Origin of the sequence: Bacillus sp. BD48 (genome assembly GCF_046566805.1) — a bacterium.
GTDB lineage: Bacteria > Bacillota > Bacilli > Bacillales > Bacillaceae > Bacillus > Bacillus safensis.
Map to the genome: position 1 here is coordinate 57672 of NZ_JANGFM010000003.1, position 113516 is coordinate 171187.

129 protein-coding genes, 1 other RNA gene and 1 riboswitch (2 of these 131 cut by a window edge) are annotated in these 113516 nt (G+C 41.3%); of the genes, 34 read left to right on the forward strand and 96 right to left on the reverse strand.

Annotation, left to right across the window (positions count from 1 at the left end; genetic code table 11):
• Both ACLGGR_RS10140 and ACLGGR_RS10145 read right to left on the reverse strand, forming a co-directional pair.
• Positions 1-86 carry the 5' portion of a DUF4025 domain-containing protein gene (locus tag ACLGGR_RS10140; RefSeq protein ID WP_080769829.1) on the reverse strand. It extends 52 nt beyond the left edge of the window, so 86 of the gene's 138 nt are visible here — the first part of the coding sequence; its start codon is at positions 84-86; its stop codon lies off the left edge, out of view.
• A gap of 49 nt (positions 87-135) precedes the next feature.
• Complete coding sequence (locus ACLGGR_RS10145; protein WP_024422683.1) at positions 136-348, reverse strand: DUF6501 family protein; 213 nt, start codon at positions 346-348, stop codon at positions 136-138.
• Between the two features lie 212 nt (positions 349-560).
• Between ACLGGR_RS10145 and ACLGGR_RS10150 the strand changes: the two genes are divergently transcribed.
• From ACLGGR_RS10150 to ACLGGR_RS10165, 4 genes are all read left to right on the forward strand, one after another.
• A complete protein-coding gene (locus tag ACLGGR_RS10150; protein ID WP_410973028.1) occupies positions 561-2045 on the forward strand; it encodes an aldehyde dehydrogenase family protein in 1485 nt (494 codons plus the stop codon).
• Positions 2046-2148: 103 nt separating this feature from the next.
• Entirely contained in the window at positions 2149-4023 is a 1875-nt protein-coding gene (locus tag ACLGGR_RS10155) for a terpene cyclase/mutase family protein (protein ID WP_410973029.1), read from the forward strand.
• Entirely contained in the window at positions 4016-4837 is an 822-nt protein-coding gene (locus ACLGGR_RS10160; RefSeq protein WP_410973030.1) for a superoxide dismutase, read from the forward strand. Before ACLGGR_RS10155 ends, ACLGGR_RS10160 begins: the two co-directional genes overlap by 8 nt.
• 149 nt (positions 4838-4986) lie before the next feature.
• The gene (locus ACLGGR_RS10165; RefSeq protein ID WP_142945789.1) at positions 4987-5937 is read left to right on the forward strand and encodes a bile acid:sodium symporter family protein; all 951 of its coding nucleotides are present in this window, start codon (positions 4987-4989) and stop codon (positions 5935-5937) included.
• A 35-nt stretch (positions 5938-5972) separates the two neighbouring features.
• Here the strand turns inward: ACLGGR_RS10165 and odhB are convergent, their stop codons facing one another.
• From odhB to cdaS, 7 genes are all read right to left on the reverse strand, one after another.
• A complete protein-coding gene (odhB, locus tag ACLGGR_RS10170) occupies positions 5973-7229 on the reverse strand; it encodes a 2-oxoglutarate dehydrogenase complex dihydrolipoyllysine-residue succinyltransferase (RefSeq protein WP_142945790.1) in 1257 nt (418 codons plus the stop codon).
• 14 nt (positions 7230-7243) lie between these two features.
• Positions 7244-10078, reverse strand: coding sequence for a 2-oxoglutarate dehydrogenase E1 component (gene sucA, locus ACLGGR_RS10175; protein WP_323650646.1), 2835 nt, complete (start codon positions 10076-10078; stop codon positions 7244-7246).
• Between the two features lie 224 nt (positions 10079-10302).
• A complete protein-coding gene (locus tag ACLGGR_RS10180; protein WP_410973031.1) occupies positions 10303-12219 on the reverse strand; it encodes a vWA domain-containing protein in 1917 nt (638 codons plus the stop codon).
• Between the two features lie 11 nt (positions 12220-12230).
• Positions 12231-13109, reverse strand: coding sequence for an ATP-binding protein (locus ACLGGR_RS10185; RefSeq protein WP_142945793.1), 879 nt, complete (start codon positions 13107-13109; stop codon positions 12231-12233).
• A gap of 89 nt (positions 13110-13198) precedes the next feature.
• Entirely contained in the window at positions 13199-13777 is a 579-nt protein-coding gene (locus ACLGGR_RS10190) for a superoxide dismutase family protein (RefSeq protein ID WP_410973032.1), read from the reverse strand.
• Between the two features lie 78 nt (positions 13778-13855).
• Positions 13856-15178 carry a C40 family peptidase gene (locus tag ACLGGR_RS10195; RefSeq protein ID WP_323650640.1) on the reverse strand — a complete coding sequence of 441 codons (1323 nt, stop codon included), beginning with the start codon at positions 15176-15178 and terminating at the stop codon, positions 13856-13858.
• Between the two features lie 405 nt (positions 15179-15583).
• Positions 15584-16210 carry a sporulation-specific diadenylate cyclase CdaS gene (cdaS, locus tag ACLGGR_RS10200; protein ID WP_410973033.1) on the reverse strand — a complete coding sequence of 209 codons (627 nt, stop codon included), beginning with the start codon at positions 16208-16210 and terminating at the stop codon, positions 15584-15586.
• Positions 16211-16292: 82 nt separating this feature from the next.
• Between cdaS and ACLGGR_RS10205 the strand changes: the two genes are divergently transcribed.
• The gene (locus tag ACLGGR_RS10205) at positions 16293-16418 is read left to right on the forward strand and encodes a hypothetical protein (RefSeq protein WP_008359993.1); all 126 of its coding nucleotides are present in this window, start codon (positions 16293-16295) and stop codon (positions 16416-16418) included.
• A gap of 59 nt (positions 16419-16477) precedes the next feature.
• Entirely contained in the window at positions 16478-17839 is a 1362-nt protein-coding gene (locus ACLGGR_RS10210; protein WP_410973034.1) for an MATE family efflux transporter, read from the forward strand.
• Between the two features lie 45 nt (positions 17840-17884).
• On the opposite strand, the gene bshB2 is transcribed toward ACLGGR_RS10210, so the two are convergent.
• The 4 genes from bshB2 to rarD form a co-directional block, all read right to left on the reverse strand.
• The gene (gene bshB2 / locus ACLGGR_RS10215; protein WP_048239423.1) at positions 17885-18550 is read right to left on the reverse strand and encodes a bacillithiol biosynthesis deacetylase BshB2; all 666 of its coding nucleotides are present in this window, start codon (positions 18548-18550) and stop codon (positions 17885-17887) included.
• Between the two features lie 18 nt (positions 18551-18568).
• The gene (locus ACLGGR_RS10220; RefSeq protein ID WP_008359999.1) at positions 18569-18919 is read right to left on the reverse strand and encodes a YojF family protein; all 351 of its coding nucleotides are present in this window, start codon (positions 18917-18919) and stop codon (positions 18569-18571) included.
• A complete protein-coding gene (locus ACLGGR_RS10225) occupies positions 18916-19197 on the reverse strand; it encodes a hypothetical protein (RefSeq protein ID WP_142945798.1) in 282 nt (93 codons plus the stop codon). The genes ACLGGR_RS10220 and ACLGGR_RS10225 overlap by 4 nt, the downstream gene beginning before the upstream one ends.
• Before the next feature lie 78 nt (positions 19198-19275).
• Positions 19276-20187 (reverse strand): EamA family transporter RarD, encoded by a 912-nt coding sequence (rarD, locus tag ACLGGR_RS10230; RefSeq protein WP_029705997.1) that lies wholly within the window; start codon positions 20185-20187, stop codon positions 19276-19278.
• An 86-nt stretch (positions 20188-20273) separates the two neighbouring features.
• Here rarD and ACLGGR_RS10235 point away from each other — a divergent pair, with 86 nt between their 5' ends.
• The gene (locus ACLGGR_RS10235; protein WP_039179316.1) at positions 20274-20747 is read left to right on the forward strand and encodes an Hsp20/alpha crystallin family protein; all 474 of its coding nucleotides are present in this window, start codon (positions 20274-20276) and stop codon (positions 20745-20747) included.
• Positions 20748-20787: 40 nt separating this feature from the next.
• On the opposite strand, the gene ACLGGR_RS10240 is transcribed toward ACLGGR_RS10235, so the two are convergent.
• Together ACLGGR_RS10240 and ACLGGR_RS10245 are read right to left on the reverse strand one after the other, a co-directional pair.
• Positions 20788-21006 carry a hypothetical protein gene (locus ACLGGR_RS10240; RefSeq protein ID WP_024422697.1) on the reverse strand — a complete coding sequence of 73 codons (219 nt, stop codon included), beginning with the start codon at positions 21004-21006 and terminating at the stop codon, positions 20788-20790.
• 75 nt (positions 21007-21081) lie between these two features.
• Complete coding sequence (locus ACLGGR_RS10245; protein WP_142945800.1) at positions 21082-21414, reverse strand: winged helix-turn-helix transcriptional regulator; 333 nt, start codon at positions 21412-21414, stop codon at positions 21082-21084.
• A 138-nt stretch (positions 21415-21552) separates the two neighbouring features.
• On the opposite strand from ACLGGR_RS10245, the gene ACLGGR_RS10250 reads away from it, so the two are divergent.
• The 3 genes from ACLGGR_RS10250 to ACLGGR_RS10260 all read left to right on the forward strand — a co-directional run bounded on the left by ACLGGR_RS10250 (position 21553) and on the right by ACLGGR_RS10260 (position 24098).
• Positions 21553-22170, forward strand: coding sequence for a nitroreductase family protein (locus tag ACLGGR_RS10250; RefSeq protein ID WP_251216675.1), 618 nt, complete (start codon positions 21553-21555; stop codon positions 22168-22170).
• 237 nt (positions 22171-22407) lie between these two features.
• Positions 22408-22611 carry a DUF3311 domain-containing protein gene (locus ACLGGR_RS10255; RefSeq protein ID WP_024422700.1) on the forward strand — a complete coding sequence of 68 codons (204 nt, stop codon included), beginning with the start codon at positions 22408-22410 and terminating at the stop codon, positions 22609-22611.
• Positions 22611-24098 carry a sodium:solute symporter family protein gene (locus tag ACLGGR_RS10260; protein WP_323647558.1) on the forward strand — a complete coding sequence of 496 codons (1488 nt, stop codon included), beginning with the start codon at positions 22611-22613 and terminating at the stop codon, positions 24096-24098. The genes ACLGGR_RS10255 and ACLGGR_RS10260 overlap by 1 nt, the downstream gene beginning before the upstream one ends.
• A 236-nt stretch (positions 24099-24334) precedes the next feature.
• On the opposite strand, the gene ACLGGR_RS10265 is transcribed toward ACLGGR_RS10260, so the two are convergent.
• Positions 24335-25720, reverse strand: a complete 1386-nt coding sequence (locus ACLGGR_RS10265; protein ID WP_142945803.1) for a S41 family peptidase — start codon at positions 25718-25720, stop codon at positions 24335-24337.
• 149 nt (positions 25721-25869) lie between these two features.
• Between ACLGGR_RS10265 and ACLGGR_RS10270 the strand changes: the two genes are divergently transcribed.
• Both ACLGGR_RS10270 and ACLGGR_RS10275 read left to right on the forward strand, forming a co-directional pair.
• Complete coding sequence (locus ACLGGR_RS10270; protein WP_251216671.1) at positions 25870-26568, forward strand: class I SAM-dependent methyltransferase; 699 nt, start codon at positions 25870-25872, stop codon at positions 26566-26568.
• 92 nt (positions 26569-26660) lie between these two features.
• The gene (locus tag ACLGGR_RS10275) at positions 26661-26912 is read left to right on the forward strand and encodes a hypothetical protein (RefSeq protein WP_024422704.1); all 252 of its coding nucleotides are present in this window, start codon (positions 26661-26663) and stop codon (positions 26910-26912) included.
• Between the two features lie 50 nt (positions 26913-26962).
• On the opposite strand, the gene ACLGGR_RS10280 is transcribed toward ACLGGR_RS10275, so the two are convergent.
• The 5 genes from ACLGGR_RS10280 to ACLGGR_RS10300 form a co-directional block, all read right to left on the reverse strand.
• A complete protein-coding gene (locus ACLGGR_RS10280) occupies positions 26963-27793 on the reverse strand; it encodes a M15 family metallopeptidase (RefSeq protein WP_048239412.1) in 831 nt (276 codons plus the stop codon).
• 68 nt (positions 27794-27861) lie between these two features.
• On the reverse strand, positions 27862-28557 hold the full coding sequence (gene deoD, locus ACLGGR_RS10285) for a purine-nucleoside phosphorylase (RefSeq protein ID WP_012010274.1): 696 nt from the start codon (positions 28555-28557) through the stop codon (positions 27862-27864).
• A gap of 112 nt (positions 28558-28669) precedes the next feature.
• Complete coding sequence (locus ACLGGR_RS10290; protein WP_251216670.1) at positions 28670-28987, reverse strand: hypothetical protein; 318 nt, start codon at positions 28985-28987, stop codon at positions 28670-28672.
• A 54-nt stretch (positions 28988-29041) separates the two neighbouring features.
• Positions 29042-29650: a phosphatase PAP2 family protein gene (locus ACLGGR_RS10295; RefSeq protein WP_251216669.1), complete on the reverse strand. Its 609-nt coding sequence runs from the start codon at positions 29648-29650 to the stop codon at positions 29042-29044.
• Between the two features lie 50 nt (positions 29651-29700).
• Positions 29701-29871, reverse strand: coding sequence for a YozD family protein (locus ACLGGR_RS10300; protein WP_012010277.1), 171 nt, complete (start codon positions 29869-29871; stop codon positions 29701-29703).
• Between the two features lie 119 nt (positions 29872-29990).
• On the opposite strand from ACLGGR_RS10300, the gene ACLGGR_RS10305 reads away from it, so the two are divergent.
• Positions 29991-30125: a hypothetical protein gene (locus tag ACLGGR_RS10305; RefSeq protein WP_258182067.1), complete on the forward strand. Its 135-nt coding sequence runs from the start codon at positions 29991-29993 to the stop codon at positions 30123-30125.
• Here ACLGGR_RS10305 and ACLGGR_RS10310 read toward each other — a convergent pair.
• From ACLGGR_RS10310 to cgeC, 7 genes are all read right to left on the reverse strand, one after another.
• Entirely contained in the window at positions 30122-30802 is a 681-nt protein-coding gene (locus ACLGGR_RS10310; protein ID WP_142945808.1) for a hypothetical protein, read from the reverse strand. The genes ACLGGR_RS10305 and ACLGGR_RS10310 overlap by 4 nt on opposite strands.
• Before the next feature lie 142 nt (positions 30803-30944).
• Positions 30945-31169, reverse strand: a complete 225-nt coding sequence (locus ACLGGR_RS10315) for a YozE family protein (RefSeq protein WP_024422709.1) — start codon at positions 31167-31169, stop codon at positions 30945-30947.
• A gap of 79 nt (positions 31170-31248) precedes the next feature.
• Entirely contained in the window at positions 31249-31530 is a 282-nt protein-coding gene (locus tag ACLGGR_RS10320) for a YokU family protein (RefSeq protein ID WP_251216668.1), read from the reverse strand.
• Positions 31531-31532: 2 nt separating this feature from the next.
• Positions 31533-32933 carry a lysine 2,3-aminomutase gene (gene kamA / locus ACLGGR_RS10325; protein ID WP_410973035.1) on the reverse strand — a complete coding sequence of 467 codons (1401 nt, stop codon included), beginning with the start codon at positions 32931-32933 and terminating at the stop codon, positions 31533-31535.
• Positions 32934-33050: 117 nt separating this feature from the next.
• Complete coding sequence (locus tag ACLGGR_RS10330; RefSeq protein ID WP_410973036.1) at positions 33051-34427, reverse strand: sigma-54 interaction domain-containing protein; 1377 nt, start codon at positions 34425-34427, stop codon at positions 33051-33053.
• Between the two features lie 147 nt (positions 34428-34574).
• A complete protein-coding gene (locus ACLGGR_RS10335) occupies positions 34575-35870 on the reverse strand; it encodes a glycosyltransferase family 2 protein (RefSeq protein ID WP_410973037.1) in 1296 nt (431 codons plus the stop codon).
• Positions 35871-35887: 17 nt separating this feature from the next.
• A complete protein-coding gene (gene cgeC / locus ACLGGR_RS10340; RefSeq protein ID WP_142945813.1) occupies positions 35888-36208 on the reverse strand; it encodes a spore maturation protein CgeC in 321 nt (106 codons plus the stop codon).
• A gap of 207 nt (positions 36209-36415) precedes the next feature.
• Between cgeC and ACLGGR_RS10345 the strand changes: the two genes are divergently transcribed.
• Both ACLGGR_RS10345 and ACLGGR_RS10350 read left to right on the forward strand, forming a co-directional pair.
• On the forward strand, positions 36416-36817 hold the full coding sequence (locus tag ACLGGR_RS10345; protein WP_142945814.1) for a hypothetical protein: 402 nt from the start codon (positions 36416-36418) through the stop codon (positions 36815-36817).
• Between the two features lie 15 nt (positions 36818-36832).
• Positions 36833-37795, forward strand: coding sequence for a CgeB family protein (locus tag ACLGGR_RS10350; RefSeq protein WP_410973038.1), 963 nt, complete (start codon positions 36833-36835; stop codon positions 37793-37795).
• A 29-nt stretch (positions 37796-37824) separates the two neighbouring features.
• Here the strand turns inward: ACLGGR_RS10350 and ACLGGR_RS10355 are convergent, their stop codons facing one another.
• On the reverse strand, positions 37825-38547 hold the full coding sequence (locus tag ACLGGR_RS10355; RefSeq protein ID WP_410973039.1) for an acylneuraminate cytidylyltransferase family protein: 723 nt from the start codon (positions 38545-38547) through the stop codon (positions 37825-37827).
• Positions 38548-38798: 251 nt separating this feature from the next.
• Between ACLGGR_RS10355 and ACLGGR_RS10360 the strand changes: the two genes are divergently transcribed.
• Positions 38799-39827: an SDR family NAD(P)-dependent oxidoreductase gene (locus ACLGGR_RS10360; protein WP_410973040.1), complete on the forward strand. Its 1029-nt coding sequence runs from the start codon at positions 38799-38801 to the stop codon at positions 39825-39827.
• Between the two features lie 51 nt (positions 39828-39878).
• Here the strand turns inward: ACLGGR_RS10360 and msrB are convergent, their stop codons facing one another.
• Both msrB and msrA read right to left on the reverse strand, forming a co-directional pair.
• Positions 39879-40310, reverse strand: coding sequence for a peptide-methionine (R)-S-oxide reductase MsrB (gene msrB, locus ACLGGR_RS10365; protein ID WP_048239398.1), 432 nt, complete (start codon positions 40308-40310; stop codon positions 39879-39881).
• Positions 40310-40843, reverse strand: a complete 534-nt coding sequence (msrA, locus tag ACLGGR_RS10370; RefSeq protein ID WP_024422720.1) for a peptide-methionine (S)-S-oxide reductase MsrA — start codon at positions 40841-40843, stop codon at positions 40310-40312. The genes msrB and msrA overlap by 1 nt, the downstream gene beginning before the upstream one ends.
• A gap of 138 nt (positions 40844-40981) precedes the next feature.
• Here msrA and ACLGGR_RS10375 point away from each other — a divergent pair, with 138 nt between their 5' ends.
• The 3 genes from ACLGGR_RS10375 to ACLGGR_RS10385 all read left to right on the forward strand — a co-directional run bounded on the left by ACLGGR_RS10375 (position 40982) and on the right by ACLGGR_RS10385 (position 42514).
• Entirely contained in the window at positions 40982-41413 is a 432-nt protein-coding gene (locus ACLGGR_RS10375) for a MarR family transcriptional regulator (protein WP_142945818.1), read from the forward strand.
• Between the two features lie 54 nt (positions 41414-41467).
• Entirely contained in the window at positions 41468-41728 is a 261-nt protein-coding gene (locus tag ACLGGR_RS10380) for a hypothetical protein (protein WP_024422721.1), read from the forward strand.
• 69 nt (positions 41729-41797) lie between these two features.
• Entirely contained in the window at positions 41798-42514 is a 717-nt protein-coding gene (locus ACLGGR_RS10385; RefSeq protein ID WP_410973041.1) for a DUF4397 domain-containing protein, read from the forward strand.
• A gap of 31 nt (positions 42515-42545) precedes the next feature.
• On the opposite strand, the gene ypmT is transcribed toward ACLGGR_RS10385, so the two are convergent.
• The 7 genes from ypmT to ilvA form a co-directional block, all read right to left on the reverse strand.
• On the reverse strand, positions 42546-42743 hold the full coding sequence (gene ypmT / locus ACLGGR_RS10390; RefSeq protein WP_024422723.1) for a protein YpmT: 198 nt from the start codon (positions 42741-42743) through the stop codon (positions 42546-42548).
• A 24-nt stretch (positions 42744-42767) separates the two neighbouring features.
• Positions 42768-43334 (reverse strand): YpmS family protein, encoded by a 567-nt coding sequence (locus ACLGGR_RS10395; protein WP_142945819.1) that lies wholly within the window; start codon positions 43332-43334, stop codon positions 42768-42770.
• 10 nt (positions 43335-43344) lie between these two features.
• Positions 43345-44106, reverse strand: coding sequence for an SGNH/GDSL hydrolase family protein (locus ACLGGR_RS10400; protein WP_251216660.1), 762 nt, complete (start codon positions 44104-44106; stop codon positions 43345-43347).
• Between the two features lie 69 nt (positions 44107-44175).
• Complete coding sequence (locus tag ACLGGR_RS10405; protein ID WP_285846214.1) at positions 44176-44766, reverse strand: SCO family protein; 591 nt, start codon at positions 44764-44766, stop codon at positions 44176-44178.
• A gap of 23 nt (positions 44767-44789) precedes the next feature.
• Entirely contained in the window at positions 44790-45632 is an 843-nt protein-coding gene (locus tag ACLGGR_RS10410; protein WP_142945822.1) for a DegV family protein, read from the reverse strand.
• A 187-nt stretch (positions 45633-45819) separates the two neighbouring features.
• Entirely contained in the window at positions 45820-46071 is a 252-nt protein-coding gene (locus ACLGGR_RS10415) for a YpmP family protein (protein WP_142945823.1), read from the reverse strand.
• 36 nt (positions 46072-46107) lie between these two features.
• Positions 46108-47376: a threonine ammonia-lyase IlvA gene (gene ilvA / locus ACLGGR_RS10420; RefSeq protein WP_048239514.1), complete on the reverse strand. Its 1269-nt coding sequence runs from the start codon at positions 47374-47376 to the stop codon at positions 46108-46110.
• Between the two features lie 180 nt (positions 47377-47556).
• Between ilvA and ACLGGR_RS10425 the strand changes: the two genes are divergently transcribed.
• Positions 47557-48510, forward strand: a complete 954-nt coding sequence (locus ACLGGR_RS10425; RefSeq protein WP_410973042.1) for an AAA-type ATPase lid domain-containing protein — start codon at positions 47557-47559, stop codon at positions 48508-48510.
• A gap of 14 nt (positions 48511-48524) precedes the next feature.
• Positions 48525-49163 carry a PAQR family membrane homeostasis protein TrhA gene (gene trhA, locus ACLGGR_RS10430; RefSeq protein ID WP_041109539.1) on the forward strand — a complete coding sequence of 213 codons (639 nt, stop codon included), beginning with the start codon at positions 48525-48527 and terminating at the stop codon, positions 49161-49163.
• A 38-nt stretch (positions 49164-49201) separates the two neighbouring features.
• Here trhA and ACLGGR_RS10435 read toward each other — a convergent pair whose 3' ends face one another.
• From ACLGGR_RS10435 to ACLGGR_RS10490, 12 genes are all read right to left on the reverse strand, one after another.
• Positions 49202-49825 (reverse strand): lysophospholipid acyltransferase family protein, encoded by a 624-nt coding sequence (locus tag ACLGGR_RS10435; protein WP_410973043.1) that lies wholly within the window; start codon positions 49823-49825, stop codon positions 49202-49204.
• A gap of 19 nt (positions 49826-49844) precedes the next feature.
• A complete protein-coding gene (locus ACLGGR_RS10440; RefSeq protein WP_251216657.1) occupies positions 49845-50330 on the reverse strand; it encodes a dihydrofolate reductase in 486 nt (161 codons plus the stop codon).
• A complete protein-coding gene (locus ACLGGR_RS10445) occupies positions 50327-51121 on the reverse strand; it encodes a thymidylate synthase (RefSeq protein ID WP_041085780.1) in 795 nt (264 codons plus the stop codon). The genes ACLGGR_RS10440 and ACLGGR_RS10445 overlap by 4 nt, the downstream gene beginning before the upstream one ends.
• A 103-nt stretch (positions 51122-51224) precedes the next feature.
• The gene (locus ACLGGR_RS10450) at positions 51225-51752 is read right to left on the reverse strand and encodes a phosphatidylglycerophosphatase A family protein (RefSeq protein WP_095408822.1); all 528 of its coding nucleotides are present in this window, start codon (positions 51750-51752) and stop codon (positions 51225-51227) included.
• A gap of 18 nt (positions 51753-51770) precedes the next feature.
• Positions 51771-52388, reverse strand: coding sequence for a YpjP family protein (locus tag ACLGGR_RS10455; protein ID WP_142945828.1), 618 nt, complete (start codon positions 52386-52388; stop codon positions 51771-51773).
• Between the two features lie 297 nt (positions 52389-52685).
• Positions 52686-53474 (reverse strand): class I SAM-dependent methyltransferase, encoded by a 789-nt coding sequence (locus tag ACLGGR_RS10460; protein ID WP_410973044.1) that lies wholly within the window; start codon positions 53472-53474, stop codon positions 52686-52688.
• A gap of 66 nt (positions 53475-53540) precedes the next feature.
• Complete coding sequence (locus ACLGGR_RS10465) at positions 53541-53975, reverse strand: BrxA/BrxB family bacilliredoxin (protein WP_142945830.1); 435 nt, start codon at positions 53973-53975, stop codon at positions 53541-53543.
• An 81-nt stretch (positions 53976-54056) separates the two neighbouring features.
• Positions 54057-55733 (reverse strand): dihydroxy-acid dehydratase, encoded by a 1677-nt coding sequence (ilvD, locus tag ACLGGR_RS10470; protein ID WP_024422739.1) that lies wholly within the window; start codon positions 55731-55733, stop codon positions 54057-54059.
• A 307-nt stretch (positions 55734-56040) separates the two neighbouring features.
• Positions 56041-57177 carry a conserved virulence factor C family protein gene (locus ACLGGR_RS10475; protein WP_410973045.1) on the reverse strand — a complete coding sequence of 379 codons (1137 nt, stop codon included), beginning with the start codon at positions 57175-57177 and terminating at the stop codon, positions 56041-56043.
• A gap of 30 nt (positions 57178-57207) precedes the next feature.
• Positions 57208-57831 (reverse strand): HD domain-containing protein, encoded by a 624-nt coding sequence (locus tag ACLGGR_RS10480; RefSeq protein ID WP_410973046.1) that lies wholly within the window; start codon positions 57829-57831, stop codon positions 57208-57210.
• Between the two features lies 1 nt (position 57832).
• Positions 57833-58315 carry a glutathione peroxidase gene (locus ACLGGR_RS10485; protein WP_251216653.1) on the reverse strand — a complete coding sequence of 161 codons (483 nt, stop codon included), beginning with the start codon at positions 58313-58315 and terminating at the stop codon, positions 57833-57835.
• 74 nt (positions 58316-58389) lie between these two features.
• A complete protein-coding gene (locus ACLGGR_RS10490) occupies positions 58390-60072 on the reverse strand; it encodes a formate--tetrahydrofolate ligase (protein WP_410973047.1) in 1683 nt (560 codons plus the stop codon).
• Positions 60073-60211: 139 nt separating this feature from the next.
• On the opposite strand from ACLGGR_RS10490, the gene metA reads away from it, so the two are divergent.
• Both metA and ACLGGR_RS10500 read left to right on the forward strand, forming a co-directional pair.
• Positions 60212-61120, forward strand: a complete 909-nt coding sequence (gene metA, locus ACLGGR_RS10495; RefSeq protein ID WP_048239384.1) for a homoserine O-acetyltransferase MetA — start codon at positions 60212-60214, stop codon at positions 61118-61120.
• Positions 61121-61348: 228 nt separating this feature from the next.
• On the forward strand, positions 61349-62500 hold the full coding sequence (locus ACLGGR_RS10500; protein WP_410973048.1) for a diglucosyl diacylglycerol synthase: 1152 nt from the start codon (positions 61349-61351) through the stop codon (positions 62498-62500).
• Between the two features lie 32 nt (positions 62501-62532).
• Here the strand turns inward: ACLGGR_RS10500 and ACLGGR_RS10505 are convergent, their stop codons facing one another.
• Positions 62533-63234: an AIM24 family protein gene (locus ACLGGR_RS10505; protein WP_251216650.1), complete on the reverse strand. Its 702-nt coding sequence runs from the start codon at positions 63232-63234 to the stop codon at positions 62533-62535.
• 262 nt (positions 63235-63496) lie between these two features.
• Here ACLGGR_RS10505 and cspD point away from each other — a divergent pair, with 262 nt between their 5' ends.
• Entirely contained in the window at positions 63497-63697 is a 201-nt protein-coding gene (gene cspD, locus ACLGGR_RS10510; RefSeq protein WP_003215784.1) for a cold-shock protein CspD, read from the forward strand.
• Positions 63698-63748: 51 nt separating this feature from the next.
• Here cspD and ACLGGR_RS10515 read toward each other — a convergent pair whose 3' ends face one another.
• The 3 genes from ACLGGR_RS10515 to ACLGGR_RS10525 form a co-directional block, all read right to left on the reverse strand.
• Positions 63749-63931 carry a hypothetical protein gene (locus ACLGGR_RS10515; protein WP_008346368.1) on the reverse strand — a complete coding sequence of 61 codons (183 nt, stop codon included), beginning with the start codon at positions 63929-63931 and terminating at the stop codon, positions 63749-63751.
• Between the two features lie 170 nt (positions 63932-64101).
• Positions 64102-64284, reverse strand: a complete 183-nt coding sequence (locus ACLGGR_RS10520; protein WP_024422748.1) for a zinc-finger domain-containing protein — start codon at positions 64282-64284, stop codon at positions 64102-64104.
• A gap of 1 nt (position 64285) precedes the next feature.
• The gene (locus ACLGGR_RS10525; protein ID WP_410973049.1) at positions 64286-64957 is read right to left on the reverse strand and encodes a ribonuclease H family protein; all 672 of its coding nucleotides are present in this window, start codon (positions 64955-64957) and stop codon (positions 64286-64288) included.
• Positions 64958-65051: 94 nt separating this feature from the next.
• Between ACLGGR_RS10525 and ACLGGR_RS10530 the strand changes: the two genes are divergently transcribed.
• From ACLGGR_RS10530 to ACLGGR_RS10540, 3 genes are read left to right on the forward strand one after another with little or no spacing between them, the layout of a single operon-like run.
• Positions 65052-65741, forward strand: coding sequence for a queuosine precursor transporter (locus tag ACLGGR_RS10530; protein ID WP_024422750.1), 690 nt, complete (start codon positions 65052-65054; stop codon positions 65739-65741).
• A gap of 1 nt (position 65742) precedes the next feature.
• Positions 65743-66138: a reverse transcriptase-like protein gene (locus ACLGGR_RS10535; protein WP_410973050.1), complete on the forward strand. Its 396-nt coding sequence runs from the start codon at positions 65743-65745 to the stop codon at positions 66136-66138.
• A 42-nt stretch (positions 66139-66180) separates the two neighbouring features.
• On the forward strand, positions 66181-66306 hold the full coding sequence (locus ACLGGR_RS10540; RefSeq protein WP_003215584.1) for a hypothetical protein: 126 nt from the start codon (positions 66181-66183) through the stop codon (positions 66304-66306).
• A gap of 19 nt (positions 66307-66325) precedes the next feature.
• On the opposite strand, the gene ACLGGR_RS10545 is transcribed toward ACLGGR_RS10540, so the two are convergent.
• The 6 genes from ACLGGR_RS10545 to ACLGGR_RS10570 all read right to left on the reverse strand — a co-directional run bounded on the left by ACLGGR_RS10545 (position 66326) and on the right by ACLGGR_RS10570 (position 73301).
• The gene (locus tag ACLGGR_RS10545) at positions 66326-67213 is read right to left on the reverse strand and encodes a 5'-3' exonuclease (protein ID WP_410973051.1); all 888 of its coding nucleotides are present in this window, start codon (positions 67211-67213) and stop codon (positions 66326-66328) included.
• Between the two features lie 277 nt (positions 67214-67490).
• Entirely contained in the window at positions 67491-67754 is a 264-nt protein-coding gene (locus tag ACLGGR_RS10550) for a YpbS family protein (RefSeq protein ID WP_041085809.1), read from the reverse strand.
• A 41-nt stretch (positions 67755-67795) separates the two neighbouring features.
• On the reverse strand, positions 67796-71389 hold the full coding sequence (dynA, locus tag ACLGGR_RS10555) for a dynamin GTPase (protein ID WP_410973052.1): 3594 nt from the start codon (positions 71387-71389) through the stop codon (positions 67796-67798).
• Positions 71390-71522: 133 nt separating this feature from the next.
• Complete coding sequence (fbpC, locus tag ACLGGR_RS10560) at positions 71523-71630, reverse strand: Fur-regulated basic protein FbpC (RefSeq protein ID WP_306299200.1); 108 nt, start codon at positions 71628-71630, stop codon at positions 71523-71525.
• A gap of 64 nt (positions 71631-71694) precedes the next feature.
• Positions 71695-72204, reverse strand: coding sequence for an isoprenylcysteine carboxyl methyltransferase family protein (locus ACLGGR_RS10565; RefSeq protein WP_410973053.1), 510 nt, complete (start codon positions 72202-72204; stop codon positions 71695-71697).
• Positions 72201-73301, reverse strand: coding sequence for a type III polyketide synthase (locus tag ACLGGR_RS10570; protein WP_410973054.1), 1101 nt, complete (start codon positions 73299-73301; stop codon positions 72201-72203). Before ACLGGR_RS10570 ends, ACLGGR_RS10565 begins: the two co-directional genes overlap by 4 nt.
• 575 nt (positions 73302-73876) lie before the next feature.
• Between ACLGGR_RS10570 and ACLGGR_RS10575 the strand changes: the two genes are divergently transcribed.
• Complete coding sequence (locus ACLGGR_RS10575) at positions 73877-74731, forward strand: polysaccharide deacetylase family protein (RefSeq protein ID WP_410973055.1); 855 nt, start codon at positions 73877-73879, stop codon at positions 74729-74731.
• Positions 74732-74923: 192 nt separating this feature from the next.
• Here ACLGGR_RS10575 and pbuX read toward each other — a convergent pair whose 3' ends face one another.
• The 12 genes from pbuX to ACLGGR_RS10635 form a co-directional block, all read right to left on the reverse strand.
• On the reverse strand, positions 74924-76243 hold the full coding sequence (gene pbuX / locus ACLGGR_RS10580; RefSeq protein ID WP_044333266.1) for a xanthine permease PbuX: 1320 nt from the start codon (positions 76241-76243) through the stop codon (positions 74924-74926).
• Positions 76240-76824, reverse strand: coding sequence for a xanthine phosphoribosyltransferase (gene xpt / locus ACLGGR_RS10585; RefSeq protein ID WP_142945847.1), 585 nt, complete (start codon positions 76822-76824; stop codon positions 76240-76242). Before xpt ends, pbuX begins: the two co-directional genes overlap by 4 nt.
• Before the next feature lie 117 nt (positions 76825-76941).
• Positions 76942-77041: riboswitch (purine riboswitch) on the reverse strand.
• Positions 77042-77177: 136 nt separating this feature from the next.
• Complete coding sequence (locus ACLGGR_RS10590; protein WP_025093083.1) at positions 77178-78683, reverse strand: carboxypeptidase M32; 1506 nt, start codon at positions 78681-78683, stop codon at positions 77178-77180.
• Between the two features lie 125 nt (positions 78684-78808).
• The gene (locus tag ACLGGR_RS10595) at positions 78809-80746 is read right to left on the reverse strand and encodes an ATP-dependent DNA helicase (RefSeq protein WP_410973056.1); all 1938 of its coding nucleotides are present in this window, start codon (positions 80744-80746) and stop codon (positions 78809-78811) included.
• Between the two features lie 75 nt (positions 80747-80821).
• Positions 80822-81019 (reverse strand): hypothetical protein, encoded by a 198-nt coding sequence (locus ACLGGR_RS10600; RefSeq protein ID WP_048239368.1) that lies wholly within the window; start codon positions 81017-81019, stop codon positions 80822-80824.
• A 105-nt stretch (positions 81020-81124) separates the two neighbouring features.
• On the reverse strand, positions 81125-82279 hold the full coding sequence (locus ACLGGR_RS10605; protein ID WP_410973057.1) for a THUMP domain-containing class I SAM-dependent RNA methyltransferase: 1155 nt from the start codon (positions 82277-82279) through the stop codon (positions 81125-81127).
• A gap of 109 nt (positions 82280-82388) precedes the next feature.
• Positions 82389-82774, reverse strand: an RNA gene (gene rnpB / locus ACLGGR_RS10610) — RNase P RNA component class B.
• Positions 82775-82834: 60 nt separating this feature from the next.
• Positions 82835-83140, reverse strand: a complete 306-nt coding sequence (gene gpsB, locus ACLGGR_RS10615) for a cell division regulator GpsB (RefSeq protein ID WP_012010336.1) — start codon at positions 83138-83140, stop codon at positions 82835-82837.
• 75 nt (positions 83141-83215) lie between these two features.
• Positions 83216-83758, reverse strand: a complete 543-nt coding sequence (locus ACLGGR_RS10620) for an SLOG family protein (protein WP_185907640.1) — start codon at positions 83756-83758, stop codon at positions 83216-83218.
• A 48-nt stretch (positions 83759-83806) separates the two neighbouring features.
• Entirely contained in the window at positions 83807-84046 is a 240-nt protein-coding gene (gene cotD, locus ACLGGR_RS10625; protein WP_142945851.1) for a spore coat protein CotD, read from the reverse strand.
• A 316-nt stretch (positions 84047-84362) separates the two neighbouring features.
• Positions 84363-85610: a ribonuclease H-like domain-containing protein gene (locus tag ACLGGR_RS10630; RefSeq protein WP_410973058.1), complete on the reverse strand. Its 1248-nt coding sequence runs from the start codon at positions 85608-85610 to the stop codon at positions 84363-84365.
• A gap of 24 nt (positions 85611-85634) precedes the next feature.
• Positions 85635-87881 carry a DEAD/DEAH box helicase gene (locus ACLGGR_RS10635; protein ID WP_410973059.1) on the reverse strand — a complete coding sequence of 749 codons (2247 nt, stop codon included), beginning with the start codon at positions 87879-87881 and terminating at the stop codon, positions 85635-85637.
• A gap of 160 nt (positions 87882-88041) precedes the next feature.
• On the opposite strand from ACLGGR_RS10635, the gene ACLGGR_RS10640 reads away from it, so the two are divergent.
• Positions 88042-89160 carry an NADH-dependent flavin oxidoreductase gene (locus ACLGGR_RS10640; protein ID WP_323647641.1) on the forward strand — a complete coding sequence of 373 codons (1119 nt, stop codon included), beginning with the start codon at positions 88042-88044 and terminating at the stop codon, positions 89158-89160.
• Positions 89161-89213: 53 nt separating this feature from the next.
• On the opposite strand, the gene ACLGGR_RS10645 is transcribed toward ACLGGR_RS10640, so the two are convergent.
• Positions 89214-89720: a PTS sugar transporter subunit IIA gene (locus ACLGGR_RS10645; protein WP_039183169.1), complete on the reverse strand. Its 507-nt coding sequence runs from the start codon at positions 89718-89720 to the stop codon at positions 89214-89216.
• A 168-nt stretch (positions 89721-89888) separates the two neighbouring features.
• Here ACLGGR_RS10645 and ACLGGR_RS10650 point away from each other — a divergent pair, with 168 nt between their 5' ends.
• Complete coding sequence (locus tag ACLGGR_RS10650) at positions 89889-90308, forward strand: Hsp20/alpha crystallin family protein (protein WP_142945855.1); 420 nt, start codon at positions 89889-89891, stop codon at positions 90306-90308.
• A gap of 20 nt (positions 90309-90328) precedes the next feature.
• Here ACLGGR_RS10650 and ACLGGR_RS10655 read toward each other — a convergent pair whose 3' ends face one another.
• The 3 genes from ACLGGR_RS10655 to ACLGGR_RS10665 form a co-directional block, all read right to left on the reverse strand.
• Positions 90329-90787: a YppG family protein gene (locus tag ACLGGR_RS10655; RefSeq protein WP_410973060.1), complete on the reverse strand. Its 459-nt coding sequence runs from the start codon at positions 90785-90787 to the stop codon at positions 90329-90331.
• Between the two features lie 107 nt (positions 90788-90894).
• Entirely contained in the window at positions 90895-91275 is a 381-nt protein-coding gene (locus tag ACLGGR_RS10660; protein WP_224426683.1) for a YppE family protein, read from the reverse strand.
• A 49-nt stretch (positions 91276-91324) separates the two neighbouring features.
• Positions 91325-91558, reverse strand: coding sequence for a DUF5446 family protein (locus ACLGGR_RS10665; RefSeq protein ID WP_223251001.1), 234 nt, complete (start codon positions 91556-91558; stop codon positions 91325-91327).
• 197 nt (positions 91559-91755) lie between these two features.
• Here ACLGGR_RS10665 and sspM point away from each other — a divergent pair, with 197 nt between their 5' ends.
• A complete protein-coding gene (gene sspM / locus ACLGGR_RS10670; RefSeq protein ID WP_012010346.1) occupies positions 91756-91860 on the forward strand; it encodes an acid-soluble spore protein SspM in 105 nt (34 codons plus the stop codon).
• Between the two features lie 22 nt (positions 91861-91882).
• Here sspM and ACLGGR_RS10675 read toward each other — a convergent pair whose 3' ends face one another.
• Positions 91883-92839 (reverse strand): DUF2515 domain-containing protein, encoded by a 957-nt coding sequence (locus tag ACLGGR_RS10675; protein ID WP_410973061.1) that lies wholly within the window; start codon positions 92837-92839, stop codon positions 91883-91885.
• Between the two features lie 46 nt (positions 92840-92885).
• Here ACLGGR_RS10675 and recU point away from each other — a divergent pair, with 46 nt between their 5' ends.
• Positions 92886-93521, forward strand: a complete 636-nt coding sequence (gene recU, locus ACLGGR_RS10680; protein ID WP_095408853.1) for a Holliday junction resolvase RecU — start codon at positions 92886-92888, stop codon at positions 93519-93521.
• A 19-nt stretch (positions 93522-93540) separates the two neighbouring features.
• Positions 93541-96249 (forward strand): PBP1A family penicillin-binding protein, encoded by a 2709-nt coding sequence (locus ACLGGR_RS10685; RefSeq protein ID WP_410973062.1) that lies wholly within the window; start codon positions 93541-93543, stop codon positions 96247-96249.
• Positions 96250-96284: 35 nt separating this feature from the next.
• Here ACLGGR_RS10685 and ACLGGR_RS10690 read toward each other — a convergent pair whose 3' ends face one another.
• The 17 genes from ACLGGR_RS10690 to ACLGGR_RS10770 all read right to left on the reverse strand — a co-directional run bounded on the left by ACLGGR_RS10690 (position 96285) and on the right by ACLGGR_RS10770 (position 111238).
• On the reverse strand, positions 96285-96794 hold the full coding sequence (locus ACLGGR_RS10690) for a YpoC family protein (RefSeq protein ID WP_410973063.1): 510 nt from the start codon (positions 96792-96794) through the stop codon (positions 96285-96287).
• Entirely contained in the window at positions 96791-97453 is a 663-nt protein-coding gene (gene nth / locus ACLGGR_RS10695) for an endonuclease III (protein ID WP_034280464.1), read from the reverse strand. The genes ACLGGR_RS10690 and nth overlap by 4 nt, the downstream gene beginning before the upstream one ends.
• A gap of 17 nt (positions 97454-97470) precedes the next feature.
• Positions 97471-98175, reverse strand: coding sequence for a DnaD domain-containing protein (locus tag ACLGGR_RS10700; RefSeq protein ID WP_410973064.1), 705 nt, complete (start codon positions 98173-98175; stop codon positions 97471-97473).
• A gap of 99 nt (positions 98176-98274) precedes the next feature.
• Complete coding sequence (gene asnS / locus ACLGGR_RS10705) at positions 98275-99567, reverse strand: asparagine--tRNA ligase (protein ID WP_087975939.1); 1293 nt, start codon at positions 99565-99567, stop codon at positions 98275-98277.
• A gap of 115 nt (positions 99568-99682) precedes the next feature.
• Positions 99683-100168: a cell wall elongation/penicillin-binding protein regulator TseB gene (gene tseB / locus ACLGGR_RS10710; RefSeq protein WP_024422779.1), complete on the reverse strand. Its 486-nt coding sequence runs from the start codon at positions 100166-100168 to the stop codon at positions 99683-99685.
• Positions 100169-100180: 12 nt separating this feature from the next.
• Complete coding sequence (locus ACLGGR_RS10715) at positions 100181-100351, reverse strand: YpmA family protein (protein ID WP_065214698.1); 171 nt, start codon at positions 100349-100351, stop codon at positions 100181-100183.
• A 132-nt stretch (positions 100352-100483) separates the two neighbouring features.
• A complete protein-coding gene (gene dinG / locus ACLGGR_RS10720; RefSeq protein ID WP_410973065.1) occupies positions 100484-103276 on the reverse strand; it encodes an ATP-dependent DNA helicase DinG in 2793 nt (930 codons plus the stop codon).
• 114 nt (positions 103277-103390) lie between these two features.
• On the reverse strand, positions 103391-103774 hold the full coding sequence (gene panD / locus ACLGGR_RS10725) for an aspartate 1-decarboxylase (RefSeq protein WP_024422780.1): 384 nt from the start codon (positions 103772-103774) through the stop codon (positions 103391-103393).
• On the reverse strand, positions 103767-104633 hold the full coding sequence (panC, locus tag ACLGGR_RS10730; protein WP_410973066.1) for a pantoate--beta-alanine ligase: 867 nt from the start codon (positions 104631-104633) through the stop codon (positions 103767-103769). The genes panD and panC overlap by 8 nt, the downstream gene beginning before the upstream one ends.
• Positions 104630-105469, reverse strand: a complete 840-nt coding sequence (gene panB / locus ACLGGR_RS10735) for a 3-methyl-2-oxobutanoate hydroxymethyltransferase (protein WP_024422781.1) — start codon at positions 105467-105469, stop codon at positions 104630-104632. The genes panC and panB overlap by 4 nt, the downstream gene beginning before the upstream one ends.
• A gap of 197 nt (positions 105470-105666) precedes the next feature.
• Positions 105667-106650 carry a biotin--[acetyl-CoA-carboxylase] ligase gene (locus tag ACLGGR_RS10740; protein ID WP_251216628.1) on the reverse strand — a complete coding sequence of 328 codons (984 nt, stop codon included), beginning with the start codon at positions 106648-106650 and terminating at the stop codon, positions 105667-105669.
• Positions 106623-107825 (reverse strand): CCA tRNA nucleotidyltransferase, encoded by a 1203-nt coding sequence (locus ACLGGR_RS10745; protein ID WP_142945866.1) that lies wholly within the window; start codon positions 107823-107825, stop codon positions 106623-106625. Before ACLGGR_RS10745 ends, ACLGGR_RS10740 begins: the two co-directional genes overlap by 28 nt.
• Positions 107818-108963: an N-acetyl-alpha-D-glucosaminyl L-malate synthase BshA gene (gene bshA / locus ACLGGR_RS10750; protein ID WP_410973067.1), complete on the reverse strand. Its 1146-nt coding sequence runs from the start codon at positions 108961-108963 to the stop codon at positions 107818-107820. The genes ACLGGR_RS10745 and bshA overlap by 8 nt, the downstream gene beginning before the upstream one ends.
• Positions 108964-108965: 2 nt before the next feature.
• Positions 108966-109670 (reverse strand): bacillithiol biosynthesis deacetylase BshB1, encoded by a 705-nt coding sequence (gene bshB1, locus ACLGGR_RS10755; RefSeq protein ID WP_410973068.1) that lies wholly within the window; start codon positions 109668-109670, stop codon positions 108966-108968.
• The gene (gene mgsA, locus ACLGGR_RS10760; RefSeq protein ID WP_095408866.1) at positions 109657-110076 is read right to left on the reverse strand and encodes a methylglyoxal synthase; all 420 of its coding nucleotides are present in this window, start codon (positions 110074-110076) and stop codon (positions 109657-109659) included. The genes bshB1 and mgsA overlap by 14 nt, the downstream gene beginning before the upstream one ends.
• 17 nt (positions 110077-110093) lie before the next feature.
• The gene (dapB, locus tag ACLGGR_RS10765) at positions 110094-110897 is read right to left on the reverse strand and encodes a 4-hydroxy-tetrahydrodipicolinate reductase (RefSeq protein ID WP_410973069.1); all 804 of its coding nucleotides are present in this window, start codon (positions 110895-110897) and stop codon (positions 110094-110096) included.
• Positions 110898-110902: 5 nt separating this feature from the next.
• Positions 110903-111238: a nucleotide pyrophosphohydrolase gene (locus ACLGGR_RS10770; protein WP_024422788.1), complete on the reverse strand. Its 336-nt coding sequence runs from the start codon at positions 111236-111238 to the stop codon at positions 110903-110905.
• 137 nt (positions 111239-111375) lie between these two features.
• Here ACLGGR_RS10770 and ACLGGR_RS10775 point away from each other — a divergent pair, with 137 nt between their 5' ends.
• Positions 111376-112248, forward strand: coding sequence for a YitT family protein (locus ACLGGR_RS10775; RefSeq protein ID WP_024422789.1), 873 nt, complete (start codon positions 111376-111378; stop codon positions 112246-112248).
• 31 nt (positions 112249-112279) lie between these two features.
• Here the strand turns inward: ACLGGR_RS10775 and ypjB are convergent, their stop codons facing one another.
• The gene (ypjB, locus tag ACLGGR_RS10780) at positions 112280-113083 is read right to left on the reverse strand and encodes a sporulation protein YpjB (protein WP_251216625.1); all 804 of its coding nucleotides are present in this window, start codon (positions 113081-113083) and stop codon (positions 112280-112282) included.
• 65 nt (positions 113084-113148) lie between these two features.
• Positions 113149-113516: the 3' portion of a lipoprotein heptaprenylglyceryl N-acetyltransferase LhaT gene (gene lhaT / locus ACLGGR_RS10785; protein ID WP_142945870.1), read on the reverse strand. The gene runs 226 nt beyond the window's last position; 368 of the gene's 594 nt are visible here — the last part of the coding sequence; the start codon falls outside the window, past its right edge — the gene reads right to left on this strand; its stop codon occupies positions 113149-113151.

Here is a 113516-nt window from a genome sequence, read left to right on the forward strand (position 1 = left end):
TGTTCAAGCGTAATTGCCATATCAGCGTCCTCGTGTTCATGCCAAGCATGTTGATTTTTCTGCTCGTCATTTTGCTGTTTTTTCATCATCATCACCCTTTACTGTTTTTCTTAGTATGAGTGATGACCCTCGAAATCATTCAGCCGAAATATCTTCAAAATACTCCTTGTAATAACCGCCTACTTTACCCGTATTGTCAACGACAAACAGGAATTCCTCTGTTTCATTTTTCACTTCATATGTACTTCCAACCGTTAATGCCCGGTCGACCATATATTTTTTCGCGTTTGTATGTACACATTTTACTTGTTTTAACGTTTGAGCCGTTTGCCAGTTTTGATGGATCATGATTTAAAAACTCCTTTTTTCATCTATACATTTATTGTAGCCAAATTTTCGCGAAATGCAATGAGTGTTATGGATTGCTTTCAGACATGTCGTGTAATATGATAATTGTATACGTTTACATCTGTGTGCGTATACAATTTCGTTGCATGTCCGCTTTTCCCACCTAGAACTCGCAGAAAACAATCCATATCTTTAAGGAGGTTTGTTTATTTATGAGCTCTACAACACTTCAAATTAGTTCAAAACTCGAATCTTTTCTCCAAGGGACGAAAAAACTCTACATTAATGGTCAGTTTGTCACAAGTCACGATAACAAAACCTTTTCTACTCCTAACCCAGCCACAGGCGAAACCCTTATTGATGTATATGAAGCAGGTGCAAAAGACATTGATAAGGCAGTAAAAGCAGCAAAAAAAGCCTTTCATGGTCCTTGGCGCTCCATGTCTGCCGCTGAACGCGCCCGCCTCATGTTCAAGCTTGCTGATTTAATGGAAGAAAATCAAGAAGAGCTTGCACAGCTTGAAACTTTAGATAACGGAAAACCAATTAATGAAACAACAAATGCAGATATCCCCCTCGCCATTGAGCACATGCGTTATTATGCGGGCTGGACGACCAAAATGAATGGACAAACCATTCCTGTCAGTCAAGGATATTTTAATTATACCCGCCATGAGCCGGTTGGCGTTGTAGGACAAATCATCCCATGGAACTTCCCGCTGCTCATGGCCATGTGGAAAATGGGCGCCGCACTTGCAACAGGGTGTACCATCGTTTTAAAACCAGCAGAACAAACGCCACTTTCTGCTCTTTATTTAGCAGAATTAGTGGACAAGGCCGGCTTCCCAGAAGGCGTGATTAACATCGTTCCTGGATTTGGTGAAACAGCCGGAGATGCCTTAACTGATCATCCTGACGTGAATAAGCTTGCCTTCACAGGATCAACAAGTGTTGGGAAATTAATTATGGAGAAAGCGGCTAAAACCATTAAGAGAGTCACATTAGAGCTTGGCGGAAAATCACCGAATATTATTTTGCCAGATGCAGATTTAAAGAAAGCCATTCCAGGTGCTTTAAATGGCGTCATGTTTAACCAAGGCCAAGTATGCTGCGCGGGCTCCAGAGTCTTTGTTCACCGGAGCCAATATGATGAAGTGGTTGATCAAATGGCCAAATATGCAGGATCACTCAAACAAGGTGCTGGTCTTCATCAAGATACGCAAATTGGACCTCTTGTAAGTAAAGAACAGCACGAACGCGTATTAGGTTATATTGAAAAAGGTAAATCCGAAGGGGCAACAGCCGTTGTCGGGGGCGATTGCCCTTATGAGGCTGGCTATTTCGTCTCCCCTACTATTTTTAAAGATGTAGAAGATGAAATGACCATTGCCAAAGAAGAAATCTTCGGACCTGTCTTATCTGCCATTCCTTACGATTCCATTGATGAAGTGGTCGAACGGGCCAACCAGTCTGAATATGGATTAGCAGCAGGACTTTGGACAGAAAACTTAAAGCATGCCCATGATATCGCTGCACGTCTTGAAGCAGGAACGATTTGGGTCAACTGCTATAATGTCTTTGATGCCGCCTCCCCGTTTGGAGGATATAAGCAATCAGGTCTTGGCAGAGAAATGGGATCATATGCCCTTAACAACTATACAGAAGTCAAAAGTGTATGGATTAATCTCCAAGACTAATGACGCTAAGAAAGCCGGTGACCCTGTCATCGGCTTTTTTTGTGTTTGCATGTGACAGGCCGGCTCCTGAATATAGTATGAAAGGAAAGGAGCATGGCCGCATATGCAAGATTTTCAATTGAAAGTAAACGAATTTATCGAAGAATTGCACATAGAAATGCAGCGAAGACAACGAGATGATGGCGCCTTTGTTTTCTGCTTTGAAGGTCCAATGATGACAAATGCTTTTTTGATTATGCTGTTAAAGGCTGTTGGCGATGCGGATCAGGCTTTGGTTCATCAATTAGCAGAAGCGATACGCGAAAAGCAAAATGAGGATGGGTCTTTTTCTTTGTACCATGATCAAACGGGACATGTGACTGCCACCGTGCAAGGCTATTGCGGAATGCTCGTTTCAGGCAGGTTTCAACAAGATGAGCCGCATATGGAAAAAGCAGCGCAATATATTCGAACAAAAGGTGGATTAAAGAACGTTCACTTTATGACAAAGTGGATGCTCGCTGTCAACGGCATGCACCCTTGGCCGTACTTCTACGCACCACTTTCATTTTTACTCGTCCCTACATACTTTCCGCTGCACTTCTATCATCTTAGTGCATATGCAAGAATTCACTTTGTGCCAATGATGATTGCACTCAACAAACGATATACCTCTCATGAAAAATTTCCAAGCTTAGCACACCTTGATGCAAACATGTCTAAGAATCCATTTGACTGGTTTATGGCAAGAGAAGAACGTTCCACTCATCACTTTCTGGCTTACATGCGATCGTATACAGCACTCGACAGCAGGCTGGACTTTTTCGGATATGAAGCAGCAAAGCGATATATGTTTGACCGCCTCGAAAAAGATGGAACACTGTACAGCTATTTAAGCGCAAGTATTTTTATGGTCTATGCACTGATGAGCCTTGGGTACTCCCCGGGACATCATCTCATTTTAAAAGCAGTCAAAGGCATGAAAAAGCTAGTCACAGACTGTCAAGGCAGAATGTATGCAGAAAATTCCACATCCACAGTTTGGGACACAGCGCTTGTTAGTTATGCTTCTCAAAAAGCTGGCAAAAAACAAGAAGACCCAGTCATCACAAAGTCTTTCTCATACTTACTGAACCGGCAGCAAATGAAGAAAGCAGATTGGGCGATCCATAACCGGCATGCTGCTCCGGGAGGCTTTGGTTTTTCAGATATCAACACGAATAATCCTGATTGTGATGATACGCAAATTGTCTTAAAAGCCATTCCTCGAACGTACGCACCCGTTCAGTGGAATCGAGGATTCAATTGGCTTCTTTCCATGCAAAACCGTGATGGCGGGTTTTCTGCTTTTGAAAAAAATCAAGATCACTTCCTGCTTCGACATCTGCCGCTTGAATCTGCGGAGGATGCAGCTATCGATCCATCGACTCCCGATATTACAGGCCGCGTGCTTCATCTCATTGGTCTTGAAGAGAAAAACATATCACCACCTATTCACAGACAAAAAGATCGATGTGTTAAGTGGCTTCTAGATCATCAAGAGAAAAATGGATCATGGTTTGGTAGATGGGGTGTCTGCTATATTTATGGAACGTGGGCAGCATTAACAGGTCTAAAAGCTGCCGGCATCCCCTCCACCCATCCTGCTGTTCAAAAAGCGTGCCGATTTTTAAAGCAGATTCAACGAGAAGATGGCGGCTTCGGAGAATCATGTAAAAGTGCAGAAGTAAAAACATATGTCCCTCTCCCGTTTGGTACAGTGGTTCAGACGGCTTGGGCAGCAGAGGCACTTTTACAATATGAGAAGCCAGATGACAAAACGATTTTAAAAGCCATCTCATTTTTGATCCATCATCAGCACTCAAGTGAAGCCTTGCACTATCCAGTAGGCATTGGCCTGCCAAAACAATTTTACATCACTTATCATAGCTACCCATTTGTCTTTCCCTTGATGGCTTGTTCTACATTTTTAGAAGAAATGAGGCGTAAGAATGAATAAGGAAGAGTATCGAATGCAGCTCAAAGAGTGGCTTAGCTCCATTCAAGGCAAGCTTCAAGATGACAACATCCGTCAGAAAGCAGACCATTTATGGTTAACAATGGATGATGAACATTCCACTGAACAAGAGTGGTACGAACTGGCAGAACGTATTGCTGAAGACATGAAACCACAAGAAGACATGCGAGAGGTAGCAGCTGGAAGTCACAAGTTACCTCCTCTCCCTTACCGGTATGATGCACTAGAACCGTTTATTTCAAAAGAAATTATGTATTTGCATCACCAGAAGCATCATCAAGCATATGTTGATGGGTTGAACCAAGCTGAGCTTGCATTAAAAAATGCAAGAAGAACCAATGATTTTAAGATGATCAGGCATTGGGAACGGGAGCTTGCCTTCAATGGCGCGGGGCACTATTTACATTGTATTTTTTGGTTTTCCATGGGTCCTTCAGGAAAACGAAAGCCCACTGGTCAAATGTTTCGTCTCATTGAACAATCATTTGACAGCTATGACGCATTTAAATCTCAATTTTCAGCAGCTGCAAAACAAGTAGAGGGTGTCGGCTGGGCTATTCTCGTATGGGCGCCCAGATCCCAGCGATTAGAGATTTTACAAGCAGAACGCCATCAATTTTTGTCACAATGGGACGTGATCCCTCTCCTAGCCCTTGATGTATGGGAGCACGCCTACTATCTTCAATATCTGAATGAAAAACCGAAATACGTAGATCGTTGGTGGAATGTAGTCGACTGGCGTGAGCCAGAAGCAAGGCTTAAGCAAGCACAGCAAGTGAGATGGACCCCTTTTTAAGACGATGCTCCATATAGGCTAATGCTTATATGGGGTATTTTTAGTTTACATAATTTTATTATTAACACCTTTATAAAGAACGGGTTGTTTTTTCAGAAAATTCGTTTAAAATAGGAAAGATATGTGAGGAAAGTGAGATGAAGCAATGAATGAACATTCTTTTAACCATTAGTCAATTTGCAGGAAGAACCTTTGCAATCTGGGTCATTATCTTTGCATGTCTTGGATTTGCTTTTCCTGACGTATTTTCTCAGATTGGACCGTATATCCCTTTTTTACTAGGTGTCATTATGTTTGGGATGGGGCTTACGTTATCTGGTGAAGATTTTAAGGAGCTTTTTCGTAAACCTCTTTATGTGCTGATCGGGGTTTTGGCGCAGTACACACTCATGCCGCTGATCGCCTTTCTATTAGCTTACGGATTACGGCTGCCGTCTGAAATTGCAGTAGGCGTTATTCTTGTGGGCTGCTGCCCAGGCGGTACAGCATCCAATGTCATGACCTTCTTGGCAAAAGGCAATATGGCTTTATCCGTAGCGGTCACAACTATATCGACCCTTCTTGCTCCCTTTTTAACGCCTCTCTTTATCTATATTTTTGCAAGATCATGGTTACCTGTATCACCGGAGGCATTATTTTTGTCGATTGTCCAAGTTGTGTTAATTCCTATTATCTTAGGGGTTATCGTTAAGGTGTTTCTCAAAAAACAAGTAAACTATGCGGTTCAAGCATTGCCGCTTGTATCTGTTGCTGGAATTGTGTTGATCATTGCAGCGGTTGTCAGTGCAAATAAAGAGCAGATTCTTCAATCTGGATTGCTGATATTTGCCGTTGTTATGCTACATAATGGACTTGGTCTCTTATTTGGTTACCTGATCGCAAAGTGGTGCAGAATGGATATCCCTTCACGTAGAGCGATCTCGATCGAAGTAGGCATGCAAAACTCCGGGCTCGGTGCAGCCCTTGCAACAGCACACTTCTCACCGCTCGCAGCCGTGCCAAGTGCGATTTTTAGTGTGTGGCATAATCTATCTGGTTCCTGGCTTGCGACATATTGGTCAAAACGAGGACAACATGACAGCGAAAAGAAAAAAAGCTAGCCCCTGTTACGGTGCTAGCTTTTTATAATTGAAGATTATCCTTCAAGCAATAGCTGCTCAGGATCTTCAAGCAGGTTTTTAATCGTGACGAGGAATCCAACTGCTTCTTTACCATCGACAATACGATGGTCATAAGAAAGAGCTAAATACATCATTGGACGGTTCTCAAAACGCTCTTCATCAATCGCCACCGGACGAAGCTGGATTTTATGCATCCCTAAAATTCCAACTTGAGGGCTGTTTAAAATCGGTGTTGAAAGCAGAGAACCAAATGTTCCGCCGTTTGTGATCGTGAATGATCCACCTTGTAACTCACTAAGAGCCAATTTATTATCTCTTGCTTTTTTCGCAAGATGACCAATTTCTTTTTCAATCCCCGCAAATGACAATCTGTCTGCATCACGGACAACCGGTACGACAAGTCCTTCGTTTGCAGCAACAGCGATGCCGATGTCATAGAACTTCTTCAAGACAAGCTCATCACCTTGAATTTCTGCGTTAAGCAGCGGATATTTCTTCAGTGCTGCTACAACTGCTTTTGTAAAGAAGGACATGAAGCCAAGCTTGACATCATTTTGTTCTAGGAAGGCATCTTTACGACGCTTTCTTAAATCCATCACAGCTGTCATATCGACTTCATTAAATGTCGTCAGCATCGCAGCCGTTTGTTGAACTTCAACTAAACGTTTTGCAATTGTTTGTCTGCGGCGTGACATTCTTTCACGTTCAACTGGCTTTCCTGATTGTTCAGTTTGCACCGCAGCATCTGCTTTTGGCGCGGCTTTCGGTGCACTTGCAGGTGCTTCATTCTTTTGATAAGAAGCGACATCCTGCTTTCGTACCCTGCCCAGCGGATCTACGGTTGGAATCTCAGATAAGTCTAATCCCTTCTCTCTCGCTAGTTTTCTAGCTGCAGGAGAAGCGATGGTTCTGCCATTACCAGCTTTCGGCTCTTCTTTCACTGCTTCTTCTTTTTGAGCAGCAGCCGGTTCTTCTTTCGAAGCTGGTGCAGAAGCTTGCTCAGGTGCTGGAGCTGCGGACTCGCTTCCGCCGGCTTCACCTGCTGCAATCGTTCCGATGACCTCTCCAACTTGTACAGTGTCACCAGAATCTTTCAGTACTTCTTTTAGTACACCAGATTCTTCAGCAGTCAGTTCGACATTGACTTTATCTGTTTCAAGTTCTAGCAGGTACTCCCCCTGCTCCACATAATCGCCCGGCTGCTTTAGCCATTGAGCAATCGTTCCTTCCGAGATTGATTCCGCTAATTCAGGTACTTTAATTTCCGCCATTTTTCATTTCCCCCTTAGTTTTTGCGAGTCAAGCTATCAGATACAATTCGTTCTTGTTCTTTTTTATGCACAGTTGGATCACCCTCAGCCGTACTTGAACGTCTTCTTCGGCCGATGTAACGTACTTTTACTTTTTCAGGCGCAATTTCACGTAAATATGGCTCAATGTATCCCCAAGCTCCCATATTTTGCGGTTCTTCTTGCACCCATACGATTTCTTCTAAGTTTTTCAGCTTTGTTAAAATTCCTTTAATATCTTTGGCTGGGAACGGATATAGCTGTTCCACTCTTGCAACGTGAAGCCAATCTTTCGGCTCTTCCATTTGAGTAAAACGATCACTAATATCAATGGATACCTTCCCGCTAGATAGCACGAGACGCGATACTTTTTCGTGATCATGTACAAGACCTGGCTGTTCAAGAACTGGACAGAACTGTCCATCCGTTAATTCTTGGACTTCAGACAATGTGTTCGGGTTACGAAGCAGACTCTTCGGTGTCATAATGACAAGCGGACGAATCTCTTCACGAAGCAGCATTTTCGCCTGTCTTCTAAGAATATGGAAATATTGCGCTGCACTTGTCAGGTTCGCAACTGTCCAGTTATTCTCAGCAGCGGATTGCAGGAAGCGTTCTGTTCTTCCACTTGAATGCTCAGGACCTTGTCCTTCATATCCATGCGGCAACAGCATGACTAAACCTGATTTTTGTCCCCATTTTGCACGGCCAGCTGAGATAAATTGATCGAAATACACTTGAGCCGCATTTGCGAAGTCTCCGAATTGAGCTTCCCAAATCACTAACGTTTCAGGAGAATAGACATTATAACCATATTCAAACCCGATGACTGAGCCTTCTGACAGTGGACTGTTATGAACAGTAAACGATGCATTTGCATCACTCAGTTCATGAAGAGCAATAAATTCATCACCCGTTTGACTGTCGTGAAGAACAAGGTTTCTTTGCGCAAAAGTACCACGCTCTGAATCCTGTCCGGTCATTCGAATTGGCGTACCGTCTTTTAATATAGATGCAAATGCGAGTGCTTCCCCAAGTGACCATTCTACTTTACGGTCATCTGTAAACACTTTTGCACGTTTTTCAAGGATCCGCTTCAGCTTGCCAAATACTTGGAAATCATTCGGCCAGCTGATCAATTCTTCATTCAGCTTTCTCAGCACATCAAATTCTACTGATGTATCCACTGCTGGGAAGCCGTTTGATACAGGCTCTGGCAGTTCGATTTCTTGAATCGTATGCTCTTTCTTGGAAGGCACCTTTTTATAGGCTTCTTCTATTTTTGACGTCACAGCCTGCTCGATTTCTTCACGCTGCTCTTTTGTCAAAAGCCCTTCTGCGACAAGTTTATCTGCAAAGATATTCTTGACCGTTTTGTGCTTTCTGACCGCATCGTACAGCATTGGCTGAGTTGTAGAAGGCTCATCCATTTCGTTATGACCGTATCTGCGGTAGCCGATCAAGTCAATAAGGAAATCCTTCTTGAAACGTTTGCGGTATTCTACAGCTAGCTGAACAGCCGCTAAACACGCTTCTGGATCATCCGCATTGACGTGAACAATAGGAATCTCAAACCCTTTTGCAAGGTCACTTGCATACTTCGTCGAGCGAGATTCATTGCTTTCCGTTGTAAACCCGATCATATTGTTGGCAATAATATGGATGGTTCCGCCCACTTGATAGCCTACAAGTTGGCTTAAATTTAATGTTTCTGCCACAATTCCTTCTCCAGGGAATGCTGCATCCCCATGAATTAAGATGGCTAACGCTTTTTCAACGTCTTGAACTGGATAGCCTTTTTGAGTACGTGATTCCTGAGCGGCACGCGTGCTTCCTTCAATGATTGGATCAATGAACTCCAAGTGACTTGGGTTATTAGCAAGTGTGACTCTCGCACTCTTTGTATCTTCGTCTTTGATTTGACGGTCAGCTCCAAGATGGTACTTAACATCCCCTGTCCATCCATAGCTGATGCCAATAGATCCTTCTGATGGAACGAGCTCTTTATTTGGCGCATGCTGGAATTCTGAGAAAATGATCTCATATGGCTTTCCTAGCACATGTGCTAATACATTTAAACGGCCTCTGTGTGCCATTCCAATGTTAATATTTGAAGTCCCTTGTGTAACAGACTCTGAAATAATTTCATCAAGTACTGGGACAAGTGCGTCTAAACCTTCTATAGAAAAGCGCTTTTGCCCAACAAATGTTTTATGAAGAAACTGCTCAAACTGCTCAACTTCTGTTAATCTCTTGAATACAGAAACTAGTTTATCTGCTGGTTTTTTCTTAAATAGTTCACCAGACTCGATTGATTTTGAGAGCCAGTTTCGCTCTTCGAAGTCATGCACGTGATCAAACTCAAATGAAATGGTACGCTTATACGTATTTCTCAAATGGTTAATGGCTTCTATGCCGTTTGAAATGTGTTTTGGTGCGTCAGGACTAATAATAGATATCGGAATATTCTTGACATCTTCTTCTGTTAAACCGTACTCCTTTAAAGGAAACAGCTCTTGTAATTCCTTTTCTTTGCGAAGAGGATTGACGGAAGCATTTAAATGGCCATACGTTCTGATGTCTTCTGCCAGTTTAACGACTGATGCTATCTTTTGGATTTGTTCAGAAGTAACTACGCTATTTTCTTTTTTCCCAATTTCCTCCTTCATTTCACTCGGTGGTGCACCAAGTTCATCAAATATGCCTCTTAGATCTTCATCAACACTAGTAGGATCCTGGACATACTGATCGTAGAGCTCGAGCACGTAGCCGAGGTTCGGACCATGAAATTCTTCCCAACTCAACGGTTGTTTCACATCATTTTGAAACATTTTGAACACTACCCCCAACTTTGATCATCAAGTGATTGAACACTATCTCGATATAACTTCCAGAACACAATGACCAAATTTATGTAATAAAACGCTTCCAATAATATTCTACCACTGTTTTGGATTACTTTCTACATTCTTTGTTCAATTAAAGATAAAAAATTCACAGAAAAACAAAAAATTTAAATCATTCCGAAAAATAATTTGAAGAAAGGGGCAAAACCTTATGCCCCAATGCTTTTATGCAGCAGTTTCTTCAGTAATGGATATAAAACATCTGGCAATGTATCGACATCTGGTACAAAAATGCTGAACTTGCCATACATATCTTGAATGGTTTTCATCTGTGCTTCTTCTATCGGCGAATTGGATAAAAACACATTGATCACCTCAATGCCCTTTTTCCTCGCTTCAAGAACTGCTTCATGTGTATCGACAATCCCATTTTGTTCATAGCTGAACGCAGCTGGCTCTCCGTCTGAAAAGACAATCAGAAACTTTTGCGCTTCTCTTCTTTTTAAAATCATCTTTGTCATTTGGCGGATCGCATAGCCATCCCGGTTATCCTCTTCTGGCTCAAGAGACATAATAGAAGGCCCTGCATCAAATAGAGAATCTTTGAACGACACGACTGTGTTGAAGTAGTTTGGCTGACTTGTTTCCGTCGCGTCGTTTGTATCTTCCCAAAACCCAACAATTTGATGTGGGACTTGCACGGATTTTAACGCTTCATGAAATAGTACAATGCCTTTTTTCGTCTCATCCATCTTGTCAAACATGCTCGCTGAACAGTCAACTAATAAGGTGAAAACAGCATCAATCTGAGAAGACGGTGCCTGTTTTTTATAGAAAAGACGCGGATTAGACTCTGTAAAGTAGCGAATCAGCTTTTTGCTGAGACGTCCTGCATGAAGGTCTGTTTTAGGCCATGATTTTTTATGTTCAAGTGTTTTTTGGATCATTTGTTTTAAGCGTTTCTGGTAAGGTTCAATTTCCTTAGCGTGCTGCTTGTATACATCGATTTGTTCTGGCATAGGAGGATCTGGTGAAATCATGACTGGAAACGCATATTTGTTCTCTTTTCCATTTTCATGACCGTCTGCTCCGCTTTCTTCACCTTCAGCCTCTTCCAGCGCCTCAAGCTTTGAATAATCTTTTCGGTGTGTTTGCTTTGCAGAGCCTTGGACAGTTCCGAGTGCCTGATCTCCGTCATCGCCTTCTCTTGCCGCATCCTTACCAAGATCACTTTTACCGCCGTGCTCTAAATCAAATTGAAGGAAGCTTTTGGATGGCGCATCGGTTTCTCGATGCCACACTTCCATATACTCTTGGTGAATGTCTTCATCGCCTTCTTTTTCTCGATCGACTTTGATGTCCTCACTTAATTTAGGTTTTCTTTTTAAGTCATGGAACAGCGGTTCTTTTGCCGCTTGTTCATAGTCCAATTCAGGAAAGAAAAAGTACGTATTCAGCATATCCTTTTCAAGAAGCTCATCGAAGCCTTCCATTAATTCTTTGACAATAGCTGCGATGTCTGCTGTTGAACCCGCATCATATACACGTTCAAGACTTGACTCAATAAACGGAATCATCGGGTTGATCTGCTCATGAAGAGACGGAATCTCTTCGAGCGGAGAATCAGCTGTCAGCTTCACATAAATCGCACAAAAGAGTGCATCCGTTAAAATGCTTCGTTCTTGGTTGATCGTTAATTGCGTCTTAAAGTGACGCCGGTATAGCTCTCTTCTTCGTTTAAATACCTTTTTTGTTCCAGGGCGGCCTCGTTTAATCCGCTCTTCAATCCGGATATCTTCAAACAGCATAAACAATTGTTTACATAAATCAGGAATGGATAATGTATGGGCATAGCGAATGATTTCCTGAAATACAGTAAGATCACTATAAACCGTCCCTACTGCACGAAGGAACACATCACTTTTCAGCCCTGCTATCATATCTTCTTGTTTACGATCATCCCAAAAATGACTGATGAAAATTTTCTTTTCAAACGGTTCATAGTAGGACTGCACACCGTATTCAAGCTCGACATCATCACTTTTTGCTAACGTTTTGGCTAAATCCGTTAATTCCATGAATAGAAATGAATCGATTCTGCTGTCATTAAATTTGATGAATTTCAAAAGTCAGAACCTCACTCGAATAATGTTTGGGCGATATTTCTTACCGCTGCTTTTTCCCGGTCATCTTCCAGCTTTTCAACAATCCCTCGTTCAACGGCACGAAGCGGCGGGATGTATTGCGCAAGATCACAAGTATCTAGGAGCGCGCGGATGGATGCTGCTTCTTCACTCACCTGTCCGTTATGAGCTTGTGTAATAAGGTCTGATGAGAGCTGTACGAATTGATCGATTAACCGCTCATCTTTTAAAACAGATTGAGATTGCAGTACATCTTTCAGGATACCGCCGCCGATATATGGAACGTCAATGACAACAAAACGGTTTTTTAACGCTTCATTTAGAGGCACTGTGCCGACATATCCTTCATTGATTGCTGCAATGACGCCAAAGCCTTCTTCTGCTTTAACAACCTCACCTGTAAATGGGTTTGTCATCATTTTTCTGTAGTCGAGTACACCGTTTAAAATAGGCAATGTTTCTGGCTTTGCCATGTTGATTTCATCAATATATAAAAGATGGCCTTTTTTCATTGCTTTCGTCACAGGTCCTTCAATGAATTCAATCGAAGCCACCTGACCATCATTGTGGATGGTTTTATAGCCAATCAAGCTTTCAGCATCAAGATCAACCGAACAGTTCACACTGTGCATCGGCTGCTGAAAGAAAGCGGATAATGTTTCTGCTAGTTTTGTTTTACCTGAGCCAGTCGGTCCCTTTAAAAGAACGTTTTTTCCTAGTGCTAATGCGATCATGGCATCTTGAATGATAGAAGTATCCTGTGATTCATAACCGCCTGTTCCAATAAGGGGACGAAATTCTTCTTCCAGCACTTTTGCTTTTGCTTCAATCATTGCTTGAATTTCTTCTGGGAGTGATTGTTCGTTAAACATGTATGATTAATTCCTCTCTTCGATCATTTTCCTCACCAAGTATACTAAAAAAACCTTTATGCACTCAATACATAAAGGTTAGACTTCTGTTATTTTACCATTTCTTTTGTCATCGCTCCGCAAGCGATACGTTTCCCTGAGTTACCAGAAGGGTTACTTAAGTAATCATCTGCTTCTGCATGAATGATAAAACTTCGCCCATTTTGATCGATTAATTGATTTGGGCCTCCCTTTAACGTCACATCGGGTACATTCACGACAACATCAATTTGTCCATCTGCCCCTACCTCTAAATTAGGCATATCTCCAGCATGGTGCCCCTTTGGATTGTCAAAACCATGCTCTCTATGGGTTGGATTAAAGTGAGCCCCTGCCGTTTCAAAATCTGGCGTTTCACATATTCCTGTTTCATGAATATGAAAGCCGTGAGGACCTGGCGGCAGTCCTTTCGCTTTCACATACAGATCCAGTCCATTTTCTGAGGACTCTCTTATTTCAATGCTCCCTATTTTTTGCCCGCTTTCGTTTATGAGTGACGTTGTGACTGGTGCTTGTTTAGGTGCTGAAACTTCTTTTGTTTCTTCTGTCGTTTCTTTTTTCGGCGGTGCATGACATGCTGATGCGGTAAAGATCAAACATATCATGATCATCCACACTGACTTTTTCATTTATGACTGCCCCCTTTTGGTATCAGTATGGACAATCACAGCAGCGGGCAAACAAAAAAAGCCGAAAGTCGGCTTTTTTTAGAAGAAACGTTTTGCACCTAAATAGGCTTTTTTCCAATATGGGTTGCTTAAGTTCGAGATCCCTACTCCATTGTCACTTGCATGAAGGAAATCTCCTCCGCCAAGGTATAGTCCCATATGAGAAGGGCCCGCTTTGTACGTTGTAAAATAAACAAAATCTCCAACTTGTGGTGTGCTTACAGAAGTCATCATATTCCAGTAGCCTGCTGTGCTTAATCTGGATACAGATGAAACCTTGTTAATGAGATAGTAAACAAAGCCGCTGCAGTCAAATCCTGCTGGTGTATTACCGCCCCATCTGTAAGGAACGCCTGTCAGCTTTTTCCCTTCTTGGATCATTGTCGTGATCTTTGCATTCATTGGTACATCATTTTTGTTATTGTCGACCGGAGTTGTTGAACCGTTAGACGTAGAACCATTCGATCCAGTTGAGCCGGAAGCTGCACCATTGATTTTTAATACTTGTCCAATTCTAAGCACATCACTTTTCAAGCTGTTGGCTGTACGGATTGATTGAACCTGTACTTTGAATTGATTCGCAATTTTCCATAACGAATCGCCTGATTTTACAGTATAAGATGTTGTTTTTCCGCTAGAAGACTGGTTACTGTTTGAATTGCTTGGATTAGTAGGTTTCGGCTGACTTGGTTTTGATGCAGCCGTTCCTTTTACTTTCAATACTTGATTCGGATAAATCATATCAGATTTTAATCCGTTCAATGTTTTGATTTCACCAATCGACATATTTAGCGAATTCGCAATTTTCCAAAGGGAATCCCCTAATTTGACCTTGTATGTACTTGAAGATGATGAACTATTTGAGTTTGTTGTCTTATTGCTTGAGCTGGAATTTGAAGACGAGTTTGAATTTGATGATTGGCTTCCGCTCGTTTTCGTGCTTCCAGATACCTTTAGCTTTTGACCTGGTCGAATCAGGTCGCTGTTTAAGCTGTTTAGGCTCTTTAAGCTCGCAACTGACATTTTATGATTTTTTGCAATCAGCCATAAAGAATCTCCAAGTTTTACAGTATAGCTGGAAGTCGTTGAAGCACTTGAGTTCGATGCTTTTGACCCTGTTGATGAACTGGATTTCTTGCTTTTTTCGCCAGGAATTTTTAAGCTTTGTCCTGCAAAAATCATTGTCGTTTTTAATTGATTAAGAGATTGAAGCTCCGAAATACTTGTATTGTACTGTTCGGCAATCTTCCAAAGTGAGTCACCGCTTTTCACCTTGATCGTCTGTGCTTCTGCCGGTGCAGCAAACACAGCTGAGCCAGCGATCGCTGAAACTGTGAGACCGGTTACTACTTTTTTCTTCATAGAGAAATCTCCGCCTTTCAAGATTTTGTCCAATAAGACTTATGTACTAGTTGTGAGTTTAGCATTTAATGGTTCTGCTTCTCTTGCACTATTTTATCTTTATTTCTATTATATTACTCGACATGAAGACGTTGGGCAATAACAAATAGGCTAAAGCAGCCAACTCAAAATGCTAAAAAACAAAGCCATATCGTTTCTATCGGCTGTTTGTTGTATTTATAAACATTTTTTAAGGAATTTTTAAGTTGACGTTTAGAAATTTGTCAAAACAAGCACGCTGCTAGTTTCATAGTTCTATTCTACATGACAAATTTTTCTGTATCAAATGACTTTTTACTTAATTGGCTGTTTTTTCTCCGCAAATCAAAAAAGCATTCTTCCGAATGAAGAATGCAGCGTTCGTTTTTATTTTCTTATTTTCGGATCTTTTACGGTAAGCGGATAAAGCACGCCTTCTTTCGCAAACGACATTTTCCCTGTTTCTTCTGACACGACAAGAACAAGTGCATCGGTCATACCAGAGAGTCCGATCGCTGCCCTATGCCTTGTGCCAAGCGAATGGCTCACTTTTTTTGATGTGAGCGGCAGCACATTTGCAGCAGAAACAAGTGTATTTTCTTTGACTAAAAGAGCACCATCATGCAGTGGATTTCCCGGGTAAAAAATGCTTTCTATTAAGGAAGCGCTAATTTTCGCATGAAGGTTTGTCCCTTTTTGAATAAAATCCTCAACCTCATCGCGTCTTTGGATCACAATGAGTGCGCCATGCTTTTGTTTTGATAAGTTCTCAATGGCTAAAGAAAATTGAGCAAATCCTGGTGTGAATTCTTCCATATATGCTTGTAAATAAAACGACGAAGCCTCTGCATGCATTTCATTAAACTGATCATGCAATGACTCGAGATCACAAAGTAAGCACTGCTCTGTCTCATCAAGAGAATCAATGATGTCACTTGCATCCTTCATAATGTTCATCAAATGCATTCTCATTCCTGCTTTAAAGATCACTTCTTCGTTCGTCCGATGGATCATCTGACCTTTTCCCTCCTTCTTTCGCTTGTTGTTATAAAATAGCAAATTTTGCACATTCTATTTGTATGGAGGTGAACTTAATATGACCATTCAGAAAATCATCCAATATGCTTGCAGCATTTTAGGTGTTGTCAGTCTTTCTTTTATTTATGCCCAAATGTTTAAAAAAACGAAGCCATCTAAGAAAAATAATCCGACGGAGAATTGATTTTTTTACATAGCATGATATAATTCCTCTCGTTATTTCTGTTCAGAGAGGAACTTATGATGAGAGAAACGAATAGCATTCGAGCAAAGCTGACACTATTTTTAACCATTTTGATTCCAATTTTAATTACCCAAGCAGGTCTTTCGCTTATTACCTTTTTAGATACAGTGATGTCTGGAAAAGTGAGTGCAGAAGACCTTGCGGGTGTTGCGATCGGTTCTAGTATTTGGACACCTGTTTATACGGGACTTGCCGGGATTTTGATGGCCGTTACTCCGATTGTGGCTCAGCTGATGGGCGCTGGGCATAAAGAAGATGTTCCCCGGGCTGTTTTTCAGGCGATCTATTTGTCCTTTCTTTTAAGTATCGCTGTGATTGTCATTGGTACGATCAGCGTTCCTTACATACTAGGAGGACTTGGACTCGAGCACTCTGTAGAGGATATTGCCCGGCATTTTCTCAGCTTTCTTGCTTTTGGCATCATCCCGCTGTTTGGTTATTCGGTGCTGAGGTCATTTATTGATGCATTAGGGAAAACACGTGTGACGATGTTCATCACGCTCACAGCACTTCCTATTAACTTTGTTTTAAATTATCTATTGATTTTTGGGAATTTTGGCTTTCCAAAGCTTGGCGGTGCGGGTGCCGGCCTTGCATCTGCAATGACGTATTGGGCGATTTTCATCATGAGTATTTGTATTGTCTTCAAAGCAGAACCATTTGCCTCATTTCGTTTGTTTCAAAAACTGCCTCGATTGAATATCTCCCGTATAGGGCAAATTCTGAAAATTGGTCTTCCTATCGGGTTTGCAATCTTTTTTGAAACGAGTATCTTTGCAGCAGTGACGCTATTAATGGGCCACTTTGACACCATTACAATCGCCAGTCACCAAGCAGCGATGAACTTTGCTTCTATCCTATATATTTTACCGCTTAGTATTTCAATGGCGTTAACGATCGTTGTTGGCTTTGAAGCGGGGGCAAAGAGGTATAAAGACGCGCAAAGCTACAGCTATATCGGCATTGGAACGGCGGTTTTATTCTCATTATGTACGGCCGCACTCATCTTGTTATTCAGACCAGAGATCGCTGGTTTATATACAGCTGAATCAGCTGTTTTACAAATGACACAGCACTTTTTGATTTACGCGATCTTTTTCCAGCTGTCAGATGCGATTGCTGCACCCATTCAAGGGGCTCTGCGCGGCTATAAAGATGTGAATTATACGCTGATTGCTGCTTTTGTCTCTTACTGGGTCATCGGTCTTCCTGCCGGTTATCTCATTGGCACATATACCTCCTTTGGGGCGTTTGGTTATTGGATCGGACTGATTGCCGGACTTGCCGCAGGTGCCATCGTCCTATTTATCCGGCTCAGATTGATTCAAAAACGTCAACTCAGGCATGTATCGAATCACTAAATACAACACAAAAAAGCAGCTGATCTATGTCAGCTGCTTTTTTGTTTAATCATTCCATTGGTACGTCCAGAAAATTTCTTCATCGAACCATTTTTGGACGACTGGTTCTTTGTTTTTCAGCTTTTGTTCAAGCTCTCTCAGCATGCCTTCTGTTTGCGTTCTATGCGCTCTCAGTGCATTTAATTTGATATCTGCCACATCTGTAATATCAATCACAATATCCGCATTTCCAAGCACTTCTTCTCTATTTTTCGTAATGGCCATGCAGTATGTGACAGGACGGTCTTCTTTTTTCTTGCGGTATAAAGCCCGAATCACAGCTTCGCCTGTCGCATCATGATCAGGGTGTACACCGTGTCCTGGATAAAACGTAACAATGAGTGTCGGTTTGACTTCATCAATGATGGTTTCCATCACATCTGCCAAATACTCGTCGTCTTCAAATTCCAATGTTTTATCACGCAAACCAAGCATACGTAAGTCTGTAATATCCATTTCTTTGCAGGCATTGATTAATTCCTGTTTTCTTAATTCAGGAAGTGTTTCACGGTTAGCATATGTTGGGCTGCCCATATTTCTGCCCATTTCCCCAAGTGTCCCGCATGCATACGTGACGGGAATTCCGCGTTTTCTGCTTTGTGCAATGAGACCTGCAACCCCAAAGGATTCATCATCGGGGTGAGGCAGCATCACTAGTACATGTTCGTTCATGACTTGTCACCCTTTCTTCTACACCTGAAATGGTGTTTCACTAATTTGTAATGAGATCGCTAGTTTCCCGTCTGGCAAGTGTCCAGCTAAAAGCAGGCGGCCTTGGTCATCAAACACATAATCGGTTAATCCTTCTGCGTAAATCCATCCATCTTCTGTTTTCATTCCAACACGGTACGGGCCTTGTCCTTTTATTTTCGCCTGTGAATAGACGACTTTCGCGTTGCGGATATACGCCACAACTGTCATATTTTGTTCATTTACATGAGCTGAATAAGAACCAGTTGTCGTTTCAAGATGAACGAAGACTGGGCGATTTAAAAACGATTCGAGATGTGCTGTGACATCTTCCGTTTGAATTGGTTTCATGAGTGGTTCCTTCCTTCATTTTGAATTAATTCTCGCAGCTTTTTCGTATGTAAGCTGATCAGCTGCAGCTGATGATCATGCTTAAGCTCACTTTCTAAAATTCTCTCCACTGCAAGCACATACTTTTGGTGCAATGATTTTCTCGCCCGTGGATGAGTTCGTGCATCAAGTAAATCATCACATATGGCCTCGTGTAAAGAGGACATATCATCAACATCAAGCTGACGATTTTTCCATAAAGATTGATAGACGGCTGCAAGCTCATGAGCTGACGACATATGATCACCTCTACAGTTTTGGTAACAACTTATTATGACATGATCCGCCTGCAAAAAAAAGCAAACTGCTCGTTTGGCTTAATGAGAATTCGCTGTTTTTTTCATGCGTAATTGAGAGGTGGTAAACAGTAAAATCGCCACCCAAATACAAAGAAACGTCACAATTTTAGCTGCGGATAAGTGTTCGTGATAAACAAACAGCCCTAAAAACAGCGTAATCGTCGGTGCAATGTATTGCAAAATGCCCACTTGGTAAAGTGGAATTCTTTTTGCGCCTTCTGAGAATAAAAGAAGCGGCACGGCTGTAAAAACTCCTGCAAAAAACAAGAGGCCGAGCGACCCGAAGCTGTTAGGATTCATAGTCACAACAGGTTCTTTTAAGAAAAATAATAAGTACACAAGTGCAGCCGGTGCGAGAAGCAGCGTTTCAATCGTCAAACCAATCGCGCTCGTGAAGCTCATCCTTTTTTTAATCAAACCATAAAAACCGAAGCTAAGGGCTAATAAGAAAGCAACGACAGGAAATGACCCGTATTGAACCGTTGAAAGGATCACCCCAAATGCGGCAATGAGGATTGCAATGGTTTGCCATTTATTTAGTCGTTCTTTTAAGAAAATAATACCTAATAGAACGGATACAAGCGGATTAATATAGTACCCTAAACTTGCTTCTAGCATAAGACCATGATTGACTGCCCAAATGTATACATACCAGTTGACCGAAATTAAAATAGCAGATAAAAGTAATGAAAAAAATGCTTTACCATCCAGTATGAGACCCTTTACTGTCTGCATCGCTGGGCGGACTTGTTTTAAATACAAAAGAATACCGCACATAAACACAAATGACCATAAAATTCTGTGCGCTAAAATTTCGCCTGACGAAATATGCTCCATCAGCTTCCAATATAATGGGAACAAACCCCAGAGTGTAAAAGATGCTGCCGTGTAGAGAACACCTTTTGATTGCTGTTCGTTCAATGTAACCATCCCTTTCTAAATCTAACGTATATTATAGCACGCACGCAGGTGAATGGGCATATACTAATTCAGGGCATTTAGAAAGGATGATTCGCATGTTCGACTGGAACCGATTATTCCCTTTTCAAAAGCAGTTCTCAAAGGAAGCCTTAAAGAATTCAGACCCTAAAGACGTTGAGCAGTATGTCAATCAAGTAATGGAAAGTGTATTCGGCTCGAATTATCCTGCTCAGTTCCCATTTCAGGACCCCCTTTCTCAAAATCAAAAAACGAGAGAAACTGATGTCCAAAAAGAAAAAGAGCCAGAAGTCGAAGTGTTTGAGACGACTGATCATGTGTTTGTCAAAATTGAACTTGCTCGTCCGAACACAGAAAAAGTCAAAATCAAACATACAGCCAATCTGCTGTTTATTGATCATTTTCCTGAAGAAGGGGCGCAGAAGAAAGTCGTCCTCCCTGCTGCTGTGAAACGAAAAGGAACGAAGGCGTCGTATCAAGATGGCATTTTGGAAATTATGTTTTTAAAGCATGATGATCCAGGAATTTCTGAAATTGATATTCCATTATAAAAAGCCTGCTTTGAAATGGAAGCAGGCTTACTCTTTTTTCTTAATAATATGGTGGATATCCGCCGCCATATGGTGGTGGAGCAGGTGGTGGCGGCGGCGGGTAATAAGGACGGGGATAATTAAAAATCGCACTTCCTAGAAATCCGCCAAGCAGTCCGCCGACTAAAGGAGCGCCAAAACCAAAAAACAAAGGGACTCTGGATTCATATGGCGGAATGCCAGGGGCGCCGCCTCGAAAATACGGAGTATGAGGGTACATGCATTTCTCCTCCTTTGTCATGTGCCTAACATCAGCATATTCATCAGGAGTCAAAACGTTTGGGCAAACCTGAAACTAGGCTTGCTCCTTTTTCTCGTGAGATCCCGTATACTCCCCTGCCCACCGAGATACCTCATGAAACACATCATGTAACGCATTCCCTTTTTCAGTTAAACTGTAAATGACTTTGACAGGCGTCTCAGGAAGGACAGTCCGCTCTATAATTCCTTCTTGCTCAAGCTCTTTTAAACGCTCTGCGAGCATTTTTTGACTGATAGATGGGATCGTGTCTGTGAGGTCTTTAAAGCGCTTTGGACCATCAAGCAATACATGAATAATGAGCCCATTCCACCTTTTGCCTAGGAGTAAAAAAGCTTGCTGAATATGTGGACATAATTGGAATTCCATAAATTTCAGCCTTTCTTTTCATGATTGTTTGACAAACTAACAGTGTACAATTTAAAATATCTCTAGTTACAATAAGTAAGTTTCTCACTTTTTAGTTATTGTACCATACTATTTGCAAAAACGGGAGGAAATATCCATATGGCGACCGATCAAAAAACGATTGACATCTTAAAACAAAGAGCTTCAGTAAAAGAGTATGATACTTCTCATGAAATGACAAAAGAAGAGTTAACAGAGCTTCTTGATATCACAACAAAAGCACCATCTGCTTGGAACCTTCAGCATTGGCACTTCACTGTTTTCCATAGTGCTGAAGCAAAAGCGAAGTTACTTCCAGTCGCGTACAATCAAAAGCAAGTATCACAAGCATCAGCTGTTATTGCTGTTCTAGGTGACCTTGAAGCTAACCAAAATGGCGAGAAAATCTACAGTGAGCTGGCTGAACAAGGCTTTATTACTGAAGACATTAAAGAGACATTGATGACTCAAATCAATGGCGCATACCAAAGCGAGCAATATGCACGAGAAGCAGCATATTCAAATGCTTCATTAGCTGCTATGCAATTAATGATTGCTGCGAAAGCAATGGGCTATGATACGTGTGCAATGGGTGGCTTCAGTAAAGAAGCGTACATCAAAGAATTCAATGTAAGCGGCCGCTACGTGCCGGTTATGCTGATTTCAGTTGGTAAAGCAGCGAAAGAAGCTCATAAAAGCAATCGTTTCGACATCGAAGAAGTATCTGATTTCCTTTAAAAATTGGCAAGGCCTCAGCTTTTATGCTGGGGCTTTTTTATTTGCATTAAATATTATTTCTCCATACTTTCTTTCATCTTCACCCTCTTTACATCTTCACTTTTCTCCTTTTTTAAGAATGAAAGCGTTATATTAGTATGATATTCACCAAAATGATTGTTTTTTCTGAAAATGGTCTTGTGATCTAATCTGACAACTGCTATTATTATGAAATTACAAAATATTCAGGAGGAAATCATGAACAAAAAATTGATGCTGGCACTACTTATCGCGATTCCATTCATCGGACAGCTCGCTTTGCTGCCTTTTGCGAATCGCATTCATCCATTTGTCATCGGCCTGCCCTTTTTCCACTTCTGGCTCTTACTATGGATTGTACTCACACCAATTTGCACGTTTATCATTTATAAGATGCAACATTCAAATGGAGGAACTGACTAATGCAAGGAAATTTAACAGCTTTATTGATTACTGCAAGTATTATTTTCATCGTCGTGGTCATCGGATTTGCCGCTGGTCGTGACAAATCATCAAGACAGTCAGTAGAAGAATGGTCTGTCGGCGGGAGAAAATTTGGCGGACTGCTCGTTTGGTTCCTCGTTGGCGCAGACTTATATACAGCTTATACCTTTTTAGGGCTTACAAGTACAGCTTATACAGCCGGAAGCGTTGCTTTTTTCGCAATTCCCTATTCAGTCCTAGCTTATTTTATTGCTTATTTCTTTTTACCGAAACTATGGACGGTTGCGAAAAATCACAACCTCACCACCCTTGCCGATTATGCACGTGAGCGGTTTGACAGCAAGCTGTTATCCAGTTTGATTGCGATTGTTGGAGTACTTATGCTGATTCCTTATATTTGTCTTCAGCTGAGCGGGATTCAAGATACGTTAACTGTCGCTGGAACTAGTTATATTAATGTGAATGCAGTTGTTATTATTTCATTTATTTTAGTCGCACTTTATACATTTTTCAGTGGTATTAAAGGTCCTACATATACAGCCATTATTAAGGATATTCTCGTTTGGGTGATCATGCTGTTTATGGTCGTTTCACTGCCAATCATTCACTTTAACGGCTGGACACCGATGATGAATACGTTAGCCAAAGAAGCGCCTCAGCTTCTAACAATCCCTGAAGGCGGACCTAAAGGCATTTTATGGTTCATTACCGCTTCAGGCGTTTCTGCCCTTGCTTTGTTTATGTGGGCACACGCGGCAACTGGGGTTTTTACAGCCAAAAGCGCAGATGCCATCCGTAAAAACAGCATGTTTTTACCTCTTTATAATATTGTATTGATTTTGGTCATCTTCCTTGGGTTTATTGCCTTTTTAGTCTTACCAGAAGATACAAATCCAAGATTTGCTCTTCTTCATTTAATTCAAACGTCATATGGCGGCGTGATGCAGGGACTCGCTTATTCAACGATTGCACTGGCTTCCCTCATTCCATGCTCCATTATGGCCATTGGCGCATCGAATTTATTTGCCAATAATTTATACCGTGACTTAATTCATCCGAATGTGTCACCTAAAAGATTGACCATCATCACACGTTCGATGGTGTTTATCGTCATTGGGCTCGCTCTTTTATTCGGGATGCTGTTCCCAACTGCACTTGTCACGCTTCAGCTTATTGGTGTTTCAGGAATGGTCCAAATCTTCCCAGCTATTGCTATCAGCTTGTTCTGGAAAAAACAATCGAGAGAAGCAACGATTGCCGGGTTAGTCATTGGCATCATTGTCACCTTTACAGCGAATATCTCACAAGTCACGTTCGGTCTTTATGAAGGTTTTCTTGGTTTACTAGCAAACGTCGTCGTCATCTTGATTTTGAATCCATTCTTCCAAAAGAAGGTCACATCCAATTCTGTCATGAATGATCTATTTGAAAAGAATGATGAAAAAACAGAAGCGATCACAAGATAAGAAAAAGCAGTCCCCTATGAGGACTGCTTTCAGCGCGCGGACAAACCCTCGCATTCGGTGTCAGGTCTGCGCTACGGTGCTCACGAATGCTTCATTCGCTCCGCTCCGGTACTCGCCCTTCCTAGACTTCAAAGGTTTTCTATCACGCTGAAAAGAAGACAAAGGACTAAAATAAAGATCATTTCAGCCCTTTGTCAAAAATCTTAAAAGCAGTCCCCTGATGAGGACTGCTTTTTTTATTTCATTTCTTTTTTCAAGACTTCAATGGCTTTTTTCATTTGTGTATCGTTGTTCTTTAGCTTATCTTGGATCTTTGTCATCAGTACGGTCGTTGTATCTCCTGTCAGAATACCGTCTGCCTTCAGATCGTTGTCTGTTTGGAAGCTTTTGACGATAGACTGGAATGCTTGATCGTACTCACCGTTTGCTTTTGCTTTGTAGCCAAGCGCTTGGAACATTTTTTGAGCCGCTTTGACTTCATCTCCATTGTCATTTAGCTCATATGATTTTTTCGGGCTTAAGTAAGGCAGCTTTGCATAGCTTGGGAGAGCTGCTTTAACCTGTGGTTCAATTCCTTTTTTGTGAATCCAAGAACCGTCTGGTGTCAGCCATTTTGCAATGGTTAACTTGACACTAGAACCATCATTATAATTTTGTGCATTTTGAACAGTTCCTTTGCCAAACGTCTTTTCACCCACAATTTGAATGCCTGAAGATTGGTGCAGAGCCGCCGCCATGATTTCAGCAGCGCTGGCTGAGCCGCCATTTACAAGGACAACTGCCGGCTGATGGACTTTACGTTCTTTTTCAGCCTTGTACACTTGTTTCTTCCCTTTTTCTTCAACCTGCATAATGACTTTCCCTTTATCGATAAAGTCATTACTCATTTCAATGGCTTCTGTCATGATGCCGCCTGGATTATCTCTCAGGTCAATGACAAAACCTTTTGCCCCTTTTTTCTCGAGGTCATCAATTGCTTTATCCAGCTCTTTCGATGTGGTTTCAGCAAAGGACGTAATTTGGATTTCTCCTATTTTGTCTTTAGTGAGTTTTGCATAAACCGTTTCAAGCGGAATCGTGTCTCTCGTGATGGTCACATCTACATTGCCGACTCCTTGACGGTTGAGGTGCAGCTTAACATCCGTTCCTTTTTTCCCTCTGATGAGAGAGACTGCTTTATTGACCGACATTCCTTTGGTGCTTTTTCCATCCACTTTTAAAATATGATCATGAGGTTTCAAACCAGCTTTTTCAGCAGGAGAGCCTTTAATCGGTGCGACAATTAAAATTTGTCCATCCTTCTCTTCTACTTGTGCACCAATTCCTTCAAATGAAGAAGAAATGGTATTGTTAAATCCTTCAGCTTCCTCCTGATCCATATATGTAGAGTATGGATCATCAAGTGATGCAATCATTCCTTGGATCGCACCATCTACTAGTTTTTGATCATCCGTTTTTTCGTAATACTCATCTTTTACCTTCGTGTACGCAGCCATGAGTTTACTAAACTTCTCGTCTCCTGTGACGCTGACAGCACTTTGTTTTGTGATCACAAATGTAATCGCTGAGGACAGTGCAGCAGTCACCAGAATGGCTACCACGAACTTCACTTGTTTTTTCAAAAAAACACCACCTTTATCTCCTTTCATTATTATCAAGGACGATGCTTCATCCGTCAACCAAAGGATCAACTTCTATTTGAAAAGATAAGCCATTTGCCCTTCTATTGCATAATCTTTAGAGAGGAACAGATAAGGAAAGAAGGGATTTTATGAGTGACTATGTAGAAATGCTTGCCTATTTTGGCATATCAGGTGCCCATCCTGGCGGAATAGAGTTAACAAAAACGATGATTGAGCATATAAAACTGCCGCCTCATGCACGTATACTGGACGCCGGATGCGGTACAGGACAGACAGCTGCCTATTTAGGAAATGTAGGTTATCAGGTGGAGGCCATTGATACGCATCCATTGATGATTGAAAAGGCGAACCTGCGATTCAAGCGGGAAGACCTGCCGATCCGCGCTTTAGAGGCATCCATTGAGCAGCTGCCCTTTCCAGATCAATCGTTCTCTCTACTCATCAGTGAATCTGTTTTGAGCTTTACCAAGCTGCGTGATGCACTAGCTGAGATCAAGCGCGTCCTTGCTCCTGGAAGCCAATTGATTGCAAATGAAGCTGTGTTAAAAGCCCCTCTTACGCCTGAAGAGATGGCAGTTGTTCAAGATTTTTACGGCTTTCACTCGCTCTTGTCACTAGAAGAATGGAAGGAGCAGTTAACTGAAGCGGGCTTCCGTGACATTCAGATCCTCTCATTCGATGAACATATGGGGCAGGAGGAACCGACAGAAATGGAATTATCTGAACACATACCGCCTTCTCTTTACGAGACACTGCAAACACACTACGATCTCATTCAAGCACACCGAAAGCAGTTAAGTCACATTCTATTTGAATGCACCGTATAAAATGAGCGAATCTCCTATATGTTTTGTCCAAACTCTATGAAGTCTCTCGCATAGGATAAGAGTGAAAAGAGTTTGTCATAAGGAGGAAAAACATGGAGCGCTACTACAAGCTTTGTCAGCAGCACATGGGGAAAGTCGCTAGAATCACTGACCGTAATGGCAGAGTACATGTCGGACGCATTGAGCGTGTGACAAACCGCAAAGTTTATATTCGTCCAGTCGGCGGGTCTCGCGGGGGCTTTGGCTTTGGTTATTGGGGCGGATATTATGGCTGGGGTGCAGCGTATGGCATCGGCCTCGGTTTCATTACCGGCTTCGCATTAGCAGGATTGTTCTTTTTTTAAAAGAAGAATAAGAGAAGGCCTCCCGAATAGTTGGGAGGCCTTTTACTTGTTTAGATTTTCTTTACTTTGTTCATGTATTCTTCAAATGTTAAATCGTGATCATGCATCGCTTTTGCGGCTTCTTTTCCAACATAGCGCAAATGCCACGGCTCATATTCGTATTTCGTAATGTCTTCTTTTCCTTTTGGATAACGGATGATAAAGCCATATTTATATGCGTTTTTAGCCACCCATTTGCCATCTGGTGTTTCACCAAACTTTTCAGAGATCTCAAAGCCGGCACTTTTTGACGAAATGTCCATGGCTAAACCTGTTTGATGTTCACTTTCGCCTGGTAGAGCGACTGCTTCTTGTGCTTTTTCTTTGCCTTTTAATTTGACCTCACTATCAAAAATGACTTTTTGACGGTCATAGGAGCGATAGCCAGATACTGCAGCAAGCTCGAAGTTTTCCTTTTTTGCACCTTTGAATAACTTCTCAAGCGCTTCCGCTGCTTCTTTGCGGATATATCGTTTTTCTATATCCTCCGAAAAAGAGAATTCTACTTTTGGTACAACGAGATCAGAAGGTTTATAGGTTCCTGGTAATGCATAATCTTTGTTGACAAGCGCTAGCACGTTTTCAGGATTTTGAATGGTTTTCAGACCGCTCACAACCTTGATGTCATTGAAATATTCACTCTTTAACGTCAGCTCTTGATTCGATGAATCTGCCGTATCGTTTGAGTTGTGCTGGGGAGAAGAACTTGCTGCGTTTTTTTGTTCGTTTGTTTTGTTTGATTCAGATGTACCGCTTTTTTGATCCAGCAACTGGCAGCCTGATAGTGCGGCTGTCAAACCAAGAATCGATGCGATTGAGAGTATTTTGTAGCTTTTCTTCATGACATACCTTCCTTTTGCTCTTCTAAAAAAATAAAGATGCGCTACATTGTAGCACACCCTTTATACTATTATAAAACGGAGTCTAGCGCAATTAAGATCATTTCATCAAACGTTGTTTGACGCTCTTCAGCCGTTGTTTCTTCTCCTGTTAGAACATGATCACTTACAGTCAAAATTGATAACGCTTTTCGGTCAAATTTTGCTGCAAGAGAATAAAGAGCAGTTGTCTCCATTTCAATCGCTAGGATACCATATTGAGCCATGAGCTCAAGTGGTTTTTCATTATAAAATTGGTCTGCTGTAAATACATTTCCGACCCGTACAGCGACATTTTTTGCTTCTGCAGTGTCGTAGGCTTTCTTGAGCAGGCCAAAATCAGCGCATGGCGCATAATCAATCGGTCCAAAAGCAACACGGTTCATTTGTGAATCTGTTGATGATGTCTGCGCTAAAATGACGTCACGTACATTGACATCCCTTTTGATGGCTCCGCAAGATCCAACGCGAATTAAGTTTTGAACATCATAGCTTTGAATGAGTTCATTCACATAAATCGAAATAGATGGTACGCCCATTCCAGTTCCCTGTACAGAAACACGTTTTCCTTTATAGGTTCCAGTATATCCATACATTCCGCGCACTTCGTTATAGCACTCAACATCTTCTAAATATGTATCTGCAATATATTTCGCACGAAGCGGATCGCCCGGCAGCAATACCGTTTCTGCAATTTGTCCTTTTTCTGCTCCAATATGTACACTCATTTTTTAGCCTCCACTTACGTTTACTATGTATTTTATCCTATTTATTATAAACGATCGAGCTTAAAAAAGAAAATACCAGCTGAATCTCAAGCTGGCATCATCAATCATCTATTTAACTTATCGTCATCATTCGTTCACTGCGTTTCCACCCTGCCGGAGAGAGCTGATAATAGCACTTCCCCTTTTTCCTATCATCAATCACAACAATATCACCTGTTGTGATAAACCGCGCATTGTAATCATTAGGGACTGTATCATGTACATTAAATGTCGAGAATGCTTTTTCCAGTACATCAAGATGTGTTCTGCCGCCAATCTTTGTCCGGTACACAGGCTGATGCCCGCTTGCAGCGCCATATTCAGGTGTCTGATAAATGGTTAATTGAAATGCTGAAGGTTTCTTTTGAAAAAATCTCAACGTCAATTGCATTCAAATCCCTCCCCTTTTATATAAAATTGGCTGGGATCTGGCAATTTCCTTCTTCTATTTTTGTCGAATGACAGACAATCTTTCGTCAATCTTTTTACAAATGAGAAATAAAGCAAGTCCTATCGCAAAGCCTCCAGCGACATCTGTCAAATAATGCACGCCGATATACATCCGGCTGATGCCAATGACCAGGACACCCAGTCCTGTGATCAAATAGACGATTTTTTGTCTTTCTTTCAGCCATGGGATCATTTCAACTAATAGATAAGCCATAAAAGGATAGATCGTGGCTGCATTCATCGAATGTCCGCTCGGAAAGCTGTAATACGTTTCATTAACAAGGTGATCAAATGCCGGACGCTCTCTAGCAAACAGCCCCTTTAATTCATGATTGACTGTCTTTTCTGTGAAATATAATAGAAAAAGCATCATGATAGAGTAATAACGCTTATACATAAACAAGACCACACTAAAAATGAGCATGACGGGAACGAGCAGCGCGCTGATGCCAAAGTCCGTCAAAGCCAGCATGACATCATTTAAAAAAGGGAGTCTGATGCTTTCAAACCATAAGATGATCTGGTTGTCCAAATCTTGACAAACCCCAGATACCATGAGCGCAGCAATGGCGCCAAATAAAATGAAAAGAAATAGGATATACACGCGAAAGATTCCCCTCCCTCTCTCTTCAGAATCTCTTCAAAGTATAGTACCTACCACGCCTCTTCTTCAACTATCATTGTTTTTTTCAGCATATATTCAAATGTAATGTCAGCCAGCTCAAACGTTTCAAGCTCAGCAGGTATGTACCCTCTTTTGATCAGCTCCATGTAGAAGAACTCCGCAATTTCCTCTGTATCAATCACCAAATCTGCTTCTTTCATTGCATTCCGCCTCCTTTTTTATGATGTATGAACGCCGGCTGTTTTTTATTACAGTTTGTCATAATGGCTCATTCCATACATATAAATGCAGTAAACAAAAAGAAAAGGGGCTTGAGGCAATGAAATGGTTAAGCATATTAGATGGAGAAACATTTGATCAGGTGATGGGCCGTATCTTGAGGGGATGGTTTTATGTGATTGTATTTTTTTGTGTGCCTTATTTTTTATTCGTGTTAGGACAAGTCTTTCTTTAACCAAAATGTTCGTGTAAACTTTCCAAAATAAAATCCATCATATCCTTATATTCTGGATCTTTGAAAAATTCGTAGAGAATTTTATAATCATTATAGATATCAAGAAGCTCATCCACTATAGATACAGCGAGAAATTCAAGTGAAGCTTCGCTTTCTTGTTTCTCTTCTAGCTGCAATAGAGCTGTTTGGACCATATCTTCTTCTAACTCTTTTGAGGTTTCTCCAACGTAATGCACAAAAAGAAGCTGATGAACAAACTGGTCCATCTCATACTTCCTTAGGACAAGCGTTAAATCTTCTTCTTCTGTTTCCAGCCACTCTCCGTCTTTTAGCCTCGTGAGTTCGTAAATGACATCTTCCCAGCCATCGTCAAGGTAGCGCCATATTTCAGTCCGATGACCGATGATTTTAAATAGCTCTTTTCCGTAATCTTTTACATATACAACATCGCCAATGAGGAACTCATATTCAATGTCCAGCTTTTCTGTATCGACAATCACCCCGTTATACTCATCGTAAAGCTGAAGTGATGTTTCAAAATAAAGCACCTCATTATGATTGACCTCATATAAATAGTGCTGGTCAATTTGATGGACTTTTGTAATCGTTCCGACTGTGCCGTACATGACAACGACGACAATATCCCCTACTTGATATTTTGGTGCTTTCGCCTTCATTCTGTCTCCCCCTTGCCCGACTTTTGGTCTTAACGTATCGTATGCCGGCGCAAGGAATTCTGCATGGGCAACCACACCATGCAAAACGCCATTTTATTTCTCATGAAAAAACCGCTTCTCCATTCGGACAAGCGGTTGTGTGTTATTTTTTTTTGACTTCTACTTCGTATTGCTCAAACGCTTCGTCAAATGTCGTCATTGAGCTTAAATAATCACCATTTAATTCTAAATAGGCACACAGCTCATGATAATCTGTGGAAGCTTTAGGAAAGCTGTGATCCTCATACGCAGCATTTGCGAAATGGCTGATTTCATCTTTCGGTTTTGGATGTCTGAACTTCATTAAATAATGGTAAAACGACTTCACCTGTTTTTCCCTCCGCGACTCTCTATTTTGTTGTTATATTATACAGCAATTTGATGACTTGTATAGGCGGAGGTACAACTTATGATGAAAAGTCAAAGTAATTTCGCTTTAATAACCGCTCCATGCTCATTAATTCTCCATAGGAGATTTTTTCTGGAAGTTTTGTCTGATCCACTAAAATTAATTGATCTTCAATCTCTTTGACCGTCTCATCCTTTTGATAGGTCATCCCGCAGTGCGTGCAGGAAATGGACGGCGTTTCGATGATTTCAATTGATTGTGTGCCCGTGATCAGTTCCCAATAGACTGTCGTCTGCTCTGCCTTTGCTTTGTTTTCCTCACACCAATCACATGTCAGCAAGGCTATTTCTCCTCCTTCACGGTTTGTTCTTTTTTGAGCAGCGCTTGATATTTCTTTTCTTTTAATTCATCTCGTTTTTCACGTTTGTTTTTGAGTGTGTCGTGTTCAGGATTTGTCTCATATGCTTCTCTACGTTTCATTCGGCTTAAATTCTCAGGCGTAAACGATCTCGCTTCATCCTGAAATAGTGCGGTCACACCAATTGCCGGTTCTTGTTTCTCTTCATAAATTTCATTGAAATACGCATCTGCCTGACCTGCGACGTAATGCTCTGGTTCTGGATAGGAGGTGATGACACCTTCAAAGTTACGAAGGACGACTTTGTCAGGGCTTTGCGATAGTAAATAATTTGGCTGTAAGGCAATTTTCCCTCCGCCTCCTGGCGCATCTACAACAAAGCTTGGTACTGCATAACCACTCGTATGCCCTCTTAAGCCTTCAATGATTTCAAGCCCTTTTGAGACTGGTGTTCTAAAGTGGCCAATGCCCTCAGATAAATCACATTGATAAATATAATATGGTCTGACCCGAATCTTCACGAGGTCGTGCATCAGCTTCTTCATAATCGGCACACTGTCGTTAATACCTGCAAGGATGACGGCCTGATTCCCTACAGGGACGCCGGCATTCACAAGACGTTCGCACGCTTCTTTTGCTTCTTTTGTAATTTCAATACTTGTGTTGAAATGAGTGTTCAGCCAAACTGGGTGATATTTTTTCAAAATCTCGCACAGCTCATCTGTAATACGCTGCGGAAAGACAACTGGCGCGCGGGTTCCAATCCGAATGATCTCAACGTGCGGAATGTCTCGTAAGTTTTTCAAAATGTATTCAAGCACTTGATCATTGATTAACAGTCCATCTCCGCCAGAAATTAACACGTCCCGCACCTCAGGTGTTTCTCTAATATATCCAATTGCAGCATCTAACTGCTTTTTCGGCACACCCATACCAATCTGGCCGGAAAAACGTCTTCTCGTACAATAACGGCAGTACATGGAGCACTGATTTGTCACAAGAAACAGTACACGATCTGGATACCGGTGCGTGAGCCCCGGGACAGGTGAGTCCTCGTCTTCATGCAGCGGATCTTCCAGATCATATTTTGTTTTATGAAGCTCTTCTGCAATTGGCACAGATTGCATACGTATTGGACATCTTGGATCGTCTGGATTCATCAGTGAGGCATAGTAGGGTGTAATGTTGAGTGGAATGGTTTTGGTGGAAATCTTCACCCCTTCTCGTTCCTCTTCTGTTAAGTTTACGATTTTTTCTAAATCCTCAAGCGTTTTCACGGTATGCGTCAGCTGCCAAATCCAGTCGTTCCACTTTTCCTCAGGTACATCATTCCAAAGCTCTATGTCCTTCCAGTGACGCGCCGGTTCATACAATTTCTGATTCATATCCATTCCCCCTATCAGCATTCACTTTATACTATGCAAGTTATGTGCCAACATGGGAAAATGCCCCTATTCTTTACAAAAGGAGCTTTACCCGTCATATTCAATTGAATGTTGTGCCTACAATTCGGCACCTGCATATTTCTTCAATTTATATTGCAGCGTTTGTCGAGGGATTTTTAAGGCGGCGGCGGTTTTTTTAATATTTCCATTATGCTGATGTAAAGCTTCTTGAATCAATGTTTGTTCAAATGAAGACACTTGATTTTTTAATGAGGATTCAGATGTTTCTTTTTCCAGCTTTTGCTCACGTAAGTGCGCCGGAAGGTATAGAGGGATGATCTCTTCCTCTTCCTTTGGCATCATCAACACGGCATGTTCTATCGTATGTTTTAATTCTCTAACGTTCCCAGGCCAGTGGTGAGCCATAAACAATCGTTCCGTTTCTTCAGAAAGGCGTGTGACGTTTTTTGAAAACTGCTGATGATAGGTTTGAATGAAGTGGCGGGATAGCAACGTGATATCTTGCTTTCTCTCACGAAGCGGCGGGATATGAAAAGATGACACATGCAGTCTATAAAATAAATCTTCTCTTAAAATTTGCTTTTTCACTGCTTCGAATGGGTCCATATTGAGCGCCGTAATGAGCCGAACGTCCACTTGAATGGACTTGGCATCACCGATGCGGCGTACAACACCATCCTCTAACACACGTAATAATTTCGTCTGAAGCGTGAGCGGCATCGCTTGCAGCTCATCAAGAAAAAGCGTGCCTCCATCAGCTAATTCAAAAAGTCCCTTGCGATCAATTGCACCCGTATAGCTTCCTTTGACAGATCCGAACAATAAACTTTCAAGTAATGATTCTGGGAGTGCTGCGCAGTTTTGTGGAATGAACACTTGGTTTTTTCGGTCAGATTCATGGACAATGGCTTGAACGAGCACTTCTTTTCCTGTCCCTGTTTCCCCGTAGACAACAACTGATGACGGATAAGCAGCTGCTTTTTTTGCCCTTTCAAGCATTTCTTTTAAAAGCGGATCATTTGTTAAAAATGAAGCAAAATCATGCATTTTTTCTACCCCAGCCACGTCATGTGTCCGCTTTTTTTGGCCTAAACGATTTGAAAGAGCGGACAGCTTCGATACATCTTTTGCCACTTCGACCGCACCTATTAATTCATTGTCTTCAATAATAGGCAATGTCGTGTTCACTGTTTCAATTCTTTCTCCGTTTTTATTCAAATAAGTTTGCAGCGAATGATAAATCGGCTTTCCTGTTCTCAACACATGCATGAGCGTACTTGTTTTTTCAGTTAAAGAGGGATACACATCAAGGATGTACTTGCCAATCACCTCTTCTTTTTGTAAACAGTCAAACTTAGCGGCATTATGATTGTAAAAAATCGTCATCCCTCGATCATCTACAACGTGGATGGCTTCATCAATGGCTTCTAAAATCAATTCAAACCAATCTGCTCTTTCGACAACCTTCCCCATTCTTTCCCCCTCACTTTCAGTGCCAAAAAACTGGCATCAATTGCCGAGTTTTCAGCGGCTTGATCATCTCTAAATGGTTCCCTGTCCTTTTCATGTTTCGCTTTTTCCTTCCTACTTCCTGCAATCATTGCTAAAAAAGCACCCCTCTTATGAGAAGTGCTTTCGTCCGGATGTTTGATAAAGAGACATATCGAATTCTTGCAGCGATTCCCTATACAGCGGCACAATCGGCTTTCCTTCTTGATATAACGTAAATTGGGACGGGTACAGCTTAATCGGTTGATGATAAAAAGCAAATCGCTTCACGACCTCAGAATCAATTCGGCAAAAGGTATGATGCACAAGTAAATAAACATCTTGTTTCCATTTAAACAGGCGCCTGTTTGGCGGACTGAAAACGGGAGAAGCTTGAATGATGCTGCCATCCTCAAATGCCTGAAGCTGGTCATTTGAAATCGTATAGATCTCTTTTGGGTGAAACTGAAAATATTGCACGTCACGTTTCGAAGCAAACCGTCTTTTTTTCTGATCTTCAATATAAAAGAACGTTTTTCCATGATCTGCGGTGACGACTGTATAATTGGGTACTGCCAGCTTCTCTTTCATTTCATATTTCATCTCACATAACAGTGGAACACGGATCGCACGCCTGTTCTTTTCATTTATCCAGCGTTTTTCAATCCCATGAAGTTTCCCGTCTGCGATTTGATAATAATCTCCTTCTTTTTCAATGACCGTTCCGTCAATTAAATCATACGGCATACTTGAAAACAGATGATGAAAGGAATGGGGCGTTTTATACGTTGTATCCAGTACATCTTTTAATGGAAAAAACGCAGCGAAATGATTCAGCCTCATCCAAAATACAGAATCTGCATGATGCCAGTGCTTTGGCTCATCGTCCCAATATTGTCCGTATGTTTCATGAATGAGTGGAAGCAAGCAGCTTCTGTGCATGACCGAACAATGGTCCACCTGAAAGGACGCATGCTCTAAGATTTGATCTGCTTCTCGAACATAGCTCATTGTTTCCACTAAATGCTGATCAACATGCACAACCCGCTGCGAGGAATACACAATATCTACATGAGGATTCGACTGAAAAACATCCACCATTTTAAGCAAACGATCTTTATGATACACGGTATCATCGGTTAAATAACAAATGAGCTCACCTGTTATACGGGTTAATGCTTCATTAATAAGCGTCGCATAACGTGCGGTTAACAGCCGTTTTGCCGGATGAACCGTGTGCGAATACAACTGAATGCGTTCATCACTTAAATAGGGCTGGATCTTTTGAATGGTGCCCTGTTCTGAGCCATCATCCATAATCAAAAGCTCCCAATGCGGATACGTTTGTTCTAGCATACTCTTTAGCACACGATCAATGAAATCTGGTTTATTGTAGCTTGTTAAAATCACCGATACTTTCATGATCATTATCCTTTTTGATTAGATTAAAAAGCCCCCCAGCTGACAATGTTCACATAAGGAACACTCACTCTTAGCTGATTTGTCGCGTTTTTAAAGACCGCTACCGTATCAAACAATTGCACGACAACCACGTTTTGAAGTACATCTCCATTAACTAAATGAACACGCGGCACCGGAATGCCAAGCTCAAGCCATGGACGAAGTAATTCTTTGATGTCTGACACATTCTCATCCTCACTTTCTTCTAAAAGGCGAAGAAGAAGTAAAATCAAGATGACTTCAAGCACTCCTTCCGACTCTAGTAATTCTTCGTTCCAACCATCTAATAATTGTTCAAATTCCATTCATAATCCCTCTCTCTTCACATTTAATCTTTACTAGAGTATGAGAACCACTTCATTTAGCCTCAGCATTTGAAAACATTTTTAAAAATGTGTGAACTGATTAATTGAAAAAAAGAACCAGGAATCAGCGTTATGCTTATGCCAAAAAAAATGAATGGCATATACATAGGGGTGAGTTTGAATTGATGAGGAAAGGATGGGGAAAAAATGAGCGACAAGCGTGCTGAATTAAAAAAAGAACTATTGAAAGTGTTTTTCAGACCACTTAGTCATGCATTAACAGTTAATTTCGAAGAAGGAGGAGTTCAAATGGAAGAAAAATTAAACGATTTATTAAGTGAAGTGGCAGCTGAGGCATCACCTTCAGATTCTGCGACAACACTCGATGTATCTCAGCCAGCAAGATGGATCTTTGCAAGACTTGCACCAGGAACAGTCATTAGCATTGTCACAGACTCAGGAGATTTAATTGGACCAGTTCAATTTGTATCATTCGATGCTTCAACAGGTGTTGTATTTGTTACACAAGAAAGCTCTGTCACACCTACAGGCTCAGCAACGACTCTATTAGATGTAGATAAAGTTGAAAGTGTTACATTCACATCTTAATGTGAGAGGGTCATCATGAAGCTTCTTTATATCAGTTCTGGCTACGGCGGAATCTATCACATGTTTGATCAATGGGTAGAAGAAAGCTTCATTGATTCCCCCTTTTCATGTGTAAAGATTGATAGAGAATCTCTACCCACTAACATGCACAAAATCCGGACATTTTCTCCGGATTTTGTTTTGATGATGATCGGTGATCATGTTCCGAAAGATGTGCTTCATCAATTCAAACAAGAAAAAATCCCGATCGTTCTATGGATGACAGAAGATCCCTTTTATACAGATGTATCGGCTGCTTGCGCACGAGATGCGCGGCTCATATTAACAATCGATGAAGGGGTTTTGCCATTTTACAAACAATTAGGCGCTGAAAATACGCACTACTTTCCCATTCCGACAAATACACGGATCTTTCAGAAAAATGATTCGCCAGAAGAGATGTGCACGTATGACATTGCACTCGTTGGCTACCCTTATCCCAACCGAATCAAAGCCATCGATACACTCTTGCAGCAAAACAAATGGCGTATTCTCGTTGCAGGTAAGGAATGGCACCGTCATTTAAATAAATCACGGAGACATTATCGAGATTTCACACTGATAACGAATTGGCTGAGTCCTCAGCAAATGGCGGACATCTATCAGCAAACAGCGATTGTCCTGAATCCGCATAGGCCGGCTCAATTTGCGTATAACAAAAACAAAGCCATGATTCAAAATATGAGTCTCAATAACAGAGCGTTTGACATTGCTGCAACTGGAAGTTTTCAATTGACGGATCTACATCCTCCGCATCTTTTTTCAAGCTTTGCTTTTTACAAAGATGAGGACGATTTGATAGAACAGGTTGAATACTATGGATCAAATGCAGGTGAAAGAAAGGCGGTCGCACTGAACAACTACGAGCAAACTGTTCGCTGGAATACATTTGATACGATGCCGCAAAGGCTTTATGAAATCGTAAAAAGCGCCCTATAACTGGGCGCTTTTCCTTGTTCAATGCCAGCTTATGCATGATCTTCCGCATCGTGGCGAGCCAATAAAACGTTTTCGGCCTCTTTCCGGTCTGCCTCCTGTTTCACCACAATCGACCGCGTGTGATCCATCATATATGCTCCGACAGATCCTTCTAAAAAGGAATGAATGCATTCTTTTGCATAATGAGCATGAAAAGCATATACCGCACCATTAAGACGGCCATACGTATATGGCTGCTCATGCTTTGGCATGAAAAAGTAATGATTGTCCTTATATAAAGTAGCTTCATTGTTTTCATGCAATGTCCAAGTTTCATTTGGGTTTTCTAACGCCTCTGTAAATGATGCCGTACAGTCATATCCCCCCTCCACTAAAAGCTGCAAGCATTTCTCGATATCTGCCGGCTGTCTTAGAGGAGACGATGGATGCAGATATAGCACAATATCAAAGGTTTTCCCCTCCCGCTCTAAATAAGCAAGCGCATGCTTCACAGCTAACAGCGACGGCGTTTGTTCTGTTACATGTGTGCTTGGCAGTTCAATCACATTTGCTCCGTAGTGAGATGAAATGATTTGCGTATTGACATCCTCGGACGAGACGATGACTTCATCTAACTCAATCATTTGCAGTAACGGCTGAATGGTCCAATAGATAAGCGGCCGCTCTGCCAAAATACGTATGTGTTCACCATGCTGGCCGTCGTGACTTCTAAATGCAGGTATCATAGCTAAAATACGATTTCCCCTATACATGTCTTCTCTTCTCCCCTCGCGCACAGCTCCCTTACCATTTTCTTCTCTGCTCGAGCTGACCGCAGTACTGAAGTATTCAGGTCTCTCGTTTTTCTAGTTGATCTCTTATCTCTCCATATTCTATTAAGACGACAAGCAGATGGTTATAATTTGTTCACCTAATTTATACATGAAGTGGTTCTTTTCCTCAAACGAATGCCGCTCTTTCACATATGATGCAAAGTAGAGAAATGAGAGTTGGGGGATTAGATATGTCCAAACAGATAGAAATGACTTTGAAGACTTTTTTTCGTGACAAAACGATATTAGTTACAGGCGGTACGGGATCAATCGGCCGGCAAATCGTGAATAAATTAACAAGTTGCTCTCCAAAGAAGATTATCGTCTTCAGTAAAGATGACAGCAAACAATACATGATGAAAAATGAGTACGCAGATCATCCAGAGGTCGTATTCGCTTTAGGAGATGTCCGGGATGCAAGCCGCGTGAGACTGCTCGTCAAAGGTGTGGATATCATTTTTCATGCAGCGGCCTTAAAACAAGTACCCACTTGTGAAGATAATCCGTTCGAAGCCGTTCAAACGAATATCATCGGCGGGCAGCATGTCATTGAAGCCGCAATTGAACATGAAGTGAGTCATGTCGTCAACATTTCAACTGACAAAGCGGTTTCTCCGACGAATGCCATGGGTGCAACAAAATTAATTTCAGAAAAACTATTTTTCCAAGCAAACGAAAGTATTCCAAATCAAAAAACCAGGTTTTGCTCTGTACGCTTTGGCAATGTACTTGGATCTAGAGGTTCCGTCATTCCCATCATGCTCCAGCAGCTATTAAATGAAAAACCTTTGACCGTGACTGATCCTCATATGACACGTTTTTTTATGTCCATTGAAGAGGCTGTTTCCCTCACACTTCAAGCAGCAATCATGATGAAAGGCGGCGAAACCTTCATTCTCAAGATGGAGTCCTTACAGCTTGCCGATCTCTTAAAAGCGTTTCATGAATATGCCGCTCAAATCAATGCTAAAACTCCGGATATTCTCGTAGTCGGAAAAAGACCTGGCGAAAAGCTTCACGAGGAGCTCACATTCCCGCACGAAGCAGATGCACTGTTTGAACATGAGCAATTTTATGCCATTTTACCGAGACCACATTTGCACCCTGCCTTTCAAAAAGTCGACTTAACGAATTACACCTCAAAAGAAGCACCGCTCATTACAAAAGAAAAGCTATTCCACATCATCAAACAATTACATCATACACATCATAAAAAATAAAAAATCGTCACACGGAAGCAGATGCTTTCCATGTGACGATTTTTAATTGGATCAATCAAATAGATGTTTCAAATCCCCGTAGCCTTCTTTTTCAAGATCATCCTTTGGGATAAACTTTAAAGCGGCTGAGTTGATACAATACCGAAGACCGTTTGGCCCTGGTCCATCAGGAAAAACATGACCTAGATGAGAATCAGCTGTTTTACTGCGAACCTCTGTCCGCACCATTCCATGACTCGTATCAACCTTCTCTGCTACTTCTTCGTCTTCAAGCGGTTTTGTAAAACTTGGCCATCCGCAGTGGGCATCAAATTTATCTAAAGAAGAAAAAAGCGGCTTTCCTGAAATGATATCCACATAGATACCTTCTTCTTTATGATCCCAAAATTCATTTTGAAATGGCGGCTCTGTGCCATTATTTTGCGTGACTTCGTACTGCATGCGGTTTAATTCTTTTATACGCTTTTCTTTTTCATTTGCCATTACTTATCACTCCAATGGGACTCAATAAAACCGGCTCTGCCCGAACCGACATGATATCGTTCGTAGTGCATTTTGTTTTTCTTATAATAATGCTGATGATATTCCTCTGCTGGATAAAAAGGACCTGCGTCTAAAATTTCTGTAACGATTGGCTTTTTGAAAATCCCGCTTTGGCTCAGCTGCTCTTTCGATGCTTCTGCAAGCTTTCGCTGCTCGTCATGATGAACATAAATACCTGTACGGTAAGATTCCCCTCTATCACCAAATTGCCCGCCATCGTCTGTTGGGTCTATTTGCTGCCAATACAGTTCTAGCAGCTTCTCATACGGGAACACGTCAGGATCAAACGTGATTTGAACCGCTTCTCTATGTCCCGTTGTATTTGTACATACTTCCTCATAGGTCGGATTCACTGTATGTCCGCCAGTATACCCTGATTCAACTTTGATAATGCCCGGCTGTTCATCAAAAGGTTTAACCATACACCAGAAGCAGCCTCCTGCAAATGTGGCTAATTCTTGTTTTTCAGACATATTAGTGCCCCCTTCATTTAAAAAATGGTATCATCATATTATAACATGATAAAAAATAATGAAAATGATACGACTTGTATACCTAAAATAAAAGAAAGCATTCTGTCGTATCTTTAAAATATAATGGGGGTTTAATGATTGGAACAAAGAAAACAAATGATGTACGAAATGGACACTTTACTGAGAACCGTATTCAAGCAGATCCGTTATGAAATTAACAGCCTGCTCGAAAACGAATTATCTCGGAATGAATTTCTTATTTTAAATCTGCTCCGTGAGCAAGGTGCAAAAAAAGTAACGGAATTCGCTTCCATTCTTGGAGTGTCAGCAAGTCATATTACCGCTGTGACTGACACACTCGTAGAAAAAGGCTGGATCACCCGTATCCGCTCAAAAGAGGATCGACGCATCATCAAAATCCACTTAACCGATAAGGGTAAGGAAATTACTGAGCATTTTGAGAAAAAGAAAACAGAATACTTTATGGAGCGATTTGAATCATTTGATGACGAAGAACTAAAAACAATGATCAAATTATTTAAAAAGCTGGATAAAAATCAAAAGGATTAAGCATAGATTTTAGCGCTCAGGACATGCTACGGATAAAAAGAGGTGGAATGAACCATGACAAGCCCTTATCTTTGTCCAAACTGTAAAACAAACAGAACGCGCTTTAATCTCATTGAGCAGCTTTCAGAACCTGTAAAGCTAGATCCAGCAACAGGAGCAGTTGTCGAAAGATACGAAGGAGAGCAGCTGTCTCCTTTTCACTTGAGCTATCAAGGTCCTCAAATGAAAGTCCAGTGCGGCGTTTGTGGTTTAATTGAGGATGAAAAAACGTTCATTAAACTAGCTGAATATCATCAATATTCTTCTCCTTCTTAACATGCCGGCCTGACTGAATACGTCAGGCTTTTTTCTATGCTTCTTTTGCCTATACAGATCGCCTTTTTCATGCATACGCTACAAAAAACACCATTGCATGAGAAAGAAGGGATTGATGACATGCAGCAGCTCTTTTATCATGACTTTCCATATCGGCCATTCGCTGACACCTACGAGCATCTTCAAAGCAGCCCTTCATCAAAAGCCTTTATTCGATTATTTCACGCTGCACCAGATCTCAGTGAGCTCGCTGTTTATGTGAACCGGAAGCAGGTAATGAAACCAATGCCTTACAGCCATTTGACCGCTTATATGGAGTGGGATGAGGGAATGTATGAAATAGAAGTGTTCAAACTGGCTACAAATGAGAGAATTCTTCATTCCCGCATTCGATTTAAGAGCGGCGAGGTCTACACATTATGTATCACAGGTGCCCGTGCAGGCTTTGCACTCTTGACTGAGCAGCAGGACACTTTGATCAAACAAGAAGACCTGTCAGCACTTACATTTGTACAGTTGTCTCCGGACCTTCCTTCAATAGATATATATGAACGTGACCAAGGGATCATATCGAAGGGGCTTGATTATGTGAACAGCACCCACATTCATCATTTCTCCCCGAATAAATATCATTTTGAATTGAAAGCCGCCGGCACTCAAAGTGTACTGCTTGATATCCCAAAAGTTCATCTGCAAACAAAGCGCGCATACCTGATTCTGCTTCATGGTTTTGCTAACGGAGATCCTGAACTTATGGCAAAGGTGGTCTTGTCTCGGCAACTATAAAAAAGAGCCTTTCCTAAGTGGAAAAGGCTCCTTACGAGACATCTTCAGCTTTTTCTTGCTTTTGAAAATCAAAAGCAAGAATCATCGTGCCTAGAAATAATGCACAGTAGGCAATATTTAAGTAAAACTGATCGATATTTTCTGCTTTTAAAGCATTGGCAGCTGTTATGCCAAAGTACGCAGCAAACAAAAACGATAGTAAACTAAAATATTGATAGACTCGCTTCATGATTTCACTCCTGACTCACACGTTCTATTGCTTTGGATGATAATATGAGAATTCAATTTCATCGTTCTGTAGATCAATTTTGTTTGCTTTCACATACATATCATTCGTCAGCGGCATTTCTGAAAGACGCACTTCAACCGTTTTTTGATCCGGTTTTACATGAACGAATTCTGGCAGCTCATAGAACTGACCCATGTAGCTTAAAACAAAACTAATCGGAATGCTCAATTGTCCAATTGAAAAGTCATCTACTTTCAAAAGCACATCACCATTATCTTCAACAGTTGGCGTAAATGAGACGTTTGCATCAATCGTTGAAGAGAAAGCTTTAATTGCACCTGTTACTTTCACATCTTGATCAATCGCTACATGAAAGTCTGGCATATCATTTGATCCTTGATTTTTCAAATAATCATTTACAAAGCTGGTAAGTGATTCCTTTGAGCTGGATATATGAAAAGCATATTCACTTTTCACTTCTTTGGTTGAAGCGGATTGACCGCCTGGCAGAAGCATCAAAATACCGCAGGCAATCACAATCAATAGATTGATTGCAAGTAAAATAAAAAATAAGCTTTTCCATTTTTTCATCTTTTTCACCCTATTCCTTCGGCAGTCCTTCTTTTTTCACTTCGGAGAATAAACGATTTGCCATAAGAGAGTACCCCTTTTGGTTTGGGTGGAAATCATCATCTGCCAGTAATTTTTCATCAGAATCTTCTTCAAATAAATCTGCTACATTGATCATATCCGCATTGCCGTCTTTTTTGAGTTCCTTTTTGGCAGCGGCATTCCAGTCTTTCACGACTTCATCAATATCTCGCAGCTCAGACAAACTGAACTTAAAAGGATTGTACATGCTGACATACATAATTTTCGCATGGTCATTCTGTTCTCTCAGTTGAGCAAGAATGGTTTTAAAGCGCTCCTCAAAAGGACCCTGCTCTTTTTGAAAAGGAGCAAACGTCAAATTAAGCACATTTTGACGAACAACATGCATGAGATCATTCCCGCCGATCGTAAAGAAAATATAGTCAGCGTCTTTCAGTCCGTCCTGCACCTTTTTTTCTTTTAATCTCTTTAGTAAATCTACTGTTCTACTGCCTTTAATGGCATAGTTTTTTAATGTGACAGATTGCACGCCGTCCACCGCTTCTATCTTGTCACGGGTCATGCCTGCATAGCCTTTTTTATCTTGATCTCCGATCCCTTCTGTTAAGGAATCTCCAACCGCTGCGATGGTAATATGTTCTTTTACGTTTTGTGTGTCTTCTAGTTTATCCTTTATGCCAGCCTCTTGCGCGGAACATGCAGAAAGAACAAAAGCTAGAGACATCACAATCAAAATCAAACGAGCCTTCAAACGATGATGTCCCTCCTTTTTCTGATTAAAAAAGTGTATCATGTTTTCGCTCATTTGAACATCCTTATGCTAGCTTCGGTTCAGCGTTTTGATGTCCTTGATGATGTCATCATACGGTGTGTTTTGCACGCCATCATAATTTTTCATCACTTTCCCTTCTTGATCGACAAGGAAAAACAGGGACTGATGAATCACTTGGTCTTCATCTTCAGGTTTTTTTACAATGGTTTTAAAGCTTTTCATTGCGAATTTTTCAATTTCTGACTGTGAATAACCAGTGAGAAAATCCCAATTTTTAAAGGTCAATGGATATGCTTTTGCAAATTCTTTTAGCTTTTTCGGTGAATCGACCTCTGGGTCCACGCTAAAGGAAATGATATGCGCATCCAATTTTTCTTCTTTTAACCGTTTTTGCAGCTCTGTCATATGAGCGGTCATCGGCGGACAGATCGTTTCACAGCTTGTGAAAATAAAATCTGCTACCCATACTTTCCCCTTCAAATCATCCAATGACACCTTTTGACCATCTTGGTTTTCAAACTCAAACGGTTCTATTTGATAATTTAACGCATCCTTGATTTGTCCATTTGAACATGAGACTAAAAGAAGCACGCTTATCATCATAAGCGCACCAAGCAAGGCTCCCCTTTTTCTATCCATGATTTGTCCATCCCCTTTTTCCATCAATCGGTATAAAAAGTAAAGCCTATTGCACCCTTTCCAGTATGACACGAAATAATCGGTGTTGTGTAGGCGATGTCAATCAGTGCTTCAGGTGTGTGATCAAGCAGCGCTTTTTTGAGCTTTTCGGCGAGTTCTAATGCATCTGCGTGCGCTATCCCAATAGCTTGAACTGTTTTTCCTTTCACCGCCTGTACATACTGTTTTGTCAGGTGCCGGACAAGCGCAGAGTAACTTCTCACATTCGCTTCTGGCGTGTATACCCCGTCTGTTAAGCTGGCAATTGGTTTGATGTGAAGAAGTGAGCCGATCAGCGCCTTACCTCTTCCAATTCTGCCGCCTTTGACAAGATTTTCTAATGTATCGATCGTGACATATAGCTTGGTTTGAAGACGGATTTTATCTAATTCTGTGATGATGTCTTCACGGCTTGCACCCTTTTTGGCTAGTTCTGCTGCTTTGATGACTTGAAATCCTAATCCATAGGAAATAAAATGCGAATCAATCACCGTGATGTTTCCATCTACCATTTTCGAAGCGCTTTCAGCAGTTTGAACAGTACCGCTCATTCCACCAGTTAAATGGATACTGATCACTTCGCTTCCATCTGCCGTCAGTTTTTCATATAATTCGACGAATTGACCGATCGCAGGTTGAGACGTTTTCGGCAGTTCCTCAGCGGCCTCCATTTTTTCAATAAATTCATCTGGCTGTATATTCACTCGGTCAATATAATCAACTCCAGAAATGGAGATATTGAGCGGAATCACGTGTATGGAAAGATCATTGATTTTCTCTTGCGGAAGGTCCACAGTTGAATCTGTTACAATTTTAATTTGTTTCACTATCGTCTCATCCTTGCTGTATTAGTCTTTACTTATGATATTACCTTATTTCCTGCACACTTGAAAACAACTGACCTAACGTTTTTGAAATTGTCACATTTTCTTCTTGTCACTAAAAAAATCCTTGCCAAACTGAGCAGCGGCCATTTCAAAATGGCTGCTTCCCCCTTTTGACAAAGATTTGTGCTTACGCATTGTGTTTCAGTGTAGGCTCCTGATAGATCTGTTCATATGTGCTCCACTTGACGTTACGTTTCACATCCTCTCTGAAAGAGTACACAGCTCTCTTTCCTTTAGATACATAGACTTTTTTCAAGAAAGCTTCAAGTCTAATGGTGAGCATGAAACGATACGTCTCATCTCCCTTTAGAACAGGAACTTCTGTTACCTTGATCTGAGCTCCATCCATCCGTCTAAAACATATTGTTTTGAGCAGCACAAACGATCAATCCTCTTTTCCAATTATCTGTTAAGCCTAAATAAATAGGTGGAATAAATCTTGATCTTTATTCACTTCAACATAGTGGAAGCCTTTTTTATCCATCCGCTCAATCAGCGCCGCATAGTCATCTCTTTCTTTCAATTCGATGCCAACTAGCGCAGGTCCTTTGCTTCGGTTATTCTTTTTCGTATATTCAAAGCGTGAGATATCGTCATTTGGCCCTAACACTTCATCTAAAAATTCCCGAAGTGCTCCTGCTCTTTGCGGAAAATTGACAATGAAGTAATGTTGAAGTCCTTCATAAATCATCGAGCGTTCTTTGATTTCCTGCATTCTGCCGATGTCATTATTTCCTCCACTGACAATACAGACAACATTTTTGCCTTTAATCTCCTCGCGATGGGCATCTAATGCTGCGATAGGCAATGCGCCTGCCGGTTCTGCTACAATCGCACATTGATTATACAGTTCTAAAATCGTTGTACATACTTTCCCTTCGGGTACAAGACTGATTTTATCGACAACAGACTGAAGCGATGTAAACGTCTTTTCACCAATCCGCTGAACCGCTGCTCCGTCTACAAACTTATCAATCGAATCAAGTGTCACAACCTCGCCCTTCTCATGTGAAGCATGCAGTGAAGCTGCGCCAAGCGGTTCGACTGCAATAATTTCGGTTTCTGGTGAGATATTTTTGATATATGTACCTACACCAGATAACAGACCTCCACCTCCGACACTTGCAAATAAAAAATGAGGCTCCACTTCGATATCATTTAATATTTCTACAGCAGTCGTTCCTTGTCCTGCCATCACATCCAAATCATCAAACGGATGGATAAATTCGCGCTTTTCTTCATCTCCGCATTTTACGGCTTCATGATACGAATCATCAAACGTATCTCCGGTTAAAATAATTTCAACATATTCTTTTCCGAACAGCTCCACTTGTGATACTTTTTGCCTTGGCGTCGTAGCAGGCATAAAGATTTTCCCGTGGATGCCTAAATATTTACAAGAATAGGCAACTCCCTGTGCGTGATTTCCAGCACTTGCACAAACAATGCCATTTTCTAGTTTATTTTTTGGAAGCTGGCTCATTTTATTAAAAGCGCCTCTTAATTTAAAGGAACGAACTACTTGAAGATCCTCTCTTTTTAAGTAGACATTACATTCATATCGTTCAGAAAGTCGCTCATTTTTTTGAAGTGGTGTATGAATGACTACATCCTTCAAATTTTGATGGGCTTTTAAGATGTCTTTCACTTGAATTAGCGTATTTTCTTTGAGCAACGGTTTCATGTACAAGATCCTTTCTCTTTAACCTTATTTAATTTGTCATTATAACATGAATATTCAAAAAATAAACCAATAGATCAAGGATCAATCATAAATTTTATAAACTTTTTCGTTTTCCTGTACATTTGTTTTAATTGGGTGTTACAATTGAACCAATTAGAACCACAAAGAAAGGAATCACCCATGGCTATACATTCGTTCACTTCAATATATGGAGATCATCAAGATATCAAACATGCAATTCATCTGGCAAAACAATTCTCAGGAAACGAGCAGCCGGTCTTGATAACAGGAGACATCGGCACAGGCAAAACACTATTCGCCCAAGAAATGGCGAACGCATCACTGACACACATGTATTGCCCCATCTTGAATGAAGAAACCTTACAGAAAGCCTTCACAGAAAATAACAATCAAATTCTTTATTTAGATGAGATCAGCGCATTAAGTATTCCTATGCAGCACCAGATCATTCACTTTCTAGAAACCTCACCTGCAACAAAAGTGATTGCTTCTTCGTCTTTATCATTAGAGGCACTCAGGGTTTCTTCTACCTTTTTACCCGAGCTGTTTTATCGTCTAATTGTTCTTCACTTGGCCCTTCCGGCTTTAGCCGAACGAAAAACAGACATTCCTGTGTTAACAAATGCTTTCTTTCAAGAGCTGAACATGGCACCTGACATTGACCCAAGTGTTTGGGAAGCCTTGCAGCAGTATCCATTCGAAGGAAATGTGCAAGAGCTCAAAAATATCGTTCATTACGCTGCGGCCATACTCGAGGGACAAACGGTATTTTTACACCATTTACCGCCCTTTGTGTTAGCACCTCTTCCCTCAGCCGTAAAAGGTAAAAAGGAAGAACACCAGCTCACACTAATGGAAAAACAAGAGTTTGTTTTCTTGCTGGAAGCCATTAAATCTCTCAATGAAAAAGGAGAAGCAGCCAGCAGGCGCATCTTGTCTGAATTAAGCAAACAAGGAGACATCCCGCTGACCCCTCAGCAAGTGAGAAACCGCTTAGATGATCTTGAGAAAAAAGCATACGTGACGAAAGGAAAAGGCAGGGCCGGAACGAAGATTACACTTGAAGGTCTTTCATTCCTGAAGTCGCTTGATGGTTATATACCGGTTCAATAAAAGGAGGACATCCATTGTTTACTGTAAAAGAAGAAATTGCAAACGCCATTACACATGGCATAGGTGTTATTTTATCCATCCCAGCCATTGTGTTTCTCGTCTTATTCGCTGTTCAATACGGCACCGTCACAGACATTATCAGCTTTTCGATATTTGGTGCATCCATGCTGCTGCTCTATTTAAGCTCGACCCTGCTTCATAGCATTCGGCACAAAAAAACAAAAGATATTTTTGAAATCCTCGACCATTCGGCTATTTATGTATTGATTGCTGGTACATATACACCCTTTTTACTTGGACCACTAAAAGGCGCACTCGGTTATACGCTCCTTGCCATTGTATGGGCACTTGCTGCTGGTGGGATTGTCTTTAAAATCTTTTTCGTCAAACGATTTATTATCGTATCCACCCTCGTCTATTTATTAATGGGCTGGATGATTATCATTGCCATCAAACCGCTTTACATCCAATTAACAGGTGCAGGATTTGGCCTCTTACTGTTAGGCGGCATATTATATTCAGTCGGAACCATCTTTTATATTTGGCGGAAAATCCCCTATCATCATGCGATTTGGCACAGCTTTGTTCTCGGCGGCAGTGCATCGATGTTCTTCTGTATTTTATTCTATTGCGTGAACGTTCCTGCTGCATGAAAAAAAACCAGCATCCACTATTCGGATGCTGGTTTTTTCTATGCACGCTTTTGTGCGTAATCACTGAACATGACAGGTGCTTTAATATGAATATCGACATTGACAGGACGCATTCTTTTCACGATCTTCCCCGTTAAAAGACGATCCGTTCCGCTTGTTTCAATCGGTACAAGCGGACAATCATATTCTTCAGCAATCGCCTCTGCAATGTGACGATATGCTTCTGAAAGCAATAGACTCTGCCCAGACATGATTCTTTCCTTTGTTTCTTCTAACAAGACCTCATCTGTTTGATTCTGATGGATAACCGCCATTTTTTTCAGCCATTGTTTTAAAATCGGATACCGAAAGAGCTTCGGCTTTGCCATGAAAGCAAATGGCTTCTCAAGGTGGCCAATCAATAATGTCGTCGTAACTGGATTCAGCTCTTTTGTGACATAAATAACCGGGCCATCTGGCAGCTTCTTTTGCTGATGTATGGTCATGACTGATCCTGATTGATCAATACATCCCCGGGCAAACCTTTTTGCATGCTCATGAATGAGATGCATTCGTTTCGTATAGGAAATGCGTGGATCTGTTAATTCATGATCGTACAAATGCCTCATACTTTTTAAAAAGGATACAACAACATAAATCGTTAAAAACCAATAACGAAACAACCGTACTCCTCCTACTCACTTATCCTTTTTTGTCATATACGACAAATTCATAATTGTAGGGGTTCTTTTCGTCGCGATGGCCTTTTTCGCGTGATACAATCGTCCATTCGTCTTCATTGTAATACGGGAAATAGCGGTCTCCTTCAAACGCATGGTGAATGTGCGTGATATATAGACGATCCGCATATGGCATCATTTCTTCATACAGCTTAGACCCGCCAATGATAAATAACTCTGTCTCACTTTCCCCAATTGCCAAAATATCAGCAATTGAATGAACAACCTCGCATCCTTCTGCTTGAAAAGAAGAACTTGTGGTGAGCACAATGTTTCGGCGGTTAGGCAGCGCTCGTCCAATGGATTCAAAGGTTTTTCTGCCCATGACAATCGTATGACCGCCTGTGACTTTTTTAAAATACGCTAAATCTGCTGGTAAATGCCAAGGCATTTGATTATCTTGACCTATGACTCTGTCTTCTCCTGTCGCCACAATCATGGAAATCATACACTGACTTCTCCTTTAATATGCGGATGCGGATCATAGTTCTCAAGCACAAAATCATCAAACGTAAAATCAAAAATGCTCTTTACATCCCTTGTGATACGAAGCTTAGGAAGCGTGCGCTCCTCGCGCTCTAGCTGCATTTTCACCTGCGGAAGATGATTTTGGTAAATATGAGCATCTCCTAGTGTATGAATAAACTCACCTGGCTCAAGATTTGTGACTTTGGCAATCATCATTGTTAGAAGAGCATATGAAGCGATATTAAATGGCACGCCTAAAAAGATATCTGCCGATCTTTGATATAGCTGGCAGGAAAGCTTCCCGTTTGATACGTAAAATTGAAACAGACAATGACAAGGAGGAAGCGCCATTTGATCAATTTCCCCCGGGTTCCAAGCACTGACGATCAGTCGTCTTGAATTCGGGTTGTGTTCAATATCATGGATCAGCTTTGTGATTTGATCCACTGTCTCGCCGTCTCCGCTCGCCCATGATCTCCACTGCGCCCCGTATACACGGCCCAGCTCTCCATTTTCATCTGCCCATTCGTTCCAAATCCGGACACCATTTTCTTGAAGATATTTGACATTTGTATCACCTTTTAAAAACCAAAGCAACTCATGAATGATCGATTTCAGGTGTAATTTCTTTGTGGTTAAAAGAGGAAATCCTTCCTGTAAATCAAATCTCATCTGGTAACCGAACGTGCTGATTGTACCTGTACCCGTTCTGTCACCTTTTTCATCCCCATGCTGTAATACATGACGGCATAACTCTTTGTATTGTTTCATTTTTTTCATCCTTTATTTATGTTCTTGTTGTAGTTTACCTTATTTCGGCTTTTGTTGAAACCAAAAAAACATGCCTGCATGATGGAGCAGACATGTTTTTCTTTTATGCTTGATTCACTCGTTCCTGCTCTTCATCCTTAATATCTTGGTGTGAGTGAGCAATGCGGCTTGCAGCTGCTGCGGCAAGTGCAGCGACTAGGTCATCAAGGAAAGTATGCACTTCACCTGGACGGCCTTCATCTAATTCACGAATAATACCAAATTTCTCTTTATCTAAATAACCGAAGTTGGTCAAACCGATTGATCCATATACATTGACAATAGAAAGCGGAATAATCTCATCAATTCCATATAGCGGCTCATCTGTTTCAACTAAGTGCTGTAAAGGTTCTGGCAAAAGCTTTTTTTCTGCCAGCTGATCAAGGGCAAGTCCTGTTAAAACTGCATGGACAATTTCTCTTTTATTCAGCACTTTTTCAACATTTTCAATACAGACACTAAGTGGAAGGTTTGGATGATATTTTTCTTGGAGCTTCAGCACAATGTGTGCGATATCTTCAATTTTCACTCCGCGTTCGTTTAACATTTGTTTTGTAATCTGCACCATTTCGTTCATTGTATATTTTTTCAATTGGCATGACATCTCCTTCTAGTGGCTCATCCAGCTCGGCGGGGTGTTTTTATCCCAGTAAATATTACCGAGTTCATGATGCGTCTGGAATCCATCTTCTGCTGTATGGTAATGAAAGTTAAACCAATATCCGCTGTGAGGCGGCTGATCTCTTCTGACATGAAAACGGAGCAAATCTTCTCCGGTCTTGCGGTTGTAAATGTGGAAGATTTTTTCACCATTTCCGCTTGAAGGCTGATCAGTTAGAACAACATCTTGAAATTTTTCGTCATCTTTGAAATTTGTTAAATAGTCGGTTAACACTTGTTCAATCTTCGGCTGAATCTCTTCTCTGTACTCGTCCTCAATGACAGGTGTGATTTTACGGCCAAATTTTAGAAAGGATTGATTTTCTGCACTTGATAGCACCTCTTGCTTATATTGCTCAAAGGGATCTGTCTGCTCTTTGCTTTCCTCTTGCGTTAGTTCCCAGCTGCGCATTTCATCTGATGTATCATAAACAGCTGTATAAGGCGTTTTATCAGATGAAGAAAGTTCGGAGGGCTTGTCTGTCATCAAAGCCGACGGAGGAGAGACTAAACCAAAAGTTGCAATCGTAAAGAGCACAACAAGCGTTTTTCTCATCCACATCTTCATGATATCTAATTCCTTCCATAAGTTATCATACTGCTATTCTAGCATATAATGAATTTTCAGTCATTCAATTTGGCCACCGATTTGAGACTTTCTTTTTCATAATAAAACGTTTACAATGACAGTAAGGACGACTAAAATTTGGGAGGAATGGGTATGCTTGAAGGGTTTTTCATTACGGCTTCCTTGCTGACGTTATTTTATTTTGTCTATATGGAGATTACAGATTAAAAGCCCTGAAAAAGGGCTTTTTTAGATGATGGACAAGGAATTGAAGGAGTTGTCTGCACACCTGAGCCTTTAGTGAGGGCTTTTTTCTTTCTCAATATATCCATAATGAAATTGGGCTGTTTTTCGTTTTAACACGTGAAATTGATAGGAGTCTGCTAGAAATCGGGTGCTTTTCCAATGATCTTTTAAAACCACTCTTTTTCTCGCCACTCTCAGTGCTTCTTGGACGGCTATTTCGTGGTCAAAGTGGTGCTCTGCCGCATGACGGAGTGGTGCGATACTTGCAGATTCTTGAATCGTCTCCTCAAACATCGGGTCAAAATAGACGACATCAAACGATTCATCAGAGAGCTTTTTTAGCTGCTCGATACTGTCTCCACTTACAACAGATATCCGTTTCATCGCTTCATCTGCCTCTCTTACCCCTGTCTCCCATGTGTTTAGTCCTTCTCGCACTAGCAAAGCTGTCAGCGTATTCTTTTCGATACCGACGACCCTTCCATTCGTACCTACTCGCATGCTTGCTGTAATGGCATCTGATCCTAAGCCAAGCGTACAATCTAAAAAGGAATCGCCCGGCTGAAGCTGCGTGGCTTCGATTAAAGGATCCTTTTCTCCGCGCAGGAGCCGCTTCACTCTGAACATCGCTGAGCTTGGGTGGAAGAAGAATTTTTCACCATTTGGCTGATACCACTCGAATCTTTCATTCCCCACAACAAGGACGTCTCCTCGTTTCATCGCAAGCTGCTTGACGGATTGTTTGCGCCTTTCTACATACTCACCATGTAAATCCTCAGCAAGTGCCTTTGCTATTTCAAGTGTTTGTTCATTTGCTCTAAAGCTTGTTGTGATAAGCATGCGGTTCCTCCATCATGATCAAGAAAAAATGCCCTGATTTGATCACAGGACATTTCAACATGTGTATTAGCAATGTTTTTCGAATGCAGATAAGACGTTGTTCATGATGTCTTCCATTTCATGACCTTCAATTTCGTCACGCGGGATAAAATGAACAATTTCATTTCCTTTTAAAAGTGCCATAGATGGAGACGATGGCTCTTCGCCTGTGAAGTATTCTCTCATTTTTGCCGTTGCTTCCCTGTCCTGACCAGCAAAAACTGTGACGATTCGATCTGGTGTTTTTTCTGCCTTCATCACAGCTTGAGTAGCAGCTGGGCGTGCTAAGCCGGCTGCGCACCCGCATACAGAATTAACAACCACAAATGTCGTTCCTTCTGCTTCTTGCATCGTTTGTTCTACTTCTTCTTCCGTTGTTAGTTCTTGAAATCCTGCACTTGTCAGCTCTTGACGCATCGGTACAACGAGCTGGCGCATGTATTCTTCATATGCCATTGACATAAAAAAGCCCCCTCTATAATCCTTATGTTGTGAATAAAGGATACTATAGAGAGAGCCAATTTTCAAATGTTCGATATCAGATTAAATTTTCATGATTCCGCCTGTATTGGCTGATGTCACAAGTTTTGAATATCTAGCAAGATAACCCGTTTTCACTTTTGGCTCAAAGCCTTTCCAGTTTGCTTTTCTTCTTTCCCATTCTTCCTCTGGAACATCTACGCTTAAAATGCGCTGCTCAATATCGACAACGACATGATCACCATTTTCAACAAAGGCAAGCGGGCCGCCCTCAGCTGCCTCTGGAGAGACGTGTCCAATAGACAATCCGCGAGAAGCGCCGGAAAAACGTCCGTCTGTAATTAAAGCAACCTTTGGTCCAAGTCCCATTCCGACGATTTGGGAAGTAGGTGCAAGCATTTCAGGCATGCCAGGTCCGCCTTTAGGTCCTTCGTAGCGAATAATGACAACATGTCCCGCTTCTACTTTTCTATTAATGATGCCTTCAAGGGCTTCTTCTTGGGATTCAAATACGATCGCGGGTCCCTCGTGGCGTGTGATCCCGTCTTGTACCCCTCCCGTTTTAATGATGGCTCCATCTGGCGCAAGGTTTCCAAATAAAACGGCTAAGCCGCCTTTTTCAGTAAATGGCTTGTCAATTGGATAAATGACGTTATAATCTTTTACCTCATGCCCAGCAATGTTCTCGCCAAGCGTTTTCGCAGTGACCGTCATTGTATCTAAATGAAGAGCTCCTTCTTTTTTAGACAATTCATTTAGTGCCGCTGTAACGCCGCCTGCTTCATGTAGATCCTCAATATAAACATCTGAAGCTGGAGCAAGTTTCGATAAATGAGGCACACGTTCTGCTACTTCATTGATGCGTTCAAGTGAATATTCAACACCTGCTTCATTCGCAATCGCCAATGTGTGAAGAACGGTATTGGTTGAACCACCAAGTGCCATATCTAATGCAAATGCATTATCAATTGCTTTTTCAGTGACAATATCCCGTGGCTTAATATCTTTTTTGATGAGCTCCATGAGTTGTTTTGCAGACTTCTTCGCAAATTCTCTTCGCTCTGGTGATGTCGCCAAAATCGTTCCATTTCCAGGAAGAGCAATCCCGAGTGCTTCCGCTAAACAGTTCATTGAGTTAGCTGTAAACATACCTGAACAAGATCCGCAGGTTGGACAGCCAAACTGCTCTAATTCATTTAATTCCTCTTCATTGATTTTACCTGACTGGTATGCACCAACGCCTTCAAATACAGAAGAAAGAGAAATTTTTCTGCCATCACTTGTTCTACCCGCTTCCATCGGTCCGCCGCTCACAAAAACAGTCGGGATATTCACGCGCATCGCTGCCATCATCATTCCTGGTGTGATTTTATCGCAGTTAGGAATACAAACCATTCCATCAAACCAATGAGCAGATACGACGGTTTCTACAGAGTCAGCAATGATTTCACGGCTTGGCAATGAATATCTCATCCCGATATGACCCATGGCAATTCCATCATCGACGCCAATCGTATTGAATTCAAATGGCACTCCGCCAGCTTCACGAATGGCTTCTTTCACAATCTTCCCGAATTCCTGAAGATGGACATGTCCTGGGACAATATCAATATAGGAATTACATACGGCAATAAATGGCTTGCCGAAATCCTCATCCTTTACCCCCGCCGCTCTTAGTAAGCTTCGGTGAGGTGCTCTGTCGATTCCTTGTTTAATCATATTACTGCGTAGTTCTGCCATCTGTTTAAAAAGCCTCCTATACTACAAGTCTTGTTGACTGCATGATTTTGAGTTGATTTTATTTTACAAATTTTCTGTTTATTTAGCCACCTATGAATGACTGATGACTAACATGGTTGCTGAAGCAAGCGCTCAGCAAGGTTCGTGTCATAAAATCTGACCTCCAATATTCTATATTGGTACTACTATATAGAGTTTTTTCGCATATTTCAACAATATTCAAAATAATTTTTCTAAAAAAATTTTTCTGTCTATCATTTTTAGAAAAACAAGCTGCTTTTCATTGGCAGCTTGTTCATCTTTCTCATTATTCGTATGCATTCTTTCTACTTTCTGTCATTTGCTTCCATACAGAGCCTTTCGCTTCTTCTCCAAGCTCAATGCGCTCAATCGCCATTTTCACTTGAAGACTGACTTCAAACTCAGGATCTTGCTCTGCTTCTTTTAATGCTTCAAGTGCCGTTTCGTCCCCTTCTTCATAAAGGAACATAGCAGCACGCCAGCGGACAAGCTTACTCGGGTCCTTTAATGCTGCGATCATGGCTTCGATAGCACTAGGGTCACCAAGGTCAGAAATACAGTCGCCAGCCGTTCGGCGGACCGTCACTGTTTTGTCTTCGAGCCCTTTATATAAAATAGGGAGAATGGCAGGATCTTCAATCATGCCAGCATTCACAACCGCTTGTCTGCGAATAGACGTTTTTGGATCCTCCATTGCTTTCATTAAAACAGGTATGTCCTTTTGCTCTGGCTGCATTTGCTCTAAATGGGCAAAACGTTTTTTCCAATCTTCTTCTTGCAGCATGTCTTCTGTTACATCATATGCCTTTCGGTTCACCTGTCTATCTACAGCTTCCTGTCCTTCTTTCACTGCCTCTGTTAATCGGGCTAAACGCTCATCATCATAGGCTGCTTGCAGCTCCTCTGTGACTTCCTGACCGATATCAGCAAATTCCCCAAAACGAACGCCGTGTTCTTTCCACACACGCTCAAACACGACATTGTCTGAGCTGCTTCTAAGCTTTAAAATGGCTGCTTGAAAACGTTCAGGCATACCAAACCGCTCTTCTCTTTCACCGTCTGAAAGTTTGACCTGCATCGGAATCCCATTAAACATTTGGACAAACACTTTCACTTCACCAAATGTGTCATCGCCTGACTGTGATCCTTTCTGAAGGCCTTCTGTTTCTTGACCAAAGGCTTCTCTGACCTGTTGTAAAATTCCCTGCCAGTCAAACTTTGCATTTCGCTCGACCGCTAAGAAATCCGCGACATGATAAACCCCTTTTACACCTTCAATGCTTAAAATACGCTTGATCATTTCTGGCGCTTCGTCTTTTTGATCCTTTTTATAGTTGTTGCTTTTACCGCCTGCAAGTGCTTCTGTCAAAATAACCTTCATGGTATTCGGACTTGGCGTTGGTTCTATTGCTGTTATTTTCATTGATATATCCTCCTTACACACATAAAGACCCTACTCATCTGTAAGGCCGCATTCTTCTTTCCACTTCTTGATAAATAAACTCATCAGTTCATGCCGCTCATCGGCAAGCTGCTTTCCTGCATGAGTGTTCATCAAGTCTTTTAATTTGAGCAGTTTTTCTTCCATATGCTTTAGCACAGAGCCCTGCTGCTTGTCCTTTGTATAATGGGGCTCACCTGTTGCCCCGGCATACGTAAACACTCTAGCGATGCCGCTTGCTCCTATCGCATCCAGCCTATCCGCATCTTGAACAATGGCCCCTTCTAACGTCATTGGCCTAAACTGCTTATGCCGGTGACGAAAAGACATCGTTGTAATGATGTCCATGATATAGCGGATATCCCGCGTGTCTATTTCCCACAAAAGGAGCTGATGCTCAAGCTGTTCCTTCGTAACCTTCCATTCACTTGACAGCTTTTCATCAATGACGTCATGTACAATTGCCGCCATTTCGATGATAAAAAAAGAACCGCCTTCCTGATTTGCAATACGAACGGCAAGCTGGCGCACACGCGCACCATGAGCCGCATCGTGTCCAGTCGGTTCATCCTTCAGCCTATCTGAAACAAAGGAGGCAGCTGCCTCCAATTGTTTTTGCTGCATGATCGTCAGCATCTCATTTCTCCAATAGAGCGATGATTGAGCTTTCTAATTCTTTTGGTGGTGTTTTCGGAGAGAATCGTTCAGTGACTTCTCCGTTTTGGTCGACGATAAATTTGGTGAAATTCCATTTCACTGTTTTTGTCCCAAGCACACCTTTCGCTTCACTTGTTAAATGCTTGAACAGCGGGTGCGCCTCTTCGCCATTGACATCTACTTTCGCAAACATAGGGAAGGTCACTCCATAATTCAAAGAACAGAATTCTTGAATGGCTTCTTCTCCTTCTGGTTCTTGGTTCATAAATTGGTTACACGGAAATCCTAAAATTTCAAGGCCCTTTTCATGATATTGATCATATAGCTCTTGTAATTGTTTAAATTGAGGAGTCAGTCCACATTTGCTTGCTGTGTTTACAATAATGAGCACTTTTCCTTTGTAGTCTGCCATCGATTGTTCCTGACCGTTAATGGTCTTGACCTGAATATCATAAATTGACATCTCATAGCCTCCTAGGATTCACTTTTTCCTATCGTAACATGCTTCTTTTAGAAAATCGCTTTTTATGCTCCCGTTTAAAAGAGTCCTGTCACACTGCCGTCTTCTAATAAATCCATTTCGAGAGCCGCAGGTTTTTTAGGCAATCCAGGCATTGTCAAAATGCTTCCAGTTAAGGCCACAATAAACCCTGCTCCTACAGATGGCTTTAACTCTCGAATCGTAATAGTAAAGCTTTTAGGTCTGCCGATTAAAGCCGGATCATCCGAAAGAGAATATTGTGTTTTTGCCATACAAACCGGTAAATGAGCCCAGCCGTTTTCCTCAATGGCAGCCAGCTGCTTTCTTGCTTTGGATGTGAGCGCAACCCCATCTGCCCCGTAAACCACTTTGGCCACTTTAGATAACTTTTCTTCGATAGAATCATTCTCTTCATACAAATAGGTAAAGTTGTTCTTTTTCTTTTCAATAAGTGCCGCTAGTTCCCCGGCAAGAGCTGTCCCGCCTTCGCCTCCTTCTTCCCATACATTCACTGCTTTGACTGGATGGCCATGTTTGCCGCACCAATCTTCTATCGCTTGAATCTCTTCTTTTGTATCCGTTATAAACCGGTTTACCGCGACGATATATGGGAGACCAAAAGCTTGCACGGTTTCAATATGCTTTTCTAAATTATGTATACCCTCTAATACGGCGTGTGCATTCTCTTCTTTAAGTTCGGTTTTCTTCATTCCGCCATGCATCTTTAATGCTCTAACTGTTGCCACAATGACAACTGCACCAGGTTTGAAATCACCAGCTCTTGTTTTAATGTGAAGGAACTTTTCTGCTCCAAGGTCTGCTCCAAATCCAGCTTCTGTTACGACATAATCAGCTAATTTTGCTGCCATTTTGGTTGCAATTAAACTATTGCATCCATGTGCAATATTGGCAAAAGGACCGCCATGGACAAGGGCTGGAGTTCCTTCAATCGTTTGAACAAGGTTTGGTTTGAGTGCGTCTTTTAAAAGTAACGTCAGAACTCCTTCATATCCTAGTGCTCCCACTGTGACTGGCTCGCCTGCTAGATTATAAGCAACAACAATAGAAGAAAGACGTTTTTTTAAGTCGTTTAAGTCGTCTGCTAAACAGAGGATCGCCATCATTTCGGAAGCCACCGTAATGTCAAATCCGTCTTCTCTAGGATACCCATTTAACTGACCGCCAAGTCCGACAACAACTTGTCTTAATGCACGATCGTTTAAATCAAGCACCCGCTTCCACACAATACGGCGCGTGTCGATGCCGAGTTCATTTCCATGATGGATATGGTTATCAATAAATGCAGATAAGGCGTTATGTGCAGATGTAATGGCATGAAAATCTCCCGTAAAGTGAAGATTGATTTCTTCCATTGGCAGCACCTGTGAATATCCTCCGCCCGCTGCACCGCCTTTAATTCCCATTGTAGGACCTAATGATGGCTCACGCATCGCAATGATTGCTTTTTTGCCAATTTTTTCGAAGGCTTGACCAAGGCCGACAGTTACGGTGGATTTCCCCTCACCTGCTGGCGTAGGGTTAATCGAAGTGACAAGAATCACATGCCCTTCTTTTTGTTCCTTTAAACGGTCAAAAATAGTCAAAGATATTTTCGCTTTTGTGAAACCATAGCATTCTAATTCTTCGTCATGTATTTGCAGCTTTGCTGCGATGTCTTGAATCGGTCTCAGCTTAGCCCTTTGGGCAATGTCAATATCAGATAAATGCTTTGTGATCATAACAAAATGGCCTCCTTTTTTTACAGAAACAGCATTCTTTTTTGCTCTATTTTTCATTGTAACATAATTGAAACATTGAAATATCGCCAGAAAGTTCCTATAATGAAGTGAAATTAGCTTTGGTTCAGGGGGTGGCGAGTTGCCTATTAACATACCAGTTCATCTGCCGGCAAAACAAATACTAGAGAGCGAAAATATTTTCGTCATGGATGAGACAAGGGCATTCAAGCAAGATATCCGTCCTTTGAATATCGTGATCTTAAATTTAATGCCAAAAAAAATACAAACTGAAACGCAGCTGCTGAGAATGCTCGGAAATTCTCCTTTGCAAGTGTACTTCACGTTTTTGATTCCAAGTACACATACACCGAAGAATACATCGAGAGAGCATCTAGATGAATTTTATACGACCTTTGAATCGATCCGCCATAAAAAATTTGATGGAATGATCATCACTGGCGCACCAATTGAGCACTTACCTTTTGAAGAAGTTTCTTATTGGAAAGAGCTGCAGGACATTTTAGACTGGAGTAAAACCAATGTGACGTCTACCCTTCATATTTGCTGGGGTGCACAGGCAGGTTTATATCACCATTACGGGATTGAAAAAATCAAGCTTCCTGAGAAAAAATTTGGTGTATTTGAGCATCTTGTGAAAGAGAAAAAAGAAAGATTAGTCAGAGGTTTCGATGAAGTATACTATGTCCCACATTCTAGGCATACAGATATTAATACAGAACAATTAAAAAACACGCCGAATTTGAAGGTATTGAGTATGTCTGAAGAAGCGGGTGTTTGTTTAATTGTTTCAGATGATGATAAACAAGTATTTTTAACTGGACATCCTGAATATGATACAGACACATTGATGCAGGAATATGAAAGAGATTTGTTGAAACATGATAAAGTCCAAAAACCTGTCCATTATTTTATAGAAGATGGTGACACATTAGTCCCAGTAAATCGCTGGAAAGCCCATGCCACCTTATTGTTTATGAATTGGCTTAATTATTATGTTTATCAAGAGACACCATACGTTTGGGAATAAAATAGACTGTGGTCTGATGATAAATCGTCAAAATGTGTTAAAATACAAATGGCTCTGTCTTCCATTATCAATTGAATCTGTTTGTTTTTTAAAATTAGTTTAATTCTTTCGTAACGAATGATATGCTCTAACTGTTTATATGTTATCTTTATGTATATGTAGACCTATGAGATTAATAGTTTTCGTACGAAGTTTTGTTGTTGTTGATTACATTTGAGGTGAATATTCTTGAATACCAATAAAAAAATATTAATCTTGACCGCAAATTATGGAAATGGACATATGCAGGTAGCAAAAACACTGTATGATGAATGCAAATCCCAAGGGTTTGAACATGTTGTAGTTTCTAATTTGTATCAAGAATCAAATCCCATTGTGTCAGAAGTGACTCAATATTTATACTTGAAGAGCTTTTCCATTGGGAAACAATTTTATCGCTTGTTTTATTACGGTGTAGATAAAATTTACAATAAACGCAAATTTAACATTTATTTAAAGATGGGAAATAAGCGTCTCGATGAATTAATTCAATTACACAATCCGGATATCATCATTATTACATTCCCGATGATTGTTGTACCAGAATACCGAAACAAAACAGGTAAAGTGATTCCAACTTTTAACGTCATGACAGATTTTTGTCTTCATAAGATTTGGGTACATGAAAACATCGACCGATACTATGTTGCAACCGATTATGTGAAACAAAAATTAGTGGAAATCGGCACACATCCAAGCGATGTCAAGGTGACAGGCATTCCTATTAGACCACAATTTGAAGCAGACGTGCCAAAATCGATGATCTATAAGAAATATGGATTATCATCAGACAAAAAAGTTCTTCTCATCATGGCTGGTGCTCACGGTGTACTAAAAAATGTGAAGGAATTATGTGAGGCTCTGCTTCTTGACAGTGAAGTACAAATTGTTGTTGTATGCGGAAAAAACGCAGCGCTGAAACAATCGCTTAGCGATCTTGAAAAAGCACACCCAGATCAATTGAAGGCGCTTGGATATGTGGAACAAATTGATGAATTGTTCAGAGTAACAGATTGTATGATTACAAAACCAGGCGGCATTACTTTAACAGAAGCAACTGCAATCGGTGTCCCGGTCATTCTTTACAAGCCTGTCCCTGGACAAGAAAAGGAAAATGCTCTTTTCTTTGAGGATTATGGCGCTGCCATTGTCATTAACAGACATGAAGACATTTTAGAATCTGTGACCAACTTGCTGCAGGATGAAGAAAAATTAGAAGCAATGAAACAAAACATGAAAAAACTGCACTTAAAACAATCTTCTCAAACCATTTTGGAAGATATCGTCGAGCAGTCAGATATCATCATGAATAACAAAACATATGCTCGCGCATTATCATAAAAAGGTGTCCGTCATTGACGGACACCTTTTCTTTACCCTTGATTTCCATTTGTTGTGTATACTTCCTCAAACGGCTGAACGACAACAAAGCCGCTTCCGCTAAACTTCATTTGAATTGACTCTCCGCTTCCCCTGCCAATAAAGGTTTTAAATGAAACATCTGTCACAAATTCAGTTTTTAAATCCCCTGACCAAGCAACTGTCGCATTCGGATCTGTATAAACAGAGTCACCCGGCTGAACAATGAGCGTAAGCGGCTCATAATGACTCGTGACCGCAACTAAGCCCGGCCCTTCTAATTTGACATTAAATAATCCGCCTGCAAGCATGCCAGACACTTTTTTCATCAATTTGATATCCCAGCGGACAGACGGTTCAAATGCGAGCAGGTCGTTTCCATTAACAAAAATGGATTCTCCTTGAGCCAAACGAAGAATCGAGATTTTTTTGCCTTGATCTGCCACATATAATTTCCCATCACCTGTCGCCTTCATCAATGAGGTGCCTTCTCCTGAGAGCATTTTTTTGAACATCTTTGAGACGCCGTGCTCAAAAACACCCTCACGTTCAAATTTGATTTTCCCTCGATAGGAAACCATGGAACCTGTTTTTGCCCAAATGGTGTCAGTCAAATTAATTTCTAAAAGCCTTGGTGTTTCAAGTTCGAAGACCCCTTCTCCTTTATCTTCTTGCTGCGTATTCTGAACAAATTCCTCAAGTGTATAACGATTCATGATTGCACCTCTTTCTGTATTTTTTTTATATACGGACAAACTGCATGTTAGGTTTCGAAAAGAACGCTTTATATTTCATTGTTATTCACCAAAAAAACAAAAAAATCAAACATTCTGCTCAAAATTTGGCTCGCCGGCTTGACGCTTTACTTTTGATGGTGTATAGTGGAACCATCATTTAACAACTGCAACGTCGTTAGGTGATGAAAATTTTTTTTAGTATGCCAAAAGGTGTGCTACAGTACTAGGAGGAAAAAGCAATATGCAAAACGGTAAAGTAAAATGGTTCAATAATGAAAAAGGTTTCGGCTTCATTGAAGTTGAAGGCGGAGACGATGTATTCGTTCACTTCACAGCTATCGAAGGTGACGGCTACAAGTCTTTAGAAGAAGGACAAGAAGTTTCTTTTGAAATCGTTGAAGGTAATCGTGGACCTCAAGCTGCAAACGTAACAAAAATCTAATCAACTAAATCAATGATGAAACGACAAAATAAAGAGAGGCATATGCCTCTCTTATTTGATTTTCAGCTGAATTTCAATTGCTAAAATATTTTGCTTCAGTCGTTGTTCAATTTCAGAAATATCTTTTTCGAGAAAAGGTCTTCCCTTCTTTGCTACATCTACTAGCTGCTCTAGATCGCTGTACACCTCTTGAAATGTTCGATGTAATACCGTTTCGAAATCCTTATTATCCATGCCGGCCTTCCCCTTTTCCTCTAATATCCGTCACTTAGTCAAAAAGTAACCCAACCAAAACTTTCTATAGTTATATCGGCTCATTTTTCAGAATATGTTCTTTTTTTACACATTCTCTTCGTGTTTTTTTCATGAGCGGATGTTTGAGCAGGGAAAACCGGGGCAGGCGCTTACTTTTTAAGCAGCGTCTGCCCATATTCTTTTATTTTCTCTCCGACTGTGCATTGCTGAATACAAAAGGAGTGGGCATATTTTTTGCCATATTCTTTTCGAAAGTGCTTCTTAATCAAACAATCTGAACAATACGTGTCTTGAAGATCCGTCAATTCTTGTACTGCTGTTTTTTTATCCACATTATTCAGCTCCGTCTGCTTCTAATTTCAATTTACTTTCGATTGGGACGTCTGCAAGCATCTGCCTTGCAAGCTGATCCGCTTCTGCATTTTGTTTACGATCGATGACTTCATAGGTTGGCGTGAGCCTCAGCTCCTTTAAAGCCGCTTCAATCCGGTCGAGCCATTTGTTATGTACATCATCATAACAAGGCCATTCTCCTTTTAACTGATTCATGACAACAAGTGAATCGCCTCTAATCGTGACAGAATTTCTGCTTGCCCCAAGGTCTTTTAAAGCTTTTACTGCCTCAAATAAAGCTGCATACTCTGCTTCATTATTGGTGATTCCTTTGAAGGGCTGATTTTTTCTTAAACGATAAGCATCTTCTCCGAGCTTATAGTAGACGACAACCCCAAGACCAGAGTCGCCTGTTTCTTTGTGAAAACTTGCATCAAAATAGACCTGAAGCTGATCAGGTTCAAGCTTTAGTTCTTCATTTAGTTTTTCAAGCTCTTTAATAGACCACATCGCCCCTTTTTCATCTTCAAATGATAGGAGTGACTGTGGTTCTTTTTTGTCGATATGTTTTGCTAAAATTAAGGCCTCTCTTAGCTCCATCCAATCTTCTTGGAATAAAGCAATGGACCCAATGGATTTCACTTTCATTGTATAGTGTGCTCTTAATTTCATTGATCACATCGCCTTCCCGTGCTTTTAAGGTAAACATACGTTATGCTATAATCAAAAAGTTACATTTTACAATGAGAAAGGAAGTTCATGTCACTTGTTTAATGAAGGTATTTGGATCTTATTTGCAATCATTAATTTTATCATTGTTCTTCTATTTTATAAAGGATTTGGCAAGATGGGCCTTTTCGTCTGGATTGGCTTTGCGACGGTTGCTGCCAATTTACAAGTGGTCAAAACCGTTGAATTGTTTGGCTTAACAGCAACACTTGGAAACATTTTATATGGCAGTGTGTTTTTTGCAACGGACGTATTGAATGAAAAATATGGACAAAATGAAGCGAGAAAAGCTGTCTGGATTGGTTTTGCCACTCTTTTAACGCTAACCGTTGTCATGCAGGAGGCTTTGCTATTCCATCCCGCTCCATCCGACATTTCTCAAACATCTCTAGAAACCATATTTGGCTTTATGCCAAGGGTCGCACTAGGCAGTCTTGCTGCTTATATCATCAGTCAAATGTTAGATGTTTATGTATATTCGTTTATTCGCCGGATATTTCCTTCCGATGGTGCGCTCTGGGTGCGCAACGCTGGAAGTACGATGATTAGCCAGCTGCTTGATACACTGATCTTCACAACCATTGCCTTTCTTGGCACCTATCCATTTCATGTATGGATTGAAATCTTCATCACGACTTATGTGATTAAATTTATCGTCGCCGCGATTGCGACACCATACGCGTATGCAGCGAAAAAAATGGTTCCGCTTGATGAAAGGGTGAAATAAATTGCCAGCTGAAATATACATTGATGGTGCTAGTGCAGGTAATCCAGGTCCTTCTGGCATCGGCATTTTCATTAAATATGATGGAAAGGCAGAATCTTTCTCGATTCCTCTCGGATCAATGAGCAATCACGAAGCAGAATTTACCGCTCTCATTGAAGGGATGAAAATCTGCGTAGAAAAAGGACTGCGTTCCGTTTCGTTTCGAACAGATTCACAGGTAGTTGACCGTGCGGCCAATGCAGGATTTGCAAAAAATCCAGCCTTTCAGCATTTTATAAAAGAGATGATCGAGATTCAAAGCCAGTTTGATTTATTTTTCATTAAGTGGATTCCAAGCAAGGAAAATCAAGTAGCTGATCAGCTCGCTAGAAAAGCGATTCACCTTTCTAAAGGATGAATCGCTTTTTTTCGGTTATGCTAATGTATGAGGTGATACTGATTGGATAAAGAGAATAAAGGTCGTGTCACAAATGGGACAACCCCTCAAGGTGATGCGCAAACAAAAGATAAGCAGCCACTATCTCAGCTCGAAAATAGAGCGAAGAAAAGCAATACAAAAAGATGACCTTAGAGATCAGCTTAGCTTAGCTGATCTCTATTTTACTTAATTGATTCACCATCGGTTCAATCCCTTTGATTTGATGGTATCGCAGCATGGAAGCAGCTCGTTCTTGATTGATGTTCATTTTCGTCTCATTAATTGGACAGCTCAGCGGGACATCACATTTGATCTCTGCCAATAGACGGGAGAGCTTCAAATCTTCTAATCCTGCTTGCATTTTCTTTTGCTGTGCAGCCGTTAGTTCATGAACATTTTCTAATAACCCATCAATGGTTTGATATGTTTGAATAAATTTTAATGCTGTTTTTTCTCCGATTCCTTTGACGCCTGGGTAATTATCACTTGAATCCCCCATAAGTGCTTTCATATCGATCAGCGCCTTTGGAGAGATGCCCATTTCCTCTTCAAATATGGCTTTTGTAAAATGCTTATAGTTCCCGATTCCTTTTTGCATTAGAGCAACAGTCACTTGCTCATTCAAAATCTGAAGCAAATCTTTGTCTCCAGTTAGAACAGTCACACGTGCTTCATTTTGATAGAGTGCCGCCAGCGTGCCGATACAATCATCTGCCTCAAAGCCCTTTAAACCAACGTTTACAATTCCTAATTCTTCTGTCGCTTCCTTTGCTAAATCGAATTGCGGAATGAGCTCGACAGGTGCCTCTCCTCGATTTGCTTTATAATCTTGAAACAATTCATTTCGGTATGTTTGGCTTCCCATATCCCAGCAGCAAACAATATGAGTTGGCTCAAATGTCTGAACAGCGGTTAATAAATGCTTCAAATAGCCATTCACTCCATTCGTCGGGACACCGTGATCATTTATCATAAAATTGCGATGGACAGCCGTTGCATAGAACGATCTGAACAGAAGCGCCATGCCATCAACAAGCAGTACGTGTTTATTCATTCTTATAAACTCCCTTTTTCAAAACAATACTCCTATTCTATCACAGAACATCGAATTCGACATAAAAAAGGCGCCCTCTTCTTTTGAAAAAGAAGTGGCACCTGGAGATTACTTTTGACCGTATTGCATTTTTTTCGATTCTGCTTCTGCGTAGGACGGCATCTCTTTTTGTTTAGGGTTACGCTCATCCTGCTTTTTTGCATGTTGCTTTTTTTCCATCATCATTCCCCTTTCTCGGTTCACTTGTTAAGATGACCAAAAAAGAGAAAGTTACTCTTTACTTCTGTTTTCGTTCGACATACTCCCTGACCATATCAATCGTGACATGCTTACGCAGCGGAACAATACCGCCTCGTGCAAGCTCATTCATTTTCGAGGTAATCGCATTGATATCGTCAGTTGTAAATGGTTCGTTTTGCTCACACTTGAAAACAGCAGTCTCTATTGCCTGCTCTCTTTTCTGCTCAAGCGCAAGAAACGACTTGATATGAGCATTCTGTTTTTGTGAATGTGCGGAAATCTCTTCGTGTACGCTCGTCATTTTTTATCAGCTGCTTTCTTTTTTATATAGTCTATCATGAATCAAATGGTTTTCAACTGGTTCTTCCATTCATTTGTTTGCTTGTATACTTGTTCTATCATCGCCTGCTCTTTCGCATCTGTCGTCAAGCTCATGATAAATGTTTGTTTTTGTTCACTCAGCTGCTTGAGCGCTTCTGTTTCATATCTTTCAGTAAAGGTCTTCACCATCATATCGTATCTGCTCTGTAATTCTTCCTTTTCTTTATCTGCCCATTTCGTCGTTAACTGGAAAAGGACATCTCGAATCGCTTCAATAAACGCTGCCTTCCCGTTTTGTTCAAAGAATGCTTTCGCTGATTTTTGCTTCTTTAAGAGCGGTTCAAACGGCGTCAGGTCCGCTTCCACTTCAATTTGTTTCAGCTCTGCATTTTTCTCATCCGGCGGCGACAAACGGAGAGAAAAGTAAGGATCTTCTGCACATGCAGCCTGTAATCCTTTCTCCCACTCCTCTTTGAAATATTGAGTGATAAACGATTCCATTCGAATATCAAGCGCCTTTAGCTCCTGTACAAATTCAAATTCATAATCCTTTAGCGCCTGTTCAAGCGCTTTTTTCAACTCCTGCCTGAAGTCCCCTTGAGATATTCCAGGATAAAAGGCTGTCTTTAACAGATCATTTGCATAAAGTGACAAGCGCTGAACAATGTGGTAAAGCTGCTCGTGCAAGTCCTTTTTCACACTTTCTGTCACTAGCTTAGATCGTTTGATATGGCTCATTTGATCAACGATCGCTTCATAGGATGTGTCTATCTTTTTCTTTTCCGCTTGCTTTTCATCTTCTGACTGATGCAGTGTCTCATGTAGCTTGTCAACTGTTCTACATAATGTACTGGCTTCAAAATACAGAAGCTCAATCGCATCTTTCGTTAATTCTTCCTCAATAAAATAGTCGAGCTGTGTTCTAAGCTGTGCATACTGGTTATAAGGCGACTGCCCCTTTCCTTCGATCTCTTCCTTACTCGATACATGATGAAGGTTTGGATGCCGTATGCCTTCTTTTGTGAGCTCATTTTTTACATAGTCAAAGACGGTTTCAAGCTCTGCTTGATCCTTTGCGAGATCAGCTGCATTGATAATAAAAAACATCTTATCCATGCTAAATGAATCTTTTACAAGCCCGAGTTTGCGTAAAAATGACCGGTCTGCTTTTGAGAAAGAATGCTGGTAGTAAGTTAAATAAAGAAGGGCATCAGCATCCTTCATATATTGAAAGGCAATCTCTGTATGACGTTTATTCATACTGCTGGCGCCTGGTGTATCAACAATGGTCAGTCCTTTATCTGTTAAAGGTGTACTTAAATACACCGTCACTTCCTTTACCACACAAGAAACAGCCTCTTCAGCCACATATGGCTTTAATTCTTTCAGGGTGACATTGTGCGGCGTTTGTTTATGAATGTAATCACGAAACTTATCATGAGCATTTAAAAAATGTTCAACAATGATACGGTGATCCTGTTCAAGCTCTCTTTTTTTCAGCGTTCGCTCGAGTTTCGCTTGAAACGTAGCTCCCTTTTCTTCTGTTATAGAAAACCCGAGAATTTGATCGAGCTCCTCTAATATTTCCTGCTCGGTTTTGAACACCACTTTCACACTTTCATGCGGATAGTCTTCTGTCGGCCGCGTCAGCTTATTGATCGTGGCCGTCGTTGGTGTAGGAGATGATGGCAGCACCTTTCTCCCAACAAGGGCATTGGCAAACGAAGATTTCCCCGAACTAAAAGCACCGAATAAGGCGAGTGTAAATTCCTTCGCTTGCAGCCGCTTTGTTCGTTTTTCAAAAGACTTTCTTTGAGACTCAAGCGCGTTTAATGGCATTAACATTTGAGAAAGCTGCTCAAACTGGTCAATCGACTGCGCTGTCGTGATGTGCTGTGATTGACGCATTTGATCAAGCTCTGTCTGCTGATTTTCTTTCTCGATTTCTTCCGTATGAGTTGACGTTTGATGCTGCTTTAGCTCGTCATGCTGTACCCGATGTTTTTTCGCATAAAACCAATCTTCTTCAACCTGCTCATTTGTTCCGTTTTGCCATATATCCCAGATATGTTCAATATCTCTTCTGATTTGATCATTTTTTTCCATGCTTTGCTCCAGCGCTTGGAGCTCCTGAGCTGCCTGAGCCCATTTTTCTTGCTGCTTTCCCTCTTCATTCATGAGCTGGGTTTTCAGTATCTCGGTCATTTGTTCAATTAATGGTATTGCTTTCTGTTTGGTCTGTCTTTTCAGTGCTTCACCAGCATCTTTCGCATATTGCAAAACGTATTCATTTGAAAATGTTGCACCATGATGGATTACCTTTTCAAGCAGTGATTCTTCTACAGGTGTTTCAAATGCCATCACTTGATTTAATAACTCTTCACCAAGCTGATGCTTCTTGACTTCTTTTTTGAGCAGCTCCGCAATATGCCAATCCACTTCTGCTTTCATTCTTGCTTTGACATCTGCTAAGAAATCGTTCGCCCGCTTTTCTTTTTCCTGCTCGGTTTTATTTTTAGCGAACAGCAGTCCTACCTTAAAGCCTGGTGCTTTCGATTCAATATAGTCACTTGCGAGCTCTCTCATTTTAAATGGGGTTAGGTTTGCATTTTTTAAAATGTTCTCGACTTCAGAAGACACTTCATCTTCTAACTGTTTCGCTCCATTTTCAATAAAGCTTTTTTTCGCTTTAAGTTCCTTGACTTCTTTTCTTTTTTCTTGAAGCTGTAAATCAAGATCCTCTTCCTGTAGCTCTTCTTTTAACGAGCCAATATGTTCTTTTAAAACATGCTCTATTTTCTGCTCGGTATAGGCGCGAAGCGATGCTTTCGGCAATGTTTGTAATTCTTGCAGTTTCTCGATTAAACGAATCATTTCGTTTTTTGGATGTGACTCATCCGTTACAGATGTAAAGTATAGATGTTCTTCTTCAATGCCTTCTTTTTGAAGCATATCAACTACTTGATTTTTGTAGTCTTCAAACGCTGTCTCATGCTCATCATGTCGGTCGACTTGGTTTACGATGAAATAAAGATTTGGCACTTTCTCTTTAATGGAGCGAATGAAACGAATGTTTTCCTCCGAATGAACATGGTTGTAGTGAACGACATAAAAAAGAGCATCTGCTTGATGAAGAATAGACGCAGCAGATAAAAAGTGGGCATGATCCGTTGAATCAATTCCAGGCGTATCAATCAGTGCCACCTTTTCTTCCAGTCCTCGATAGTCACCGCTAATTTCCACCATTTCAATCTGTTCTCCATCTTTACAAAAACGCTGAACTGCTTCTATATCATAAGAACCGCTCATTTTTGCAAAACGGCCATCTGAGGTGTGAAGCTTTACTTCACTCTCCCCTTTCCTCACTACGACCAAGTTTGCACTTGTTGGGATTGGGCTCGTTGGCAGGATGTGATCATGAAGCAGATGATTCACAAGTGACGACTTTCCAGCAGAATAGTGGCCGGTAAATGCGATGTACACTTCTTCTTCTGCTTCCTTTTTAATAATCGATGCAAGTTTGGCTGCGCGTTCATGATCATCCCTTTTGAGAAGGCTTTGATATAAAGCACCTGTGGTTTGAACGAGCGAATCTCGAATAGACAAGTCTTTCATGACGATAAACCCCTTTGTTTTTAGAAAAGTCAGTTATGTATGTGATACCATTTTACACAAAATAAAGAGATTTTTCTTCTGATCTGAGGAAATAAAAAAAATCTGCTGCCCGATCAGTCGCAATTGACTGCGATCAGGAAGCAGATTTTTTAGAAACACCTTTTAATACGAAGCCAATTAATAGGCTGTATACACAGACCGTACCGAGTAAGAAAACCATTGTCATGTGATCACCGTCCATCCTTCGTGATTGAGAATGCTTATCATTAATGAAAGTGTATCACAATTGATAATGATTTTCAATATTAATTTAACAAATACTGATTGAGCGCTTTCTCTTCTGTTTGAATTCTCACGGCCATCATCCATGCATTTAAACATGAAAACAAAATGGCGGTAAAATAAGCATTAAACAAAAGCGGGATCAGCATAAGCTCAATCGCCACCACCACATAGTTAGGATGCTTTAACCAGCGATAAGGTCCTTTTTTAACAATCATCGCATTTGGTACAACTAAAATCTTTGTATTCCAATACGTCCCAAGAGAACATAATGCCCAGTATCGAATCACCTGTGTGGCCAGCAGAAAAACGAGCAGCACAAGAAAATAGCGCGACGGCGCCCTGTTTAACCCCGATACCTCAACCATGAGTGAGAGAAAAAACCCCGCGTGCATAGCGACCATATAAGGATAATGACTAGCACCGAATTCAATGGCACCGATCGCTTTCACTTTCTTTTCATTTCTTTTGGCCACTAGCATTTCAATAAGCCGCTGACAAACGAAGAAACCAATGACCATCCAAATGATCATGACAAGACCTCCTCCCATTTCATAAGCAGCAGCTCTGAGGAAAAGCCAGGGCCAAGCGCTCCGCAAAGACCCATATCTCCCGCTTCAGCGGATTGATGTTCAAGATAATGCTTGATGACATACAAAACTGTGGCAGAGGACATATTTCCGTGTTGTTTGAGTACTTCTTTTGATGAAAAAAGCTGATCCTCTTGTAAGGAAAGACTTTCAATATAGGCATCAATCACTTTTTTTCCTCCAGGATGGGCAAGAAAAACTGATAGGTCTTCTGCCGAATACCCTTGCTGCTCTAAAAATTGATCGACTTGCTCTTTTAACCAGCCTGAAATAATGGAAGGAATGTCACGGGAGAAAATAACCCGAAAGCCGTCACTTGTAAATTCCCAGCCCATTACATCCTCAGACTGTTTCATTGTGACGGATTGTGTACCAATCACTTTAGGGACTGTTTTTAAATGGGTATATTCAGATACACCTTTTTCTCCAGTTAAGAGTACCGCTGCTGTCCCGTCTCCGAACAAAGATGTACCGATTAAATTGCTTTTTGATTGATCTTGCGGCTGAAAGGTTAAACTGCACAGTTCACAGGCGACAACCAGCACCTTTGCTTCTGGAAATGCCCTTATGTATTCGTAAGCCCGGGACAACCCTGCCGATCCGCCTCCGCACCCTAATCCCCAGAGCGGCACTCGTTTCGTATAAGGCGAAAAAGGAAGAACGTTCATCAGTTTTGCATCAAGACTTGGTGTCGAAAGTCCGGTGCTTGAAATAAAAAATAATGCATCAATCTCTTCAAATGGAATCGGCTTTTTCAGGAACGCCTTCTCATGAAGACAATGTATGACCGCTTCTTTTGCATGAGCCAATGCTTTTTCCAAATAGAGATTGTTTTTCTCCTCAAAAGAGTGGTGCGTCTGATACCATTCAATTGGCTGCACAAATTGTCTACTCTCGATTTCTCCGTTTTGAAAAGCTCTCAGCAGCCGGTCGATATCTTTAAACGATCGTTTAAATTGAGATCTTGCAAAATCAGCTGCCTTTTTCTGATCCACATGATGTTTTGGCAGACTCGTTCCAACAGAAAGAATGTACGCCATCGGCTTCACCTCTTTTTTCGATTAATATCCCCTATCGAAAAAAGGATATACATGCCAAAACGTCACAATTCAGTCAAAATATTTTCCTCCGTCTAACTTTTTGTCTTGACGACAATTGATAAATATTGGATAATATAGGTGAAAACATGATGTAGTTTTCCTCCTTCACAGGTTCGTTCTAAGCCAAGCGAACCTGCTTTTTTTATGCAAAAAAACACCTCTAAAAGAGAAGTGTTCAGAACGTAGACAACCCCCCCCTTTTACTTATACAACACTTTCATACGGAATCTCCCCTTCGCTTCGCATTAATCGTTCGATCTGATGCTATCTTAGCGTATAAATATTAACGTTTCGATCATTATTCAGAATGATTTCATTTAAACATGAATGGATCACCTTTTTTTGCTGATCAACAAAAAATAATAACCATAAATTCCTAATTTATTTGAATTTTCTATATTAAAAGGATTTTTTCCACTATATACTTAATCAATATGATCACCAAGAAAAACAGTGAAAAAGACAGAATCTACTACATGATTCGGCTCAAAATTTAATTGACTGGAGTGATTGTAATGAAAAAGGTTTCCAAAAAAAAGACACCTTACAACACGGTACTTCTCTCGAAGGTAATTGGTTTAGTGCTTCTTACACTGTTTCTCTTTTTTATCTGGGATATGTCTAAAGCCCATTTGCAGGCGACAAATGGGCAAGAAAAAAATGTTGCCAGCAGTGACTTCCGTGACACAAGCATCAATCTGAAAGCAAAAGATCAGTCTACAAGAACATTGGATACACATTTTAAGACCAATCCAAACCAACAGGCAACGAATAAAACGGTCTTTTTAACATTTGATGATGGTCCTTCTGCTACATCAAATCAGCTGTTAAATGTATTAAAAGCACATCATGTGAAGGCAACGTTCTTCATGCTTGGACCGCAAATCCAAGCACACCAATCAGCTGTGAAAAGACTTTATCAAGAAGGACATCAATTAGGTCTTCATGGCATGACGCATGATATAAACCTCTTTTATCAGAACAGCGAGTCTCCCGCAAATGAAATGAGAGAAGCTCAGCGCATTCTTGCTTCTGTTACAGGCGTATACACCCGTCTTGTGAGAACACCCTATGGCAGTGTTCCAAATTTAACATATCATCAAAAAGTACGTTTAAACCAAAATGGCTTTATTTACTGGGATTGGACGATTGATAGCCTTGACTGGAGATATAAAAACTCACAATATGTTCCAGAGGTATTGAATCAATTGCAAATGTTTGAGAAAAATAAACCATGGGAACCAAAAGTTATTTTAATGCATGATCAACCCTCTACCACAAACTATTTAGATAGCCTGATTACACAGCTAAAAGCACGGGGCTATACATTTGCAGTCATTAACGAAACCATGCCGCCGGTACAACATTAATAGTGCTAATCACAAAAAGCCCGTATCCAAAAGATGCGGGCTTTCAGCGTGTAGACAAACCCTCACACGCTCCTTCTTAGGATCCTAGGACTTCAAAGGTTTTTTATCAAGCTAAAAAGAAGACAAAGAGCTAAAATAAAAGGTCATTTTAGCTCTTTGTCCATAATCTGAACCCCTCTCCAAGAGAGGGGTTTACATAACAGATTGCTTAGGTTCTTCTACCAGGTCATGCCCGGCTTCTTTTTTAAAAGGAATCATGTGATAAATTATATGAAGCAAAATTGCGGTAAAGCTTCCGGCCACAATGCCGTTACTTGTTAATAATTTAATCGATTCTGGCAGATGCTCAAACATTTGCGGTACGACGGTAACACCTAAGCCGATTCCCACAGAGCAAGCAACAATCAGCAAGTTCTCCTGCTTTGCAAAGTCCACGCGCGAGAGCATTTTAATCCCGTATGCAATGACCATGCCAAACATGGCAACCATTGCACCGCCAAGAACTGACTTTGGAATAATCGTCGTAAAGGCAGCGATTTTAGGAAAAAGACCAAATAACATGAGCAATGCCCCTGTTACGACAATGACTTGGTTTTTCTTGACGCCTGTTAACTGGATCAATCCAACGTTTTGCGAGTAGGCCGTGTACGGAAAAGCATTGAAGATTCCGCCTAATAACACAGCAATCCCCTCTGCCCGATAGCCTTTAGCCAAATCCTTCTCTTTTAATGAACGGTTTGTTAAATCACCTAGTGCGAAATAAACGCCTGTTGATTCAACTAATGACACAATCGCAACTAACGTCATGGTCATGATCGGTGCAAATTCAAAGGTCGGCATACCGAAATAAAATGGCTCAATCATGCGGAAAACCTGGGCGTTTGCCACCTCAGCTGTCTCCACTTTTCCCATAAACGCAGCAACTGCTGTCCCAAGAAGAATACCGATTAAAATGGCAATCGCCTTCATAAACCCTTTCGTGAATCGATAGAGCAGTACAATGATAAACAGCACAAGAAAAGCAAGCCCTAGATTCTCAAAAGAACCATAATCCGCACTTCCTTCTCCTCCTGCCATATTATTCATCGCTACAGGAATAAGGGTGATACCAATAATAGTGACGACAGAACCTGTTACAACAGGCGGGAAAAATTTCACAAGCTTCCCAAAGAAAAAAGAAAGAAGAATGATAATACATCCAGAAGCGATAATACTTCCATAGATAGACGAAATTCCATACTTAGAGCCAATTGCAATCATAGGAGATACCGCTGTAAATGTACAGCCTAATACGACAGGCAGACCGATCCCAAAGAAGCGGTTTTTCCATACTTGAAGCAATGTGGCAGCCCCGCACATGAAAATATCCGCAGAGATTAAGTAAGTCAGTTGTGCAGGCGTGAGCCCAAGCGCATCTCCAACAATGAGCGGCACAAGAACAGCCCCTGCATACATCGCCAGTACATGCTGAATGCCCAGCGAGAGCGTTTTGACTTTTTTAGCGGCACTCATGATTGTACCTCCCGTACAAACGTGACTTTCCCTTCCTCAAGTGATTCAATACGTGCGAGGGATTCGACGCGGTAGCCCATTTGCAAAAGCGCATTTCTTCCGGGCTGGAATGACTTTTCAATGACAATGCCAAATCCAGCTACTTTCGCCTTCGCCTGCTTTGCAATCGCAGCAAGCCCTTTTGCAGCTTCACCATTTGCTAAAAAGTCATCGATGATTAACACACAATCATTTTCACTAAGATGCGTATTTGAAACAGCAATCGTGCTTTCTACTTTTTTCGTAAAAGAGTACACACTGGCTGTTAACAGGTTATCCGTTAATGTGAGTGATTGACGTTTTCTTGCAAATACAACAGGTACTTGAAGAGCAAGCCCAGCCATCACAGCAGGCGCGATGCCTGAGGATTCGATTGTGATGATTTTTGTAATGCCATCATGCTTAAATAATCTAGCAAACTCTTGCCCGATCTCATGCATTAACACAGGATCAATTTGATGATTTAAAAAAGCATCTACCTTTAACACTTGATTTGACAGAACGATTCCTTCGTTCTCAATTTTTTGACGTAACAATTCCATCATTCTTCCCCCTAGCATATTGGCAAACATTCAATTTTTTGCATAAAAAAAGCATTGCTGTCCATGAGGAGCAAGCAATGCGAAAACGATCCACAGATCTTCAGCTCAAACAAGAGCTGTTTCATTTTGCTCACTCATAGTCGGACTGTATCGGTGTCCGGTAGAAACTTGCGTGCCATCATCACGCGATTATATGAGTGTTATAGTGTTCAAATTATAACAAGATTTCAGACGCTTGGAAAGCACTTTTCCAGAAAAATACCGAACTAAAATAATAGATCAGCGCAAAATGTTCGTTTTTAGAATATTCAAGCATCAAAAAAGCACCCCTCTCATGAAAGGGTGCCCTTCTTTTATGATAAATACAGTTTCGTATATTTATCCGTTAAGTAGTCGATTAAATATTGAACATTTAATTCTTCGCCTGTTGCATCTTGAATGATTTCAGATGGCTTTTTCCGTTTTCCATGCTGGTGAACATGTTCCGTCAGCCATTCTTTTATCGGTGCAAAAGACCCAGTTTGAATGAGTTCATCAAAATTTGGTAAATCTTTGATCATTTGCTGCTTTAATTGCGCCGCATACATGTAACCAAGGGCATATGAAGGGAAATATCCAAAGCTTCCATCAGACCAGTGAACATCCTGCAAAATACCGAGTGCATCATTAGGAGGCGTAATGCCCAGATACGCTTGATATTTTTCATTCCAAAGTGCAGGCAGATCTTCAACCGCTACTTCTTCATTGAAAATGGCTTTCTCAATTTCATAGCGGATGATAATGTGAAGCGGATACGTCAGTTCATCGGCTTCTATTCGAATGTAAGTCGGCTTCGATTCATTCACTGCATGAACAAAGTCTTCTAAGGAAACATCTTTAAATTGCTCAGGAGATGCTTCTTGCAGCTTTTGATAATACGTTTTCCAGAAATCTTCGTGTCTGCCGATAAAGTTCTCAAAGAAAAGAGACTGTGATTCATGGATACCCATCGAAGTGCCATCACATAAAAGTGTTCCGCTTAGTGCTTCATCAATGTTTTGCTCATAGATCGCATGACCACATTCATGAATCGTGCCAAAGATCGCCATTCGAAAATCATGTTCATCATAACGGGTCGTCACACGTACATCGCCTCTGCTTAATGTCACTGCAAATGGATGGACTGTCGTATCAAGGCGGCCTGCGTCAAAGTCATATCCTAATTCTTTTAAGAAAAAGAGGCTCAATTCCTTTTGTTTATCAATTGGAAAGCTTTTCGATAAAAATGAAGTATCTGGCTTATTAGGAGATGCTTCGATTTTTTTCACGAGAGGAACGATGGCGTCACGAAGTGCACCAAATTTTTGATCAAGCTGTTCAACCGTCATATCTGGCTCATAGTTATTGAGCAGCACATCATAAGGCGTTTTTTTCACGCCCCAATATTGGATGAAACGCTTGTTAAAGTCAATGAGCTGTTTTAAATATGGTGCAAAGAGAGAAAAGTCTGATTTCTCCCTTGCTTCTACCCAAACATGCTCTGCTTTTGATTGCAAAATCGAGTATTCTTTAAATTCTTCTTTCGGAATTTTACTGTTTTCATCATATTCTTTTTGTGATAATTCGAGCGCCTTCTGTGTATCTTTTGACAGTTCATCTCGATGTTTGTTTAATGCAAGAAGAAGATCTCTCATTTCATCAGAAGTCTTCATATTAAAAATATCACTTGATAATTGACCGATCGTTTCAGCTCTAAAATCCGCACTTTTTTTAGGTGCTTGTGTTCTAGAGTCCCAGTAAAGTAAATGGAGCGCCTCTGTATAATGGGCGATTTTCCCTAGTAATTGATAAAACGCTTTCTCAGTTGCTTCAAGACTCATGCGTTTGTTCCCCCAATCAATAAAATATGTATGTACGTTTCAAGGCTACTTCAATGAATGTTCTTTTGTCAATGAAAAAGGAGGATACACAGTGGTATCCTCCTCATTTGCAAGTTTTGAGCTATTTAAGATGTGATGATGGGCTTCACCGGCAGGACAGATTCAATTTTACTTTGAAGCTCAGTATCTTCCTTACGATCAAAGTAAATATGAATGCTTCCTGCATCTTGGCTTGTCCGGATCAGTCTTCCGATACCTTGGCGTAAGCGAAGCAGCATATACGGAAGGTCAACTTCAGCATGTGCATCCTTTGCTTCATTCCGTTTCGCTTCAAATACCGGATCATGAGGCGGATAAGGAAGTCCCCAGATGATCACATTCGTTAATGATTGACCTGGAATATCAAGCCCTTCCCACAGATGAACTGAGCATAACACGGATGTCTCATCAGCTTGGAACTTTTGAACAATCGTGCTGATTTCCTCGTCTCCTTCAAAATATACGTCAAACGGCAGTGATTCATTTGCTGCTTCAAGCTGTTTTCTAAAGAAATGGAGTTCGTCAAATGAAGGGAATAATGTCAGAGATCGTCCTCCATTTTCTTTCAGCTGAGTAATCACTTGCTGTGCTTTTGCCTCTTGCTCAGCGAGCTGCTGAATTCCGTGGAAATAAATCTTCATTTGTTCATCGTAATCATACGGCGAAGCGACACTCATTGATAAGTAATCTTTAATCCCAAGACTTTCAGCTAAATAATCAAAGGATTGATTCTCAGACAATGTAGCGGAAGAGAAAATATATGGTCTTTTTTGCGAGAATACTTTTTCGCCAAGTACCTCTGCAACCGTCTTCGGCATCACAACAAATGTTGTATCTAATTCCTGTTTTTCCAGCCAGCTAATGGCATTTTTTTGATAAAGCGATAAAGAATACGCCATTTGTTCAATGTATTCTTCCACAACAGATAATTCGTATTGATCGATCGTGTACATCTCAGATTCAAACACGAGCGCTTCTCCGATTTTTTCAAGCAAGTCACACAATTCACTTGCAGAACGCTTCACCTCATCCACACGCCCAATTTCAAGCCGGTGCGAGCCTTTGACTTCTTTGGCATGTGTTTTTAAGAGATAAAAGAACTCATCGTTTGTTGCAAGTGCATCTTCAACAAGCTCTGCAAATTCTTCGCGTATGTCGTTTTGCAAAAGACGTTCCAAAAATGTTTCGAGCGTTGATTGCTTCACTCGGTAAGTTAACGCTTTTTGTGCGGCAAACTCGAGAAGATGTCCTTCATCAAATACAACGGAGCTATGCTCAGGAAGCAGCGGAAGCTGGCCCTCACGTTTTCGGGATTCCTTCGTCCACACATGCTCCATGTAAAAATCATGTGAACAAATAATGAGGTCTGTCGCTTTCCGGTAATGATCTCTTGATAAATTCAGACCGCAGCGATGACGCATGTCGCACGTCAGGCAGTCCTGAAACGAGTCATAGCCAATTCGTGACCATTCATCATTTGATAATTCTGGATACTCTTTTCGATCGCCATACGGATAAAAGGTTTGCATGCCATGAGATTCATGGACAAATGAAGGCAGTGATTCATAAATATCAAGCCATTTTTCATCATCTTCACGCTGCATCGTTTTCTCTAGTTTTTTTAAGCATAAATATTGATCATGCGATTTACTTAATCTCGCATCTATTTGAATATCAAGGTGATTGGCAATTTTATAGAGATCACCTTCTTGTTTCACGAGCTGTTCAATTAACGTTTCGTCCGCACATGCAATAATCGCAGGCTTTCCTGTATACCTTGCATATGTGACGGCAAATAAGAGATAGACGATGGTTTTGCCTGTGCCTACCCCAGCTTCGGCAAACATCACACTTTTTTCTTTAAAGGCTCTTTCTAGCTGAAAAGCCATGAATATTTGTTCATCTCGAAGATCAAAGCCCTTTTCTGGCAAAATGTCATAAAACACATCACCAATCCAGTTGCCCAGTTCTTCGTAAAAATTATGTTCTTTTGATAATGAAAAAGGCAAACGAGATGCTGTCACCTGCTTCAACCCCCAACTTTTGAATCATTCAGACATTCAATAGTACCATTTACGCTGGGGAAAAACAATCTTTTTTTATGAGCGCAGGCGATGTTGATAGTTTTCCTTCATTAAAAAGGCATGCTCAGAACGTTCTATGTATGCCTGAGCCAGCGCCAAATCTTCGATGGCTGCCGTAAGCTGAGCAGATTGTCCACCTTCATGCCCTTCTATTTCTTGAGCAGTCGAATTGAGTGCTTTTTGGATTAACTGAATTTGATCATAATGAATCATGAAGACACCTCTTTTTTTAAAATCAAGTTCAGTTTATTCCGCCACGCGAGGAGTTATACCTTTTCAGCACAAAAAAGCCGCACCTTTTTTCGGTGCGGCCATTTATTACGATTCGGTTGTTTGCTTTCTAGGCGGGCGTTTCCCCCAATATTGATAATAGTCTGTTTTGATAAATCCGTTAAACAGTTTTCTCTTTTTCGTCGCTTTTCTTCCGAAGCACTCTTCGAATTTTTCGTGTGACGTTAAGATGTAAATGGACCAGGTGTCTAGGTTCTTAAATGCTTCACCCATTCCTTGATACATTTTTTCAACTGCTGGTTTATCACTCAGTCGTTCACCGTAAGGAGGATTTCCGACAATCACACCGTACTCTTCTTTTGTTTGAAAGTCTTTTACCTGCATTTGCTTAAACTCAATCAGTTCACTTAGTCCTGCTTCTTCTGCATTCATTTTTGCAATGTCTACCATACGATGGTCGATATCACTTGCAATGATCTGAAGCGGCTGATCATAGTTTGCTTTTTCTTCGACTTCCACACGCGCTTTGTTCCATACGTCTTCACCGATCCATTCCCATGATTCAGACGCAAATTCCCGGTTAAATCCTGGGGCAATATTTTGTCCTATCATGGCTGCTTCAATGGCGATTGTTCCTGATCCGCAGAAAGGATCTACAAACGGGCGGTCAGGTGTCCAGTTCGTTAATAAGACGAGCGCAGCAGCAAGCGTTTCTTTAATAGGTGCTCCGCCTTGATCTACGCGGTATCCGCGCTTATGAAGACCTACACCAGATGTATCAAGAGTAAGAACAGCTTTATCTTTTAAAAGAGCGATCTCGATTTTATATTCAGGTCCCGTCTCTTCAATCCATTCAGACTGAATGTTGTACGAGGATTTGAGCTTTTGCGCGATGGCTTTTTTGACGATGCGCTGGCAGTCCGGCACACTGGCAAGCTGAGATTTCACAGATTTACCGATGACAGGAAACGTACTGTTTTTCGGTAAATAAGCGGCCCAGTCAATCGCCTTTGTCCGTTCAAAAAGCTCATCAAATGTTTTTGCCGAAAATTCAGCAACTTGTACCTTGATGCGGTCTGCTGTACGCAGCCAAAGGTTTGCACGGCAAATCGCCAGAGCATCCCCCTTGAAAATCACTTTTCCGTTGTCGACTGTGCACTCATAGCCAAGGTCTTTTACTTCTTTTGCAACAACTGCTTCGATTCCCATTGGAGCTGTTGCGATGAGTGTATAGGTTTTCATTGATTTATCACCTGTTTTCTCGTCCTTTTATGTATTCAAGATAAAAGCTCTCCATATGTTGAAATAGGAGAGCTTTGTTTTCATCATGTTTATGATAACGGATATAACGTTCTGTAAGCCATGTTTTGTTCCATCGTACTGCAAACGGCAAATGCCTCGTACTCAGGTGGTAATCATCTATCTACAGAATTCTCTGTCCTTCTCTCCGTTTGGTTCCTTTGAGAAAGTTCCCCTACCAAGTTTGGGTTTCTCGCTCGAGGGGTTTACCGCGTTCCACTCTCACCATTTCTAGTGAGACTTCGTCACTGTGGCACTTTCAAGGATACTTTGCCATATCCTAAAAGGACGTAGGCATTTTTCCTGCCGTCAGCCTTTCCCAGGCTGCCCTGGCTTATTTTTTCGCCAGGCACGAACACTACGGGCATCTCAGCACCGTGCGAGCATGGACTTTCCTCTGCAATGCCCTAAACAGCATTACAGCGATTACCCGAACGTTAATCAACAAGCGTTATTATAAACGACAATGACATCTGGCACAAGCTTTTTCAGCAAGACTCAATCATAAAGTTTGCTGCCGAAAACGTGTTTCTCAAGGTTCGATAGTCTTTTTAAAATATCAAAGTTCGTTGTATTAGACTGTGCAGGCTGTCTTTTCCCTTGTTCAACAGCTTCTTCTAGCTGTTTTGACAAGTGGAGGTTTTCTTGTTGAAGTTTTTCGATTTCTTGGTTGAAGGTCTCATAGTCTTTAATGACCATATCTAAAAATTTATCGACTTCTTCTTGTTTGTACCCTCTGACACCTGTTTTAAATTCTTTTTCTAAAATTTCTTTCGCAGAAAGCTTTACTTTATCAGCAAGCATCTTTTTCACCTCATATCGTGAATTCATAGTATATTTTTTCAGAAATACGTGACGTTGTCAAATTTTCTCTTGCTTTTAGTCAAAAAACGGATCTTCCGCCTCAACCTGCGCTCTTAAATCATCCATTGTGATATACATAATGGGATAATCAGTATAGGCTTCCGCTTCTCTTATCATATATTTTGGCGATCCCTCATGCTCAGGATCATATAAGACGAGAAGACCATCTGTTTTTTCAATAAAAAAGCGGTTCTTTTGTTTAAATTGTGCCGGACTTTCATACGGTCTATGCGTGACACTTTCTACAAAATCAGCCTGTGCAAGAATTCCTTCATACAACTCTTTATTTTGCTCATTCCAGCGCTCTTCCTGTTCATAAAATGGCGTAATGACTGCAAGTTTTAACTCTGGATATTCCTCCTGAAGCTCAAACACCACTTCGGCTGTCCAGATTTCTGCCCCAAGCTGTCCCGATATGAGAACCCATTCCAGACCTTCTTCGATTAGGGCTGTCAGCCTTTTTTGAAGCTCCGCTTTTATGTATTGAAGTGCAGGCTCGTCTTGTTTAAATATCCCAAGCTCAAACGGCTTGTACCCCGTGACAGCAATAATTTTCATTTTTTCACCTGCTTTTAAAAAATGGGACTTATAAAAGTCCCATTCACTTTATCTGTTACAGCAAGGTCCACCGCAGTTAAAGTGTTGATGTGTAGCCGGGTCCACCTGAGAAAACGTATGCGGGAAGTAGTGAACATGTTGGAAATTTTGATGGTGAACATTTGTCACATGCTGCGGGTGGATATGCGGCACAATTGTTGTTGACTCGCTGTGTGTACAACAGTGATTCGTCGGATGAACAATTGGCTGTGTAACATTCGGCTGGCAATGATGATGATGGTGGTACATGTAGCATTCCCCTCTCCTTGATTTTCTTACATTAACAATGTATGAATCAAGAGGTGTACATGTACTAATGCATTAACCTATTTTAAAAGTTGGCAAGAAAAATATCTTTATAGTTTGAAAACACAAAAGCGACCAAAATGACCACAAGAAAAAACAAGTAGAAAAGACCCTTATACATGCTATACGCTCCTCATTCAATATCTAACGTTATTTTACAGGATTCGCGGCCTTTCTACAATAAAAGTGCTAAACAATTTTTATTTTCGGCCGAGAGCCGAACGTTGTCATTTTTTGCGCTTTCCCGGGCAATAATATTTCATTGCCCAGCTTTTTTCAATAGCCGTTTTTTTCGCTTCTCAAGCTCTTCCGTGTCTCGCTCGCTTAACGATGAAAAAGATAATAAAGATTCGGTAATGGAAAGAGCTGACCTTGCATCTTTTTGGCGATGCTCTTTACACTTCGCAAGCTCTATGCCCGCTTTTAATGCTAAATGGACATCGCTTGATTCAAATAATGTTTCCCATATTCGAATCGCTTCATCCCATTCGTTTAGCCGTTTATACTGTAAGGAGAGATCATAAGCTGCCTGATTGGCATGCTCAAAATCAGCACCTGTTAATTCCCGCAAATGCTTCGTGGCTTCCTGTACATCACGATGCGCAAGGTGCCACCTAGCCAGTGCATATTTCTCATCGTGCTCCTTTACCGCATCCATCGATAGGATTTTTTTGGAGAGATGAATGTAGAGACTGATTAATGATAGGACGTCTAATTCATTATGAGTTAAAATCCCTTCAATGAGCTTAGGATTTTGTTCTTTTAAAAAATGAAAATAGATCATCGGTGCCAAAAAACCCGGTGTGTCGCCTTCCCTGTGGACGTGCAGCTCTTCTTTTTCCACCACGGACAGCGCCATTCGTTCATATTTATGCTTCCACAATCGTCTTGACCCATGCAGAAGATCAAAGTGGCCAAACTCTGGAAGCGCAGGGATTTGATCTCGCAACAAAGTATGTCTCGTTTTCACTTGCGGCCAATCGAATGATTTTCCATTATATGTAACAAGCGATTCTACGTTCACTTCATCGAGAAAGCTTTTATAAAGAGCCGCTTCATTTCCCGGATTCGTGAGCAGGTGCTGTTTCACCACTACTTTGTCAGCAAAAACCCGTGCATGTCCTAGCAAGAAGATCATATTTCCCGTTCCGCCAGATAATCCTGTTGTTTCTGTATCAAAGAAAAACAATTCATGCGGCTTGTAACCTTTAGCCGATAGAGAATGATGGATGCCGCTTTTGTTCCATGCCTCGATGATCTTTGATAGTTCCTCAAACGAATAGAGTCCATGCTTGTCATCTAATGCATAGGTGACTTCTCGAATGAGACAAAAGGAATCCTCAAAGTGATATGGAGCTGCACCCAACTGCTCCCATTCCTTTAAAAATGGGATGTTTTCGGCCGTCACAGGCTGAGGTTGTCCTTCCACTGCTTTTTGCCGTTTTTCATTTGGTTGGTTGTGCGACAGGTGCTTCTTCATTCTATTTAATTTCCCTTTTAAAGACATAAGTAGGTGCCTTCCTCCTTTCCCTTAAAATACAGACATCAATTCAACAATGCTGCTTTTTCCACTCACCTCTTTCATTTCCATGCCAATGCATGATGGACAGCCGTTCTCACAGCGGCACCGCTCTATCAGCTGAATGGCTGCACCTGCTATTTCATCGAAACGAGCTTGGACTTCTTTGCTTAAGCCGATTCCGCCAGGGTAGTGGTCATATAAAAAGACTGTCGGTTTGCCGGTATGTGCCGCTTTAATTTGTGAAACAACATGAATATCTGAACGGTCACACATCACAAAAGCAGGTACAATGTGCTGAAGAACATTTGCGATGCCAAGCAGCAGCTGTTCAAGTGTTTTCTCTTCAAATCTCCGCTCTGCTTCATGTAATTCAAACCAAGCCGCACTTGTATGAATTTCTTCTTCAGGTAAGTGAATAGGACCAGAGCCGATATTTTCACCGGTGCTGAGCCGGATTTTTTTAAAAATGGTCGGCATTGCGTTGACAGTCACATCACCGTAGTGAACAGATAAAGCTTCTTTCTCTGTCGTCTGATCGATTTCAAGCACCTTGAGCTGAACAGCTAAATTAGCATCTGTATAGTATTCTACATCCACCTGTTTCACATAAGCCTTCAAATGCTCGTAATCTAGCTTTTCTACTTGATACTGAACCCCTTCATGTAAATAAATCGCTTCATCATGAAGCAATGTCATTGCACTGAATCGATCCATCTCTCCAATAATCCGAACATTCGCTACATCGGATTGATCAACAATCACCACATTTTCCTGGCTTGCAGACCGCAGGCTGATCCCATGCGCTGGGAACGATTGATCTGACCAATAATACCGGTTCCCGCTAAAATGAAGAACCCCTTCCTCATGTAAGTATTGCAAAATGTCTTCTACTTCCATATCGCCAAACTGTTCATCCGTCCGAAATGGCAGCTCGTAAGAAGCACATTTTAGATGATCCACTAAAATAATGAGGTTTTCAGGATTGATTCTGGCTGCTTCTGGCGGTCTATTAAAGAAATATTCAGGGTGTCTGACAATATATTGATCAAGGGGTGAGGAGCTTGCCACCATGATAATAAGTGCCTCCTCATGGCGCCTTCCAGCACGTCCTGCCTGCTGCCATGTACTCGCTACACTGCCAGGATACCCCGTCATAATGCACACCTTTAGCTGACCTATATCTACCCCTAATTCTAGTGCGTTCGTGCTGACGACTCCTAAAATGTCCCCATCTCTTAATCCCTTTTCAATCACGCGCCGCTCCTTTGGCAAATAGCCTCCGCGATACCCGCGAATCGATTTTGGACCGATTTCTTTTTTCACAAGCTCTTGAATATGACTTAAAATCACTTCTACCCGCACTCTGCTTCTAGCAAAAACGATCGTTTGGATTTTTTCTTTTAAAAATGTTTTAGCCAATTGATTGACGACAGTTGCAGCGCTTTGTCTAATATTTAATGGCTTATTCACCACTGGCGGGTTATAAAACACAAAATTCTTTTTACCGCTAGGCGCTCCGTTTCGTTCAATAAGATGCACTTTACTCCCTGTGAGCTGCTGCGCCAGCTCTTTTGGATTCGCAATCGTTGCTGAAGTACAAATAAACACCGGATCACTTCCGTAAAATGCACAAATTCGCTTTAACCTGCGAATCACATTGGCCACATGACTGCCAAACACACCTCGATATGTATGAAGCTCATCAATGACAATATACTTCAAATTCTCAAACAAGCTGACCCATTTCGTATGATGAGGCAAAATAGCTGAATGCAGCATATCCGGGTTTGTAATGACAATATGTCCTGCTTGTCTGACTCGCTGCCGAATAGCTGGGGAGGTGTCCCCGTCATATGTTTCACTATGAATGGGAACATCCATCTCGTGGATGATCTCGTTAAGTTCACTTTTTTGATCCTGCGCGAGCGCTTTTGTTGGGAATAAATAAAGAGAGCGGTTTGTCTGGTCTTCTGCGATCGACTGAAGAACAGGCAGATTGTAGCAAAGCGTTTTACCTGAAGCTGTTGGTGTAACAGTCACTACATGCTCACCATCCATTACACGTTCAAAGGCTTCTTTTTGATGAATATACAGCTCTTTCACGCCTCGTTTTTCAAGCGCCTTTTTTAGCCTGTCGTCCACTCTTTCAGGAACGGGAGAGGTCTGTGCAGGCTTCGCTTCAATTTCATGCCAATGCTCTACTTGTTCGTCTTTCTTTAATTCTTCTATCAGTTCGTTCATTGTTTTCTTTTTCATATTACGTCCACCTCTCATTCTAGTGTACCGAATATTTGTTTGCATGACTAGGCGGCAATTTTTTGATACTGGGCTTATGAGCAAATACGTTGAACTGTTGTAACAGTATCGATTACACTTCTATAGTGAAATGATTTTATCAAGGAAGAAGATGATCAGATTGAAAAACGAATTTAAGCCTTTATTTGAACCATTTACGTTTCCAGGAGGCGCCTCTATTGATGGCCGGTTAGTGGTTGCTCCAATGACACACTTTGGTTCTCATGACGATGGCACCATTTCAAAAGACGAAATTGACTTCATTACAGCTAGATCAAGTGAAATGGGCATGGTCATTACAGCATGTGCGAACGTGACTCCAGATGGGAAGGCATTTGAAGGACAGCCTTCTATCGCAAGAGATGAAGATATCCCTGGCCTGAAAAAACTGGCTTCAGCTATCCAGGCAAAAGGAACAAAAGCCATTATTCAAATTCATCACGGCGGCTCTCAGGCTCTCCCTCACTTAGTTCCAAACGGTGATGTGGTTGCGCCAAGTGATGTGTTTAAAGATGGAAAACAAATTGCACGCGCTTTAAAAGAAGAGGAAATTACTCATATTATCGACTCCTTTAAAGAAGCGGCAAGACGAGCGGTTCAAGCAGGGTTTGACGGCGTGGAAATTCACGGGGCAAACGGTTATTTATTACAACAATTTTACTCACCACATAGCAATCAGCGTACAGATCAATGGGGAGGAAATGAAGAAAAACGTCTAGCTTTCCCTATTGCGGTTGTAGATGCAGTTAAAGAGGCCATTAAAGAACATGCGGCTAAACCTTTTATCTTTGGATACCGATTATCTCCTGAAGAACCAGAAACGCCTGGTTTAACAATGACAGAGACGTTTACATTAGTGGATGTTCTCAAAACAAAAAGCCTCGATTATTTGCATATCTCTTTAATGGAGATTGGCTCTAAAGCAAGACGAGGTGCAGATTCTAATAAGACACGTATGGAACTGCTAAAAGAACGCTGCGGCGATACTCTTCCGCTTATTGGAGTAGGCAGCGTCATTACAGCTGAAGATGCACTCCATGCTTACAATCAAGGGATTCCACTCATCGCTGTCGCACGAGAGCTGATCGTCGATCCAGATTGGGCAAAGAAAATTAAAGAAGGCAGAGAACAAGAGATTGAAACTGTCATTAAACGCAGCCAAAAAGACAAGTACCTCATTCCAGAAGGATTGTGGTCTGTCATGGAAGCGAGTCAAGGCTGGGTTCCAATGGAGGATTAATGTCCTCAATAAAAAAACTACCCTATCACAGGGTAGTTTTTTCTATTCATGGATTATTTCATTTTCACTGTAAAGAGCTTGGACATCTGCTTTTCTACAGAGCCTTTTGGTTCTTTATCAAGTCGTTCGACCAGGTCACCATTCATAATCACAATCGGTGTCACTGTACTTGATGCTTTCTCTTCAATCAGTTCTAAATCACACGTAATAAGAGGATCACCGATTTTCACTTTATCCCCTTCTTTAATGTGTGCTTCAAATCCTTCACCATTTAACCCAACTGTTTCAAGTCCGATATGAATTAGAAGCTCAAGCCCCGAGAGTGTTCGAATGCCAATTGCATGTTTTGTATGGAAGAGCTGAATGATTTCACCCTCTACTGGTGACACAATCGTTCCACTTTTTGGTTTTACTGCTACGCCGTCTCCCATCATCTTTTGAGAAAAGACGGGATCTGGTACATCAGTCATATCCATTAACTCTCCATCAACTGGAGAATAAATGACTTCTTCCTTTACATCATCTTGGTTTTTTCCGAAACCGAATAATTTTTTCAGCAATGTCAATTTGCTCCCTTCAAGCTTTGCTTCCTAGATCTATTCAGTGTATGAAACTTTGCTCCCATACACCTTGCTTCATTAACACTATTTAATCATAATTTTTTCCTCTCATCAATTGATAACCGCCTGAGCCCTTTCTGCATAGGCTGTAGAAGAGAGGTGATTCAAATGAAACATGAAGGCGAAAAGAAACATGAAATGCTGGTAAATGAAGATGTGCTATATGAAGCCATTGAACAATTTTTTGCATCCTCCCCGTTTCACGAGATATTAAATAGCGCGGAGGCACTCATGACCACATCGCACTCACTTGCATCAATTACGACCGATGTGACAGAGGATGAACAAAATGTGTATATCGAGATTCAATTTCCAGACCATTTTGTCGAAGGAGACATTGCGCTAGAAGTAAAAGCCCAATATTTACACTTATCAGTGCAGGAAAAAATCAAAACGGATACGACTTCTTCGTATTCAAGCTTTACCAAAACCATTTTAATGCCGGCAAAAATAGATGAAACGAAAATGAAGAGTGTGTGGAAAGACCAATCGCTTCATGTGTCTGCGCCAAAGCAAACAACCCAATAGATCGATCTATTGGGTTTTAACTATGCTTTAAAAATGCTTGTAAATCCTTTCGCCAATGAGCCTACTTGATTCATTGTACTCATCATTTGGCCAGCTGTATCAAACATTTTGTTAAAATCGTATTGCCCATTTGTCTTTTTGAATTGTGACAGCACACTTTTAAATTGAGATGGCTGCTGTTTTTGCGGTCTTGGCAAAGGATAAGGATTCATCGGCGGCTGCATGGGCATCATGCCAGGCGGCTGCATTTGGGGTGGATTCATCGCTTCGGGCGGCTGTAAAGGCGGCACGTTTTCTTGGTATCCATAAGGCGGCTGATAAACAGTAGATGGTGCCTGGTTCATTCCACCTCCACCTTGATATGGCGGCATGAAATAGTCTGGAGGCTGCGGAGGCTGCTGCTGCATCTCTGAATACGAAAAAGGCCTTTGCGTGAATTGATTGAATTCATAAGGCTGCTGGTTTGAATAAGGATACATCTATCTCGCTCCTCTCGCTCTCAACACATATTGATGTCACTCATATATTATGATCAAGAGCAGAAGATGTGCCTAAAGAAGCCATAAGAAAAACGCAGCATATGTCTTCAGCTGCGCTTTTTAATTTCTTCTATTAAAAGGTTCAGTGTGTAAACCACTGACTCAACTAAATTTTTCACACGGGGTGCGTGCTGTTTGCCAAAATAAGATTGAAGGACAACCTCTTTACCGTTTTCTTTTACTGCTTCAAGCTGTTCTTGGTGTAAATATCTAGGTTTGGCCTGCTCAATAAACGAGATGGCAGCGGTAAGCCACTCTTCCATCTTCTGATCAAATGTAACGACGGCCGGCTGAATATCCGTATAAAAATCATAGGATGGGTACTCCTCTTCAGCCTTTCCCTTTTGGTACTGCTCATACGCTTCTTCGATCCATATTCTCAAGTTTTGTGTATGTTCAAGTAATGTTTGATTATCCAAAGTGTTCACCTCTATGAACCATCCTATCAAACGTTTACCTATTGCTCAAATAGAAAAGCTATCCGGCGTGATATGCCGGTCTTGCCGCCAATTTATACTCGGCTGCATGCAGCTTCACTTCACAATCCTTCACTTCTGATTCAAGCCGGTCAATGATTTGTTCTTGCTCTTCTATCGCTGCACGTTTTGTCTGTTTCACAGCAAGAGACAGCTCTTCCTCCACCGCATCAATTTTTCGCTCGATTTCCTCTAACAACTGCATAATGGATTCTTTTGATACAAATTCGCTCATCATCAGATTCCTCCTTTATCGTCTCTCGTTACATTCTCTTTTCTTTCTCTCCCTCCTTCACACATGACAAAACTAGAAGCAAATCGCCAATCTAAGTGTAGAAGAGCGCTATTTCTTCCTTTTCGACAGATGCTTGTCCTTCTTTGTATGATTGCGTCCGATTGTGTAAATTCTAAGGACAAAAGGAGGTAGATTTCATGAAAAAGCAGCCAGCACCAAAAGAGCAAAAGCCAAAAGGGAAAGAAAACAGTACAGATCAGCTTGATAAAAAGCTCGGCGGTCCTAATCGTCCATCAACGTAAAAAAGCAGGCACCCCCTGCTTTTTATTTATGCAAAAAATAGTGCTCTAATGAGAAAAGAAAACGAAGCTGCCTTTTTTTATGGAAATACCAGTCGGTCAGTTCAATTTGTTTTGGCAGTGGCTCTGCCTCAAATAAAGATAGACTCAATTTCTTTTGAAACCAATCTTCCCTTTGATCGTCTAATGAATGTGTCATCACCGGATAAACCGTTCGAAGGAAAGGTGTTGACCTTCTAGCGATCCCTAAATAAGGCTCAAAATCAAACCGAGACCCTGTATGCGGAACGGTATGCAAAAAATGATAAAAATCCGAAAATAAATCGGCTCGAAATAATAGTTTCGCTAGTTTTTTACCTAATGTAATGCGTTCCTTTACATTGGAAAACTTCCGTATGGTTAATCCGTACAAATGCCCGTCCACTGTTGGAAAAACAACGGTTTGGAAATGTCCCCACTCGCTGAAAAGATATTGAATCGAGTGAAAAACATTCTTTTTCAGAAGAGGATTTTGTATAATAGGAGATTGTATAGTATATTGTTCATTTATGATGAGTGCATAAAGCAGACGCTCTGTGTCACGCTTTAGCCAGAAACGTTCCCACTCAGCACTCATAAAACGAGACACGGAGAAATAAGGCAGCAGATGAAACAAAGGTTTATTGCATCGCTTAGACCATTCATACAAAAGAAGCTGAGGGTAAGCATCTGAAAAGATCAGCCAATTCGCTCTTTCATATGCTGTGAAAAAAAGGTGCCCCTGCTGATCCGTTAAACCTGGATGGAAGAGCTCGCCCTTTAAATCTGTCATGGACCACCCAGCATTTCTCGAGACAAAGGAAGCGAGAAGCGACCATTTCATCTCTGGATGACGGTCATAAAAGCGCTTGTAAGCATTTGTCCTTGTCAGGTTGTCTTTATTTTTTGCCTTCGTTTCACGCAAAATTTGCTGAGTGATGATGTGCTCTTCTTGGGACAACATGGTGATCTCTCCAATACAAAATGCATTTAAAGGAGGCTGAAACTTGATGATTCGGTATCCAAACGGAAAATCGTATCAGCCCATTCAACAAATTGGGACAAAAAAAAGAATCAGCGGCGAATCCTCTTATAGTAACCGTGGGATGACGCTTGAGGCTGATTTAAATGAAACGAACCAATACTATTTGGTCAATGGGATCGCAGTCATTCATAAAAAGCCTACCCCAGTTCAAATTGTGAATGTGGATTATCCAAAAAGAAGTGCTGCTGTCATTAAAGAAGCCTATTTTAAACAATCATCCACAACGGACTATAACGGGGTGTACAAAGGTCGCTATATCGATTTTGAAGCAAAGGAAACCAAAAGCACTACCTCGTTTCCGCTCAAAAATTTCCACGACCATCAAATTGAGCATATGAAACAGGTTGAAAAGCAAGGCGGTATTTGTTTCGTTATTATATCCGCTTTTGGCTCCGTTTATTATTTGCCCGCTTCAGATCTCTTTTTCTTCTGGGAGCGGCAGCAGCAAAACGGCCGTAAATCCATTAGCAAAGACGAATTAATGGAAGCAGGCCACATAATGACACTTGGATATTCGCCAAGAATTGATTATATTAAAGTAGTGGAGACACTTCATTTTTCGGATGAAAGCAAGCAGCAATTACGTTCGAAAAAGGTTTAACACGAAAGGTTGAGATGTGATGTCTGATCAATTTACAAGTCGTGAACAGCGACGTAAAGCAAGTCAAGAAAACAATAAGAAGCAAAAGAACAAAAAAGGCAAAAAGAAAGCAGGTCTATTTAAAAAAATATTTTTATCTTTACTCGTGATCGGTCTACTTTGTTTAGTTGCCGGAATCACAACTTTTGCCGTTTTTGCATCAAGCGCTCCTTCTATTGATGATAGTAAGCTTAAAACACCATACTCTTCAAAACTTTATGATAAAGACAAGAAAGTGTTTGCAGAAGTAGGTGCAGAAAAAAGAACGTATGTCTCGATAAAAGATATACCCGATGTGGTAAAAGACGCGTTTATTGCGACTGAAGATGCACGTTTTTATAAGCACCACGGGATTGATCCAATCCGTATTGGCGGTGCCCTTGTCGCAAACGTTGAGGACGGCTTTGGTGCTGAAGGCGGAAGTACAATTACACAGCAGGTTGTGAAAAACTCCCTCCTGAGCAATCAAAAGACGTTAAAACGGAAAGTACAGGAAGTATGGCTCTCGATTCAGCTGGAGCAAAAATACTCTAAAGATGAAATTTTAGAAATGTATTTAAACCGTATTTTCTTCTCTCCTTATGCTTATGGTGTGGGGAAAGCAGCTGAACAATTTTTCGGAGTCACAGATTTAAATAAATTAACTGTTGCACAGGCTGCTACACTTGCAGGGATGCCGCAGAGTCCTTCTGCCTATAACCCAGTGAAACATCCCGAGGCAGCGGAAAAACGCCGTAATATCGTTTTAAGCCTTATGAAAAAACAAGGCTACATTTCAGAAAAAGATTATGACGCTGCAAAAGCAACCCCTGTCAGCAAGACAGTTGTTTCAGCTAGTAAATATAAGAGCCAAAACTCTAGTAAGTACTCTGCTTACATTGAAGAAGTGATGGAGGAAGTACAGAAAAAAGCCAAGGTTGATGCGTCAACTGATGGATTAAAAATCTATACATCACTCGATCGAAAAGCACAGGATCACTTAGATGATATCATCAATGGAGATTCAGTTGGATTTACGAAAGGTATGCAGGCGGGCGTCACCCTGCTTGATACGAAAAATGGTGAAATACGCGCCATTGGCGGTGGGCGTGATGTTCCAGCCGGCGGCTTTAACTATGCGACGGATGCAAAACGCCAGCCAGGGTCCACAATCAAACCAATCTTAGATTACGGCCCAGTCATTGAAAACAAAAAATGGTCAACATATCAGCAAATTAATGATGCACCATATACGTACTCAAACGGTACGCCGATTAATAACTTTGACAGAAGACATTTAGGGAAAATGTCGATGAGAAGTGCTTTGGCACAATCACGTAACATTCCTGCCCTAAAAGCTTTCCAAGAAGCTGGTACGGACAATGCCGTTCAATTCGCTAATAACTTAGGTATGGACTTACCGTCTGACATTCCAGAGTCCTACTCAATCGGTGGATTTGACGATGGTGTCTCCTCCTTGAAGATGGCTGGAGCATTTAGTGCGTTCGGTAATAACGGATACTATAACGAACCGCACGCTGTCACGTCTGTTGAATTTAATGATGGTACAAAGCTTGACCTTACGCCGGACTCAAAAGCAGCAATGAGTGATTATACAGCATTTATGATCACAGATATGCTGAAAACTGCTGTCCAGTCTGGAACTGGTACACTTGCACAAGTACCGAACGTTCAAGTAGCTGGTAAAACAGGTACAACGAACTTCACACAAGATGATATTAATAAATACAATATCCCTTCTGGCGGTGCGAAAGATTCGTGGTTTGTCGGTTATACGCCGCAATATACAGCAGCCGTTTGGACTGGAATCGGTAATTCAAAAGATGCAGACGGCAAAATGTGGCTTACAGATTACGAGCAGCGTGTTGCCAAGGTCGTCTTCCAGCGATTAATCTCTCAAATTGATGATGGAAGCGGATCGTTTGAAAAACCAGATAGTGTCGTTGAAGCTACGGTTGAAAAAGGATCCGACCCAGCTAAATTAGCCGGACCGAATACACCGAGTGACAAGAAGACAACAGAATACTTTGTCAAAGGAACGGTTCCGACAAAAGTGTCTGACACATATGAGAAAAAAGAAGCCGATAAACCTTCTGATTTAAAAGCGGTGTATGATGAAGAGAAAAAATCCATCACACTGACTTGGGGCTATTCTGACGACGCTGATGCTACATTTAATGTGAAGCAAGCGGTTGATAATGGCGGCTATAAAGAGATTCAAAACAGCTCTGCTAAAGAAGCGGTCATCTCTGATGTGAAGCCTGGCTCCACATATAAATTCCAAGTGACAGCCACTGTAGAGGATGTCACAAGTAAAGCGGCTTCTACCTTCCTCACCATTAAGGATGACGCAGATGAGGAAGAAAAAGCGGATGATGAGAATAAAGAAGAAGAACCGCAGCAGCCTGATGACGAGCAGACAGACCAGACAGACGATAACAAAAATCAGCCCCCTGGCACTGATGAGCAAAAGCCTGATGATAAAAAAGATCAAGATAAGGATCAGGACCAAGGTGGAAATACAGAAAACGGAAATAATGGTTCTTCTGGTGATGGCTCAGACAGTACAAATGGTAACAGCGGCAACTCACAAACTGATAATAAAGAGAAAAAGAAAGATGATGCGAAAGCCAACTCTCAAAGTTCCAATTCGCAATCAAATGCTACTTCTCGAAAAGAAGATGAATAATAAAAAGCACTTGCCTCCTATGGCAAGTGCTTTTTTTAACGCTGCTGTCTGATTTTCTTAAGTGCTTCAAATTTTCCATACTGCTTTTTTAATTCCGTGTATAGCTCGTCCAGTTGAATAAAGCAGTGATATTGAGTAGGTTTTAACAAAATAAACTCTAAACGTTCCGTCCAATTAATCGGAGCAACAGGAAATGTCTCTTGCTTGATATGTTCCCATTCAAACGTTTGGACACTCTCCCCTTTGATCCAGTAAAACATCGCAATCATACTGACGATTCCTTGCAGCATATCATCTTCTTCACAGCGGGATTTTCTTGTTTGGAAACGAGGAAGCATTTTTTCTTTTAATTCATTCCACAGTTCGAACATCACTGGAACAAATTCTTCTGTTTTCTGCCAAGGAAGCTCGTCTGTTAAAGGTTCTGAAGATAGATCATATGCAAGTGGATTGGCTCTCAGTATATCTGCTCGCTCCCCTTTGATCTCTTCCTTTTTCTCTTTTAGCTTTTCAACATATGTGGTGAAAACAGCTGCTCCGCTCATGCCAGCTTCACCAGTCCTTTTTTCAGCCTCTTCTGCCCTTCTCTGCACATATCAAGAAGCGGGCACGATTCACACTGCGGCCGCTGCGCCTTACAATGATATCTCCCAAAAAAGATCAGGCGGTGATGCGTCACAGACCAATCTTCTTTTGGCACCTTTTTCATCAAGGTTTGCTCTACTTCAAGCACAGAATCCTTCCAGCGGCAGATGCCTAGACGTTTGCTGACTCGTTCTACGTGTGTATCTACTGCTATTGCCGGTACCCCAAAAGCGACCGAAACGACGACATTTGCTGTTTTCCGGCCAACCCCAGGAAGCTTGACAAGCTCATCTCGATCCTTTGGTACTTCACCGCCATATTCTTCAATCAGCATTTTGCTCAACTTTTGAATATTTTTTGCCTTATTCCGATAAAGACCAATCGAGCGAATATCTTGCTGCAGTTCTTCAAGCGGTACACTTAAATAGTCTTCTGGTGTTTTATATTTTTGAAATAGCGTTTTGGTGACCTTGTTGACAAGCACGTCTGTACACTGAGCAGAGAGTGCAACAGCAATCACAAGCTCAAATGGATTGTCATGAACAAGCTCACACTCAGCCTCTGGAAACATATCTCCTATAATATCTAAACACTCATTGATTTGTTTTTTGGTTAACATGCCTTCTCCTTTATTGGTTATTGTTCCAGCCAATTATAAAAAGGAACTTGTCGTTTGTAAGTGGACGTCTCTTCTTTTGAAGGTGGCGTTTTCTGCTTAGAACGGAAATGCTGGCTATGCTCTTTTGCCTCTTCCGCTGTTTTCAGCCCTTTCTTTTTCCACTCAAATAAAATTCGATCAATATAACGGAAATTTAATTTCCCTGATAAAACGGCTTCTCTTAGCGCTAGCCGAATCATTTCAGCATCATGATGGTCTTGATCCATCCAGATCGAAAGTGTTTCTCCTTCAAGGGGAGACAGCGGTCTGCCGAATTCATCTTCAAATAAAGCATATAAAGATTTTTCAGCCTGTACATGATGTTTTTGCGCTTCTTTCGCCTGTTTTGCTTCTAAAAAGTCATACAGTACGCCCCATAAAGGTTCTACTGAATAGCGGTCATGCTGAATACCAGACCTGTCTTCAAATGGCTGAATCGAGATAAATCCTTTTTGAATCAGATGCTGAACCATATACGCACACTCTTCCGCTGAAATGGTCATACCATGAGAAAGCTCTTCAAATGTTTGGAAGAAAACGCCTTGTTCTTCATTCATTTTAATTTTAAGCATCACCATCATCTGTGATTCATTCAGTCCTAACTGCTCATAATGAGCAATCAGTAAATTGGGCAAACTTGTCGACCCCATTTGCTGCATATTAATAAATTGCTGCCTATTCATCGGATACACCTCTTCATTTTAAGTATATCACGTTTTATTTCACGTGCCCCTCTAAAAAGACGTTTGAAAAAGCCTCCATTTGTTGGAGGCTTTCATGTCTTAAGGGTATAAACGGTTTAATAATCTTGGGAAAGGAATGGTTTCACGCACATGCGGCGCTCCACTAATCCAAGCAACTGTACGTTCAAGTCCAAGACCAAAACCTGAATGCGGTACAGAACCGTATTGTCTTAATTCTGTATACCATTTGTAAGTTTCCTGATCAAGCCCATGTTCTTTCAATCTTGCTTCAAGAAGCTCTAAATCATGAACACGCTCAGAACCGCCAATAATTTCTCCGTAGCCTTCTGGTGCAATCAAGTCTGCACAAAGGACAACATCTTCACGATCCGGTGCTGGCTGCATATAAAATGGTTTTAATGATGTTGGGTAATGAGTGATAAACACTGGTTTATCATAGCTTTCGGCGATCGCTGTTTCGTGAGGCGCTCCGAAGTCATCTCCCCATTCGATATCATCAAAGCCTTTTTCTTGCAAGAATTTAATCGCTTCATCGTAAGTGATGCGCGGGAATGGCGCTTTGATGTTTTCTAATTTCGCTGTATCACGGCCTAGTGTATGCAGCTCCACTTTACAGTTTTCAAGTACACTTTGAACAACATGAGACACATAATTTTCTTGATACTCAAGGTTTTCATTGAATTCGACAAAAGCCATCTCAGGCTCGATCATCCAAAACTCAATTAAATGACGTTTTGTTTTAGATTTTTCAGCTCTAAATGTTGGACCAAATGAGAATACTTTTCCAAGTGCCATTGCCGCAGCTTCCATGTAAAGCTGACCACTTTGAGAAAGGTATGCATCTTCATCAAAATATTTCGTAGCAAACAGTTCCGTTGTGCCCTCAGGTGCACTTCCAGTTAAAATTGGCGGATCTACTTTTACAAAACCTTCTTGATGGAAGTATTCATATGTAGCACGAATAATTTCGTTACGGATTTTCATAATGGCATGCTGTTTTTTAGAACGAAGCCATAGATGACGGTGATCCATTAAGAATTCTGTTCCATGCTCTTTTGGTGTAATTGGGTAATCTGTCGCTTCATGAATCACTTCAATGGATTTCACTTGCAATTCAAAACCTAGTGGTGAACGCTCGTCTTTTGTCACTTGACCTGTCACATAGACAGATGTTTCTTGTGTGACTGATTTCGCAAGCTTAAAGACTTCCTCTTCCACTTCTGCTTTTACTACGACTCCTTGAATAAAGCCTGTCCCGTCACGCAGCTGCAAAAATGCAATTTTTCCGCTTGAACGTTTATTGGCAATCCATGCGCCGATGGTTACTTCTTGATCGACGTGTTTAAACACTTGATTAATCGTTGTTTTCAACATAATTCCCTCCAAAGCCAGAAAGAAACTCACCTATTTGGCAGGTGTGAATCTTTTTTCATACATTTTATTATAACCGTTCTAAATCAGCATGGTCAACGCAAGACAGGAGAAACTACGGTGTTAAATTTTTTTCCACGTGTCCTGTCGAGAAGTCGACATAGCTGAAGCTATATTGATTGTTCTCATTTAAGTACGTCACTTCCCAAAGGAGTACGTCACCTTCTCTCGCTAATTTGACTTCTTTTAGCTTAGAGACCGTGTTCTCCTTTTGAACGGCTTGTACTGCTTGATTCGAGGTAATGCCTTCTTTTGCTTTTTTTGCGATCACTTTTTCTTTTTTGCTGGCAGGAACCCAAACGTAGGTCGTTTCATTCTGTTTGTTTTTCCCTTCAACAATAAATTGTTTTTCTTTCCCGACAAAGGTTTCCACTTGCTCCACTTGTACGATGTTTGCTTGTTCTTTTGCTCGTTCGATCGCTGCTTCATGCCCTTGTTCTCTTTGTCCCATGGCAATTTGATAAATCCACGTAAAGCTGATGATGCCAATAAGCAGAACGAGAGCCACTACAGATGAAATAATCCAGACTATTTTTTTCATGTCAAGCTTCCCCTATGTGCGATATATCGTAAATACCGCTTGATTTTGGTCTTCTTGATCTAATGCTAATCCAAACATGAGATCTTCTCTTTTAAGCGTTCTGTTCAATAAGTCAACGATTTTGTACAGGTCTTCTGAATGCTTAATTTGAACAGTTGAAAGTACCTCTATTTTACTTTCCACTTCTAATTCCTCCTCGGTACGTAAATATTGTTAGTCATACTTTTCTGCACGGGAACCGATACTATTTTTACAACGGAACACAAAAAGCCGTTACGATAAATTAACTCCAAACCCACACCAGCTAAAGGCCGCTTATGACAGCGGCTTTTCGTTGTTAAGGTCTTCTATATACGCTTCAAGTGACTCTTTTGACATCTCGTGAACTGGTGCATGAGGGAGTGATTCTAAAAATAGTTTTCCATATGAAGCGGTTTTCACTCGGCGGTCTAAAATCAGCAATGTGCCTATGTCTTTTTCAGAGCGCAGCAAGCGTCCAGCTCCTTGCTTAAAGGTTAACACAGCTTCTGGTAAAGCGACGGCTTTAAACGGATTTTTCCCTTGTTTTTTAGCTGCATCACATTTTGCTTCAATGAGCGGAGAATCAGGCGGCCGGAACGGAAGACGTGCCATGATGACTGTTGTCAGCTCTGAGCCTGGAAAATCAACACCCTCCCAAAAGCTACCCGTACCAAGTAAAATGGCTTGTTTTGCTAATTTGAACATTTTCGTTAATTTTACAGGGCTTCCGCCTGTCAAACCTTGAGCAAATAGGGCTGACTGCATCCCTTCTGTTTTTAGCTCTTCATAGACTGCTTTTAACATCTCATGTGAATTAAACAATACCAATATTTTTGCATGATGCTGTTTTTCCATGATCTTAATATATCGTGCGGCTTGCTTCACATAATCTCGTTCATCACGGTTCGTAATCGGCGGCATGTCTGCCGGAACAATAACCTTGAGCTGTTTTTCAAGTTCGAAAGGTGAATCAATTTGCACAAGATGAGGGTAAAAATCTTGCAGCCCAAACCGTTCCAAGCAATAATCAAAGCGGTGATTGATGGTGAGCGTCCCTGAAGTGAGAACGACACTCTTTTTGTTCATAAAGAAACGATCAGCCAAAAGCTCCCCAGTATCTAACGGCTGTGCATGCATAAAGACTGCGTTTTTCGCACCCTTTGCATCAATTTCAATCCAAACCGTTTCATCGTTTTTCGGTTCAAAGATAAACCGGTAAAGCGTACTGCAAAATGTATGCATAAACGACATGACTTGATCGTATTCCTCTGCTTCAAAGGCAAAGTGCTCTGTCAGCTGATCACTTTTTTGAAGAAGCTCGTTTTTTTGCTGCTCATACAGCTTCTCACAAGCAATTAACAAAGAACAAAGCTTACTTGCCGTTTCTTTAATCCGTTTCCACTGAGCATGCTTCGAATGATGACGTACTCTATGAATGAGACGATTGATGTCGGCTTTTGGTTTTGTCCTTTTCACAAATGAATGAACGGTGCTAAAGAAAGCGTCACTTTCCATTTGAAGCTGATTCAGATACTCATCCATTTCGATAAAGGTGTCCGTCTGTAACCCTGCATGATGAAATCTCTTTTTCAGTTTCTTTAACAGTCCGCCTTGTAAGGAGCCAAGCTGCGTTAATTTTGCATGAAGCTGAATATAAGACGCACTATCCCCTAGTGTTTCATTGGCTGTTTTCTCAAATTGATGGGCTTCATCTATCACATATACGTCAGCATGCTGAAAGATAGACGATGCCTCCGATTGTGATAAGAGCAGACGATGATTTGTTAAAATTAAATCAGCTGTTTTTGCCCTTCTTTTGGCGCGCTCATAAAAGCAATACTCTTTAAAGCGGCGCTTTTTCGATGTAAACGGCATATGCACACAGGAAATGCGGTCTTTTATATTGGCAGCTCCTGACGGTAGATTCAGTTCAGATAAATCACCTGTTTCTGTTACAAGGAGCCACATTAAAATTTGCGCCTTCGTTAAGACGACATCATAGTTATCATCTTCCTCATGAAGCACATGCTCAAACTTATCTAAACAAATATAATGCGCCCGTCCTTTAAATACACAGGCAGAAGGCTCAAACGGGAGCAGTTGATTCAACATCGGCACATCGCGCTGAAGCATTTGCTGCTGCAAAAGAATGGAATATGTACTAATAATGACAGGTTTTCCTGATTTCTTCGCTTCTAGAGCAGCTGGGATGAGGTAAGCCAGCGTTTTTCCAATGCCCGGTGCCGCTTCAATTAATGCATAGGCTCTTTCATGAAACACGTCTCTCACTTTATTCATCATCGTGAGCTGGCCTTCTCTTACTTCATAGCCTTCTATCGTTTGCGGGAGCTTCTTTTTGATTTCCTCAAACAGCTGTTCATTATCTTCACCTGCTGAATGTGTCGTCTCAGTGATAGGGTTGGTGACATCTTTTACAGAAAAAGAACCGACTTCCACCAAAGAATCTTCCCGGCTCGCATGGCTCGTTTCAAGCTGCTTAATTAAAAGTCCTATATCACTTAAGAGATAAGAGGATAATCTGCGCAGCTGTTTCAGCACATTTCGCGGTGTATTTTTTAATTGATGGAATAATGTTAAAAATAACATGGCAGTAACTTCCGCATCACTATCCGCCCTATGCGGGTGGTCATGTGGAAGCATGAGCTCTTCACTTAATTCAGTGAGCTTATAACCTTCAAGCTCAGGATAAAGAATTCTAGAAATCTCAACTGTATCAATTGCTAGCACATCCAGCTCATTTTTCCCGCATGCTTTTAGTTCATCATTTAAAAAATTCAAGTCAAAATGAACATTGTGCGCAACAAAATAAGCACCCTGTATGAGATCATACACCTCTTGGGCAATATCCTCAAAAAACACCGCATCATCAACCATGTGCTGCTGAATGCCTGTAAGCTGTTCAATAAATCCAGGGATTGCTTTTCCCGGGTTCACATATTTTGAATACCGTTCGACAATTTGTCCATTTTCAATGACCACCGCAGCTATTTGAATGATTTTATCACCCTTTTTAGGTGAATTTCCGGTGGTTTCAATATCAACGACAACAAACCTTTGATCGGTCATAAAATGGACACCTCAATTCCTCGTTTCACCCCGAAGTGAAACACGCTCTGGACAAAATAGATGAAACAGAACAGCTTCTTTTCATGAAACTGTTCTGTTTCCATCGAACTTGCGTTATAAAATCGTTCTCGCAGGCTCTTGCCCAATCATTTGTTCAATTTGGTTTTGTTTATTTAACACGACCACTTTTGGTGTATGTGTCTTTGCTTCTTCTTCTGACAGCATCCCATAAGCGATAATAATGACTTCATCCCCTGGCTGAACGAGTCTCGCTGCCGCCCCATTTAGACAAATGACACCGCTCTTTCTTTCGCCGGGAATAATATATGTTTCAAGTCTCGCGCCATTATGATTATTGACAATTTGTACTTTCTCATTTGCCATCATACCTGCCGCATCAAGTAAATCTTCGTCTATTGTAATACTTCCTACATAATGTAAGTTTGCTTCTGTTACCGTCGCTTTATGAAGCTTAGATGTCATAAAGGTTCTATACATGTTTTTCACCGCTTTCAGGAACATGGAAAATCACATTATCAATTAGTCTTGCCCGTGAGAATTTCACCGCAATGGCCATAATGACTTGACCTGCTAACTGCTGAAGCGGCTCAAGTTCTGGATACGAGTAGATCTCAATATAATCAATTTCTCCGCCCGTGTGAACAAGTTCCTCTTCTATCAGCAGATATACACGACTGACATCACGTTCACCTTTTTCAACAGCTGACCGGCCTTTTTTTAATGCGCGGTATAAAGCGGGTGCTTCTTGTCTTTCTTTTTCTGACAAGTACACATTCCTTGAGCTTTTTGCTAAACCGTCTTCTTCTCTGACTGTCGGTACAGATACAAGGTGAAGATCAAAGAAGAAATCCTTGATCATCGCATCGATCACAGCGACTTGCTGTGCATCCTTTAGACCAAAGTAGACATTTGTAGGTGACACAAGATGAAACAGCTTCGTAAGCACAGTGACAACGCCGTCAAAATGTCCTGGACGTTTTTTTCCGCATAAGACATCTGTCCGCTTTTGAACCGTCATCGTAATAGATGGTTCATTTTGGTACATTTCCTTCACATCAGGTGTAAATAAAATATCCACCCCTGCTTGTTCTGCAAGACGCTGGTCTCTTTCCATATCCCTTGGATAGGATTCAAAGTCTTCATTTGGCCCAAATTGCAAAGGATTGACAAAAATACTCATCACGACAATGTCATTTTGATCTCTTGCCTCTTTCGCCAGAGTCAGATGGCCTTCATGAAGAAAGCCCATCGTCGGCACAAAGCCGATGGAATGCTGCTTTTCTTGATGCTGCTTGATCAATTCTTTTAGTTCGTGAATATGGGTGACAACGTTCATTTTTTGATTCCCCCATATAAGCCATCAAGGACTTCTTCTTTGATATGAAACGTATGCATGTCCTCTGGAAATGTGCGTGCTTTTACTTCTTTTGTATATTGAATGAGCGCTTCTTCTAAAACAGTATCAATTTGCGCGTATTGTTTCACAAATTTAGGTGTTCTAGACACCCCGTATCCTACCACATCATGGTAAACGAGAACTTGTCCGTCTGCCTCAGCTCCTGCACCAATTCCGATCACAGGAATCTTCAGCATGTCGGTAATTCGTTTTGTCAGTTCGCCAGGTACGCATTCCAGCACAAGTGCGATTGCACCGGCTTCCTCACATTTCAAGCTGTCTTCAATCAATTTTTGAGCACTCTCATGATCTTTTCCTTGCACTTTATACCCGCCAAGTACACCAACTGATTGAGGTGTGAGGCCTAAATGACTGACGACAGGAATTCCGCCTCTTGTTAGAGCTTGAATGGATTCGAATACCCCATCTCCGCCTTCTAGCTTTAAGGCATCGGCACCGCTTTCCTGCATGATGCGTGCAGCATTTTTCATTGTTTCTTCTAACGAATAATGGTAAGACATAAATGGCATATCAGTCACAACAAATGTGTCTTTTGCGCCTCTTTTCACTGCTTTTGTGTGATGGATCATGTCATCCATCGTGACTTGAACTGTGGAATCTAGTCCAAGTACAACCATCCCAAGTGAATCACCAACTAAGATCATGTCGACTTCCGCTTTTTCCGCTTGCTTTGCAGCTGGATAGTCGTATGCGGTCAGCATCACAATAGGTTCGTTTTGTTCTTTCATTTTGAAAAAATCTAGCTTTGTCTTCATTTGTTCCTCCTCATTCTGGAGAGGAGATGGCTTGCCTCACATCACATGCTTTGATTTCTCATGTGCGGCGAATCATCCCTCTGTCCAAGTCCCTTAGGATCAAGGCAGAAATTTATCAAATTTTTCTTTCTAACAGGTACAGTTCTTTGCAGATACTGCCCACACGAAGTATATCAAAAATGTGCCGGGTGTTCCACTCAAGTTGACTTGATCTCAATATCTGCGGAGTAGATTTTTTGGATACCGTCCTCCGTTTCAAGCAATAAAACACCTTCTTCATTGATTCCAAGCGCCTTCCCCGTATATTGCCCATTGACGGTGCGGGCAACAATATGTTGACCGATCGTCATCGCAAACGATTCCCATAATTGTTTAATCGGTGCAAATCCTTGCTTCATATAATCATCATATCTTTTTTCAAAAGTGGACATGATCTGTTGTATGAGTGCAGCACGATCCACTTTTTCATTCAGTTCCATCCGCAGACTTGTGGCGACATCCTTTAGTTCATCTGGGAAGTCATCGGCTGTCTGGTTCACATTAATGCCCGGGCCAATAATGACCGCATGAACCTGGTCAGCTTCTGCTTTTAATTCAGTCAAAATGCCAACGACCTTTTTTCCATTCAACAAAATATCGTTTGGCCATTTAATAGATGGATTGAGTCCTGTTTGCTGCCTAATCGCTTCTGCAATGGCTACAGATGCCAAAAGCGTCATTTGCGGCGCTTTATGCAGCGGTATTTCAGGCCGGAGAATGAGGCTCATCCAAATGCCTGTCCCATCTGGTGAATGCCACGTTCTTTGAAGACGCCCTTTTCCATTCGTCTGATGATCGCTGACAACGATTGTGCCGTGGGGCGCACCTTCATTTACAAGATCATGGGCAATCAGCTGAGTTGAAGCGACTTCTTTCTGAAAATAAATATGCCTGCCGAAGCTCTCTGTTTCCAGACCAAACAGAATTTCGTCCTCACTAATTTTGTCCGGTTTACGAAGCAGACGGTATCCTTTTCTTCTAACTGCTTCTACCTCATACCCCTCTTTTCGCAAATCTTCCATATGCTTCCACACAGCCGTTCGGGAGCAGCCAAGCTCATCACAAATTTGCTGACTTGAGACAAAATCCTGGCTAGATGCTGTAAATAGTTCAATTAATCGTTTTCTAATTGCGGATCGCATGCTGTAAGCCACTCCTCTATGGCTTCTTTTCGGTTTTCCAAACGGTTTTGCAAAACAGCTTTTTTCACAAAATCAAGCTCCTCTGCAATCCATTTCCCAGACGTCTTTTGCCGAAAGGCCATTAAATCTTTTCCTGAAACAGCGAGGTCTTGGAGCTTTTTAATCGGCAGTGCATCATAAGAATGCTTCGCTGCCTCCAGCTCATCAAAGAAAATGCGGCGCTCATGTTTTAACTGCGTGATCTTCAAACTAGATAAGAGCACGTGTTCACCAGCTTCAAACATGTTTTCCGCATCCCAGTCACAATCAACGTATTGACTAATAGCTACTGCGTCTTTCAAAAGCTTCGTTGACAGCTTCCATTCTTTTAAGAAAGCCGCAGCCTCCGCTTCATTTAAACCTAGCAAATGGATGAAAGCCCCCCATACCTCTTCTAGTCCATCCAGTAAGTAGTATGGAAAGGATTGAAAGGATTCATGAAGTCGATCCTCTTTGAGACCTGGCAACTCTTCATATAACTTGGTTGAAATGAGCACTTGAATGGCCTGCTCACAATGACGGCCTTTTAAAAGCTTTTCCATTTCAATCTTTTTGCGCTCAACCGATATGTTGGCAAGCAGATGCTTATCTTTTTTCATTGCTTCAGCCGTCTCATCAGCGAGCTCAAAACCAAGCTGGCTTAAAAAACGGACAGCTCTCATCATGCGAAGCGCATCTTCTTGAAAACGGCACGCAGGATCTCCTACGGTTTGAATTCGTTTCCGCTTAATATCCTGTTTACCACCTACATGGTCAATGATTTCCCCATTTATATCCATGGCCATCGCATTAATCGTTAAATCTCTTCTTAAAAGATCTTCCTTAAGCGACTTGATAAACGCCACTTCTTTTGGTCTGCGAAAATCTTCATATTCTGATTCCGTTCGAAACGTCGTGACCTCATAGCTGACACCATCATGCAACACAATGACAGTGCCATGCTCCTTACCGACATCTACTGTTTTTTCAAATAAAGACTCAACCTTATCAGGTGTTGCATCTGTCGCAATATCGATATCGCCAATTTCCCGTCCTAATAGAACATCTCTCACCGCTCCGCCGACAAAGTAAGCCTGATGCCCATGTTCGTGCAGTGTATGTAATATAGGGATCGCATGTGTGAATGGTTCATTCATCTTCATCATCACCTTCGATCAATTCTAGATAAAGCTTTTCATATTCACTCACAATCTTTTCAGAAGAGAAATGAGCCTGAACACTGGAATGAGCTGCCGCTGACACTTTTTCATGAAGCGCTTCGTCTTTCAGCAGTGACACTGCGTGCTTTGCTGCTTCCTCTATATCGCCGAGCGGGACAAGAAACCCTGTTTCTCCATGTGTAATGACCTCTGGAATACCGCCGACATCTGTCCCGATACAAGGGACACCGCACGCCATTGCTTCAAGAAGCACAAGCCCAAAACTCTCCTTCTCCGAAAGAAGCAGCTTCAAATCACTTATTGAATAAAGCTCCTCAACCTTCTCTTGCTTTCCTAAAAACAACACTCGGTCTGTCAGTCCTAATTTTTTCACGAGTTCGCATACAACCGATTTTTCAGGTCCATCCCCAATAAGCAGCAGCTTTGCCTGCACCTGTTCAGAAATCTTATGAAACACATGAATCACATCATGCACCCGTTTCACCTTTCGAAAGTTTGATACATGGATGATGACCTTTTCGTTCGGTAAAAGACCATAATGTGTCTTTAGCAAATTGTGATCTTCGCGCAAATACACTCGTTCATCAACAAAATTATGAATCGTATCAATCTTTTTATCTGGTTTGATGAGATCGTACGTCTGCGCAGCTAATGAATGTGACACCGCCGTCACGCGATCCGATGATTCGATGGCGAACCGGATCACTTCCTTTAATGATGGATCATAGCCTAAAACCGTAATATCCGTCCCATGAAGCGTCGTAACGACTTTCACAGAGTGTCCAGTCATTTGTTTAGCTAAGAACGCACAGACGGCATGCGGGACCGCATAATGCGCGTGAATAATATCAAGCTTTTCTCGTTTTGCGACTTCTGCCAATTTACTTGCCAGCGCAAGGTCATAAGGCGGATATTGAAAAACAGCATATTGATTCACATCCACCTCATGAAAATAAATATTTGGATATACTTTATTAAGCCTAAACGGAATGCTAGAGGTAATGAAATGAACATCGTGCCCTTTTTCAGCTAAACGTTTTCCAAGCTCTGTGGCTATAATGCCTGAGCCGCCGACACTTGGATAACAAGTAATTCCGACCTTCAATTTTTTCATAATTACCCCCCAAGTAAGTCATCGTCCATCAAAAGTGGTTTCTTTGTGATAAACCCTTCTGCATAAGCTTTGTTGACTTCTCTTCCATACATAGACTCTCTCATTTTGACAAAATCAATATAACCGTTCACAAGAGGTGTCTCTACTGAATTTGCCGATTTAACAAATTGGCTTTTATACGCATGCAAGCTATCAATTTTTTGGTGTATTTCCTCAGAAATATCGATCACAAAATCTGGACGATGGTGTCCGTTAATCATGTAATAATACATTTGGCTTATTTTATGCGCTGGCTGCTTGTATGAATCTTCAAATTTATGTATACCTGCAGAAAAAGCGGCCTCTTCTACAAGTGAGCCCGCATGGCCATGATCTGGATGCCGATCTTGGTGGTGCGGAGCGAAGATCAGTTTCGGTTTGTATGTTCGAATCACGCCCGCAATTTCCTTCATCGCTTCATCATTTAGATACAGCCCTCTATCTGGCAGTGTGAGCTGGATTCTCACTCTGACACCTAAAATAGCGGCGGCGGCTTTTGCTTCTTCTTTGCGGCTCTCGACCGTTCCATTTGAAGATAATTCGGCCTGAGTCAAGTCGCAAATCCCGACGCACGCCCCTTTTTTTACGTATTTTGCAATCGTTCCGCCCATTCCGATCTCTACATCATCGCTATGGGCACCGAATGCAAGGATATCAAGTCGTTTCATTTGTTCCTCCGTTTTTTGCTACATCTCGAAAATCAAACGTACCTTTATTTAAATTCCTGACTAAAATTTCAGCGGTTCCCATATTAGTGGCTAATGGAATGGTATACACATCGCAAAGCCGGATGAGTGCAGATACATCCGGTTCATGCGGCTGGGCAGTTAGCGGATCTCTAAAAAAGAGCACAAGATCCATTGCATTATCAGCAATCAAAGCACCGATCTGCTGATCTCCCCCAAGTGGTCCTGACTGGAAACGATGAATGGGAAGCCCCGTCGCTTCTCTCACTCTTAAACCTGTTGTCCCTGTTGCGTAAAGTGTATGATCTGCCAAAATATCACGGTACGCGGTGGCAAATTGAATCATGTCACTTTTTTTCTTATCGTGAGCGATTAAAGCAATGTTCATCAGGAATCCACTCCTTATTAGTCGATGATATTTTCTAAACCATAGACGAGCTGATCAATATGCATGACCTGTTCCACTGAAAGTTTCACGCCTGACATAAAGGATGCACGGTTATAAGAATCATGACGAATGGTGAGCGTCTGTCCGTCCATTCCAAACAGCACTTCTTGATGGGCAATCATACCAGGAAGTCTCACGCTGTGCAGACGGATACCATCATAATCTGCTCCTCGTGCACCTTCGATTAATTCTTTCTCATCTGGATGTCCCTGCTTTTTGCTTTCTCTTACTTCTGCAATCATTTCAGCCGTTTTTAAGCCCGTACCGCTTGGGGCATCTAGTTTTTTATCATGGTGAAGCTCAATGATTTCAACGTCAGGGAAATAATTCGCTGCCATTTTGGCAAATTTCATCATTAAAACCGCACCGACAGCAAAGTTTGGTGCAATAATACAGCCTATGCCCTTTTCTTCTGTTAATTGCTGAAGCTCTTTTAGGTCATCTTCTGAAAATCCAGTTGTTCCTACGACTGGACGCACGCCATGTTCAAGTGCTTTTTTTGTATGTACTTTCCCAATTTCCGGTGTTGTAAGATCAATTAATACATCTGGTGCTGTTTCTGAAAGACACACATCAATATCCGTATAAATTGGCGCATTAGATGTCGTATGAATCACATCAGATAATTTTTTTCCTTCGTGCGCGTGATCAAGTGCGGCCACCAGCTCAAAATGGCCTGTTTCTTCCGCCAGCTTCACAGCCTCTATCCCCATTCTTCCTCTTGCTCCAGCGATTACTACTTTGATGGTTTCGTTCGTCATCGTCTCTACTTCCCTTCTTTTTTCGTCCAGCGGTCTTTATCTCTTGTATTGAATTTATGCATCACACGATCATGTGCTTCTTCTAGTGAAATATCAAGTGAATTAGCAAGGCATGTTAACACAAATAAAACATCGCCAATTTCTTCTTCCATGCTTTTTTCTGTTTCCGTTGTTTTTTTCGGCTTTTCTCCATAGTAATGGTTAACCTCTCTTGCCAGCTCCCCTAATTCTTCTGTCAGACGGGCCATCATCGCAAGCGGGCTGAAATAGCCTTCTTTAAATTGTCCTATGTAATCATCTACTTCTTGCTGCACGTGACGCAGCGTTTTTTCTTTCGTCATGAAGCTCACCCTCCTATCCATCTCTTACATGTTAGCGAAATCATAAATATTTGACAAATGTTTAAGACTCAGTTTGCTTGTTTCTCTCCCATACCATATAATATTATCGCTGTCTAAGCAAAAAAAGGAGTGATCTCTTGCTAAAAGAAATTCGTCTTAAAAATATCGTATTTATTTTAATAGGATCTGCGATTTTTTCTTTCGGTCTTGTTCATTTTAATATGCAGAACAATTTGGCGGAAGGCGGATTTACAGGTATTACACTGCTTTTATATTTTCTATTTCACATTGACCCATCTATTTCAAACCTTGTCTTAAACATTCCGATCTTTTTTATTGGCTGGAAAATGCTCGGCAGAACGATGTTTACTTATACAATTGTAGGAACAGTCAGCCTTTCTGTCTTTCTTGCTATCTTCCAGCGCTTTCAAATACATATGCCTCTCCAGCACGATTTAGCCTTAGCCGCCCTCTTTGCAGGTGTGTTTATCGGAACAGGCCTCGGGATCATCTTTAAATTCGGCGGTACAACAGGCGGTGTGGACATCATTGCAAGACTCATCAATAAGCATTATCAGGTCGCCATGGGACGAACAATGTTCATCTTCGACGCATGCGTCATTACCATCTCTCTTACCTACTTAAATTATAAAGAAGCCATGTATACACTTGTCGCAGTGTTTGTTGCTGCGAAGGTCATTGACTTCATGCAAGAAGGCGCTTACGCAGCCAAAGGCGCCATGATTATCTCTGAAAAAGATGACATCATTCAAAAGAAAATCACGGATGAAATGGAGCGCGGCGTCACCATTTTAAAAGGGGTCGGTTCCTATACGAAACAGGAGCGCAACGTTCTTTATTGCGTTGTTCCGAAAAACGAGCTTGTCCACCTCAAAAGCGTCGTGACCTCAGTCGATCCTCATGCGTTTGTATCTGTCAGTGACGTGCATGATGTACTCGGTGAAGGCTTCACATTAGATGAACACAAAAAGCCGCTCAATCCACATTAAAAAAGAAGCACCAGTTTTGGGCTTCTTTTTTTTATGATTTAGGATATTCAGCCTGACGTTTTTGCTTCTTTTCCTTTTCAGCACGATATTTCCGAAATCCAACATACGTTAACGTTAATAAAATGATACTCCCAGTTGTTAAGATGACCCATAAAAGCGATGGATCAGCTTCATCTTGATCGACGTGAGCAAACACACTCGATAAATCCTCTTCCAGCTTCGTGAGACGTTCAAGCTTTGTCCCACTTGATGCTTTTAAAAATTCACCTTGCTCAATCACTTCCATGTGTTGCTTAATCGTTTGGAGCTTTTCAGGCGAAATATCAATGGTTAAACTCGGATAGATCATATCGTATAAAGAAACCAGCTCATTCCATGTTTCATAAAATGTCGTCGATTCTGGATCTTTCACTTCTTTTTTCAAAGTAGGAAAAGACCCCATAATGGGCTTCTCGAGCGAACCCCAAAGAGGCTCAGAATCCGACTGGATCGCATCGAGCAGCATTCTAAATTGAGAGGCATATCGAAGCTTTTCGCGCTCATTCAATTCTTCCTGCGGCAGCCCTTTTATCATATCTTGATAGCCAAGTGTAATTTGCCGAATCTGCGTATTCGTCAAAGTTCCACGCCAATTCTCAGCTTTAAATGTCTTTTCAACATACAATGCGACTTGTAATGCCTCATCATATTTAGCTTGTCTCGTTAATTGAAAGATTGAATCTGATAGTTCCGTTAATTCTTGCAGCGTGTGAGCAGCTGTTTCCTCACCTTTGGCAACAGCTGGCTGTAATACGAGAAAAAATAATAGAATCATCGCGATTGGCTTTCGTTTCATGCAAGTCCCTCCTAGCCCTTCTCCTTAAAGCGTATGAAGAAAAGGACAAGGTTAGACCAACATTGTTAAGGGAGTTCCAGCTTGACCGATTTTTTCGATAGAACGAGATAATACGAAACAAAAAGAACCGCGATACTTAACCAAAACGTCGCGTAGCCGATCTCGTTTGAATAGGCAGACAGCATAGAATAACGCGGCATCATACCAAATACATAATCAATCACATCGTTATGTAAAATCCAAATGCCGGCTACTACGAGATGACGCATTTGAAAGCGATAATACGGCGCAAACAATACGGCCTGTACCGCCATCGCAAAGTGAGACCCAATCAGCATGTAGCCTTCCCACGGAAAATCATCAACAGATAAAAGCACAAAGATATTCATTCCTACCGCCCATAGCCCATATTTAATCAAGGTTACAAGAGCAA

Coding starts and splice junctions, on each gene's coding strand:
- ACLGGR_RS10155 (WP_410973029.1), top strand. CDS start 2,149: ATGCAAGATTTTCAATTGAAAGTAAACGAATTTATCGAAGAATTGCAC.
- ACLGGR_RS10310 (WP_142945808.1), bottom strand. CDS start 30,802: ATGAAGGCGAAAGCACCAAAATATCAAGTAGGGGATATTGTCGTCGTT.
- msrB (WP_048239398.1), bottom strand. CDS start 40,310: ATGGCAAATGAAAAAGAAAAGCGTATAAAAGAATTAAACCGCATGCAG.
- ACLGGR_RS10525 (WP_410973049.1), bottom strand. CDS start 64,957: ATGAAATTAAGAGCACACTATACAATGAAAGTGAAATCCATTGGGTCC.
- ACLGGR_RS10275 (WP_024422704.1), top strand. CDS start 26,661: ATGGAGCGCTACTACAAGCTTTGTCAGCAGCACATGGGGAAAGTCGCT.
- ACLGGR_RS10360 (WP_410973040.1), top strand. CDS start 38,799: ATGTCCAAACAGATAGAAATGACTTTGAAGACTTTTTTTCGTGACAAA.
- ACLGGR_RS10460 (WP_410973044.1), bottom strand. CDS start 53,474: ATGCTTATCACAACAAGCTTTAGAGCAAATGAACAAACACTTGAAATA.
- ACLGGR_RS10345 (WP_142945814.1), top strand. CDS start 36,416: ATGAGCGACAAGCGTGCTGAATTAAAAAAAGAACTATTGAAAGTGTTT.
- ACLGGR_RS10575 (WP_410973055.1), top strand. CDS start 73,877: ATGAAAAAGGTTTCCAAAAAAAAGACACCTTACAACACGGTACTTCTC.
- ACLGGR_RS10225 (WP_142945798.1), bottom strand. CDS start 19,197: ATGTCGTCAGCTCATGAGCTTGCAGCCGTCTATCAATCTTTATGGAAA.
- ACLGGR_RS10425 (WP_410973042.1), top strand. CDS start 47,557: ATGGCTATACATTCGTTCACTTCAATATATGGAGATCATCAAGATATC.
- cdaS (WP_410973033.1), bottom strand. CDS start 16,210: ATGATCCATCGGACGAACGAAGAAGTGATCTTTAAAGCAGGAATGAGA.
- ACLGGR_RS10505 (WP_251216650.1), bottom strand. CDS start 63,234: ATGAATCGTTATACACTTGAGGAATTTGTTCAGAATACGCAGCAAGAA.
- ACLGGR_RS10300 (WP_012010277.1), bottom strand. CDS start 29,871: ATGAAAGAAGCAGATTTGGTGATTGATACAGAGGAAATTGCGGAGTTC.
- ACLGGR_RS10205 (WP_008359993.1), top strand. CDS start 16,293: ATGACCATTCAGAAAATCATCCAATATGCTTGCAGCATTTTAGGTGTT.
- sspM (WP_012010346.1), top strand. CDS start 91,756: ATGAAAAAGCAGCCAGCACCAAAAGAGCAAAAGCCAAAAGGGAAAGAA.
- ACLGGR_RS10675 (WP_410973061.1), bottom strand. CDS start 92,839: ATGTTGTCCCAAGAAGAGCACATCATCACTCAGCAAATTTTGCGTGAA.
- dapB (WP_410973069.1), bottom strand. CDS start 110,897: ATGACGAACGAAACCATCAAAGTAGTAATCGCTGGAGCAAGAGGAAGA.
- ACLGGR_RS10440 (WP_251216657.1), bottom strand. CDS start 50,330: ATGATTTCCATGATTGTGGCGACAGGAGAAGACAGAGTCATAGGTCAA.
- ACLGGR_RS10185 (WP_142945793.1), bottom strand. CDS start 13,109: ATGTTTAACGAACAATCACTCCCAGAAGAAATTCAAGCAATGATTGAA.
- panC (WP_410973066.1), bottom strand. CDS start 104,633: ATGAACGTTGTCACCCATATTCACGAACTAAAAGAATTGATCAAGCAG.
- ACLGGR_RS10145 (WP_024422683.1), bottom strand. CDS start 348: ATGATCCATCAAAACTGGCAAACGGCTCAAACGTTAAAACAAGTAAAA.
- sucA (WP_323650646.1), bottom strand. CDS start 10,078: ATGTTTCAAAATGATGTGAAACAACCGTTGAGTTGGGAAGAATTTCAT.
- ACLGGR_RS10255 (WP_024422700.1), top strand. CDS start 22,408: ATGAACAAAAAATTGATGCTGGCACTACTTATCGCGATTCCATTCATC.
- ACLGGR_RS10630 (WP_410973058.1), bottom strand. CDS start 85,610: ATGTCTTTAAAAGGGAAATTAAATAGAATGAAGAAGCACCTGTCGCAC.
- ilvA (WP_048239514.1), bottom strand. CDS start 47,376: ATGAAACCGTTGCTCAAAGAAAATACGCTAATTCAAGTGAAAGACATC.
- gpsB (WP_012010336.1), bottom strand. CDS start 83,140: ATGCTTGCTGATAAAGTAAAGCTTTCTGCGAAAGAAATTTTAGAAAAA.
- ACLGGR_RS10690 (WP_410973063.1), bottom strand. CDS start 96,794: ATGAGCGGAGCAGCTGTTTTCACCACATATGTTGAAAAGCTAAAAGAG.
- ypmT (WP_024422723.1), bottom strand. CDS start 42,743: ATGAAGCGAGTCTATCAATATTTTAGTTTACTATCGTTTTTGTTTGCT.
- ACLGGR_RS10190 (WP_410973032.1), bottom strand. CDS start 13,777: ATGAAAAAGTCAGTGTGGATGATCATGATATGTTTGATCTTTACCGCA.
- cgeC (WP_142945813.1), bottom strand. CDS start 36,208: ATGGAATTTGAACAATTATTAGATGGTTGGAACGAAGAATTACTAGAG.
- panD (WP_024422780.1), bottom strand. CDS start 103,774: ATGTATAGAACCTTTATGACATCTAAGCTTCATAAAGCGACGGTAACA.
- ACLGGR_RS10245 (WP_142945800.1), bottom strand. CDS start 21,414: ATGGAATTCCAATTATGTCCACATATTCAGCAAGCTTTTTTACTCCTA.
- pbuX (WP_044333266.1), bottom strand. CDS start 76,243: ATGAGTGCCGCTAAAAAAGTCAAAACGCTCTCGCTGGGCATTCAGCAT.
- xpt (WP_142945847.1), bottom strand. CDS start 76,824: ATGGAATTGTTACGTCAAAAAATTGAGAACGAAGGAATCGTTCTGTCA.
- ACLGGR_RS10240 (WP_024422697.1), bottom strand. CDS start 21,006: ATGTACCCTCATACTCCGTATTTTCGAGGCGGCGCCCCTGGCATTCCG.
- ACLGGR_RS10350 (WP_410973038.1), top strand. CDS start 36,833: ATGAAGCTTCTTTATATCAGTTCTGGCTACGGCGGAATCTATCACATG.
- ACLGGR_RS10485 (WP_251216653.1), bottom strand. CDS start 58,315: ATGTCAATTTATGATATTCAGGTCAAGACCATTAACGGTCAGGAACAA.
- ACLGGR_RS10700 (WP_410973064.1), bottom strand. CDS start 98,175: ATGAATAGGCAGCAATTTATTAATATGCAGCAAATGGGGTCGACAAGT.
- ACLGGR_RS10165 (WP_142945789.1), top strand. CDS start 4,987: ATGAACATTCTTTTAACCATTAGTCAATTTGCAGGAAGAACCTTTGCA.
- ACLGGR_RS10600 (WP_048239368.1), bottom strand. CDS start 81,019: ATGATTCATTATGATCAAATTCAGTTAATCCAAAAAGCACTCAATTCG.
- panB (WP_024422781.1), bottom strand. CDS start 105,469: ATGAAGACAAAGCTAGATTTTTTCAAAATGAAAGAACAAAACGAACCT.
- dinG (WP_410973065.1), bottom strand. CDS start 103,276: ATGACCGATCAAAGGTTTGTTGTCGTTGATATTGAAACCACCGGAAAT.
- ACLGGR_RS10465 (WP_142945830.1), bottom strand. CDS start 53,975: ATGTCAATGGCATATGAAGAATACATGCGCCAGCTCGTTGTACCGATG.
- ACLGGR_RS10480 (WP_410973046.1), bottom strand. CDS start 57,831: ATGCTGACGATCATGCAGCAAAAACAATTGGAGGCAGCTGCCTCCTTT.
- ACLGGR_RS10740 (WP_251216628.1), bottom strand. CDS start 106,650: ATGCGATCCGCAATTAGAAAACGATTAATTGAACTATTTACAGCATCT.
- ACLGGR_RS10195 (WP_323650640.1), bottom strand. CDS start 15,178: ATGAAGAAAAAAGTAGTAACCGGTCTCACAGTTTCAGCGATCGCTGGC.
- ACLGGR_RS10210 (WP_410973034.1), top strand. CDS start 16,478: ATGAGAGAAACGAATAGCATTCGAGCAAAGCTGACACTATTTTTAACC.
- ACLGGR_RS10565 (WP_410973053.1), bottom strand. CDS start 72,204: ATGATCATTTGGATGGTCATTGGTTTCTTCGTTTGTCAGCGGCTTATT.
- ACLGGR_RS10405 (WP_285846214.1), bottom strand. CDS start 44,766: ATGGATAGAAAAAGGGGAGCCTTGCTTGGTGCGCTTATGATGATAAGC.
- deoD (WP_012010274.1), bottom strand. CDS start 28,557: ATGAGTGTACATATTGGAGCAGAAAAAGGACAAATTGCAGAAACGGTA.
- ACLGGR_RS10455 (WP_142945828.1), bottom strand. CDS start 52,388: ATGAAGATGTGGATGAGAAAAACGCTTGTTGTGCTCTTTACGATTGCA.
- ACLGGR_RS10160 (WP_410973030.1), top strand. CDS start 4,016: ATGAATAAGGAAGAGTATCGAATGCAGCTCAAAGAGTGGCTTAGCTCC.
- bshB1 (WP_410973068.1), bottom strand. CDS start 109,670: ATGAAACGACTTGATATCCTTGCATTCGGTGCCCATAGCGATGATGTA.
- ACLGGR_RS10605 (WP_410973057.1), bottom strand. CDS start 82,279: ATGAAAACCTATACACTCATCGCAACAGCTCCAATGGGAATCGAAGCA.
- rarD (WP_029705997.1), bottom strand. CDS start 20,187: ATGGTTACATTGAACGAACAGCAATCAAAAGGTGTTCTCTACACGGCA.
- bshB2 (WP_048239423.1), bottom strand. CDS start 18,550: ATGAACGAACATGTACTAGTGATGCTGCCTCACCCCGATGATGAATCC.
- mgsA (WP_095408866.1), bottom strand. CDS start 110,076: ATGAACATTGCTTTAATCGCTCACGATAAGAAAAAAAGTGACATGATT.
- odhB (WP_142945790.1), bottom strand. CDS start 7,229: ATGGCGGAAATTAAAGTACCTGAATTAGCGGAATCAATCTCGGAAGGA.
- ACLGGR_RS10570 (WP_410973054.1), bottom strand. CDS start 73,301: ATGGCGTACATTCTTTCTGTTGGAACGAGTCTGCCAAAACATCATGTG.
- msrA (WP_024422720.1), bottom strand. CDS start 40,843: ATGTCTGAAAAACAAGAATTAGCCACATTTGCAGGAGGCTGCTTCTGG.
- kamA (WP_410973035.1), bottom strand. CDS start 32,933: ATGAATCAGAAATTGTATGAACCGGCGCGTCACTGGAAGGACATAGAG.
- tseB (WP_024422779.1), bottom strand. CDS start 100,168: ATGAAAAAAATAGTCTGGATTATTTCATCTGTAGTGGCTCTCGTTCTG.
- ACLGGR_RS10395 (WP_142945819.1), bottom strand. CDS start 43,334: ATGAAAAAATGGAAAAGCTTATTTTTTATTTTACTTGCAATCAATCTA.
- ACLGGR_RS10270 (WP_251216671.1), top strand. CDS start 25,870: ATGAGTGACTATGTAGAAATGCTTGCCTATTTTGGCATATCAGGTGCC.
- recU (WP_095408853.1), top strand. CDS start 92,886: ATGATTCGGTATCCAAACGGAAAATCGTATCAGCCCATTCAACAAATT.
- ACLGGR_RS10655 (WP_410973060.1), bottom strand. CDS start 90,787: ATGTATCCTTATTCAAACCAGCAGCCTTATGAATTCAATCAATTCACG.
- ACLGGR_RS10355 (WP_410973039.1), bottom strand. CDS start 38,547: ATGTATAGGGGAAATCGTATTTTAGCTATGATACCTGCATTTAGAAGT.
- bshA (WP_410973067.1), bottom strand. CDS start 108,963: ATGAAAAAATTGAAGGTCGGAATTACTTGTTATCCAAGTGTCGGCGGC.
- ilvD (WP_024422739.1), bottom strand. CDS start 55,733: ATGGCAGAACTACGCAGTAATATGATTAAACAAGGAATCGACAGAGCA.
- ACLGGR_RS10635 (WP_410973059.1), bottom strand. CDS start 87,881: ATGAAAAAGAAAACAATGAACGAACTGATAGAAGAATTAAAGAAAGAC.
- ACLGGR_RS10650 (WP_142945855.1), top strand. CDS start 89,889: ATGAAACATGAAGGCGAAAAGAAACATGAAATGCTGGTAAATGAAGAT.
- ACLGGR_RS10620 (WP_185907640.1), bottom strand. CDS start 83,758: ATGAAAATTATTGCTGTCACGGGGTACAAGCCGTTTGAGCTTGGGATA.
- ACLGGR_RS10745 (WP_142945866.1), bottom strand. CDS start 107,825: ATGAATGAACCATTCACACATGCGATCCCTATATTACATACACTGCAC.
- ACLGGR_RS10150 (WP_410973028.1), top strand. CDS start 561: ATGAGCTCTACAACACTTCAAATTAGTTCAAAACTCGAATCTTTTCTC.
- ACLGGR_RS10260 (WP_323647558.1), top strand. CDS start 22,611: ATGCAAGGAAATTTAACAGCTTTATTGATTACTGCAAGTATTATTTTC.
- ACLGGR_RS10770 (WP_024422788.1), bottom strand. CDS start 111,238: ATGACGAAAGAAAAAACGCTGCGTCACGTGCAGCAAGAAGTAGATGAT.
- ACLGGR_RS10490 (WP_410973047.1), bottom strand. CDS start 60,072: ATGATCACAAAGCATTTATCTGATATTGACATTGCCCAAAGGGCTAAG.
- ACLGGR_RS10445 (WP_041085780.1), bottom strand. CDS start 51,121: ATGAAACAATACAAAGAGTTATGCCGTCATGTATTACAGCATGGGGAT.
- ACLGGR_RS10385 (WP_410973041.1), top strand. CDS start 41,798: ATGCATACGCTACAAAAAACACCATTGCATGAGAAAGAAGGGATTGAT.
- ACLGGR_RS10665 (WP_223251001.1), bottom strand. CDS start 91,558: ATGAGCGAATTTGTATCAAAAGAATCCATTATGCAGTTGTTAGAGGAA.
- ACLGGR_RS10545 (WP_410973051.1), bottom strand. CDS start 67,213: ATGAATAAACACGTACTGCTTGTTGATGGCATGGCGCTTCTGTTCAGA.
- ACLGGR_RS10250 (WP_251216675.1), top strand. CDS start 21,553: ATGGCGACCGATCAAAAAACGATTGACATCTTAAAACAAAGAGCTTCA.
- nth (WP_034280464.1), bottom strand. CDS start 97,453: ATGTTAACCAAAAAACAAATCAATGAGTGTTTAGATATTATAGGAGAT.
- ACLGGR_RS10290 (WP_251216670.1), bottom strand. CDS start 28,987: ATGCAATTGACGTTGAGATTTTTTCAAAAGAAACCTTCAGCATTTCAA.
- ACLGGR_RS10305 (WP_258182067.1), top strand. CDS start 29,991: ATGAAATGGTTAAGCATATTAGATGGAGAAACATTTGATCAGGTGATG.
- dynA (WP_410973052.1), bottom strand. CDS start 71,389: ATGAAAGACTTGTCTATTCGAGATTCGCTCGTTCAAACCACAGGTGCT.
- cspD (WP_003215784.1), top strand. CDS start 63,497: ATGCAAAACGGTAAAGTAAAATGGTTCAATAATGAAAAAGGTTTCGGC.
- ACLGGR_RS10550 (WP_041085809.1), bottom strand. CDS start 67,754: ATGACGAGCGTACACGAAGAGATTTCCGCACATTCACAAAAACAGAAT.
- ACLGGR_RS10685 (WP_410973062.1), top strand. CDS start 93,541: ATGTCTGATCAATTTACAAGTCGTGAACAGCGACGTAAAGCAAGTCAA.
- ACLGGR_RS10475 (WP_410973045.1), bottom strand. CDS start 57,177: ATGAAAATAACAGCAATAGAACCAACGCCAAGTCCGAATACCATGAAG.
- ACLGGR_RS10220 (WP_008359999.1), bottom strand. CDS start 18,919: ATGAAACCAATTCAAACGGAAGATGTCACAGCACATCTCGAATCGTTT.
- ACLGGR_RS10515 (WP_008346368.1), bottom strand. CDS start 63,931: ATGGATAATAAGGATTTCGAAACGGTATTACATCGAACATTTCAAGAG.
- cotD (WP_142945851.1), bottom strand. CDS start 84,046: ATGTACCACCATCATCATCATTGCCAGCCGAATGTTACACAGCCAATT.
- ACLGGR_RS10235 (WP_039179316.1), top strand. CDS start 20,274: ATGTTCGACTGGAACCGATTATTCCCTTTTCAAAAGCAGTTCTCAAAG.
- ypjB (WP_251216625.1), bottom strand. CDS start 113,083: ATGAAACGAAAGCCAATCGCGATGATTCTATTATTTTTTCTCGTATTA.
- ACLGGR_RS10335 (WP_410973037.1), bottom strand. CDS start 35,870: ATGATCATGAAAGTATCGGTGATTTTAACAAGCTACAATAAACCAGAT.
- ACLGGR_RS10380 (WP_024422721.1), top strand. CDS start 41,468: ATGACAAGCCCTTATCTTTGTCCAAACTGTAAAACAAACAGAACGCGC.
- ACLGGR_RS10280 (WP_048239412.1), bottom strand. CDS start 27,793: ATGAAGAAAAGCTACAAAATACTCTCAATCGCATCGATTCTTGGTTTG.
- ACLGGR_RS10590 (WP_025093083.1), bottom strand. CDS start 78,683: ATGAGTCTTGAAGCAACTGAGAAAGCGTTTTATCAATTACTAGGGAAA.
- fbpC (WP_306299200.1), bottom strand. CDS start 71,630: ATGGACGGTGATCACATGACAATGGTTTTCTTACTCGGTACGGTCTGT.
- ACLGGR_RS10330 (WP_410973036.1), bottom strand. CDS start 34,427: ATGGGGAAGGTTGTCGAAAGAGCAGATTGGTTTGAATTGATTTTAGAA.